The 115,343-nt window shown below is 49.0% G+C and carries 118 protein-coding genes, 1 tRNA gene, 1 other RNA gene, 4 pseudogenes, 1 riboswitch and 1 other annotated feature (2 of these 126 running past the window's edge); of the genes and pseudogenes, 19 read left to right on the forward strand and 105 right to left on the reverse strand.

Annotated elements, in window-relative coordinates:
• The 25 genes and pseudogenes from lipA to AC3B4V_RS07530 all read right to left on the reverse strand — a co-directional run.
• A protein-coding gene (gene lipA / locus AC3B4V_RS07410; protein ID WP_023469150.1) for a lipoyl synthase crosses the window boundary here: on the reverse strand, nt 1–376 show its 5' end (the start). The gene continues 524 nt to the left of window position 1, outside the view; only the first 376 of its 900 coding nucleotides appear in the window; the start codon lies at nt 374–376; its stop codon lies off the left edge, out of view.
• Between the two features lie 62 nt (nt 377–438).
• Nucleotides 439–1,740 (reverse strand): bifunctional metallophosphatase/5'-nucleotidase, encoded by a 1,302-nt coding sequence (locus AC3B4V_RS07415; protein WP_488378054.1) that lies wholly within the window; start codon nt 1,738–1,740, stop codon nt 439–441.
• 21 nt (nt 1,741–1,761) lie between these two features.
• Entirely contained in the window at nt 1,762–2,604 is an 843-nt protein-coding gene (locus AC3B4V_RS07420) for a DUF72 domain-containing protein (protein WP_064299457.1), read from the reverse strand.
• Between the two features lie 165 nt (nt 2,605–2,769).
• Nucleotides 2,770–3,843, reverse strand: a complete 1,074-nt coding sequence (locus AC3B4V_RS07425; protein WP_373951757.1) for an acyltransferase — start codon at nt 3,841–3,843, stop codon at nt 2,770–2,772.
• 146 nt (nt 3,844–3,989) lie between these two features.
• Complete coding sequence (locus AC3B4V_RS07430; RefSeq protein ID WP_488378055.1) at nt 3,990–4,541, reverse strand: dihydrofolate reductase family protein; 552 nt, start codon at nt 4,539–4,541, stop codon at nt 3,990–3,992.
• Between the two features lie 85 nt (nt 4,542–4,626).
• Nucleotides 4,627–6,024 (reverse strand): Fe-S cluster assembly protein SufB, encoded by a 1,398-nt coding sequence (gene sufB / locus AC3B4V_RS07435; RefSeq protein WP_023469154.1) that lies wholly within the window; start codon nt 6,022–6,024, stop codon nt 4,627–4,629.
• 36 nt (nt 6,025–6,060) lie between these two features.
• Nucleotides 6,061–6,495 (reverse strand): Fe-S cluster assembly sulfur transfer protein SufU, encoded by a 435-nt coding sequence (sufU, locus tag AC3B4V_RS07440; protein WP_023469155.1) that lies wholly within the window; start codon nt 6,493–6,495, stop codon nt 6,061–6,063.
• Nucleotides 6,485–7,708, reverse strand: coding sequence for a cysteine desulfurase (locus tag AC3B4V_RS07445; RefSeq protein WP_290783271.1), 1,224 nt, complete (start codon nt 7,706–7,708; stop codon nt 6,485–6,487). The genes sufU and AC3B4V_RS07445 overlap by 11 nt, the downstream gene beginning before the upstream one ends.
• A 1-nt stretch (nt 7,709) precedes the next feature.
• The gene (gene sufD, locus AC3B4V_RS07450) at nt 7,710–8,987 is read right to left on the reverse strand and encodes a Fe-S cluster assembly protein SufD (RefSeq protein WP_488378225.1); all 1,278 of its coding nucleotides are present in this window, start codon (nt 8,985–8,987) and stop codon (nt 7,710–7,712) included.
• Between the two features lie 18 nt (nt 8,988–9,005).
• The gene (gene sufC / locus AC3B4V_RS07455; RefSeq protein WP_023469158.1) at nt 9,006–9,791 is read right to left on the reverse strand and encodes a Fe-S cluster assembly ATPase SufC; all 786 of its coding nucleotides are present in this window, start codon (nt 9,789–9,791) and stop codon (nt 9,006–9,008) included.
• 133 nt (nt 9,792–9,924) lie between these two features.
• Complete coding sequence (locus AC3B4V_RS07460) at nt 9,925–11,175, reverse strand: MDR family MFS transporter (RefSeq protein WP_223040728.1); 1,251 nt, start codon at nt 11,173–11,175, stop codon at nt 9,925–9,927.
• 79 nt (nt 11,176–11,254) lie between these two features.
• Complete coding sequence (locus AC3B4V_RS07465) at nt 11,255–12,088, reverse strand: MetQ/NlpA family ABC transporter substrate-binding protein (RefSeq protein ID WP_050678660.1); 834 nt, start codon at nt 12,086–12,088, stop codon at nt 11,255–11,257.
• A gap of 32 nt (nt 12,089–12,120) precedes the next feature.
• The gene (locus tag AC3B4V_RS07470; protein ID WP_064299452.1) at nt 12,121–12,786 is read right to left on the reverse strand and encodes a methionine ABC transporter permease; all 666 of its coding nucleotides are present in this window, start codon (nt 12,784–12,786) and stop codon (nt 12,121–12,123) included.
• Nucleotides 12,783–13,805 (reverse strand): methionine ABC transporter ATP-binding protein, encoded by a 1,023-nt coding sequence (locus AC3B4V_RS07475; RefSeq protein ID WP_023469162.1) that lies wholly within the window; start codon nt 13,803–13,805, stop codon nt 12,783–12,785. Before AC3B4V_RS07475 ends, AC3B4V_RS07470 begins: the two co-directional genes overlap by 4 nt.
• 77 nt (nt 13,806–13,882) lie before the next feature.
• Nucleotides 13,883–13,987: riboswitch (SAM riboswitch) on the reverse strand.
• Nucleotides 13,988–14,044: 57 nt separating this feature from the next.
• Complete coding sequence (locus AC3B4V_RS07480; protein WP_149427756.1) at nt 14,045–15,211, reverse strand: bifunctional cystathionine gamma-lyase/homocysteine desulfhydrase; 1,167 nt, start codon at nt 15,209–15,211, stop codon at nt 14,045–14,047.
• Nucleotides 15,204–16,127, reverse strand: coding sequence for a PLP-dependent cysteine synthase family protein (locus tag AC3B4V_RS07485; protein ID WP_149428156.1), 924 nt, complete (start codon nt 16,125–16,127; stop codon nt 15,204–15,206). The genes AC3B4V_RS07480 and AC3B4V_RS07485 overlap by 8 nt, the downstream gene beginning before the upstream one ends.
• Nucleotides 16,124–16,588, reverse strand: a complete 465-nt coding sequence (locus tag AC3B4V_RS07490; RefSeq protein ID WP_023469165.1) for an S-ribosylhomocysteine lyase — start codon at nt 16,586–16,588, stop codon at nt 16,124–16,126. The genes AC3B4V_RS07485 and AC3B4V_RS07490 overlap by 4 nt, the downstream gene beginning before the upstream one ends.
• Before the next feature lie 3 nt (nt 16,589–16,591).
• Nucleotides 16,592–17,230: a class I SAM-dependent methyltransferase gene (locus tag AC3B4V_RS07495; protein ID WP_058713840.1), complete on the reverse strand. Its 639-nt coding sequence runs from the start codon at nt 17,228–17,230 to the stop codon at nt 16,592–16,594.
• A 538-nt stretch (nt 17,231–17,768) separates the two neighbouring features.
• A complete protein-coding gene (locus AC3B4V_RS07500) occupies nt 17,769–18,050 on the reverse strand; it encodes a thioredoxin family protein (RefSeq protein ID WP_023469167.1) in 282 nt (93 codons plus the stop codon).
• A gap of 98 nt (nt 18,051–18,148) precedes the next feature.
• Nucleotides 18,149–18,532: a glycine cleavage system protein GcvH gene (gene gcvH / locus AC3B4V_RS07505; protein ID WP_029342437.1), complete on the reverse strand. Its 384-nt coding sequence runs from the start codon at nt 18,530–18,532 to the stop codon at nt 18,149–18,151.
• A 64-nt stretch (nt 18,533–18,596) separates the two neighbouring features.
• The gene (locus tag AC3B4V_RS07510) at nt 18,597–18,959 is read right to left on the reverse strand and encodes an arsenate reductase family protein (RefSeq protein ID WP_411211051.1); all 363 of its coding nucleotides are present in this window, start codon (nt 18,957–18,959) and stop codon (nt 18,597–18,599) included.
• Nucleotides 18,960–18,993: 34 nt separating this feature from the next.
• Nucleotides 18,994–19,446 (reverse strand): DinB family protein, encoded by a 453-nt coding sequence (locus AC3B4V_RS07515; protein WP_149427758.1) that lies wholly within the window; start codon nt 19,444–19,446, stop codon nt 18,994–18,996.
• 75 nt (nt 19,447–19,521) lie between these two features.
• Nucleotides 19,522–21,305 (reverse strand): annotated as a pseudogene (locus tag AC3B4V_RS07520) (acyl-CoA dehydrogenase family protein).
• Nucleotides 21,302–22,492: an acetyl-CoA C-acetyltransferase gene (locus AC3B4V_RS07525; protein ID WP_488378056.1), complete on the reverse strand. Its 1,191-nt coding sequence runs from the start codon at nt 22,490–22,492 to the stop codon at nt 21,302–21,304. The pseudogene AC3B4V_RS07520 and the gene AC3B4V_RS07525 overlap by 4 nt, the downstream one beginning before the upstream one ends.
• A gap of 17 nt (nt 22,493–22,509) precedes the next feature.
• Nucleotides 22,510–24,927, reverse strand: coding sequence for a 3-hydroxyacyl-CoA dehydrogenase/enoyl-CoA hydratase family protein (locus AC3B4V_RS07530; protein ID WP_488378057.1), 2,418 nt, complete (start codon nt 24,925–24,927; stop codon nt 22,510–22,512).
• Between the two features lie 183 nt (nt 24,928–25,110).
• Here AC3B4V_RS07530 and AC3B4V_RS07535 point away from each other — a divergent pair, with 183 nt between their 5' ends.
• Nucleotides 25,111–25,758 (forward strand): class I SAM-dependent methyltransferase, encoded by a 648-nt coding sequence (locus AC3B4V_RS07535; RefSeq protein WP_488378058.1) that lies wholly within the window; start codon nt 25,111–25,113, stop codon nt 25,756–25,758.
• Between the two features lie 687 nt (nt 25,759–26,445).
• Here the strand turns inward: AC3B4V_RS07535 and AC3B4V_RS07540 are convergent.
• From AC3B4V_RS07540 to AC3B4V_RS07600, 13 genes and pseudogenes are all read right to left on the reverse strand, one after another.
• Nucleotides 26,446–27,264: a DUF2785 domain-containing protein gene (locus AC3B4V_RS07540; RefSeq protein ID WP_488378059.1), complete on the reverse strand. Its 819-nt coding sequence runs from the start codon at nt 27,262–27,264 to the stop codon at nt 26,446–26,448.
• A 59-nt stretch (nt 27,265–27,323) separates the two neighbouring features.
• Nucleotides 27,324–28,241, reverse strand: a complete 918-nt coding sequence (locus AC3B4V_RS07545) for a proline dehydrogenase family protein (RefSeq protein ID WP_023469178.1) — start codon at nt 28,239–28,241, stop codon at nt 27,324–27,326.
• An 84-nt stretch (nt 28,242–28,325) separates the two neighbouring features.
• Nucleotides 28,326–29,000: a TVP38/TMEM64 family protein gene (locus AC3B4V_RS07550; protein WP_488378060.1), complete on the reverse strand. Its 675-nt coding sequence runs from the start codon at nt 28,998–29,000 to the stop codon at nt 28,326–28,328.
• Nucleotides 28,997–29,656 (reverse strand): PAQR family membrane homeostasis protein TrhA, encoded by a 660-nt coding sequence (gene trhA, locus AC3B4V_RS07555; protein ID WP_035396436.1) that lies wholly within the window; start codon nt 29,654–29,656, stop codon nt 28,997–28,999. The genes AC3B4V_RS07550 and trhA overlap by 4 nt, the downstream gene beginning before the upstream one ends.
• 217 nt (nt 29,657–29,873) lie before the next feature.
• Nucleotides 29,874–30,489 (reverse strand): annotated as a pseudogene (hisIE, locus tag AC3B4V_RS07560) (bifunctional phosphoribosyl-AMP cyclohydrolase/phosphoribosyl-ATP diphosphatase HisIE).
• Entirely contained in the window at nt 30,486–31,235 is a 750-nt protein-coding gene (hisF, locus tag AC3B4V_RS07565) for an imidazole glycerol phosphate synthase subunit HisF (RefSeq protein WP_023469183.1), read from the reverse strand. Before hisF ends, hisIE begins: the two are co-directional and overlap by 4 nt.
• A complete protein-coding gene (gene hisA / locus AC3B4V_RS07570; RefSeq protein ID WP_029342450.1) occupies nt 31,229–31,933 on the reverse strand; it encodes a 1-(5-phosphoribosyl)-5-[(5-phosphoribosylamino)methylideneamino]imidazole-4-carboxamide isomerase in 705 nt (234 codons plus the stop codon). The genes hisF and hisA overlap by 7 nt, the downstream gene beginning before the upstream one ends.
• The gene (gene hisH, locus AC3B4V_RS07575) at nt 31,906–32,493 is read right to left on the reverse strand and encodes an imidazole glycerol phosphate synthase subunit HisH (RefSeq protein WP_255997628.1); all 588 of its coding nucleotides are present in this window, start codon (nt 32,491–32,493) and stop codon (nt 31,906–31,908) included. Before hisH ends, hisA begins: the two co-directional genes overlap by 28 nt.
• Nucleotides 32,490–33,071 carry an imidazoleglycerol-phosphate dehydratase HisB gene (gene hisB / locus AC3B4V_RS07580; protein ID WP_035396348.1) on the reverse strand — a complete coding sequence of 194 codons (582 nt, stop codon included), beginning with the start codon at nt 33,069–33,071 and terminating at the stop codon, nt 32,490–32,492. The genes hisH and hisB overlap by 4 nt, the downstream gene beginning before the upstream one ends.
• Complete coding sequence (locus tag AC3B4V_RS07585) at nt 33,044–34,015, reverse strand: pyridoxal phosphate-dependent aminotransferase (protein ID WP_035405946.1); 972 nt, start codon at nt 34,013–34,015, stop codon at nt 33,044–33,046. Before AC3B4V_RS07585 ends, hisB begins: the two co-directional genes overlap by 28 nt.
• Nucleotides 34,015–35,232, reverse strand: coding sequence for a histidinol dehydrogenase (gene hisD, locus AC3B4V_RS07590; RefSeq protein WP_029342453.1), 1,218 nt, complete (start codon nt 35,230–35,232; stop codon nt 34,015–34,017). Before hisD ends, AC3B4V_RS07585 begins: the two co-directional genes overlap by 1 nt.
• Nucleotides 35,229–35,840, reverse strand: coding sequence for an ATP phosphoribosyltransferase (gene hisG / locus AC3B4V_RS07595; RefSeq protein WP_023469189.1), 612 nt, complete (start codon nt 35,838–35,840; stop codon nt 35,229–35,231). Before hisG ends, hisD begins: the two co-directional genes overlap by 4 nt.
• Entirely contained in the window at nt 35,841–36,662 is an 822-nt protein-coding gene (locus AC3B4V_RS07600; protein WP_488378061.1) for an ATP phosphoribosyltransferase regulatory subunit, read from the reverse strand.
• Between the two features lie 122 nt (nt 36,663–36,784).
• On the opposite strand from AC3B4V_RS07600, the gene hisJ reads away from it, so the two are divergent.
• A complete protein-coding gene (gene hisJ / locus AC3B4V_RS07605; protein WP_488378062.1) occupies nt 36,785–37,579 on the forward strand; it encodes a histidinol-phosphatase HisJ in 795 nt (264 codons plus the stop codon).
• A 38-nt stretch (nt 37,580–37,617) separates the two neighbouring features.
• Here the strand turns inward: hisJ and AC3B4V_RS07610 are convergent, their stop codons facing one another.
• From AC3B4V_RS07610 to hxlA, 3 genes are all read right to left on the reverse strand, one after another.
• Nucleotides 37,618–38,391: a hypothetical protein gene (locus AC3B4V_RS07610; protein WP_488378063.1), complete on the reverse strand. Its 774-nt coding sequence runs from the start codon at nt 38,389–38,391 to the stop codon at nt 37,618–37,620.
• A gap of 172 nt (nt 38,392–38,563) precedes the next feature.
• The gene (gene hxlB / locus AC3B4V_RS07615; RefSeq protein WP_488378064.1) at nt 38,564–39,112 is read right to left on the reverse strand and encodes a 6-phospho-3-hexuloisomerase; all 549 of its coding nucleotides are present in this window, start codon (nt 39,110–39,112) and stop codon (nt 38,564–38,566) included.
• On the reverse strand, nt 39,113–39,748 hold the full coding sequence (hxlA, locus tag AC3B4V_RS07620) for a 3-hexulose-6-phosphate synthase (RefSeq protein ID WP_023469194.1): 636 nt from the start codon (nt 39,746–39,748) through the stop codon (nt 39,113–39,115). It lies immediately after the preceding gene.
• Nucleotides 39,749–39,951: 203 nt separating this feature from the next.
• Between hxlA and hxlR the strand changes: the two genes are divergently transcribed.
• Entirely contained in the window at nt 39,952–40,317 is a 366-nt protein-coding gene (gene hxlR / locus AC3B4V_RS07625) for a transcriptional activator HxlR (RefSeq protein WP_029342458.1), read from the forward strand.
• Nucleotides 40,318–40,372: 55 nt separating this feature from the next.
• Here hxlR and AC3B4V_RS07630 read toward each other — a convergent pair whose 3' ends face one another.
• From AC3B4V_RS07630 to AC3B4V_RS07705, 16 genes are all read right to left on the reverse strand, one after another.
• The gene (locus tag AC3B4V_RS07630; RefSeq protein WP_023469196.1) at nt 40,373–40,882 is read right to left on the reverse strand and encodes a GNAT family N-acetyltransferase; all 510 of its coding nucleotides are present in this window, start codon (nt 40,880–40,882) and stop codon (nt 40,373–40,375) included.
• A gap of 141 nt (nt 40,883–41,023) precedes the next feature.
• The gene (locus tag AC3B4V_RS07635) at nt 41,024–41,677 is read right to left on the reverse strand and encodes a retron system putative HNH endonuclease (protein ID WP_488378065.1); all 654 of its coding nucleotides are present in this window, start codon (nt 41,675–41,677) and stop codon (nt 41,024–41,026) included.
• Nucleotides 41,661–42,962, reverse strand: coding sequence for an AAA family ATPase (locus tag AC3B4V_RS07640; RefSeq protein WP_488378066.1), 1,302 nt, complete (start codon nt 42,960–42,962; stop codon nt 41,661–41,663). Before AC3B4V_RS07640 ends, AC3B4V_RS07635 begins: the two co-directional genes overlap by 17 nt.
• A gap of 756 nt (nt 42,963–43,718) precedes the next feature.
• Nucleotides 43,719–44,077: a transfer-messenger RNA gene (gene ssrA / locus AC3B4V_RS07645) on the reverse strand.
• A 58-nt stretch (nt 44,078–44,135) separates the two neighbouring features.
• Nucleotides 44,136–44,606, reverse strand: a complete 471-nt coding sequence (gene smpB, locus AC3B4V_RS07650) for an SsrA-binding protein SmpB (protein ID WP_214859479.1) — start codon at nt 44,604–44,606, stop codon at nt 44,136–44,138.
• A gap of 32 nt (nt 44,607–44,638) precedes the next feature.
• A complete protein-coding gene (gene rnr / locus AC3B4V_RS07655; RefSeq protein WP_023469199.1) occupies nt 44,639–46,993 on the reverse strand; it encodes a ribonuclease R in 2,355 nt (784 codons plus the stop codon).
• 14 nt (nt 46,994–47,007) lie between these two features.
• Nucleotides 47,008–47,748, reverse strand: a complete 741-nt coding sequence (locus tag AC3B4V_RS07660) for an alpha/beta hydrolase (RefSeq protein WP_023469200.1) — start codon at nt 47,746–47,748, stop codon at nt 47,008–47,010.
• 101 nt (nt 47,749–47,849) lie between these two features.
• Nucleotides 47,850–48,083 (reverse strand): preprotein translocase subunit SecG, encoded by a 234-nt coding sequence (gene secG / locus AC3B4V_RS07665; protein ID WP_023469201.1) that lies wholly within the window; start codon nt 48,081–48,083, stop codon nt 47,850–47,852.
• Nucleotides 48,084–48,220: 137 nt separating this feature from the next.
• On the reverse strand, nt 48,221–49,138 hold the full coding sequence (rbsB, locus tag AC3B4V_RS07670) for a ribose ABC transporter substrate-binding protein RbsB (protein ID WP_488378067.1): 918 nt from the start codon (nt 49,136–49,138) through the stop codon (nt 48,221–48,223).
• A 27-nt stretch (nt 49,139–49,165) separates the two neighbouring features.
• Nucleotides 49,166–50,134, reverse strand: coding sequence for a ribose ABC transporter permease (gene rbsC, locus AC3B4V_RS07675; RefSeq protein WP_050678685.1), 969 nt, complete (start codon nt 50,132–50,134; stop codon nt 49,166–49,168).
• 1 nt (nt 50,135) lies between these two features.
• Entirely contained in the window at nt 50,136–51,614 is a 1,479-nt protein-coding gene (locus AC3B4V_RS07680) for a sugar ABC transporter ATP-binding protein (RefSeq protein ID WP_488378068.1), read from the reverse strand.
• Nucleotides 51,615–51,626: 12 nt separating this feature from the next.
• Nucleotides 51,627–52,016, reverse strand: coding sequence for a D-ribose pyranase (gene rbsD, locus AC3B4V_RS07685; RefSeq protein ID WP_488378069.1), 390 nt, complete (start codon nt 52,014–52,016; stop codon nt 51,627–51,629).
• Nucleotides 52,013–52,891 carry a ribokinase gene (gene rbsK / locus AC3B4V_RS07690; RefSeq protein ID WP_488378070.1) on the reverse strand — a complete coding sequence of 293 codons (879 nt, stop codon included), beginning with the start codon at nt 52,889–52,891 and terminating at the stop codon, nt 52,013–52,015. Before rbsK ends, rbsD begins: the two co-directional genes overlap by 4 nt.
• Nucleotides 52,888–53,868, reverse strand: a complete 981-nt coding sequence (locus tag AC3B4V_RS07695; RefSeq protein ID WP_053454163.1) for a LacI family DNA-binding transcriptional regulator — start codon at nt 53,866–53,868, stop codon at nt 52,888–52,890. The genes rbsK and AC3B4V_RS07695 overlap by 4 nt, the downstream gene beginning before the upstream one ends.
• Nucleotides 53,869–54,057: 189 nt before the next feature.
• A complete protein-coding gene (locus AC3B4V_RS07700; protein WP_050678690.1) occupies nt 54,058–54,297 on the reverse strand; it encodes a hypothetical protein in 240 nt (79 codons plus the stop codon).
• A gap of 358 nt (nt 54,298–54,655) precedes the next feature.
• On the reverse strand, nt 54,656–55,000 hold the full coding sequence (locus AC3B4V_RS07705; protein ID WP_087681328.1) for a hypothetical protein: 345 nt from the start codon (nt 54,998–55,000) through the stop codon (nt 54,656–54,658).
• A gap of 135 nt (nt 55,001–55,135) precedes the next feature.
• On the opposite strand from AC3B4V_RS07705, the gene AC3B4V_RS07710 reads away from it, so the two are divergent.
• Nucleotides 55,136–55,456: a hypothetical protein gene (locus tag AC3B4V_RS07710; protein ID WP_023469210.1), complete on the forward strand. Its 321-nt coding sequence runs from the start codon at nt 55,136–55,138 to the stop codon at nt 55,454–55,456.
• Between the two features lie 138 nt (nt 55,457–55,594).
• Here the strand turns inward: AC3B4V_RS07710 and AC3B4V_RS07715 are convergent, their stop codons facing one another.
• From AC3B4V_RS07715 to AC3B4V_RS07760, 10 genes are all read right to left on the reverse strand, one after another.
• Nucleotides 55,595–55,843: a hypothetical protein gene (locus AC3B4V_RS07715; protein ID WP_230088506.1), complete on the reverse strand. Its 249-nt coding sequence runs from the start codon at nt 55,841–55,843 to the stop codon at nt 55,595–55,597.
• Between the two features lie 13 nt (nt 55,844–55,856).
• Nucleotides 55,857–56,768, reverse strand: a complete 912-nt coding sequence (locus AC3B4V_RS07720) for an acyl-ACP desaturase (RefSeq protein WP_488378071.1) — start codon at nt 56,766–56,768, stop codon at nt 55,857–55,859.
• 269 nt (nt 56,769–57,037) lie between these two features.
• Complete coding sequence (eno, locus tag AC3B4V_RS07725; protein ID WP_023469213.1) at nt 57,038–58,330, reverse strand: phosphopyruvate hydratase; 1,293 nt, start codon at nt 58,328–58,330, stop codon at nt 57,038–57,040.
• Nucleotides 58,331–58,389: 59 nt separating this feature from the next.
• A complete protein-coding gene (gene gpmI / locus AC3B4V_RS07730; RefSeq protein ID WP_488378072.1) occupies nt 58,390–59,937 on the reverse strand; it encodes a 2,3-bisphosphoglycerate-independent phosphoglycerate mutase in 1,548 nt (515 codons plus the stop codon).
• A complete protein-coding gene (gene tpiA / locus AC3B4V_RS07735; protein WP_023469215.1) occupies nt 59,938–60,690 on the reverse strand; it encodes a triose-phosphate isomerase in 753 nt (250 codons plus the stop codon).
• Between the two features lie 27 nt (nt 60,691–60,717).
• Nucleotides 60,718–61,902, reverse strand: a complete 1,185-nt coding sequence (locus AC3B4V_RS07740; protein WP_223040747.1) for a phosphoglycerate kinase — start codon at nt 61,900–61,902, stop codon at nt 60,718–60,720.
• 121 nt (nt 61,903–62,023) lie between these two features.
• On the reverse strand, nt 62,024–63,031 hold the full coding sequence (gene gap / locus AC3B4V_RS07745) for a type I glyceraldehyde-3-phosphate dehydrogenase (protein WP_023469217.1): 1,008 nt from the start codon (nt 63,029–63,031) through the stop codon (nt 62,024–62,026).
• 31 nt (nt 63,032–63,062) lie between these two features.
• Entirely contained in the window at nt 63,063–64,112 is a 1,050-nt protein-coding gene (locus AC3B4V_RS07750) for a sugar-binding transcriptional regulator (RefSeq protein WP_488378073.1), read from the reverse strand.
• Nucleotides 64,113–64,227: 115 nt separating this feature from the next.
• Nucleotides 64,228–64,488 (reverse strand): glutaredoxin family protein, encoded by a 261-nt coding sequence (locus tag AC3B4V_RS07755; RefSeq protein ID WP_023469219.1) that lies wholly within the window; start codon nt 64,486–64,488, stop codon nt 64,228–64,230.
• A complete protein-coding gene (locus tag AC3B4V_RS07760; protein ID WP_488378074.1) occupies nt 64,479–65,621 on the reverse strand; it encodes an RNA polymerase factor sigma-54 in 1,143 nt (380 codons plus the stop codon). Before AC3B4V_RS07760 ends, AC3B4V_RS07755 begins: the two co-directional genes overlap by 10 nt.
• Nucleotides 65,622–65,775: 154 nt before the next feature.
• On the opposite strand from AC3B4V_RS07760, the gene AC3B4V_RS07765 reads away from it, so the two are divergent.
• Both AC3B4V_RS07765 and clpP read left to right on the forward strand, forming a co-directional pair.
• A tRNA-Arg gene (locus AC3B4V_RS07765) sits at nt 65,776–65,851 on the forward strand.
• A 182-nt stretch (nt 65,852–66,033) separates the two neighbouring features.
• Nucleotides 66,034–66,618: pseudogene (clpP, locus tag AC3B4V_RS07770) on the forward strand (ATP-dependent Clp endopeptidase proteolytic subunit ClpP); the annotation flags it as partial.
• Nucleotides 66,619–66,730: 112 nt separating this feature from the next.
• Here clpP and AC3B4V_RS07775 read toward each other — a convergent pair.
• The 11 genes from AC3B4V_RS07775 to hprK form a co-directional block, all read right to left on the reverse strand.
• A complete protein-coding gene (locus AC3B4V_RS07775; protein ID WP_023469221.1) occupies nt 66,731–66,967 on the reverse strand; it encodes a hypothetical protein in 237 nt (78 codons plus the stop codon).
• A gap of 82 nt (nt 66,968–67,049) precedes the next feature.
• On the reverse strand, nt 67,050–68,006 hold the full coding sequence (gene whiA, locus AC3B4V_RS07780; protein WP_023469222.1) for a DNA-binding protein WhiA: 957 nt from the start codon (nt 68,004–68,006) through the stop codon (nt 67,050–67,052).
• Nucleotides 68,003–69,001, reverse strand: coding sequence for a gluconeogenesis factor YvcK family protein (locus AC3B4V_RS07785; RefSeq protein ID WP_029342482.1), 999 nt, complete (start codon nt 68,999–69,001; stop codon nt 68,003–68,005). The genes whiA and AC3B4V_RS07785 overlap by 4 nt, the downstream gene beginning before the upstream one ends.
• Nucleotides 69,001–69,870, reverse strand: coding sequence for an RNase adapter RapZ (gene rapZ, locus AC3B4V_RS07790; protein WP_050678698.1), 870 nt, complete (start codon nt 69,868–69,870; stop codon nt 69,001–69,003). The genes AC3B4V_RS07785 and rapZ overlap by 1 nt, the downstream gene beginning before the upstream one ends.
• Before the next feature lie 112 nt (nt 69,871–69,982).
• The gene (gene trxB, locus AC3B4V_RS07795) at nt 69,983–70,945 is read right to left on the reverse strand and encodes a thioredoxin-disulfide reductase (protein WP_023469225.1); all 963 of its coding nucleotides are present in this window, start codon (nt 70,943–70,945) and stop codon (nt 69,983–69,985) included.
• Between the two features lie 61 nt (nt 70,946–71,006).
• A complete protein-coding gene (locus AC3B4V_RS07800; RefSeq protein ID WP_035396300.1) occupies nt 71,007–72,491 on the reverse strand; it encodes a tetratricopeptide repeat protein in 1,485 nt (494 codons plus the stop codon).
• Nucleotides 72,492–72,587: 96 nt separating this feature from the next.
• A complete protein-coding gene (gene kapB / locus AC3B4V_RS07805) occupies nt 72,588–72,968 on the reverse strand; it encodes a sporulation phosphorelay system protein KapB (protein WP_023469227.1) in 381 nt (126 codons plus the stop codon).
• Between the two features lie 30 nt (nt 72,969–72,998).
• Nucleotides 72,999–73,481, reverse strand: coding sequence for an acyltransferase (locus AC3B4V_RS07810; RefSeq protein ID WP_488378075.1), 483 nt, complete (start codon nt 73,479–73,481; stop codon nt 72,999–73,001).
• Nucleotides 73,465–74,121, reverse strand: a complete 657-nt coding sequence (gene ppaX, locus AC3B4V_RS07815; protein WP_069940929.1) for a pyrophosphatase PpaX — start codon at nt 74,119–74,121, stop codon at nt 73,465–73,467. The genes AC3B4V_RS07810 and ppaX overlap by 17 nt, the downstream gene beginning before the upstream one ends.
• A gap of 3 nt (nt 74,122–74,124) precedes the next feature.
• Nucleotides 74,125–74,958: a prolipoprotein diacylglyceryl transferase gene (gene lgt, locus AC3B4V_RS07820; RefSeq protein ID WP_029342487.1), complete on the reverse strand. Its 834-nt coding sequence runs from the start codon at nt 74,956–74,958 to the stop codon at nt 74,125–74,127.
• A complete protein-coding gene (gene hprK, locus AC3B4V_RS07825; protein ID WP_035396292.1) occupies nt 74,958–75,893 on the reverse strand; it encodes an HPr(Ser) kinase/phosphatase in 936 nt (311 codons plus the stop codon). The genes lgt and hprK overlap by 1 nt, the downstream gene beginning before the upstream one ends.
• 126 nt (nt 75,894–76,019) lie before the next feature.
• On the opposite strand from hprK, the gene AC3B4V_RS07830 reads away from it, so the two are divergent.
• Nucleotides 76,020–76,403 (forward strand): hypothetical protein, encoded by a 384-nt coding sequence (locus AC3B4V_RS07830; RefSeq protein ID WP_064299418.1) that lies wholly within the window; start codon nt 76,020–76,022, stop codon nt 76,401–76,403.
• 245 nt (nt 76,404–76,648) lie between these two features.
• On the opposite strand, the gene AC3B4V_RS07835 is transcribed toward AC3B4V_RS07830, so the two are convergent.
• The 16 genes from AC3B4V_RS07835 to AC3B4V_RS07910 all read right to left on the reverse strand — a co-directional run bounded on the left by AC3B4V_RS07835 (nt 76,649) and on the right by AC3B4V_RS07910 (nt 96,541).
• Complete coding sequence (locus tag AC3B4V_RS07835) at nt 76,649–77,758, reverse strand: DUF4097 family beta strand repeat-containing protein (RefSeq protein WP_064299417.1); 1,110 nt, start codon at nt 77,756–77,758, stop codon at nt 76,649–76,651.
• Nucleotides 77,759–77,858: 100 nt separating this feature from the next.
• A complete protein-coding gene (gene uvrA / locus AC3B4V_RS07840; RefSeq protein WP_133207887.1) occupies nt 77,859–80,714 on the reverse strand; it encodes an excinuclease ABC subunit UvrA in 2,856 nt (951 codons plus the stop codon).
• A gap of 1 nt (nt 80,715) precedes the next feature.
• On the reverse strand, nt 80,716–82,683 hold the full coding sequence (gene uvrB, locus AC3B4V_RS07845) for an excinuclease ABC subunit UvrB (RefSeq protein ID WP_023469235.1): 1,968 nt from the start codon (nt 82,681–82,683) through the stop codon (nt 80,716–80,718).
• 205 nt (nt 82,684–82,888) lie between these two features.
• The gene (locus AC3B4V_RS07850) at nt 82,889–84,052 is read right to left on the reverse strand and encodes a PDZ domain-containing protein (RefSeq protein WP_064299415.1); all 1,164 of its coding nucleotides are present in this window, start codon (nt 84,050–84,052) and stop codon (nt 82,889–82,891) included.
• 22 nt (nt 84,053–84,074) lie between these two features.
• Nucleotides 84,075–85,499, reverse strand: a complete 1,425-nt coding sequence (locus tag AC3B4V_RS07855) for a S41 family peptidase (protein ID WP_488378076.1) — start codon at nt 85,497–85,499, stop codon at nt 84,075–84,077.
• Nucleotides 85,500–85,593: 94 nt separating this feature from the next.
• A complete protein-coding gene (locus tag AC3B4V_RS07860; protein ID WP_488378077.1) occupies nt 85,594–86,997 on the reverse strand; it encodes a peptidoglycan DD-metalloendopeptidase family protein in 1,404 nt (467 codons plus the stop codon).
• A gap of 40 nt (nt 86,998–87,037) precedes the next feature.
• On the reverse strand, nt 87,038–87,937 hold the full coding sequence (gene ftsX / locus AC3B4V_RS07865) for a permease-like cell division protein FtsX (RefSeq protein WP_488378078.1): 900 nt from the start codon (nt 87,935–87,937) through the stop codon (nt 87,038–87,040).
• Nucleotides 87,927–88,613, reverse strand: a complete 687-nt coding sequence (gene ftsE / locus AC3B4V_RS07870; protein ID WP_029342495.1) for a cell division ATP-binding protein FtsE — start codon at nt 88,611–88,613, stop codon at nt 87,927–87,929. The genes ftsX and ftsE overlap by 11 nt, the downstream gene beginning before the upstream one ends.
• 194 nt (nt 88,614–88,807) lie before the next feature.
• Nucleotides 88,808–89,179 carry a cytochrome c551 gene (gene cccB / locus AC3B4V_RS07875; RefSeq protein ID WP_023469241.1) on the reverse strand — a complete coding sequence of 124 codons (372 nt, stop codon included), beginning with the start codon at nt 89,177–89,179 and terminating at the stop codon, nt 88,808–88,810.
• Between the two features lie 114 nt (nt 89,180–89,293).
• Complete coding sequence (locus AC3B4V_RS07880; protein ID WP_488378079.1) at nt 89,294–90,163, reverse strand: YitT family protein; 870 nt, start codon at nt 90,161–90,163, stop codon at nt 89,294–89,296.
• Between the two features lie 97 nt (nt 90,164–90,260).
• Nucleotides 90,261–90,764 carry a GNAT family N-acetyltransferase gene (locus tag AC3B4V_RS07885; RefSeq protein ID WP_488378080.1) on the reverse strand — a complete coding sequence of 168 codons (504 nt, stop codon included), beginning with the start codon at nt 90,762–90,764 and terminating at the stop codon, nt 90,261–90,263.
• Entirely contained in the window at nt 90,764–91,531 is a 768-nt protein-coding gene (locus AC3B4V_RS07890; protein WP_488378081.1) for a class I SAM-dependent methyltransferase, read from the reverse strand. Before AC3B4V_RS07890 ends, AC3B4V_RS07885 begins: the two co-directional genes overlap by 1 nt.
• 60 nt (nt 91,532–91,591) lie before the next feature.
• On the reverse strand, nt 91,592–92,692 hold the full coding sequence (gene prfB / locus AC3B4V_RS07895) for a peptide chain release factor 2 (protein ID WP_432236671.1): 1,101 nt from the start codon (nt 92,690–92,692) through the stop codon (nt 91,592–91,594).
• 68 nt (nt 92,693–92,760) lie between these two features.
• Nucleotides 92,761–95,280, reverse strand: a complete 2,520-nt coding sequence (gene secA, locus AC3B4V_RS07900; protein WP_488378082.1) for a preprotein translocase subunit SecA — start codon at nt 95,278–95,280, stop codon at nt 92,761–92,763.
• A gap of 216 nt (nt 95,281–95,496) precedes the next feature.
• Nucleotides 95,497–96,060: a ribosome hibernation-promoting factor, HPF/YfiA family gene (gene hpf / locus AC3B4V_RS07905; protein WP_023469247.1), complete on the reverse strand. Its 564-nt coding sequence runs from the start codon at nt 96,058–96,060 to the stop codon at nt 95,497–95,499.
• Nucleotides 96,061–96,340: 280 nt separating this feature from the next.
• Nucleotides 96,341–96,541, reverse strand: a complete 201-nt coding sequence (locus AC3B4V_RS07910) for a cold shock domain-containing protein (protein WP_023469248.1) — start codon at nt 96,539–96,541, stop codon at nt 96,341–96,343.
• Between the two features lie 251 nt (nt 96,542–96,792).
• Here AC3B4V_RS07910 and AC3B4V_RS07915 point away from each other — a divergent pair, with 251 nt between their 5' ends.
• The 8 genes from AC3B4V_RS07915 to AC3B4V_RS07950 all read left to right on the forward strand — a co-directional run bounded on the left by AC3B4V_RS07915 (nt 96,793) and on the right by AC3B4V_RS07950 (nt 103,809).
• Nucleotides 96,793–97,299: a competence protein ComK gene (locus AC3B4V_RS07915; protein ID WP_029342501.1), complete on the forward strand. Its 507-nt coding sequence runs from the start codon at nt 96,793–96,795 to the stop codon at nt 97,297–97,299.
• A gap of 108 nt (nt 97,300–97,407) precedes the next feature.
• Nucleotides 97,408–99,258 (forward strand): hypothetical protein, encoded by a 1,851-nt coding sequence (locus AC3B4V_RS07920; RefSeq protein ID WP_488378083.1) that lies wholly within the window; start codon nt 97,408–97,410, stop codon nt 99,256–99,258.
• A gap of 15 nt (nt 99,259–99,273) precedes the next feature.
• Nucleotides 99,274–99,564, forward strand: coding sequence for an EscU/YscU/HrcU family type III secretion system export apparatus switch protein (locus AC3B4V_RS07925; protein ID WP_029342503.1), 291 nt, complete (start codon nt 99,274–99,276; stop codon nt 99,562–99,564).
• Nucleotides 99,561–99,953, forward strand: coding sequence for a flagellar export chaperone FliS (locus AC3B4V_RS07930; RefSeq protein ID WP_488378084.1), 393 nt, complete (start codon nt 99,561–99,563; stop codon nt 99,951–99,953). Before AC3B4V_RS07925 ends, AC3B4V_RS07930 begins: the two co-directional genes overlap by 4 nt.
• Nucleotides 99,950–100,840 (forward strand): flagellin N-terminal helical domain-containing protein, encoded by an 891-nt coding sequence (locus tag AC3B4V_RS07935; RefSeq protein WP_488378085.1) that lies wholly within the window; start codon nt 99,950–99,952, stop codon nt 100,838–100,840. Before AC3B4V_RS07930 ends, AC3B4V_RS07935 begins: the two co-directional genes overlap by 4 nt.
• Before the next feature lie 13 nt (nt 100,841–100,853).
• The gene (locus AC3B4V_RS07940; protein WP_058705025.1) at nt 100,854–101,294 is read left to right on the forward strand and encodes a YaaR family protein; all 441 of its coding nucleotides are present in this window, start codon (nt 100,854–100,856) and stop codon (nt 101,292–101,294) included.
• A gap of 25 nt (nt 101,295–101,319) precedes the next feature.
• Nucleotides 101,320–101,982 (forward strand): DUF2225 domain-containing protein, encoded by a 663-nt coding sequence (locus AC3B4V_RS07945; protein WP_488378086.1) that lies wholly within the window; start codon nt 101,320–101,322, stop codon nt 101,980–101,982.
• Nucleotides 101,983–102,069: 87 nt separating this feature from the next.
• Nucleotides 102,070–103,809, forward strand: coding sequence for a diguanylate cyclase domain-containing protein (locus tag AC3B4V_RS07950; protein ID WP_488378087.1), 1,740 nt, complete (start codon nt 102,070–102,072; stop codon nt 103,807–103,809).
• 51 nt (nt 103,810–103,860) lie between these two features.
• On the opposite strand, the gene AC3B4V_RS07955 is transcribed toward AC3B4V_RS07950, so the two are convergent.
• The 5 genes from AC3B4V_RS07955 to AC3B4V_RS07975 are packed head-to-tail and all read right to left on the reverse strand — an operon-like array spanning nt 103,861 to nt 106,743.
• Complete coding sequence (locus tag AC3B4V_RS07955) at nt 103,861–104,037, reverse strand: hypothetical protein (protein WP_169738097.1); 177 nt, start codon at nt 104,035–104,037, stop codon at nt 103,861–103,863.
• Between the two features lie 27 nt (nt 104,038–104,064).
• Nucleotides 104,065–104,418, reverse strand: a complete 354-nt coding sequence (locus tag AC3B4V_RS07960; protein WP_029342509.1) for a hypothetical protein — start codon at nt 104,416–104,418, stop codon at nt 104,065–104,067.
• Entirely contained in the window at nt 104,415–104,783 is a 369-nt protein-coding gene (fliS, locus tag AC3B4V_RS07965) for a flagellar export chaperone FliS (RefSeq protein WP_056063022.1), read from the reverse strand. The genes AC3B4V_RS07960 and fliS overlap by 4 nt, the downstream gene beginning before the upstream one ends.
• 17 nt (nt 104,784–104,800) lie before the next feature.
• A complete protein-coding gene (fliD, locus tag AC3B4V_RS07970) occupies nt 104,801–106,369 on the reverse strand; it encodes a flagellar filament capping protein FliD (protein ID WP_488378088.1) in 1,569 nt (522 codons plus the stop codon).
• 17 nt (nt 106,370–106,386) lie between these two features.
• Nucleotides 106,387–106,743 carry a flagellar protein FlaG gene (locus AC3B4V_RS07975; RefSeq protein ID WP_488378089.1) on the reverse strand — a complete coding sequence of 119 codons (357 nt, stop codon included), beginning with the start codon at nt 106,741–106,743 and terminating at the stop codon, nt 106,387–106,389.
• 127 nt (nt 106,744–106,870) lie between these two features.
• Here AC3B4V_RS07975 and AC3B4V_RS07980 point away from each other — a divergent pair, with 127 nt between their 5' ends.
• From AC3B4V_RS07980 to AC3B4V_RS07990, 3 genes and pseudogenes are all read left to right on the forward strand, one after another.
• Nucleotides 106,871–107,134: a hypothetical protein gene (locus AC3B4V_RS07980; protein WP_488378230.1), complete on the forward strand. Its 264-nt coding sequence runs from the start codon at nt 106,871–106,873 to the stop codon at nt 107,132–107,134.
• Nucleotides 107,079–107,336 (forward strand): annotated as a pseudogene (locus tag AC3B4V_RS07985) (endonuclease); the annotation flags it as partial. The gene AC3B4V_RS07980 and the pseudogene AC3B4V_RS07985, both read left to right, overlap by 56 nt.
• Before the next feature lie 159 nt (nt 107,337–107,495).
• Nucleotides 107,496–107,705, forward strand: coding sequence for a hypothetical protein (locus tag AC3B4V_RS07990; RefSeq protein WP_488378231.1), 210 nt, complete (start codon nt 107,496–107,498; stop codon nt 107,703–107,705).
• Nucleotides 107,706–108,103: 398 nt separating this feature from the next.
• Here AC3B4V_RS07990 and AC3B4V_RS07995 read toward each other — a convergent pair whose 3' ends face one another.
• From AC3B4V_RS07995 to AC3B4V_RS08020, 6 genes are all read right to left on the reverse strand, one after another.
• Nucleotides 108,104–109,288 carry a flagellin N-terminal helical domain-containing protein gene (locus AC3B4V_RS07995; protein WP_488378090.1) on the reverse strand — a complete coding sequence of 395 codons (1,185 nt, stop codon included), beginning with the start codon at nt 109,286–109,288 and terminating at the stop codon, nt 108,104–108,106.
• A 214-nt stretch (nt 109,289–109,502) separates the two neighbouring features.
• Nucleotides 109,503–110,786, reverse strand: coding sequence for a methyl-accepting chemotaxis protein (locus AC3B4V_RS08000; RefSeq protein WP_290785593.1), 1,284 nt, complete (start codon nt 110,784–110,786; stop codon nt 109,503–109,505).
• Nucleotides 110,787–110,951: 165 nt separating this feature from the next.
• Nucleotides 110,952–112,460, reverse strand: a complete 1,509-nt coding sequence (locus tag AC3B4V_RS08005) for a peptide ABC transporter substrate-binding protein (protein WP_488378091.1) — start codon at nt 112,458–112,460, stop codon at nt 110,952–110,954.
• Nucleotides 112,461–112,558: 98 nt separating this feature from the next.
• Nucleotides 112,559–112,796, reverse strand: a binding site (T-box leader).
• A gap of 61 nt (nt 112,797–112,857) precedes the next feature.
• Nucleotides 112,858–113,250 (reverse strand): hypothetical protein, encoded by a 393-nt coding sequence (locus AC3B4V_RS08010; RefSeq protein WP_488378092.1) that lies wholly within the window; start codon nt 113,248–113,250, stop codon nt 112,858–112,860.
• Between the two features lie 278 nt (nt 113,251–113,528).
• A complete protein-coding gene (locus AC3B4V_RS08015; protein ID WP_488378093.1) occupies nt 113,529–114,359 on the reverse strand; it encodes a GNAT family N-acetyltransferase in 831 nt (276 codons plus the stop codon).
• A gap of 63 nt (nt 114,360–114,422) precedes the next feature.
• Complete coding sequence (locus tag AC3B4V_RS08020) at nt 114,423–114,905, reverse strand: hypothetical protein (RefSeq protein WP_050678727.1); 483 nt, start codon at nt 114,903–114,905, stop codon at nt 114,423–114,425.
• A 137-nt stretch (nt 114,906–115,042) separates the two neighbouring features.
• Between AC3B4V_RS08020 and AC3B4V_RS08025 the strand changes: the two genes are divergently transcribed.
• Nucleotides 115,043–115,343: the 5' portion of a hypothetical protein gene (locus AC3B4V_RS08025; protein WP_029342519.1), read on the forward strand. It continues 203 nt past the right edge of the window; 301 of the gene's 504 nt are visible here — the first part of the coding sequence; the start codon lies at nt 115,043–115,045; the stop codon falls past the right edge of the window.

Genomic DNA, 115,343 nt, shown 5'->3' on the forward strand with positions numbered 1-115,343 from the left:
GGACCGTCTCCGCGTAAACGCCTGCTCCGAAATCATTCAGATCGTCACGAGCAACCGCTGTGATGACCGCGTGCTTCAGGTTCATCAAACGAACGGATTCCGCGACACGTTTTGGTTCTTCGAGATCGAGTTCGTTTGGACGTCCTGTCGTCACGGCGCAAAAACGGCACGCACGTGTACAGATACTTCCGAGAATCATGAACGTCGCCGTCCGGCGTACCGCCCAACACTCGTGGATATTCGGACACTTTGCTTCCTCACAGACAGTATGTAGCTTTTTCTCGCGCATCATACTTTTTAATTCTGTGTAGGTTTCATTCGTATTCAGCTTGATTTTCAACCATTCCGGTTTACGTTGGATTTCTCCGCGTCCCATGGTTTCGCTTCCCCCTTCATCCCCAAAAAGTCAATTAATGTCTGCTTTAGTATAACAAACAATCAGGGTTTGCGAACAGGCAATTCATTATATTCCGACTTCTCCGATAAGCGTTTGAACAACAAATCCCGTAACAATTCCGGCATGAAATATTCTTTTGGCATTTCTTTGATCGCTGGGAAGAGTGGACCGAATGTGAACATATCCGGCAAGACGACCGTATAGTTTCGCGTTGGCTCAAGCGGTTGATGTTCCGCCAAACCAGCATAATGCATCCGCCCCATCAACTTACCACGGAAACCGAGACCACGAACCTTTAGTTGTTCGAACTGATCTGTTTTGACTTCGTCGAGGAAAGTTTGGACTTCCACACCGGTCATCGTCACCTTACAGGGATTGATCGGGTGCGGGCAGAGTCGATGTAAATCAAAGGCAGAGACAGGACCTGGTGGAAGTGACCCAAGCAGAATGCCTGCGGGGAGACAAGCGATATCCGCATCACACCAGTCGCGCATCGTCTCGACAAGCAATTGTGAGAATGGCGACTCGCTGAACCAGTCATTGGCTAGACCTGCTGTCTCGCCAATCGGCTCCTTCATCTGTTGTTCCGCGAGATATTGTTCCCGGTCGAGTAGTTTCGCCGTCGCTTCATCCTCGGCGTAATCGTGCAAGGAGTGAAGGACCGCTTCCTTCTCACCCGTATCCGTATTCATGTAGATCTCACCTGCATATTGTCCATGTTTTCCCGCTTGGGTGATCAAGACACCGTTCTTGACGACACCGTCATCAAGGACATGATGCGTATGCGCACCGATGATCAAATCAAGTTCCGGAAAACGCATCGCCAGTTCTTCGTCTTGATAGAAACCGAGATGACTTAAACAAATCAAGACGTCGACTTCTTGACGCAACCGCTCGATTTCACGCGCTGCGACGTCAAACGGTTCTTCGATCGTCCAACCAAGTAAACCGTATAGTTCAATATACGGTGCCGTCAGACCAAAGACGCCGACTTTGCCGGTCGGTAATTCGTGAATAACCCCTTGTTTGGCAAACGGCGCTTCTAAATTCGAGACGAGGACCGGAAAGTCCGCTTCCGTGTAGAGATTCGCTAACCAGTCATGCGGAAACGTGATGCCTTCATTGTTCCCGATCGTCACTGCGGTCGGCATCAACGCATTCAGTAGATGCGTATTGATCTTTCCTTTTGTTGCTTCCGTCGCTGGATCCACACGGTCCGCATGATCGCCGAGATCAAAAACGAGCGAATCATATGTCCGGTGTTCCTTGACGAAGGACATGTAGCGAGGCCACATGTCGAAGTGCGAGTGCAAATCATTATAGTGAATGATGTGTAACTTCATGCAGAAGCCCCCCTTGATGATTTAGAACAAAGAGATTTGTCGCGGCGCGAGTTCATAGTCAAGATCGAGAATCTCGATTAATCGTTTCGCATTCGGGGCAGCATCTCCTGCTGAGTTGTTATTAAAAAAGACATAGACATCCTTTGCTTCCGCTGCAACGTCGCGGACGTGACTTGCGAGTTCTTGTAGCTCGTCTTCCGAATACCGATAGAGACAGCGGACTTTTCGCCAATCTTCGCTGCTTTGACCGGGTTTCTTTAACCAACCGGCTTTATTTCGTCCGTGGAGGCGGATGAATGCCGTCTCCTGCGTCACGACCGGTACGAATGGTACGGAACCATCTTCCGTCTGCGGTTCGTCACAAATCGTATGAATGAACTGATGTTCCTTCAGAAAACGGAGCGTCCGCTCCCGATAAGCTTCCGAATACCACGAGGGATTCCGAAACTCGATCGCGACCGGCAGTCCGGCAAGTGACTTTCGGATCGTTTGCAAATATTCCAAGTGCATTTTGCTGACATCGAACCAGGGCGGCAACTGCACGAGGATCGCCGCAATCTTTCCACTCTTTCGCATCGGTTCGATCGACGCGATATATTGTTCAAAAATCGGTCCGAGCGGATCTTTATTATCCCGGTCGTGCCCACTCATCGCCCGGTGAACCTTGACGATGAAGCGAAAACCGTCCGGCGTCTCGGATGTCCATTTCTCATAGTTTCGTTCCGGTTGAATCGCATAGAATGTCGAGTCGACCTCGACCGCTGGAAAATGACCGGCATAGGCAGCCAGTTTCTCTTTACGATCTTGCGGGGTCAAGTAGAGACTATCATGATCTCCCCAGCCCGTGACACCGATATATATCATGCTCTCTTCCCCCTCGTATGTTCTATTCTACCTATTCATCATAGCATAGCAGAATCCGGGATTTCTTCTTCGATGCTTCCTAAGCAAACACTCTTTTTCAGAAAAAGACATCCCTCTCCTCCCTACTCATGCAGGAAGGAAAAGGATGCCTAGTCACCGTTCTCATCATGAAGCAGTAGACTGTGCCTCGACGATTTTCGGAGCAGGAGCTCTTCGTTTTGGAACCGGAACGATATAGTTTCCGTACGGCAATAAACTGATCACATAAGAGACAGAAATCGAAGCCGCAAGCGTGACGATCATCGCACAAATGAACATACTCGCAGAGTCGAAGTAAGCGAAGAGATCCGTCCGACCGATTCCGCGAATGACGAGCGGATGAATTAGGTAGATCCCCATCGAATGTGTTCCGATCGTTTGGAAGATGCGCATCGCTGTCGCATCTGTCTGGACACGGCGGAAGACATAGTTCAAGACGACGAGGACGAACGGGATATAGACCAAATTCGAGAGATTCGTCGACGTATACGTCCGCTCTAAATCGATGCTGACCCAAATATCAAGGATGATCAATCCACTGATCAGCAATAAGATTGTCCGATGACGCTTTAGAATCTGTTGAATCTCTTCATAATAGACGGCATATGTAATCCCCATCATGAAATAGGCAATCCAATTGAGTAAGAAAGATCGGCTATTGACGAGTCGATCCAGAAACTCGATGTCTGTCGTTAAACTTCCTGAAGTCAGCCAGAAGTAGTTGACGCCCATCGCCGCCACTGTCGCGACAAGCAGCAATGTTCCTTTCTTAAGTCGTGCAAGTACCGGAAATACGACATAAAACTGAAGTACCGTCAAAATGAAGTACAGATGGAAGTTTGCTGTTCCATAAAGGAAGTAATCCGATAGCGGCATACCTGGTTTTAAACTATCTTCTACATGATAACGATACACGAGGTAGATCGTGCTCCAAATCAGGTAAGGAATAAAGATTTTAGAGAAACGTGACTTGACGAATGTTCCGAAATCGAATCCTTTGCGCTGGACCATCGACATCAACAGAAACGCACTGATGATGGCAAAGATCGGCGTACCAATCCGAGAAAATTGATCGATGTAACCAATCGCTTCATTTTCGAATTCCCCTTTCGAATGATACAAACCGGCGATGACATGGACAGCGACGACCATGATTGCCGCAATCGATCGAATGACAGGAATTTCTTGATAAAATTTCATTTTTTCACACCTTAATCATGTTTATATATTTTTTCACAAAAGTTATTATAATCTATTTTCGTCCAAATTAAATGATAATATCCAAATTTTATCGGATGTAACGAAAAAGAATCCCTTTTGAAATAAGAGAGTCTTTTTTGTGAAGATTAGATTTTTTCGTAAGATAACGCGATACATCCGGAAGCAAAGACGCGTGTTTCGACTAACCGTAGCGTCTGGGGTTGATTGAACACCGGAAACATCCGTTTTCCACTACCGAGCAGAACGGGGTAGATCACGACATGATAGCGATCGACGAGTCCAAGCTCAATTGCTTCAGCAGCAAGCGTCGCCCCACCAATCGCAATCTGTTTTCCAGGCAATGCTTTTAATGCTTGAAGTTCCTCGGCAAGCGACGTAGTCGCTAGCCGCGTATTTCCTTCGACAGCGTCAAGCGTCCGTGAGAAGACGACCTTCTCAAGCGCCTGCCAGGTTTTCGCATACTCAACGATAATCGGCTCGTCTTCCTGATCCGCTGTCTCCCAGTATTGCATCATCTCGTACAAACGACGTCCGTAGACATGGGTATCAAACGCTTTCTCATAGTCATTGAAATACTGATGTAATTCCGCATCCGGTGAAGCGAAATCGATCCTGCCTGACGCATCTTCGATATAACCGTCAAGCGAGACTTGAAAGGAATAGACGATGTCACGCATAGTAATCCCTCCTTTTTCACTCTTTACCCGAATAACCATTTCATGAAAAAAACTCCCTCATCCGTAGATGAGAGAGTAAGACGAATTATCCGATTGAACCTTCCATCTCGAACTTGATGAGACGGTTCATTTCGACCGCATATTCCATTGGAAGTTCTTTCGTGAATGGCTCGATGAAGCCCATGACGATCATTTCCGTTGCTTCCTCTTGTGAGATCCCGCGGCTCATGAGGTAGAACAATTGCTCTTCCGAGACCTTCGAGACTTTCGCTTCGTGCTCGAGCGAAATGTTATCGTTGAGGATTTCGTTGTACGGAATCGTATCCGACGTCGATTGGTTATCCATGATGAGCGTATCACATTCGATGTTCGAACGTGCACCTGTCGCTTTCCGTCCGAAGTGAACGATACCGCGGTACGTGACTTTACCACCGTGTTTTGAGATCGACTTCGAGACGATCGTCGACGATGTGTTCGGTGCTAAGTGAATCATCTTCGCACCCGCATCTTGGTGTTGACCTTTACCAGCGATTGCGATTGACAATGTCATACCACGTGAACCTTCACCTTTGAGGATGACGGCTGGGTATTTCATCGTCAGTTTCGAACCGATGTTACCATCGACCCATTCCATCGTTGCGCCAGCTTCACAGATTGCACGCTTCGTAACGAGGTTGTAGACGTTGTTCGCCCAGTTTTGGATCGTCGTGTAACGGCAGTAAGCGTTTTTGTTGATGAAGATCTCAACGACCGCTGAGTGAAGCGAGTTCGTTGTGTAGACCGGTGCTGTACATCCTTCGACGTAATGAACCGATGCTTCGTCATCAACGATGATCAATGTCCGCTCGAATTGACCCATGTTTTCCGAGTTGATGCGGAAGTAGGCTTGAAGCGGCGTGTCGACTTTGACGCCTTTTGGTACGTAGATGAACGATCCACCTGACCAGACCGCTGTGTTCAATGCTGCGAACTTGTTGTCTGTTGGCGGAATCAATTTTCCGAAGTACTCACGGAAGATATCTTCGTTCTCTTTTAAGGCTGTATCTGTATCTTTGAAGACGACACCGATTTCTTCGAGATCTTCCTTCATGTTGTGGTAGACGACCTCTGACTCGTACTGAGCCGAGACACCTGCCAAGTATTTTTGCTCTGCTTCAGGGATACCGAGCTTATCAAACGTACGTTTGATTTCTTCCGGTACTTCATCCCACGATTTCTCTGCACGTTCCGACGGCTTGACGTAGTACGTAATGTCGTCGAAGTTCAATTCTGAGAGATCGCCACCCCACGCTGGCATTGCTTGTTCGTTGAAGATCTTGAGTGATTTCAAACGGAAATCAAGCATCCATTGTGGTTCTTCCTTCATTTTCGAGATCGTTTCGACGACTTCAGTCGTCAAGCCGCGTCCAGAACGGAAGATCGAGATATCGCGATCGTGGAAACCATATTTATAATCGCCAATTTCCGGCATGTTCTTTGCCATGTTCATTTCCTCCTCTTACTTGCTTGTGACCGAAGTTTACTTCCCTTCTTCTACGCCGCGTTCGAGCGCCTTCCAGGCAAGTGTCGCACATTTGATCCGTGCCGGGAATTTCGTAACACCCGAGAGTGCCTCGACGTCCCCGAGGTCGAACGATTCGTCGTCATAGTCTTTTCCTTGGACCATGTCCGAAAAGATATCCGCGAGTCGTAAGGCTTCTTCGATAGTTTTACCTTTGACGAGTTGCGTCATCATTGAAGCAGACGCCATGCTGATCGAGCAGCCCTCCCCGTCAAATTTCGCATCACGGACGACATCGTCTTCAATCGCGAGCTGGAGACGAATCGTATCGCCGCACGTCGGATTGTTCATGTCGATCGTGACGCCCCCCTCGATCGCACCGCGATTTCGGGGAGTTTTATAGTGATCCATGATCACTTGACGATACAAGTGATCGAGATTGTTAAAATCCATGACTGAAATACTCCTTCGTTTGGCGAAGTCCTGTCACGAGTGCGTCAACCTCTTCTTTCGTGTTGTAGAGATAGAAGCTAGCGCGAGCCGTCGAGCTCGCTCCGAGCCAACGCATCAGGGGCTGTGCACAGTGGTGACCGGCGCGAACCGCGATTCCCTGCATATCAAGGACGGTTGCGACGTCATGTGCATGGACATCACCGAGATTGAACGTGACGAGTCCAACGCGTTCTTCCGGACCGTAAATCGTGAGTCCGTCGATGTCACGCATTTGTGCCATCGCGTACTGCGCGAGTTCACGTTCGTGTGCTTCGACGTTCTCTAAACCAATCTCTTCTAAGAAATCAATCGCTGCCGATAAACCAACAGCTCCTGCGATGATAGGTGTCCCCGCTTCGAAACGATATGGAGACGGTTTGAACGTCGACTCTTCAAGACCAACGTAATCAATCATCTCACCACCGAATTCAACCGGTTCCATCGCATTGAGTAATGCCTTTTTCCCGTAAAGGACACCAACGCCTGTCGGACCACACATCTTGTGTGCGGAGAAAGCGAGGAAGTCACAATCGAGATCCGTGACATCGATCCGTTGGTGCGGCGCACTTTGCGCAGCATCGACGACCATGACGGCACCGCGAGCGTGCGCAAGACGAGCGACTTCTTTAATCGGATTGATTGTACCGAGAACGTTCGAGACGTGTGCCATCGCGACGATCTTCGTCCGGTCAGACAGTTGTGCTTCGACCGCTTCGACCGTCACGCGACCATCCGCTGTCAAATCAACGTATTTCAACTTCGCTTTTTTGCGTTTAGCGACTTGTTGCCACGGAATGAGATTCGCATGGTGTTCGAGGTACGTGACGACGATTTCGTCGCCTTCTTCGACATGCTCCATACCGTAGCTTGACGCGACGATGTTGATCGCCGTCGTCGTGCCGCGGGTAAAGATAATTTCTTCATGGTGTTGCGCCTGGATGAAACGACGAACGTTCTCACGCGCACCTTCGTACGCATCCGTCGCTCGTGTTCCGAGCGTATGGACGCCACGGTGCACATTCGAATGAATCGTCTTATAGTAGTCGTCAATCGCATTGATGACGACGAGCGGCTTCTGCGAAGAGGCCGCACTATCGAGATAGACGAGTTTCCGGTCGTTGACCTGTTGGTCGAGGATCGGAAACTGATTGCGGATGGATGCATCGATTCCCATATTAGTTTACTTTCCCTTCGATGACTTGAACGAGACGTTCTTTCACCGAGTCAATCGCAAGTTCCGAGACGACTGGCTGGAGGAATCCGTGAACGACGAGGCGTTCTGCTTCCTTCCGTGAAAGGCCACGGCTCATCAAGTAGTAGAGTTGTAGTTCATCGACACGACCGACAGATGCCGCGTGTCCTGCCATGACGTCATCCTCATCGATCAAGAGGATTGGGTTCGCATCACCACGTGCCTTTTCAGACAACATGAGGACACGTTCCGTTTGAACGCCGTTTGATTTCGAAGCGCCGTGATGGATCATCGACGTTCCGTTGAAGATCGATGTTGCTGCGTCTTTTTGGACACCGTGGATCAAGATGAAGCCTTCTGATCCTTTACCGAAGTGGTCCGTCCGGACGTTGAAGTTTTGTTTTTGCTCTCCACGACCGACCGTAACGGCTTTCGTATCTGAGAACGAATCGTTTCCGACGAGGTGTGTTTTTGTTTCTGTAACCGTGTGACCGTCATTCATGTGACCGAGTGCCCATTCGAGCTTCGCGCCTTGTTTGACGACACCACGACGGTTCATATACGTGATGGCACCTTTCGATAACGTATCGACACCACCGAAGAGGACTTTTGCGTTGTCTTCAACGAAGACTTCTGTGACGACGTTGACGTTATGCGCTTCATCACCGTAAGAGACGAAGTTTTCGATATACGTCAGTTCGCTGTCGGCATCTGCGACGATGATCGCGTGATGGTAAAGCGCTGTGCCTGATTGCTCAAGCGTGTAAATCGCTTGCATCGGTACAGAAAGCTTGACGCCTTTTGGTACATAAAGGAACGTACCGCCGTTACGAAGTGCTGCGTTTAATGCCGCAAGACGATCTTCGTTAACTTGAACACCTTCCGTCATGAAGTACTTCTCGACGAGTTCCGGGTGTTGTTTTAATGCGTCTTCGAGCGTCGTGAAGATGACGCCGTTCGCCGCTTCACTATTTTGCGCATGGACGAGTTGTCCGTTACGCGTGACGAGCATATGATCACGGTTTTCGCCAATCAATGCTTCGATATCTGAAGAAAGACCAGTGACGGTTTCAAGTTCCGTCGTACCTTCTGTGAAGTTCCAGCCTTCGATCTTGATTTTTTCTACTTTTGGCAATGCGAGCGTTGGGGCAAGATCAAGCGCGTCTTGACGCTTTGCGACCATCCAAGATGGTTCCCCTAAGCGAGTCGCACGTTCTGCCACTGCCTCGCGATTTACTGCAAGATTCAGTTCTACAGTCATCATGCTTCCTCCCTCGTCTTACGCTTTTGTTTCGATTTCGACGTCTTCGATGCCGAGTTCTTTTTTAACCCAGTCATAACCTTCTGCTTCGAGACGGTGTGCGAGTTCTTTACCACCAGACATGACGATTTTTCCGCCCATCATGATGTGGATGAAGTCTGGCTCGATATAGTTCAAGAGACGTTGGTAGTGCGTGATGATCAAGCAGCCGAATTCAGGTGAACGCATTTCGTTGACACCTTTTGCGACGACTTTCAATGCATCGATATCAAGACCTGAATCGATTTCATCAAGAATCGCGATCGCTGGTTTAAGCATCATCATCTGAAGAATTTCGTTACGTTTCTTTTCTCCACCAGAGAAACCTTCGTTGAGGTAACGGTGTGCCATTTCTGAAGGCATCTCGAGAAGACCCATTTGTGAATCAAGCTCACGGATGAACTTCATGAGTGAGATTTCATCGCCTTCTTCACGACGCGAGTTGATCGCTGAACGAAGGAAGTCGGAGTTCGTGACACCACTGATTTCGCTTGGGTACTGCATTGCGAGGAACATACCCGCTTGTGCGCGCTCATCGACTTCCATGTCGAGGACGTCTTCGCCGTCGAGTGTGACTGAACCAGATGTCACTTCGTACGATGGGTGACCCATCAATGCTGATGCGAGTGTTGATTTACCTGTCCCGTTTGGTCCCATGACCGCGTGGATTTCCCCGCCTTTGATTTCCAAGTTGACGCCTTTCAAGATTTCCTTGCCGTCGATCGCGACGTGTAGATCTTCAATCTTCAAGTGTGAAGCCTTCATGTTAGAATCCCTCCATCTATTCATTTCGTGACTGACGATTCAGAACACGAGCGTTACTAATTTAGTATCATTCTAATCTTAAAGAAACATCGCGTATTATTCAAGCGTCATCGCTCGTTGATTTTTCTCAAAATCATGCGTTTTGTTGAGAATCATTCGAAAGTTTCACCGGTTCCTCGAGTTCCTCGATCGTCGAAGCCCGATGAATCCGTTGTGACAGTAAGAGCAGTGGTATTCCGAATAATGTCAAGCCCGCTAATATCCCGAAAATCGGTAACGGACGGTCCGCTCCATATAAACTTAACAAATGTCCTCCGGCGATCGGACCGATTGATTGCCCGATCGACGTCAAGCCCATCGCCCCGAAATAGCTACCCCGTAATTCTGGCTTCGCGAACCGATCGGTCAAGATATCAGTCATCGTGAACATCATGACTTCCCCGCACGTGAAGATGAACATCGCAACGATCATCAACCAGATCGCGTTCGCATTTCCCATGATGAACAATCCGATCGCAACAGTCGCAATCCCGGTCGTGATCGAGACGAGCGGTGACGTCTTCATACCAAACTTCATGATCGGATATTGAACGATCAAGACGGTGATTGCATTGATCGTGATTAAGATCGCATAGAGTGTCTTCCCGCCTTCAAGGAGTGACGTCTCCGTCAAGAACTGTGGCAAGGTCGAGTTGAACTGGCTGTAGCCGAAGACCCCGAAGATGATACCGGCGAGTGCCAGCGTAAAGGCGATATCCGTCCGCAACAGACGAACCGTTGCTCCAAACGAGACCTTTTTCCCACCATGCGTCTCGGTGATCGGATGGCGTTTGAATAAGATACCGATCATCACCCCGTACACGATATAGACGAACGCCGTGATGTAAAACGTCGCGGACGTGTTCCCTGCACTCAGCAGTAAAGCGATTCCCGGTCCGATCGCTGCTGCGATGTTGATCATCGCGTAACGGATATTGAAGACGAACAACCGGTTCGCTTCATCCGTCGTATCACTGATCAAGGCACGAGCAGATGGCTCGAAGATTGAGCGACAGACCCCGTTCAAGGCACTGAGCGTAAAGAATGCCCAGAACGTCTCGACTTGTGCCAGCGCAATGAAGACGATCGCGAATCCGATCGTTCCGGCAAGCATCATCGCCCGCCGTCCATAACGGTCCGACAAGGTACCACCGATGAAACTCATAATGAGGCTGGCGATCGCTGAGATACTGAGGACCCAGCCGACATCGACCGGATCAAACTTCAGGACGGTCGTCATGTAGATGGCGAAGAACGGCATCGTGATGAACGTTCCGAGACGCGAGAAAAACGTCCCGAACAAGACCCCGAGTGTCAACGGATGCAGTTGACGAATGCGTTGCATATGATTCCCCCTAACCCCTGTTTCAGACAAATGAAAAGCATCCTTCCATTATATAGGAAGGATGCCGGTTTCGGTGAACTTATTTGCTGACTGGAACGACTGCACCTTTGTACTTGTCGAGGATCCAATCTTGGTTTTTCTTCTCGTGCAGAACGTCAAGAAGTGCTGTGACACGCTTGTCTTTTTCATCGCCGTCACGTGTAACGATGATGTTGACGTATGGTGACGACTCATCTTCTGAAGCGATCGCATCTTTCAACGGGTTCAGACCGTTATCGATCGCGTAGTTCGTGTTGATGAGGACGGCGTCGCCTTCATTGTTTTTGTAAGCTTGCGGAAGAAGTGATGCTTCGATGTTCGTTTTGAACTTGAGTTTCTTCGGGTTCTCTGCGATATCACCGAGTTGTGCATCTGTCGTTTTACCATCTTTGAGTTTGATCAATCCTTCATTTTGAAGGAACGTCAAGACACGACCGCGTTCCGCGACGTTTGAGCTCGTTAAGATCGTTGCACCGTTTGGCAACTTATCGAGTGACTTGTATTTCTTCGAATAGATACCGAGTGGTTCAACGTGGACACCACCTGCGTTCGCGAACTTATATGATTTGTTTTCTTTCTCTTGTTGCTCAAGATACGGTACATGCTGGAAGTAGTTCGCATCGATTTCTTTTGAAGCGAGTGCTTTGTTCGGAAGTACGTAATCTTGGAACTTCTTGATTTCAAGCTTGTAGCCTTTTGCTTCGTATTCTTTTTTAACGTGCTCAAGAATCTCAGCGTGCGGTACGTTTGAAGCACCAACGACGAGTGTCTTGTCGTCGCTACCTGATCCTGATGATTTTTCGCCACATGCAGCAAGGCTGATTGCTAAGACGGATACAGCAGCAGTACCTACGAATTTTTTCCAAACTTTCATGAATGATTCCTCCAATATGAATAAAATTTGAATTAACGTTTATCGATCGCACGGATCAGCAAATCACCAATGATTTGGATGACGAAGACGATCGCTAAGATTAAGAGTGTCGCAATGACGATGACATCGTTTTGAGAACGCTGGAATCCTTCGATGAAGGCCATGTCCCCAAGTCCACCTCCGCCGACTACTCCGGCCATTGCCGTATAACCGACAAGTGAGACGAGTGTGACCGTGATACCAGAAACGATGGCAGGCAACGCTTCCGGGATTAAGACTTTATAGATGATTTGGAACTTCGTCGCCCCCATCGATTCAGCTGCCTCGATGACACCTTTATCGACTTCACGTAACGCGAGTTCAACCATCCGACCGTAAAATGGTGCAGCACCGAAAATCAGTGCCGGTAATGCTGCCGTTGGTCCGAGGAACGAACCGACGATTGCTGTCGTAAATGGAATCAATAAGATCAGTAAGATGATGAACGGAATCGAACGGAAGACGTTGACGATCAAGCTCAACACTGAATAGAACGCCCGATTCTTGAACAATAACTCTTCGTTTGTCGCATACAATAGTAAACCAATGATCAAACCGAGAACGAATGTCGAAACCCCAGCGATTGCCGTCATATAGACGGTACTGCCTGTCGCTTCCCACACCATGTCCCAATCTAGGTTGTCAAAGAATGAAATCATCGGTGATCCACCTCCACTTCAACATCACTGGCTTGAAGCTTCGTGATGACCGCTTGTGTTGCTTCTGTTTCCCCGATCAACTGAATGAACAGTGTACCGAGTGCCCCTTCCTGTGATTGACCGACGTTTCCGCCGATGATGTTGAACAGGACCGGTGAATCCTTCATGACTTCCGCGAGGATCGGGCTTTCCGCTGTCGATCCGACGAACGTCAACTGAACGATTTTTCCGGTTGGGTACCGTTCGCGTAGTTTCGCGAACGTCAACTCGTTTTCCGAAGGCGACGTCAATTGTTTGACGAACTCCTTCGTCATCGCTTGCTTCGGATGACGGAAGACCTCTGCGACCGGTCCTTGCTCGACGATTTTACCGGCTTCCATGACGGCGACCCGGTGACAGATTTTTTGAATGACGTGCATCTCGTGTGTGATCAAGACGATCGTCAGTTTCAGTTTTTCATTGATGTCAACGAGTAACTCAAGGATTGAGTCCGTCGTCTTCGGATCGAGTGCACTTGTTGCCTCGTCACATAAGAGAACGTCTGGGTTCGATGCCAGTGCCCGAGCGATACCGACACGTTGCTTTTGACCACCCGATAATTGCGACGGATAGGCTTTTTCGCGTCCGTCTAAACCAACGAGTTGGATCAATTCCGCGACTCGTTCCTTGCGGTGTGCTTTCGGGAAGCCACCGAGCTCGAGTGGGAACATGATGTTCTCTTCGACCGTCCGTGACCACAGTAAGTTGAAGTGTTGGAAGACCATCGAGACATTCTTGCGGACGCCTCGTAATTCTTTTGGTTTTAATGATGTCATTTCAACACCATCGATTTGGATTGAACCACTCGTTGGTGCTTCGAGCATATTCAGTAATCGGATCAGGGTCGATTTCCCTGCTCCGGAATAACCGATTATTCCAAAAATTTCACCGCGCTCGATTGTCAGATCGACATTCGCGACGGCTTCGACCGCTCCGCGCTTTGAGCGATAAATCTTTCCTACGTCTTGTAAACGAATCACAACTGTCCCTCCTAAAATAAAAAAGTGCGCGCGTTTTAGAGCAAACGCGCGCACTTTTCAGTACACAAAACCATTTGCTCTCATCTCCCAGACTTTTGTCTGCTGGAATTAGCACCACTTCGGATTAGATCCGCGGTTGCCGGGTTTCATCGGGCCAGTCCCTCCACCACTCTCGATAAGAGTTTCGGTATTAAGTTTGTAGAATATATTCTGAATATTAGCAGGGGTTATTTTTGTTGTCAAACAGTTTTTTCAGAAACTTTTTCGAGGAACGTGAAAGCACGTGTTAAGTCTTCTTTCAAATCTTCTGCGTCTTCAAGTCCAACTGAAATCCGAACGAGACCGTCCGTGATACCGAGTTCTGCCCGACGTTCTGCTGGGATCGACGCGTGCGTCATCCGTGCCGGCACCGAAATCAGACTCTCGACGGCACCAAGACTTTCAGCAAGTGTGAAGAAGTGTGTCGCCTCGACGAGTTTTTCTGCGTTCGCTGCTGAACCAACATCAAAGCTGATCATCCCACCAAATCCAGTCGCTTGTTTCGCTTGGATGTCGTGACCAGGATGCGATGCAAGTCCCGGGTAGAAGATGTTTGAGACAATATCTTGCGCTTGTAGGAACGCAACGAGATCATGTGCTGTCTCTTCGATCGCATCCATCCGGATACCGAGTGTACGAAGACCACGGACGAGCAAGAAGCTGTCTTGCGGTCCAAGTACGCCGCCTGTCGAGTTTTGGATGAAGTGAAGCTCTTCGCCGAGCGCATCATCTTTGACGACGACAAGTCCAGCGACGACGTCCGAGTGTCCGCCGATGTATTTTGTTGCACTGTGCAAGACGATATCTGCACCGAGTGCGAGTGGTTGTTGATGATATGGTGTCGCGAACGTGTTGTCGACGACGAGTTTAAGATCGTGACGTTTGGCGATCGTTGCGATTGCTGCGATATCCGTAACTTTCAACAACGGGTTCGTCGGTGTTTCGACGTAGACGATCTTCGTGTTGTCTTGGATCGCTGCTTCCGTTGCCGCAAGGTCCGTCGTATCGACGAATGTCACTTCGATGTTGAACTTCGGTAAGACGCGTTGCATCAAGCGGAACGTACCACCATAGACGTCATCTGTCATGACGATGTGGTCGCCAGACTCAAGCAAGTGGAAGACGGCATGAATCGCTGCCATCCCAGAACCGAAGGCAAAACCACGTGCGCCGCCCTCGAGATCCGCAATCAATCGTTCGATGCTCGTCCGTGTCGGGTTCGCTGTCCGTGAGTATTCGTATCCGTCCTTAAGTTGACCGATTTTATCCTGCTTGTATGTGCTTGTTTGATAGATCGGAGGTGTGACGGCTCCTGTTGCCCGGTCGACACCTGTTCCTCCATGAATCAATGCTGTCTTCTTACGCATGAGTTTCGTCCACCTTTTCAAAGATTTGTTGGCTTAAGTAGCGTTCGGCACTGTCTGCGAAGACGGTGACGATCGTACTGCCGGGGTGACGCTTCGCGATATCAAGCGCAGCAACGAGCGCTGCACCTGCTGAACTACCGACGAGTAATCCTTCGCGAGCAGCGAGTGTATGAACCGCGTCAAATGCATCACGGTCAGAAATCGTATGAATCTCGTCGACGAGTTCACGCGGAACGAGACTTGGCCATTTTGCTGTTCCAATGCCTTCTGTCTTATGCGGACCGGCTGGACCACCATTTAAGACGGAGCCTTCCGGTTCGACGATTGCTGCTTTTGTACCGAGACGTTGTTTTAAGAAGTCCGCTGTTCCGGCGAACGTACCACCTGAACCACAACCGGCAACGAACCAGTCGATGTGCGGCAAGTCCGCAATCAGCTCAGGACCGAGTGTCCGCTGATACGTGACTGGGTTCTCTTCGTTTTCGAATTGTAACGGAACGTAACTGTTCGGAATTTCCTGACCGAGTTCTTTTGCCCGGTCGATAGCCCCTTGCATATCGAGTTCAGTCGGCGTGTTGACGACGGTTGCGCCGAGTGCCCGCATCAACGTCTGCTTTTCCTGACTGAATTTTTCCGGAACGACACAGATGACTTTGAGATCGTATTTTTTAGCGGCGAGCGCTAAGCCGATGCCGGTATTCCCGGCTGTCGGCTCGATGATCGTACCGCCTGGTGTCACATGTCCGTTTTCGATTGCTGCATCAACGAGTTGAATGCCAAGGCGGTCTTTGACGCTGCCCCCAGGGTTCATCCATTCGAGCTTCGCCAAAATGCGCGTACCAGCAGGCAAATCGAATGAAGTGATCTCGTAGAGTGGTGTGTTTCCGACGAGGTCGCGGACGTTGTTCGCGATCATCCGAAGACGATGTCCCATTCATCACGACCGGCAAGCATTTTCTCGGCATAGTGCTTCGCTCCTTTGAGGTCATGTGCGCTCGCAAATCCACATTGGACTTCGTTTTGCGCTGGAATCTCTTCTGCTGCGAGGACGTCTTTCAACGTCTTCTCAACGAGTTCGCTCATTTTTTCGACCGAGTCGAAGTTCATCATCGCCATGTAGAAACCTGTTTGGCATCCCATTGGCGAGACATCGATGACATCATCCGAGTAGTTACGGATGTTTTCAGCAAGTAAGTGCTCGAGTGTGTGCATCGCACGCATCGGCATTTGCTCAACGTTTGGTTGCGTGAAACGAATATCGTATTTGACGACTTGGTCGACTTTACCTTCTTTATAACCCGCGACGCGGATATAAGGTGCTTTGACTTTCGTATGATCCAGGTTAAAGCTTTCGACGTTCATTTTTTGAAGTGCCATGATTTATTCCCCCATTTTCTCGGCTTCTACGAGCCAGACGAAGTGATTGTATTGTATAAATTTAACAGTGAATCCTCGTGCTGTAAACAATTCTTCCATAACTGGAACCAACGGGTAGAACTCGCGTTCGAGATCTTCCGCTAACGCATCAAACCCTTGAGCACGTGCTTCACGAATCGTTTGCAGGCGTGCCTCTTCTGAGACGAACATCGTATCCGCGTAGACGATTTTTCCGTCTGCCGGTAAATGTGATGCCATCAGTTCGATTGCTTCTCCCTTTTCCTCATCTGTTAGATGATGAAACGCATACGTCGAAACAAAACTGCGTGCTTCCTTCGCCTCGAACGAGAGGAAGTGACCGTCTTGTACATCAAGTGACGGAATCTTTTCCGTCAGGATTGCCCGCATCTCCGGACTTGGTTCGACGGCGAGTACGGCGTCGTGACGTGCCAGAAGACGTTGTGTCAGGTTCCCTGTGCCTGCTCCGAATTCAATGACCGGCGACTGCGCTTTATCCGCTACTGTATCCAAAATCTCATCGTATCGACGAAAAACCTCTTTATACTCCGGATCGTGTCCGGTTACTGTCTCGTCATACGTCGATGCCCATTCTGTGAAAACATCCATAAAACGTACTGTCATGCCTTGTCGTCCTCCATCTCACCAGTTAATTCCGAGTAATCGGATATGAATTAAAGTAATTTTCCTTATTCGCATTGTAGCAAGGAGATGCTATCCTGGCAAGCGACCGGCTCGAAAAACTTCCAGAAAACAAAAAAAGGCGTTGCCGGCGAACCGACAACACGAATAATGTGGTTAGAAATGCTACGAAGGAAAACCCAGCTCCATTCGGAATTGTTCGCTCTTCCGCGTGGAGGACGGCGCCTGTTCGACATGATCGCCAGCTTACGTTCACTTCCTGATCGGTCCTTTCGATCCACCACCCGTTCATTGCACCGCTTCGTCTTTGGGGGACGACTTAAGGGGAAACAATACACCGGCTTAGGATGGGAGAAAGGGTTCAGGACTTGAATCGTATTGAACGATCATCTCTGCTAGACTTCCTATAATGCATTTCTAGAAGTTGTTATGAATATACCATTCATATTTCTGCGTTGTCAACGAATTATTGTAAATATTCCGACAATTTAACAAAAAGAAAAATCCAATCGGACTTTTCTTACCGTTCTTGACAGAAAGCAAAGACGTTTTGAACGGACTGGAAGGCATAAAGTCGCTCTACGACTTGATTTTCTTCAATTCGCAACAACGCAGGAACACTCATGACACGGGCTTCTTCTAAGAAATCCGGAATGAAATTCCCGTTCGCCTTCTGAATCGATTGACCTGATTCCGTTGCTTCGACGATATCGAGCATACGTTCCGCAATGGCGCATGTCCCGCACATCGGTGCATAGACATACAATAGCCCGTTTTCTGGGACGGTCGTGACCTCTTGCATGACGGTCGCTCCTTTCTTCGTGGTATCTGTCGTCAGTATACAAAAAAAAGAGAGCGGACGAAACGCAAGCGCCTCGTTCACTCTCTTTTCGTTAAGTATTACTCGTTGATCATCGATTTGTACGCTGCAGCGTCCATCAATGCCTCGACTTGTGAAGCATCTTCGATTTCGATGTCAACCATCCAAGCGCCTTCGAATGGTGACTCGTTGACGAGTTCTGGGGAATCCGAAAGGTTTTCGTTGATGGCAACGACTTTACCAGAGATCGGTGCGTATAACTCCGAGACTGTCTTGACCGACTCGACTGAACCGAATGGCTCGTTTGCTGAGATCGTATCCCCGACTTCAGGCAATTCGACGAAGACGATATCCCCGAGTTCGTGTTGCGCGAAATCCGTGATTCCGATGCGCGCCTTGTTTCCTGATACTTCGACCCATTCATGTTCTTCCGAATAGCGTAAGTTGTCTTTTACTTGACTCATTTCCGATTCCCCCTGTGGACTAATTTGGACTAACGTGTTCAGTATACCAAAATCGACTCTGAACTTAATACCATTTTCCTTGATACATTTCTTCCTTGAAGCCGATCGTGACGTCTTTCCCGTCTGTGACGATCGGACGCTTCAACAACATGCCGTCACTTGCGAGTAACTTGTATTGCTCGTCTTCCGATAGCTCTGGAAGCTTGTCCTTGATCCCTTGCGAACGGTATGATTGACCGCTCGTGTTGAAGAATTTCTTCAGTGGCTCTCCACTCTTTTGATGAAGTTTCTGAATCGTCGTTGCAGATGGTGTCTCCTCGACGATATGTTTGTAATCCACTTCGACACCGTGCTGTTCGAGTGCTTTTTTTGCTTTGACGCACGTACTACATTTCGGATAGCCGTACATCGTGACTGTTTTTGTCATGTTCCTCACCTCACCTTCAAGAGTAGCAGATGGATCACTTCTGCTTCAAGCGTGCGAGCGCCCCGTCAATCTGATCTTGGTGATGCGCGTCATGGGCAACGAACGACTCGACGAATGTAAGTGGTCGGAAATCCTCATAGGTTGCTTCAAACTGCTCGTCAGACAAACGATCGAGGTGATTGACGATGTCACGCCGGACGCTGATCGCTTTTTTCAACAAAGCAAGCGGATCGATATGATGAGCATATTCGACCGCCAGTCGATTGAACTGATCGAAATCCGTCTCGACGAGCGTCAACGGTTCGTCCGGTAATTTCGAAATGGCATGATCGTAATAAAACCGGTCCCATAAATACAGATGACTGACGCACTCAAGGACGGTCCACTTGTTAAGGGCAAGCGGCAGATCCCACTCTTCCGGCGACAAACGTTCAAGGGATTGATAGTAGGCAATCGCAAATTGCAGTTCAACCAATTCTTGGCGCATCTCGTTTTCCTCCTCCAACCAAAAACTTCGCCTTTACAGAGATTTTCCCTGCAAAGGCGAAGCGGTAAACCTGACTTAGACCGTATATTTGTTTGACTCGATGAGGCGTTTCGCGATGTCACGTTTCGTACCGATGACGTTGATTGGCTGGTAACGGCTGAATTTTTTCAGCGCTGAGAGCAACATCCGGAGTTCGTCGCCGCTTGCTGCCGCGTAGAGTGTCTCTTTCGCGTCGCGCTCGACAGCTTCGAACGCTTGTTGCGCGAAGACTTCCGTGTAACGGACTTTCAGTTCGCTCTTCTCGATCCCTTTGTCGGCAATCGCTTTATCCGTCCGAACGATTGCTGACTCGAGCGCATAGATCGCACTCATGATGTCGGCTGTGTTCGCTAAGATTTCTTGCTCACCTTGGAGTTTGTCCTGATATTTCTGGACCGCTATTCCGGCAGTCAACAAGAAGATTTTCTTCATCATCGCGAGTAAGTGGCGTTCGCGATCAAGTGGTGACGTTCCGATTTCTGTCGGCATGAAGCTCATCACTTCTTGTTGCAGACGCTGTGCTTCCGCAAGCAACGGCAACTCGCCTTTCATCGCTTTCTTCAGCAATGTCCCAGGCACGAGAAGACGGTTGATCTCGTTCGTTCCTTCGAAGATTCGGTTGATCCGCGAATCACGGTACATGTTCTCGACTTCATATTCTGCCATGAAGCCGTAACCACCGTGGATCTGGACCGCTTCGTCGATGACATAATCAAATGTTTCCGAAGCAAAGACTTTGTTCATCGAGCACTCAATAGCGTACTCCGCGATCGCATCGGCGATTTTCTTACCGTCCTTGCTCTCTTCTTCTGACAACTGATCAAGACTATCTTGGAACAGACCACCCGTCCGGTAGACCGAACTTTCCATCGCATACGTCTGTGCTGCCATCGTCGCGAGTTTTTCTTGAATCAATGGGAACGAGCTGATTGGTGTCTTGAACTGCTTACGTTCATTCGAGTACTGGACTGCGAGATCAATCGCCCGTTTCGATGAACCGACAGCACCAACAGCTAATTTATAACGACCGACGTTCAAGATGTTGAAGGCGATGACGTGACCGCGTCCAATCTCACCAAGGACGTTATCGACTGGTACTTCTGCATCTTGTAAGATCAACGTCCGTGTCGATGATCCTTGATTCCCATCTTCTGTTCCTCGACGCCTGTCGAGACGCCTGGATACGATTCTTCGACGAGGAAGGCTGTGAACTTGTCACCGTCGATTTTTGCGTAGACGACGAACAAGCTTGCAAAACCAGCGTTCGTGATCCATTGTTTTTCACCGTTCAAGATGTAGTGCGTACCAGCTTCGTTCAAGACAGCCGTCGTTTTAGCACCAAGAGCATCCGAACCAGAGCCTGGCTCCGTCAACGCGTACGAAGCGATCCACTCCCCTGAAGCGAGTTTCGGCAAGTATTTATGCTTTTGCTCTTCGTTACCGAAGAAGACGATCGGCAACGAACCGATTCCGACGTGTGCGCCGTAGCTGAGGGCGAATGAACGACCCCGTGCGAATTTTTCCGTAATGATCGAAGACGAAATTTTATCCATCTGATAGCCGCCGTATGCTTCTGGAACGTCTGCGCCGAGTAGACCTAATTCGCCTGCTTCGCGGAGGAGACCGACCGACAGTTCGAACTCGTGTTTTTCGATCCGGTCAAGGACAGGAACGACACGATCTTCGACGAACTTCGCTGTCATGTCACCGACCATTTTGTGTTCTTCCGAGAAATCCTCTGGTGTGAAGAGACGTTCTGGTGCTAACTCATCTAATACGAAACTGCCACCTTTGATTAATTCGTTTGTCGTTTGGCTCATTGTCCTGTTCCTCCTTCAACTAGTTCGAATACACCTGCTGCGCCCATTCCGCCACCGATACACATCGAGACGACACCATACTGGACATTCCGGCGTTTCATTTCATGCAAGAGCGTCAATGTGAGTTTTGTTCCTGTACAACCGAGGGGGTGACCGAGGGCGATCGCTCCACCGTTGACGTTGACGATATCTTCGTTTAATCCAAGCTCGCGGATGACACCGAGTGACTGCGATGCGAACGCTTCGTTCAATTCGATCAAACCAACGTCCTCAAGCGTGATGCCTGCGAGGTCCAGTGCCTTGGGAATCGCAACGACTGGTCCGATTCCCATCACTTCCGGACGGACACCACCGACCGCGAATGATTTGAACTTGCCGAGAATCGATAACCCTTGGCGTTCTGCTTCTTCTCGTTCCATGACGAGGACAGCTGCCGCACCATCTGACGTCTGCGAAGAGTTCCCTGCCGTGACGCTTCCGCCGAGACGGAACGCTGGGCGAAGTTTTGCAAGACCTTCCGGTGACGAATCCGGACGAACGCCTTCATCGTGCTCGACGACGAATGTCTTCTCCTCGATTTTTAGTTCATCATTGACGAATTGTTCCGTCACCGTTACCGGGACGATCTCATCAGCAAACTTACCAGCCGCGATGGCTGCTGCCGCTTTTTGGTGGCTCTTCAACGCAAACGCATCTTGATCTTCTCGTGAGACATTGTAGGTCGCAGCGACTTGCTCCGCTGTATGCCCCATGCTCATGTAGTATTCCGGTGCCGTGTCGACGATCGACGGATTAGGTCGGACGACGTGACCCGGCATCGGGACTTGACTCATCGATTCAAGTCCACCGGCGACGACCGCAGTTGCTTGCCCTGTCATGATCTTCATCGCTGCGTCAGCGATCGATTGTAGTCCACTTGAGCAATACCGGTTGATCGTGATTGCCGGTACCTCATGGGATAAACCACCGAGGACTGAAGCGTAACGGGCGATGTTCATGCCTTGTTCCGCTTCCGGTAAGGCACATCCGAGGATGACGTCATCAACCGCTCCCGTGTAACCGGACCGTTTCAACGTTTCCTGGATCGCGATGCCTGCTAATTCATCCGAGCGCATCGACTTGAATGCGCCCTTTTTTGCTTTTCCGACCGGTGTCCGCGCACCGGCGACGATTACTGCTTCCTTCATCCGAATCCCCCCAGTCCTCAGTTACGAAGCGGCTTGCCTTTGACGAGCATGTGCTGCATCCGTTGTTGTGTCTTCATCTCACCGATCAGGCTCAAGAATGCTTCCCGTTCGATGTCGAGCATATATTGTTCATCGACGTGGCTACCGAAGGCGACGTTTCCGCCGGCGATGACGTGTGCCAGTTTACTAGCGATCTTCAAGTCGTGTTCCGAGATATACCCACCGTAGAACATTTCGCGTGTCGCGAGTTCAAGCGTCGCTTTCCCAGCACGACCGACGACTGGAATCTTCGCTTTCGCCGGTGCCGTGTAGCCGGTCCGGTCCAGTTCAAGGACGAGTTGTTTCGCATCATACGTCAAGTGATCCCGATTCATCGAGATCTGATCAACGGAGCGGACATATCCGAGTTCGCGTGCTTCAAAGGCTGATTTTGAGACTTTTGCCATCGCGACGTTTTCGAACGTTTTTTGTGCTGCTTTTTCGATATTGACGAGTCCGTCCGGTGTGTTTTCTAACAGTCGACGGTACGTATTGACGTTTCCGCCGCCTCCTGGAATTAGACCGACACCGACTTCGACGAGACCCATGTACGTTTCAAGCCCGGCTTGCAGGCGAGCTGCCGGAAGCGAGATCTCCGTACCGCCACCAAGCGTCATCCCTTGTGGTGCAGCGACGATCGGACGCGATGCATAGCGAATCTTTTGAATCGATTGTTGGAACTTGTTGATGATCCAGTCGAGTTCGAACCAGTTCTCATCTTCCGCTTCCATCAGCATCATCGCTAGGTTCGCACCGACACAGAAGTTCTTGCCATCGTTCGCGATGACGAGACCACGGTGGTTTTTCTCAACTAAATCGACCGACTGTTCGATCATCTGCATGATGTCGACACCAATCGCATTGCTCTTCGAAGTGAACTCGAGGACTGCGACATCGTCGCCGATATCAAGCAAGCGTGCCCCGTTGTTCTCAAGGAGAACACCGTTTGACTTCCGCACGTCGCGGAGACGGATTTCCTTCGGATTGACCGTTGCTCCAACGTAGTCTTTCGTTGCAACGTCATAATGACGACCGGACGCATCATAGAAACTCGTCTTCCCTGCCGCGAGCATCTCATCGACCCATGCCGGTACTGCGTAACCGTCTTGTTTCATCTTCGCGACCGTCTTCTCGACACCAAGTGCGTCCCATGTCTCGAACGGTCCCATCTTCCAACCGAAGCCCCATTTCATTGCTTCGTCGATCGCTTTGATGTCGTCTGCGATTTCTCCCGTCAGCTGAGCCGAGTAGAGCAATGTTTTCGCGTGGATTGGCCAGAGTAAGGCACCGACACGATCTTGTGCGAAGACGACGGCTTTCAGTTTATTTTTTGCGCCCGGAAGTGCTTTAGCTTGTCCGATCGACGGTTCAGTAAGCGCTCTCTTTTCAACGTACTCGAATGTCTCGAGATTGAGTTCAAGGATCTGTTTTCCGACTTTCTTATAGAAGCCTTGACCCGTCTTCGCACCGAGTGCTCCTTGTTCGACAAGGCGACGCATTTCAGTCGGAACCGCGAACGTCTCCTTCTCTTCGCCTTCTGGCAACAAGTCATAGACGTTGTTTGCGACGTGAACGAACGTGTCGATGCCGACGACGTCGAGTGTCCGGAACGTTGCTGACCCTGGGCGACCAAGGAGTGGACCTGTGACCGAATCGACCTCCCCGATCGAATAGCCACCTTTTTTCATCTCATCCATCGTCACGAGGAGACCGTATGTCCCGATTCGGTTGCCGATGAAGTTCGGTGTATCCTTCGCAATGACGACACCTTTCCCGAGTCGTTCCTCTGCGAATTGTTTCATGAATTCAACGACACTTGGATCCGTGTCTGACGTCGGAATCAACTCGAGTAACTTCAGATAACGTGGTGGGTTAAAGAAGTGTGTCCCGAGGAAACGACGGTTAAATGATTCCGAACGCCCTTCGCGCATCGCTTCGATCGAGATGCCTGATGTGTTCGAGCTGACGATCGCGTCTTCCCGAATGAATGGTTCGATCGTTTTAAACAATTGCTGTTTGACGTCGAGTCGTTCGACGACGACTTCAACGATCCAGTCTGCTTCTTTCAGACGCTCTAAGTCGTCTTCTAAGTTTCCGACCTCGATGAAGTCGATCAATTTTTTCGATGCGAGTGGTGCTGGGTTTTGTTTCAAGAGCTTTTCGCGGTTATCGCGCGCGATGCGGGAGCGGACGCGCGGATCACTCAGCGTCAAACCCTGCTTCTCTTCTTGTGCCGTAAGTTCTTTTGGTACGATATCAAGCATCAATGTCCGTATGCCAGCATTCGCAAGATGTGCTGCGATGCCCGCACCCATCACCCCTGAACCGATGATGACGGCGAATTGGATGTGTTTCGTCAACTGGATTGTGGTCGGCTGACCGATTTGACTCGCCATGATATACCCCCTGATTTTAAATTGAATGAACAACCATTCATTATACTGACAAAAAAAGAAGCCGAACGACTTTGGTATGCTTCTTCTACATCTTCATCATAAATGAATAATGATTCAGTAGCAATAAAAAATCAGTCAATGGACAAATTTTCCTGTTAGACTGATAAAAAGGAGTGGTTGAAAATGAGTCAAACCGAGCATGTATGGAATCAAAAAGCCGCTGACTGGGCGGATCGCGCTGACGATATGTGGACGAACGGCAGTCGGAAAACCGTTTTGCCGTTCTTACGAAAAACAATCACCGGTGGTCGTTTGCTTGATCTCGGTTGCGGTGATGGTGCAGCCTGTCGCTTACTGACACCGGAATTTCAGACAGTCGGACTCGACGTCTCAGATGAGATGATCCGAATCGCCCGTGAGAAGTCACCCGAGCAGACGTTCATCGTCGGAACAGGTGAAGCATTACCGTTCGCTGATCATGCGTTTGATGTCGTCCTCGCCGTTAACTCACTCGAATGGTCGACACGTCCCGTAAAGGTTTTAGAAGAAATCGAACGCGTCGCCCCGCTTGTCGTCATCAGTCTACTCGGTCCGACAGCCGCACCACGGCAACTTGCTTATCGTCGTCTCTACGGTGAGGAAGTCGCGATGGGGAATACGATGATGCCGTGGGAACTGTTGCAGCTAGCAAAAGAACGAGGCTGGACGTTACTCGATGAAGCGGTCATCCAAAAAGAAGGTGCCGTCATGACGGGGCATCGGTTACTGGATCAAGCCCATGCCTTCTCATGTTTGTTTGCTTTTCAGACGACAGCTGTGAGGGAAAGATAAGTATGTCATACACAACCTTTTATACATTTATTTTGATTGCGTTAGGTATCAATCTCTTATTTTATATCGATTCACTTGATGTTTTAGAGCGGTGGCAATATTTCTTATTGTACATGGTTTTTCTGATGGGTATACCTGAACTCGGAAGACGCATTTTTCGACGCTATCAAGAAAAACGATTCCACCCGCAGACCTCTATCTTTCTTGTCATTCTAGTATTTGCAGGCATGCTGTTTTTAGGAAATATCATTTTGCCGTAATGATCGATGAAACTCCATCATCAAAAACCTCACTGTCTTTTCACCCGCTTTCCTCAGGCGAGACACAAGCCAGTCTTCCTCATCCCTCGGATGACGAATTCGGGTCTTGTTTGTCTCTGACAGCGCGAAATGAAACATCGCGCTTTTTCCTGTAGGAGTCGGGTGAAGACATGTGAGGAGGACGCACTCATTTGTTATCCAAAGAACTCAAAAGCGATCGATTCCATTGACGGAAATCGATCGCTTTTGATGTGAGTTCATATAGGACGAAACTAGGCATCTTCGACTCCTACAGGAAAAGGAAGCATGAGCCATGCTTCCGTCAGGGAATAGGAAGACCCGGCAAATCACATGGAATGTGAGATGCCGCGGCTTACTTCCCGCCTGAGGAAAGCGAAGATGCTAGGGACGTCCGGTATACTATGCTTCATCCTCCATGCGTTCGCTGATGTACCTGTCGCAACCACTCTTCAATTAAGACGAGATCCGATTGTTCTTCCCATTTCAGTCGGAAATAGAGTGTCTGTAGCAATTGTTTGACGTTACGATACGTCGTCCACTCCGCATCTCCCCATGTCACGTCACTCTCAAGCCACTCCTTAATATTACGTTCGATGCGTTGTAATAGGACATCTTCCGACAGTCCATGGCGACAAGCTTGCAACCATGCTGTCACCATCCGGTCCGCTTCTTCATCGACATAGAGATAATTGGATCGGATCAACTGACGAATCATTGCATCAATCGCTCCGAGTTCCTCCTCTGAACGACTCGCTGGATGTGTAAACCAAACCGCATAGACATCAGCGATATGTGCCATGCTGTGTGCCCACCCCATTCCGTCAATGAATCCACGGACATCCTTTTCTTGCTCCAGATAAGTTTGTAAGTAAGTGGACAGCCGATCCAACTGACTTTGCGTCAATAAGTGTCGGGTTTTGTCCATCACTAACAATTCAGCGAGTGCTAATGCTGAAAATGATCGCGTCAGAACAGCTGTTGTGTCCGCTGTTCCCATTCTATACATCAATCCATGCCCGCTTAAAATAAAATCGAAAATTCGATTGGTGTCTTCTATCGTAAAGGACTCTGATGCGATGTAGGTCGCTAACTGCGGATAGATCAATCCATCCCGTAACTCAGAATCTGTCGAACCGATATGTAGAAGTAACTCGTCGAGTAATGCAGGCGTTACACTCGCGTTTTGTTGTAGCAGTTCCTTTAACTCTTGTTCTGTTCGCATCATTCCGTCCTCTCCTCCCTGAATCAAAAAAAGACGATGCAGCGTTGCATCGCCTTCTCCACTTATCCTTTGACCATTCCTTTGAGAACGAAGGCAACGTTCGCCGGTCGTTCTGCTAAGCGGCGCATGAAGTAACCGTACCAGTCACGTCCATAAGGGACGTAGACACGGACTTTATAGCCTTGCTTGACGAGTTCGAGTTGACGCTCGACCCGGATACCGAATAACATCTGGAATTCGAACTGGTCTTTTTCGATCCCGTTTTCTTTAGCGTGACGGATGACTTGCTCGATCATCGCATCGTCATGCGTTGCGACGGCAGCATAGTTTCCGAGTGATAATTGTAACTTCACGAGCTTAATGTAGTTGTGGTCGACGTCTTCCTTCTCTGGAAACGCCACCGTTGCCGGCTCTTTGTAAGCCCCTTTGACAATCCGGAGATTCGTCTCGAAGCGTCCGACACGTTTGATGTCATCTTCCGACCGGTAAAGATACGACTGGATGACTGTTCCAATGTTATCGAAAGATTGGCGCAATTCTTCAAACAATTGAATCGTCTTTTCACAACGTGGCTCATCTTCCATATCGATCGTGACGAAGACACCAAGTTCTTTCGCCCGTGTTAAGATTCGTTCCATGTTCGAGCGGATCAAGTCGTCCGAGATATCGAGTCCGAGTGATGTCAGTTTCAACGAGAGTTGCGAGTCTAATTTTTCTTCCGCAATCATCTCAACCGCACGAATACATTCTTGTGTCATCATCTCTGCTTCCGCTACCGTCGAGATGAACTCCCCTAAATGGTCCATCGTGACGCATAACCCTTTTGCGTTCAATTCCTGGATCGCCCGTTTCGATGCTTCCAATGAATCCCCTGCCACGAAGCGACTTGCTCCGAATTTAAGCCCGTATCGCTTGGCGAGACCGTTCAATGTCTTGTTTTGCGATAAGAAGATAAAACCATCCCGTAGTACTTTTTCCATCACTCATGATTCCCCCTAAATAAATGCTAGGCTGTTTTACCGTATCGGTTCACATCTCTGCCTTTATATTATGCCATAAAGCGCTTACATACGCTCTTTCTTTTGTTTATTTTTGAGAATCTGATGGGCAACAATACCAACAGCGAAAAACAAGACATACAGACCAATCGCCACAAAGAACTGCCACGAGAATGGATCGCGAAGGCTTGAGCCGATATTATTGTAAACGAACGCACCAGGAATGATCCCGATATAGTTGGCGATGGCGAACTGTTTAAAGCGGATTTTTGATAGACCGGACGCATAGCTGATCGCGTCAAACGGAAACAGTGGAATCAATCGAACGACGAGCACGACGAGGAAACCGTTCGTCGCAATCCGTTCGTCGAGCACGTTCAGCTTCCCTTTCCCGATCAATTTCTCGACGCCACGGCGACCGAGCAATCGGGCGATCCAAAAGCTGAGCAAACCGCCGGTACCGGCACCAATGACGTCGAGTAGCGTTCCGAGCCACGGACCGTACGTATAGCCGCCAAAGACGGTCAATAGACTTGCTGGGAAAAAGACGAGTGGTCGAATGGTGTAAGCGAGTACGTAAAGCAACATCCCGGTGAGACCTTGATCCCGTACCCAATCCGATAATGCCTGAATATCGAATTGCTCCAGCATTCCAGACATCCGGAAGTACAGGAGCAACCCAAGACCAAACATAAAATACAGCGTAAGCGGGAGCCAGTCCCGGAGCCGTAATTTCTTCATGACATCGTCGCCGGAGCAACGTAGTAGAAAATCGAGAGGAAAATCAGGACACTGCCCGCAAGGACGAACAGATGCCAAATCGCGTGGTTATATGGCAAACGTGCCCAGACGTAGAAGATGACGCCGAGCGAGTACGCAAGGCCACCACCGAGGAGCAGTAAGAATCCTTGTAATCCAAGTGCTTCATAGATCGGCTTGATTGCAAACAGACAACACCAGCCAAGAATCAGATAAGACGCATTCGAGATCCAGACGTATTTACCGGTTGAATAGAGTTTCCAGATGATGCCGAGCGTTCCGACACCCCAGACGATGCCAAGCAACGTCCAGCCGAGCGGACCACGGAGTGTGATCAAAGCGAACGGTGTATAACTACCAGCAATCAACAGATAGATGCCAGCATGATCTAAAATTTGCAAGACCTTATTCGCTTTCGTGTGCATCAGTGAATGCATCAAGGTCGAGAACAGATAAAGGAGAATCATCGTTGCCCCGAAGATACTGACAGCCGTGACGTTCCAAGCGCTACCGGATTTCGTCGCCTGCAGAATCAGCATCACGAGCGCGACGATACTGAAGATAACACCGAGACCATGTGTAATGGCACTGGCGATCTCTTCTTTCAAGGAATCGCCTTTTGCGAGCAGCTCTTCGATCGTTTCCTTCGATTGTTGCTTGATCGTTTGCTTGATTTCTTTTTTCGTAACCAATCGAACACCTACTTTCTAAAACAGAGGACTATGCTTTTGATTATACGCCCTCATGCAACAGCATGCCTATCGAAACATTCTGTCGATTTGATGACAACTGTCATCTGTTTGTCTTTTCCCGCCCATACAAAAATCCACACCGCCTAGGCGATGTGGATATGCCTTACCACTGTTCAATATCCGGGCGGTCCTTGAACGTCGATTTTGTTCCGTGACGTTCATTGAGGACGGCTTCGACTTCTTTGAAGGAGACACCGCGGTCAGCAAGCAAGACTGTTAAGTGATACAACAAGTCGGCTGTCTCTTCAGCTAACGTATCGTTACCGGCGAGGACGACTTCAAACGCCTCTTCACCGAACTTCTTCGCGATCTTCTCGTACCCGGAAGCAATCAAATAGTTCGTATAGGACTCTGCTTCCTTCGCCTCAATCTTCGCTTTGACAGTCTGTTCCAGTTCGTATAACATCGGGCACCTCCACTTCCGTATAGAAACAACTGCGATTTCCGGTATGGCATGTTGGACCGTTCGCTTTGACTGCGATCAAGAGACTATCCTGATCACAATCGATCCACATCCGTTTGAGCTCAAGCGTGTTCCCGCTCGTCTCGCCTTTCGTCCAGAGACGATTCTTCGTCCGTGAGAAGAAGGTGACAAGACCGGTCGCAAGCGTCTTATCATAGGCGGCTTGATCCATGAAGCCGACCATCAAGACATCGTTCGTCTGCTCGTCGACAACGACGGCAGCGACGAGTCCTTTCGAAAAATTCAATGTCGTCATCGGACTTCGACTCCTCGTTCTTTGAGGTAGGCTTTCGTTTCCGGCATCGTGTACGTCGCTTCATGGAAGATCGAAGCAGCAAGAGCCGCGTCAGCGCCTGCCTCTAGTCCTTCCGCTAAGTGATCGAGCGTTCCGACCCCACCGGAAGCAATGATCGGTACGTTGACGACTTCACGCAAACGACGGATCAAGGCGAGATCATAGCCGTCCTTCGTGCCGTCAGCGTCCATCGACGTGACGAGTAACTCGCCGGCACCAAGCGCAACGGCTTCCTGTGCCCACTCGATCGCGTCACGTCCGACCGGTTGTGTTCCACCGTGTGAGAAGACACCCCACGAGTCGCCGGTCTGCTTGGCATCGATCGCGACGACCGTCGCTTGGACACCGAACAGGCGGCTGACTTCTTGAATCAGTTGCGGATTTTGAAGCGCTGACGAGTTCAGTGAAACTTTATCAGCCCCGGCACGAATCAACCGTTTTGCGTCTTCGATCGTCTTGATTCCGCCACCGACCGTAAATGGCATGTAAATGACTTCTGCGACACGTTCGACGATATCAAGCATCGTCTCGCGTCCTTCTTGTGTTGCTGAGATATCGAGCAGGACGAGTTCGTCTGCTCCTTGCTCGTAATAGTACTTCGCGACGGCGACCGGGTCACCGAGATCACGTAAGTTTTGGAATTTAACGCCTTTGACGACACGTCCTTCCTTAACGTCAAGACAGGGAATGATTCGTTTCATCAACATACCCGTAACACCTCTTTTAAGGCGAGGGATCCGTCGAGCAACGCCCGACCGACGACGGCTCCATCCATCCCAATCTCTTTGAGACGCGCAACGTCGTCAACTGTCGTCACACCACCAGAAGCGATCAATTCGACCCCTTCCCGCTTCAAGCGATCGAGTCCATCGACGTCCGGTCCCATCATCATTCCGTCACGCGAAATGTCTGTATACAGGAACGTCTTGATTCCTTTGCCGATCAAGTGCGTCATCGCCTCTTCAAGCGTCCAACCGCTCGCTTCGAGCCAACCGCGTGTTTGAACGATGCCTTCTTTGGCATCCAACGCAACGGCTAGTTTATCACCAGCGAGAGCAATCATCTGCTCGAGCAACGCTTCGTCCTCGAGGGCAACCGTGCCAACGAGAATCCGGTCGATTCCGGCACCGACGTATGCTTCGACGGTCTCGATGTTTCGGACACCACCACCAGCTTCGACGAACAAACCGGTCTCCTTTTTGATGTCGGCGATCAAGTTCAAGTGTAACGGTTCGCCGGCTTTCGCGCCGTCAAGATCGATCAAGTGAATCGCTGTTGCCCCGTCTTCCTTGAAGCGCTTCGCGATCGTTAGCGCATCGCCGAAGAATGTCTGTTGGTCAAAATCTCCTTGCTTCAGGCGTACCGCCTGTCCGCTCATTAAATCGATTGCTGGGTAGAGTTGCATGTCGTCTCTCTCCATTCCTTCAGTAGTTTCAGTCCGACTTCGCCACTCTTTTCCGGGTGGAACTGCATCCCCGTGACTTGTCCTTTTTGGACGATTGCCGGAACAAGACGTCCGTATTCGACCGAATCGACGATCCATTCTGGATCACAGACGGCACCGTATGAGTGGACGAAATAGACGGCTTCGCCGTGGTTCGTCAGCTGGTGCCAGCCCATGTGTGGCAAGCGGACGTCGCTCGGTAGTTTTTCGATCGTTCCCGGTAAGATTCCGAGACCTTCCGTCAGTCCATCTTCGTCACTCGATTCAAAGAGTAATTGCATCCCGAGACAAATCCCAAGAAACGGCTTCTTTTCGGCTTGTTCTTTTAAGAAGTCAACCAGTCCTGTTTCTTTCAAGCGCTCCATTGCCGGTGCATAGGCACCGACCCCCGGTAAGACGAGTGCTTCTGCTTGGTCGAGCAACTCCGTGTCACTCGTGACGATGACTGCTTCGCCGAGCTCCTTTAACGCCCGCTCCACATTTGCGATATTCCCGACGCCATAATCGACGATTGCTATCATTGATCAATCAACCCTTTCGTAGACGGTACGCCTTCGCTCGTCACGGCGACTGCCTGACGGACGGCCCGACCGAGTGCTTTGAACAACCCTTCGATCATGTGGTGGGTATTCGAACCATATAAGACTTCAGCATGAATCGTCATCCGGGCACTCCGTGATAAGCCTTGGAAGAACTCTTCTGCGAGTTCCGTATCAAAGTCACCGAGCTTCGGATTCTTGAAACTAGCACGGAAGACCGTGAACGGACGACCGCTGAAGTCGAGGACGACTGACGCGAGTGTCTCATCCATCGGCACACGGGACTCGCCGTAGCGTTCGATCCCGGCTTTATCACCGAGCGCTTCCGTTAATGCTGCCCCGAGGACGATCGCGGTATCTTCGACCGTGTGGTGGGCATCGATCCACGTATCACCTTTTGCTGTTACCTTCAAACCGATCCGGGCCTGAAAGGCGAATAACGTCAACATATGATCAAAGAAGCCGACACCGGTTTTGATCTCAACCGGACCTCCTGCGAGATCGACCTCGACCTTGATGTCTGATTCTGCACTTACTCGTTCGCTTGCGCCACGCCGCATCGTAATTCCTCCTCTACACACGTTTCTAATACTTGCATCGCTTCCGGTGATCCACAACTGACACGGAATGCCTGGTCAAATAAACGAATCCGTAATCCGGCGTCAGCACAACGCTGCGTAAAGCGTTCGGCTTCCGGATACTCGACGTAGACGAAGTTCGCTGCACTCGGATACGTCTTGCCGATTGGCGCGAGAATTCGTTCGATCGCCTCGCGGCTCGCATACGTTTCTTCTAAGACTCGATCGAGTTCCGGCTCTGCCATGATGGCGATGCCGACAGCTGCTGATAGACCAGAAACATTATATGGTGATTTGATTTGTTCGATTTCTTCGATGATTTGTTCGCTCGCGATGACAAAACCAAGTCGAAGCGATGCGAGTCCGAACGCTTTTGAGAGCGTCCGTAAGATGATCGCTTTCGGATATTCTTCGAGTAAGTGAAGCATCGACTGTTCGAGCGCGAAGTCGATGTACGCCTCATCGATGACGACGTATTTGCCACTGTCGAGCAAGCGACGGATGTCCGCTTCCTTGCGGAGGACACCGGACGGATTGTGTGGGTGGCTCAAGAAGATGATCTCACCGGGTGCTGCGATCAATCCGTCGACGTCAAGCGCCATCTCGTCAAGTAGCGGTACCCGTTCGAACGGCGCCCGTGCCCGGTCAGCGTAGAACTGATACATGACGAAGTCAGGTTCAGAGGCGATGACCGGCATGCCGGGTCCGCCGTAGCGGGCACATAAGTAGCCGATTAACTCATCCGAGCCGTTTCCGGCGACGAGTTGCGTCGGACGGACACCAGCGTACGTCGCGTACGATGCCTTGACTTGATCGATGATCTCGACAGGATATTCGTTTAATGGGAACGTCGCGATCAATTCTTGGATCGCTTCGATCCCGACTGGACTGTGGGTCGTGAATCGTTCGTTTTGGTGTAATCGCATTAGTCTTCCCTCACTTCGATGGCTTGTGCGTGTGCTTCGAGTCCTTCGACCCGGGCAACGGTCTTCGCTGCGTTCGCAAGACGTTGTACGCCTGCGCGTGTAGCTTCGAGCATCGTCTGGTGACGCAGGAATGTCCGCGCTGATAATCCAGACGCAAAACGGGCTGTGCCGGATGTCGGTAAGACATGGTTCGTTCCAGCGACGTAATCGCCGAGCGTTTCCGGTGTCTCGTGACCGAGGAAAATCATTCCGGCGTGACGGATCGATTTGACGACCTCTTGCGGATTGGCAACGGCAAGTTCCAAGTGTTCCGCTGCGAGACGGTTCGCTTCTTCGATCGCTTTCTCAAGTGGAGCGACGAAGACGCCACCGTTTTCCATCGCACGACGGGCAATCTCTTGACGCGGCAATTGCTGTAAACGCCGTTCGATCTCTGCATCCACCGCTTGTTTCATCTCTTCCGTTGGCACGAAGGCGATCGCGACAGCGTCACGGTCGTGTTCGGCTTGCGCAAGGAGGTCGGCTGCGATCCGGTCTGGATGCGCTGTTTCGTCAGCGATGACGACGACTTCCGATGGACCAGCGACGGAGTCGATACCAACAATTCCGTAGACTTGGCGTTTTGCTTCGGCGACGAAGCGGTTCCCGGGTCCGACGATCAAGTCGACGGCTTGGATGCTTTCTGTTCCGAATGTCAGCGCGGCAACAGCTTGCGCTCCACCAATCGTATAGATTTCTGTCACACCAGCGATCCGTGCCGCAACGAGCACCTCGTCACTTAAGTTCGTCATCGGCGTCACCATGACGACGCGTTCGACACCAGCAACTTTTGCTGGAATGGCGTTCATCAAGACCGTCGATGGGTAACTTGCTGCACCACCTGGTACATAGATCCCGACCGAATCGACGGGAACGAACCGTTGACGTCGTGTCACGTCTGCTTCGACGAGTTCGATGTCAGACGGCAGTTCTTGTTCGTGCCATTCGACGAGTCGTGTCGCCATCAACTTCAACGAGTCGATCAAGTTAGCGTCTGCCTGTTCGAACGCTTGTGTGATTCGTGTTTCACTGAGACGGAAATCTTCGAGATCAACCTGATCGAATTGGTTCGTGTAATCGCGGACAGCAGCGTCACCGTCTGTTGCGACGCGTTCGAGAATCGCGCGGACCGCGAGCTCCGTGTCGCGATCGATGCTGAAAGGTTTTGTCGGTGTCATGATCGTGTCACTCCTTCTGTCAATTGCTCCAGCAAGCGGATGACTTCCACCCGCTTCCGTTTTAACGTCCATTCGCTCGTAAAGAATCGAGCGCTGATATCGATGATTTTCTCGTATTCGTTCAGTCCGTTCGCTCGTAACGTCTCACCCGTCTCGACGATATCGACGATCGCGTCAGCAAGACCGAGTAACGGTGCCAACTCGACGGATCCGTTCAACGGTACGATGTCGACGTCGACACCGAGTTCGCTGAAGTAGCGTTTTGCGATGACTGGATACTTCGTCGCAATCCGAACGCGGCGCCCACCTTCGAATTGCAAAGGCTCCTTCGCACAGACGGACATTCGGCAGACGCCGAACGGCAATTCCGCCAGTTCTGATAGTTCTTGATCCGATTCGAGTAAGATGTCACTGCCGGTGATCGCAACGTCGAGAACACCTTGAGCGACGTACGGAATCAAATCCGATCCTTTCATGAAGACGAATTCGTGCTCGCCCCGTTTGACGATTAGTTCGCGTTCAATGGCTCCCCATGTCTCGACGCCAGCTTCTTTCAGATAACGTTCTGTCGCTTTCGACAGCCGTCCTTTCGTAATTCCGATTCGCATTTAGAGCACCTCCGCCAACCGTTCGACTGAGAATCCGATGCCGAACGCTTGTTGTTCTTGTCCGAATTGTTCATAAAGCCGGTCGTAGCGTCCACCGACGAGGACAGGTTCCGTCACGCCTTCGATGAAACCGTGGATCGTGATCCCGTCGTAATACGTCTGTAAGCCCATTTGACCGAAGTCGAGATCTGCATTGACGGCTTCCGCAAGATCAAGCACGGAATTGAGTCGTGTCTCGTCGACGTACGGTAGGATCGTCTCCGCCCCTTCACGTCCGAATAATAAAGGAAGTTTCGCAAGTAAGGCATCATCGAGTTGACCCGCGATTCGCTTCAATTCGATGACGTTACGTAAACGGAGCATCTGCGTCACTTGGTCGCGTAAGTGGTGATCACCGACGCGCGTCTCAATCAAATGCTCGATCAAACCGGCATCACCGATCGAGAGTGTGACTTCTTTTCCCGTCAGTTCTTCGACGAGTCGGACCGCAAGTTGAATTGCTTCGACTTCTGCGATTTGTCCCCGTTCCTCGAATCCGACTTGGAACTTCTCTTCCGGTTGAAAGACCGAGCCACTGTAGAAGACACGTTTATATTGTTCGCGACCACGTTCGCTGAGTGCACGCGCGACACTAGTCGTAAAATCCATCCGAATCTGTTCCCGTCCACCGATTTCCTCAATTAAGGGGGTGATTAATCGGGTATAGTTAGATTGTTCGAGTCCATCTTCGAGCTGACGAATGACTTGCTGGAGCCGCGTTGCCGAGGCACCGACGTAGTCCGTCGCTCCATCCTTGAGTCGAATCGTAGAAAATGATTGCATACTCCCACTCCTTTATCTTATTATCACTGTACCACGCTAAATTATTTAACGATAAGATACCGCGTTTCGGGCATATTGTCAATCGCTTTGCTTGCCAATTCTAAAAAATCGGAGGGTTTATCATGCAATTATTGAAATGGGACGGTCACGTCCACAGTCCATATTGTCCACACGGTACGAAGGATTCACTCGAAGCCTACATCGAGCGTGCGTTAGAGCAAGGCTTAGAACGGATCAGCTTCACGGAACATGCCCCTTTACCTGAAGGTGTGACGGATCCTGCGCCAGATAACGATTCCGGAATGTCGTTCGCGACAGCCGATGCCTACCTGAAGGAATTGACGCAACTCCGCGAGACATACAAGAATCAAATCGACATCCGAATCGGGATGGAGTTCGACTACTGGGAAGGGCATGTCGACGGGACGCGTGACATCATCGCTCGCTATGCTGACGTCTTGACCGACGGCATTCTCTCACTGCATTACTTATACATCGATGAGCAGTATTATGGCGTCGACTTCAGCAAGGAAAGCTTCGGTGAGATCGTCACGAAACTTGGAAGCGTCACGGCCGTTCACGAACGCTATTATGAAGGCATCCAAGCTCTTGTCATGACGGACCTCGGTGCACACCAACCGAAGCGCCTCGGTCACTTGACATTACCGACGAAGTTCATCCAAGCCTATCCGCTCGAGTCGAACCCAACGAACCTCGACGACACGTTACGGAAGATCCGTCAGGCAAACTTCACGCTCGACGTCAACACGGCAGGACTCCGGAAGCCGTTATGTGGTCTTTCCTATCCTTACCCGGAACTCTTGCAAGTCACGCAGTCGTTATCGATTCCGCTCGTCTATGGATCAGATGCCCATCTCGCAAAAGATGTCGGTGCTGATTTCGATTTCAAATGGTAAACAAAAATCCGGATGCCGCAGCGTCCGGATTTTTTTGTTTAGGAATACGGGAAATCCGCAGCGTCGACAGGAGCAATCGATCGTGCTAATTTTTTTAATTGTGCTAGCGACACGTTACCGGACAGGAGGACGATTTGATTGTCTTCGACGTAATAGAGGTTCGTTCTCTTTTGTTTCTGCTGGAAATAAGCTGTCTGTCCGTTTGCAAGCGTCGTTTCCTTCCAGTCCTCGCCTTGAACGTCTTGCTTCGGAACAACGGTTAGCAGAATCGTTTGGGACTTCGTGTGGAAGAACCAGACGCTATCGTCCCCATTAGGAGTCGAACTACTCATAATCGCTTGGAATGTTGAGAACGGTAAATTCAAACCGCGAGTAGAACCATCATCTTTTTTAATGTTTTGAACGTCGTCATGTAAACCGCCTTTTAAAATCCAGTTCTTCTCTTGCTTGGTATACTCTAGTACAGCAAGACGATCTGCTCCTTTTGGATAATGGAGCGTCACGTAAGCATGATTTCCGAGGGCGACACTACTCCAGATATCGCCTTCAGTCGGGTACGCTTTTGTTCCATCTTTAAAGTAAAACGTCACGTGACGACGGAAATCCGCTTCAAACGAATCCTGTTCTGAAAAGTCTTCTGCTTTAATACGTTGTACGATGGCATCCGGTTCAGCACCATCCTCAGCAGTGTTATCATTAATCCATCGCGTGTGAAGCTGATTCAAAGGCGGAACTTGGTCTGGTTCTGCACAACCGGTCAAAATACTTGCAGCTAATAATGCACTAATTACACCAATCCGTTGAAATCGCATGACAATCTCCTTTTCCTCTTTTTTCCTTTCTTTGAGTATCGCATGCTTCAAGATCATACTTTTAAGAAAACTGTAAAAACAGGGGAAGGAGAATCTTCGAATGTATAAATTTCTACAGACAAAAACAGACTAGCCCTCTTCGATTGAAGAGAACTAATCTGTTTCGTGTGTTTCATTCTAAGTTGGCATGTTTCCCGTACATCGTTTGTGAATCGAGTTGCTTGTCTTCCATGATCTGCAGAATCAAAGCATCATAAAACAACAACATCGTCTGTTCGAACAATGATCCCATCGGTTGCACCGTCTCGTCCGCTGACGCCGTTTGTTCTTTCGGAACTCCGGGCAGTTTGACGACTAAGTCGGCTAATCGTGCTAACGTCGACGTCGGATTGATCGTGACAACCGCTACCATTCCACCGAGTTGCTGTGCTTTCTCGACGATTGGAATCAAGGTTTTCGTCTCACCCGATCCGGAACCGACGATCAACAAGTCACCCTCGCGTAAATTCGCCGTGACCGTCTCGCCGACGACATACGCGTCAAGTCCCATGTGCATCAACCGCATGACAAACGCTTTCCCCATCAAGCCGGAGCGCCCGGCTCCTGCGAGAAAGATTCGGTTCGCTTGCAGCACAGCGTCTGCCAGTTCTTTTGTCTCGGTCGCATCGATCGCTTCAACTGTCGAAGTCAGCTCTTCGATAATCGTTTGGATATGTGTCATTTACGCCTCTTGAAGCATCCGGTGCATCGTTGACGCTGTTTCTTGTTTATCATCTTGTCCCGTGATCCCGCCACCGACGATGATCAGATCAGGACGTGCAGCGATGACTTCTGGTAACGTCTCCATCTTGATGCCACCCGCAACAGCTGTTTTTGCATTTGTCACAACCGATTTGATTGTTGCGAGATCCTCAAACGAGTTTTGACCGACTGCTTGGAGATCGTAACCCGTGTGGACACAGATATAGTCGACACCTAGCGCATCCAGTTCTTTCGCACGTGTTGCGATATCTTTCACAGCAATCATGTCGACGAGAATCTGTTTACCTGATTTTTTCGCTTCTTCGACTGCCCCTTTGATTGACATGTCTTCCGCTGCACCAAGGATCGTCACGATGTCGGCACCATGTGCGACAGCTTGGCTGACTTCGTAGCCAGCAGCGTCCATGATCTTTAAGTCAGCAAGGACCGTTAAGTTCGGGAATGCGGCTTTCATTTCTTTGACGGCGCGGAGCCCTTCGTTGATGACGACCGGTGTCCCGATCTCAACGATATCTAGATTGTCTTCCCCGATTTCTTTGACTAAAGCAATCGCACCTGCTGTATCGACTAAATCAATTGCGAGTTGTAATTTCATTTGTATCTCTCCCATTCTTCTCTGTATTGTCGTACCTGACACTTCCTTCAGACGTTCATGAAGGAACAGGACTAAATATAATCCGCAGAAGCATTCTTGAGAAGTACGCACTTTTAATTTACATAGTGCGGTTTTTCATACATAGTGCGGAAAAGTATACTGTCGATCGGAAGAAAGACTATACTGGAACAGGAGGTGGAACGATGCCACATTTTGAAGACCGTCAGTTTAACTGTGAGAAGGAATTGACCCTCTCGATCATCGGGGGAAAATGGAAGATGCTCATTCTTTGGCACTTAGGCAAGGAAGGCACGAAACGCTTCGGGGAACTGAAAAGTCTGATGCCTGGGATCACGCAACGGATGCTCGTCAATCAACTGCGCGAACTCGAAGACCACCACATCATTCACCGGGAAGTCTATCCGGTCGTACCACCGAAGGTTGAATATTCTTTGACACCACATGGTCATAGCTTAATGCCGATTTTAGATGCGATGTATGACTGGGGTAAAGATTATGCGAAAAACGTCTTGGAGATCGACTTCGAACAACAAAAGATATCACCATAAAAAAGATGCTCGCGGTCTCGTCTCTTTTCAGAGATAAGTCCACTGAGCATCTTTTTTAGGATTCTTCTGTCGTATAAATCTTCGACATCGCCAGTTCATCGACGTATTCCCCATCGATGAAGAGTGACGCGATGCGTGTTCCTTCTATGTTAAAGCCAAACTTATGATAGAGCTCGATTGCCCGCAAGTTATCCTTGCGAACCGTCAACTCGAGTCGGATGAGTCCTGCTTCAATCGCAAAGGCATCCACCGCTTCAAGTAGACCTGCACCGAGTCCACGACCCGTATAGGCATCGAGCAATCCGATGACGAGGTTCGCCCGGTGACGAATCCGACTCGGCTCACCACCGACAACGAGCACATACCCGACGAGTTGCTCGTCGACATCCACGACGAAGATGTCCGAGTTAGCAGCCTGACCGAACTTCTCGATGAACGCCTCGGCCTGTTCCGTTGACAGGACACGTTCCTCCGGCTCATACAACATATATTTCGTTTCCCGATCAATTCGTCGCATTAAGTCCGATAAGGCCTTTCCGTCCATCAACGTGGCGCGTCGTATCATTCTAAATTCCTCATCTCTAAAAAATAAACTTATAATCAATAAAAAGATTGTTTATATTGTTAATAAATTTGCTACCGTTAACTATATCTTAAAAAGTTGATAATAAACTATTCTAGATTGATTGAACAATATATTTCCACTTCAAATATATTCGCTTTCTATAATTTGTTTTAATTGAAATGAGTAACTTAACATACCGTTACTGTGAATACTATCTAGCATAGTGATAGTATTATTCAACTCTATTGTAATTTCCTCTTGCGTACTATCACTTGATATAATTGGCATAATCAAAGCTTCAATGACTGCTTTTCTCATATCTTTTAATATTATAGTATTTAGATTTAAAACCTCAATAGATTCAATAGCAGCTATATCAGAATCATACATGGCTCTCACGCTTCCATCTATGCTATATTTAAATCTTTCCTCACAATCATCTTGAGTTGGAGTAACGCTAAGACTCATTTCCCCCTTATGCATACCACAATATTCTAGTTCGCTTCTGCCTTCTCTTAAATTATTAGGATTATCTCCATTACAACTTACATGCAAATTTTTATAGTCTAATCCATGTGTTCTTGTCATTTGAGGTATTACATGCTCAATATGAGACTCCACATCAGTTAAGTTCATTCCACAATAACAGCATAAATTTTTCTGTTCATTTAATAACGAATTCTTTAATATATTTTTCAATGGATATCTCAAGTCACTATACTTAGCTCTACGATTACTTTCTTTCCATGTTGAAAATTCTTGAGGTTCATCTTGAAATTTAATTATTTTTTTCATTTTCTAAAAATTCCTTACGTGTTAATAATGCAGATAATTTTTGAGTTGTTGCAGATTGCTTCCCCATTAATTCATCTACCAAATGACTTAATTTATTTTTAGCATCCCCCAAGTTTCCTACTTCTATGTCTTTAATTATTTCTGACTCTAGATACTTGACATCAACATTTTTTTCGTCAGCGTTCATCAATCCGGATAATATTAAATTGGTATCTAAACCAAATTGTAGACTTTGTTCTCTAGCGACAACTTCGAACGTAATTTTGTTATCTTTGCTCTCTTCTTTGTGCTCCATTAAAAATAACTTTCCTTTATTTACTTCTCCAATAACTTGAGGCGAATGTGTACTTATTAAAAACTGTATGTTTTTAAAAATTGTATAAAACTTATTTAATATTTCTCTTTGCCAACGTGGATGTAAATGCAACTCAATCTCGTCTATTATAACAACACCTGATCCTTCTAAAGGATTATTAAGTAAAGGATTAGCTATAGATAATCTTCTTGCTAAATCACCAATCATTGCTAACGTTGTTTTTTCACCGTGAGATAATTGATTTATCGACAATCTCAAGCCATTCTTTTTTATTGTTAAAGCTGGCTTATTACCTCTTCTCATAATTCTCAACTCAGTAAATCCTGGCATGAAACTGTATATCGCTTCCCTCACATACTTCAACATTTTATCTTGATAATTTAATTCATCTGATAATCTTATCTCGTTTTCTAAATCCTCCTGAGCTTTGTACCATTCAAAAAATGATTTAAAATCCGCTCCTCCTATAAAAGAATTTTTATATATAGAAATTTGTGAAATGTCTATTTTATCTGCTGTATGTAAAGTGCTATCTAATACTGCTCTTTCTACAGGATAATAAATTAAAACTGGAACGTTTCTTTGATTGTTTAAATTTAATTCATCATTCAATTTTTTTATAATCTTCATGGTATTATCTATGGGTTTTAGGGTGGATTTACTAGTAAGGTTTTTAGCTCTACTTTTTATTAAGGTTAGATTTCCTTCAATACCCTCGTATTTAATATTAGTCTTAATTATAAGTCGCTGCTTTCCATTTTTTATATCATCTGTATTAATTACTAATTTTTTGTAGTTTTTTTTCGTAGCATTTTCTATAATACGAGATAATAGTATTGCAGCTGCTGATAGTACTGTAGTTTTTCCTGACCCGTTACTACCAAAAAATACAGCTGATTCAAAGTTCAAATTAATAGTACATTCATCTATCCCTCTAAAATTTTCAAAATCTATATGATCAATTTTCATATGAACATTTCATCCCCTTACTATTAATTATATAATTCACTATAAACTTCATATCTGATGTTTTCTATTATGACGATTAAATCTTGAAATTGGAATAACTAACATAAGCTTTACATACGATATTAACTATTGCCTCTTTACAGCAAGAAAACATCAAAAGAAAAACAAATGACCATAGTACTTTTTATTACACAGTACTGATAACAAAAGCATTTAAATTATCTACAAGTTTTAATAGAATATCTTCTGAGTGATACACTAAAATACTAACGTAACAGATATCTTTTCGTGAACAAATACGTATATTTAATGAAAGTAAAATGGATAGTAATTAAAGAAAAGTTGAATAAAAAATTAACAATAGAAAACATAAAGAAATATAAAATCAGAAATACTTCTTGAATCAAAATATCTAATATGTTGAATTGATTTAAAAAAATCCATCAATTTAATCAACAAATTAGAAAATAGTAAAACTGTGGATACGGTACTGATTTTGCAAGTAATTATAAAAAAGAATTAGGCCTCCTGATAACGAAGAAAATATAGTGCATCACAAGTTTAATCAAGTATTTTTATATGTTTCTTACATCATCAAGTCAGTTCGAAATTTTGTTTTTTTATATTTCCACATCAAAAATATAAAAATTTATTTATTGAATTTCAAAATATAAAGTAATTTTTAAAAGTTAACACAAAAAAACCCTTGCATTTACAAGGGTTTTAAGGACATTTCGAAATCCTTAAGATTTCAGGGTATGGAGACGGTGGGAGTCGAACCCACGTCCGAAGGCATCGTATACTTAAGCTTCTACGTGTGTAGTCAATTTATTGGGATCTCGTCGTCAGGCTGCCAATTGACAGGCGTCCGTCCGACCAGTCTGATTCCATCTCTTCTCTTTCCCTCCAGACGGAAGGGTCCAAGCGTAGCCTGTTTAAAGTGAGACCCTAGAAATCAGCCGACCAGGCGACAGCTGCTAGGATCCGCAGTTGCTATTACGCTGCTGCGAGTTGTGTGTTAGTTTTGCCAGTTATGGCTGGTGCGTTTTAACGAGGCCGACCCCTCGACACGCCACAGAAGACCGAACTACCCCCGTCGAATCCGTAACGTCCCCAAGATAATAAATTGGGGCTTTCCGAATACTAATATTCTAGCAGAAAAGTGTTACGGGTTCAATACTTTTGCTTATCGCGTAGTGCTCGTTCGATATCACGCTTCGCATCCTTCTTCTTCAGATCGTCACGTTTATCGAATTTCTTCTTCCCGCGTCCGAGCCCAATCAAGCATTTCGCGTAACCGTTCTTGATGTAGACTTTGAGCGGTACGATCGTATAACCGTCCCGTGAGACCGCTCCGATCAAGTTTGTGATCTGTTTCTTGTGCAACAACAGCTTCCGCGGGCGGAGCTGTTCATGGTTGTAGCGGTTCCCCTGTTCGAAGTGGGCGATGTTCGAATTCCAGAGAATCGCTTCTCCCCCGTCGAACCGGACGAACGCGTCCCCGATACTGATCTTTCCTTTACGGACCGACTTGATCTCCGTTCCCGTCAAGACGAGACCGGCTTCAATCGTATCCTCGATCGCATAATCGAACGAGGCCCGTTTGTTGTTCGCTAAGACTTTCGAATCTGTTCCCTTTGGCATGTTCGTTCACCACATTTCCGATGCGGAAGCGCTTATTTGCGCTTCCGTTTCTTATTCGAGACCGCCTTATGGAACGGCGGTTTATCTTTCTTATTCTTTAACGAGAATCCTTTTCCCTTGCTTTGGTCGCTCTTACCTGACCGTTTCTTGCCACGACGATCGTCCTTCTTCTTGTCGTCGCGTTTTTGTCCCGGACGTCCACCGCTTGAGCGAATCGTCTTCGACTCGAACCGTTTCTTCGGCTGCCGTTCTGGCATCCCGACGACGCTGAAGTCGATCGTCCGTTCATCGATGTTGACGTTCGTGACCTTGATCTCGACGACATCACCAATCCGGAACTGTTGCTTCGTCCGCTCACCGATCAGCTGATAGTTCGCTTCATCGTAGCGGTAGAAGTCATCCGTCATCGCTTGGATGTGGACGAGACCTTCGATCGTGTTCGGCAATTCGACGAACATCCCGAAGTTCGTGACACCACTGACGACGCCTTCAAACGTCTCGCCGATGTGTTGCTCCATATATTCGGCTTTCTTCAACGCGTTCGTTTCCCGCTCCGCATCAACGGCACGACGCTCGCGTTTCGACGAGTGATCGGCGATTTCCGGGAGGATCTCTGAGTAACGGTCTTGCGTCTTCTGTGACTTATCGTTGTAGATGACATATTCACGCAACAGACGGTGAACCATCAAGTCTGGGTACCGACGGATCGGTGACGTGAAGTGCGTGTAGTAGTCCGTCGACAGACCGAAGTGACCAATCGGTTCGATGTCGTATTTCGCTTGTTGGAGCGAACGGAGCATGACCGTACTGACGACGGCTTCTTCCGGCTCACCTTCAACAGCGTTCAGGATCGATTGCAATGTCTTCGGTGCGACTGACTCACCCTTGCGTTCGACGTTGATGCCGAAGTTACCGATGAACTTGAAGAACGTATCGAGACGTTCAGCTTTTGGCTCATCGTGGATCCGGTACATGAACGGTAGTTTTTGACGCTGTATGTGCTCCGCGACCGTTTCGTTCGCTGCAAGCATGAACTCTTCGATCAGTTTCTCAGCGACCGAACGTTCCCGGAGGATGATCTCACTCGTCTTGCCTTCTTCGTTGACGAGGACCTTCGCTTCTGGGAAGTCGAAGTTGATCGCCCCACGACGTGAGCGGCGTTCGCGCAAGATCGCTGCGAGTTCCGCCATCTTGTCGAAGTACTCAACGAGATCTTGGTACTTCGCGATCACTTCTTCGTCTTCGCGTTCGATGATTTTCCGGACGTCCGTGTACGTCATCCGTTCCGTCGTCTTGATGACACTCTGGAAGATTTCATGGTTGACGACAGCACCGTTCGCATCGATTTCCATGATACAGCTGAGCGTCAGACGATCGACGTGCGGGTTGAGCGAGCAGATCCCGTTCGATAGACGGTGCGGGATCATCGGAATGACGCGGTCAACGAGATAGACACTCGTTCCGCGCTCACGCGCTTCTTCGTCGAGTGCTGAATCTTCTTTGACGTAATGCGAGACGTCGGCGATGTGGACACCAAGCTCGAAGTTGCCGTTCGCTAACTTCTTGACGTGAACCGCATCATCGAGGTCTTTTGCGTCCGCCCCGTCAATCGTCACCGTCAATTCGTTCCGTAGATCGACGCGTCCGACTAAATCCTTCTCATCGATTTGATCCGGTACAGCGTTCGCCTCAGCGATCGCTTCCGGTGAGAAGTCGACATTGATGCCGTGCTTATGGACGATCGACAAGATATCGACGCCTGGGTCATTCTTGTGACCGATGATTTTTAAGACTTTCGCCGTTCCGGCGTAACGACCATCCGGATACTTCGTGATCCGGGCGAGGACTTTATGGCCATCGACGGCACCAAGTGTATCGTCGTTTGCGACGACCGGTAAGAACGTCAGCTTCGTATCATCCGGTTCGATGTAAGCGATCGATTCGATTCGTCCTTTTGGACTGACGAACGTGCCGACGAAATCAGCTGGTCCGCGGGAGAGAATCTTGAGCAGTTTCCCTTCACGACGATCGCCGCCGTTTGACTCGGCAAACACTTTGACGAGGACACGGTCGCCGTTATAGACATTCTTCAGTTCCGGTGCCGGTAAGAAGATATCGCCTTCTGAGCCGTCTTCCGGTGAGACGAAACCGAACCCGCGTTGGTGGACGGAAATCTTCCCTGCGACTTGACCGATTTGCGCAAGCGTTCCGTACTTGTTCGAGCGTGTCCGGGCGATCAACGCTTCGTCTTCCATCGCGTTTAGCGTCCGAATCAATTCCTTGAATGCTTCCGTATCCGCTAGTTCTAGTTTTTTCGTTAATTGATCAATCGACAACGGACGTTCTTCCGTTGTGATGACCGTTAGTATTCGTTCACGTAATTCCAACGTGACACCTCCAGTTACTTGCTCCAGTTCAATGACTCCAGGAAGTCCAAGATGTCAGAGTGGAGCTGGTCTTTTTCTTTGTCGAGCGTAATGACGTGACCTGAGTTCTCATACCAGATCAGCTCTTTTTGGAAGGCACTGACTCCATCATGGATGATGTTCGCGGAGTCGGTGTTGATCATGTGATCATTGCGTGCTTGGACGACGAGCGTCGGTGCATAGACGTCCTCAAGCGAATCGCGTGTCTCGCGCAGCAGTTCCTGTAAGTCCTTCAAGGTCGGCATCGGTTCGAAGGACGCCATCTCGTGGTCGATCTCTTCTTGCGATTTGCCTTCTCGCTTCTTGAATTCTCGTGCGTACTCGGTGACTCCTGCATACATGACTTCTTCACTTTTGATGTAGGCGGGTGCACACATCGGGATGACCGCTTTGACCGGACGGTTCATCGATAACTTCAGTGACATGACGCCACCAAGCGATAGTCCGCAAACGGCGATTTCGTCATAACCTTTATCGACGAGTTCCTGATATCCGGCAAGGACATCCTGCCACCAGTCGGCTGGCCCGGTCTTCGTCAGCTCTTCGGGTGGGGCAGCGTGCCCTTTATATTGTGGTGCAAGGGACGTATAGCCCTGCTTTTGCAAGTAGCGACCGAGGATGCGGACATCCGCGCTCGATCCCGTGAATCCGTGTAATAGTAAAACGGCACGTGGGCCGGCTTCGAAAAAGAATGGTTTCGGTAAAGTGATTTTCATAAAATGATTCCCCCTCTAACTCTATACCCCATATCCGGAAAAAATGAATATCGAGAAATACAAAAAACGACAGCGCGATCATACGGCTGTCGTTTCAATGCTCACTTATAAAAAGCGACGAGTAACGCCAAGATGAAGAGTAATGCCCCTAAGATAGACGCCACACGATTTAGGACCGCATCCAAGCCACGAGCTTTTTGGCGACCAAATAATTGTTCTGCTCCACCCGTCAATGCTCCGAGTCCGGTCGTACGACCCGACATCAATAGAACGACGATGATGAGAAGAACGGAAACGACGATGAGGCCGACAAGAGCCACGTTATGAATGATCATCGATGATCCTCCTTCAGTAATATACGCTTCTTTCATTATAGAGAAAAACAAGTACGGGAACAAGGAATAGATTTAGGAACTTTTTCCTGCCTGACGAAAAGAGACACCTGAATCGTCGACTCAGGTGTCTCGTCTCTTTATTGTTTGATCAATTCGAGATCGACTGGGATGTTCTTCGCGACTGTTTCACCTTTTAAGTGCTTGATTGCTGTCTCGACACCCATCTTCCCGATCTCCGTCGGTTTTTGAGCGATCGTTCCTGCCATTTTTCCGTCTTTGACGGCTTTGACAGCATCATCCGTCGCATCGAAGCCGATGACTTTAACATCGTTCAGACCCGCTGCTTTTAACGCTTCGACCGCACCAAGTGCCATTTCGTCATTGTGTGCGAAGACAGCTTTGATGTCTTTGTTGTTCTGGAGAATGTTCTCCATGACCGACAAGCCTTTTGCCCGGTCGAAGTTTGCTGCTTGTTTTGCGACGACGTCAAGTTTACCGTCGACTGCTTCGTGGAACCCTTTACCACGGTCGCGTGTTGCGGATGCTCCTGGAATCCCTTCGAGTTCCACGACTTTTGCTTTATCACCGACGAGTTCGATCATGTACTCACCTGCTTGTTTCCCACCCGCGACGTTATCTGACGCGATGTGTGCGACGACGTCGCCTGCTTCTGCATTGCGGTCAACTGTGATGACAGGGATGTTCGCATCGTTTGCTGTTTGGACGGCTGCACCAACTGCTGCTGAATCCGTTGGGTTGATCAAGATCAAATCGACTTTCTTTTGAACCATGTCTTCGATATCGCTTGCTTGTTTTGCTGCATCATCTTGTGCATCCGCGACTTGAAGTGTTGCACCTTGTGCTTTTGCTTCTTGTTCTGCCCCTTCTTTTAACGAGACGAAGAATGGATTGTTGAGGGTTGAAATCGAAAGACCAATCTTGAAGTCCTTCGTCTTTTTCTTCGTATCACCGTTGCTGCTGCCCGGTTGTTCCGTCGAACAGGCTGCTGCGAAGACCATTAATGCCATCATGACGACTGCAAGTAGTTTTTTCATCTGTAGATCCTCCTTTTTGAGTGTGGGTTACGCTGCTTGTTTCCGGTCCGCGAGTACCGCGAACAAAATGACTAAACCTTTGACGACGAGTTGGAAGAACGAGGAGACACCAAGCAAGTTGAGACCATTGTTCAGTGTTCCGATGATCAAGGCACCAATCAAGGTACCGACAATCCAGCCACGACCACCTGACAGGCTCGTCCCACCAAGGACGACTGCTGCGATGGCGTCGAGTTCATACGATGTCCCCGCTGTCGGCTGTGCCGAGTTCAGACGGGACGTCAGGATGATGCCGGCAAGTGCTGCCATCAAACCTGAGAGTGAGTAGATCATGATTTTGACTTTATTGACTTGAATCCCCATCAACTTCGCTGCTTCTTCGTTGCCACCGATCGCATACGTATAGCGACCGAACGTCGTCTTCTTCAAGATGAAGTAGAGAACCGCGAAGGCGATTAACATCGTTAGAACCGGTACCGGGAAGATCCAGAAGTAACCGCGTCCGAACAATTCGAACCATCCACCTTGGCTCAGACCAGTGATCGGTTTCCCGTCCGTGTAGACGAGCGTCAAGCCCCGGAAGATCGTCATCGTCGCAAGTGTTGCGATGAACGGTGCGACTTTCCCGAGTGAGATGACCATCCCGTTCAAGGCACCCATGACAGCTCCGACGATCAATCCAGCCAGAACAGCGATCAACGCTGACGTTCCGTCCGTCATCAGACCCGCGACGAAGGCGGACGAGAGCGCGAGAATCGACCCGACCGATAAATCAATCCCACCTGTCAGAATGACGAACGTCATTCCGAAGGCAATCAAGGCATTGATCGAGACTTGCCGTAAGATGTTAAATAGATTATTCAATGTTAAAAAGTCCGGTTCCATGATCGAGACGACGAGGACGATCGCGAACAATCCTGCGAGTGGTCCAAGCTTTTGTCCGATCCCAAGACGTCTCGGTTTTGCTTCCGTTACCTTGCCTTGCATCAATTCCATATCATTGTCCTCCTGTCGCAAGTGTCATGATGCTTTCTTGCGTCGCTTCCTGTCGTGTCAACATACCGCTCATCTTGCCTTCACGCATGACGTAGACCCGGTCGCTCATCCCGAGAATCTCCGGGAGGTCCGAGCTGACCATGATGATCGCGACACCCGCCGCAGCGAGTTCGTTCATGATGAGATAAATCTCTTTCTTCGCCCCGACGTCGACACCACGTGTCGGTTCGTCGAGGATCAAGACTTTCGGTTGTGTCCCGAGCCACTTCGCGAGGACGACCTTCTGTTGGTTCCCTCCGGACAGTGACTTCGCCGGCTGGTCCATCGAGCTGTGGCGGACCGAGAGCGACTTCAAATACCCTTCTGCGAAATCACGCTCTGCCTGATCCTTGATGACACCAGAGCGTGATAACGAACGAATCGTCGGCAATGAGATGTTCTCGCGCAGTGAAAAGTCGAGGAACAAGCCTTCGCCTTTACGATCTTCAGTCAAAAATCCGATGCCCTGGCGGATCGCGTCGTACGGTGTCTTGATTTTCAGTGACTGTCCGTTCAGTTCGATCGTCCCGTCCTTCAGGCGATCGACCCCGAACAATCCCCGCATGACTTCCGTCCGCCCAGCACCCATCAAACCCGAGAAGCCGATGATTTCGCCTGCTTTGACGGAGAACGAGACATCGTCGAATCGTTTCCCGCTCGCCTGTTTGACCTCAAGGACAGTCGCGCCGATTGACACGTCACGATCCGGATACCGTTCGCCCATCTCACGACCAACCATCTCTCGGACGATCTGTTCGAACGATGTCTCGGGAATCGCGTGTGTCGAGACAGAGATCCCATCCCGTAAGACGGTGATCCGATCGCAAAGCTCAAAGATTTCCTCCATCCGGTGCGAGATATAGACGATTGAGACACCTTGGTTGCGCAGTGCCGTCGCGACGCTAAATAAGGCACGAATTTCCCGCTCTGTCAGTGCGGCTGTCGGTTCATCCATGATGATGACCTTTGCGTCCGTCATCAAAGCTTTTGCGATCTCGATCATCTGTTGCTGACCGACCGATAACGTCCGTGCAAGTTGATCGACATCCATGAAGACGTTTAATTCTGCGAGTTCACGTTCTGCCTGCCGCTTCATCCCTCCTTGCTTGAGAATCCCGAAGCGTGACTTCAACTCTCGTCCGAGGAACAAGTTCTCCGTCACCGTCAAATCCGGGAGGATGTTCAGCTCCTGGTGGATGAAGGCGATCCCCGCCTCTTCGGCAAGCTTCGGATTCTTATATTCGACGTCCTGTCCATCGACGCGGATCGTACCTGCGTCTGCTTTATGGACACCGGTCAAAATCTTCATCAGCGTCGATTTCCCGGCACCGTTCTCTCCCATCAAGGCATGGATCTCACCCGCAGCGAGTTCGAAGTCGACACCTTTGAGGACAGGGACGGGACCGAATGCTTTTTTGATACCTGTCATCTCGATACGCATCGCATGACCCCCTTAAAAGATTACGCCGGAATGGAAGATGACATTTGCGTACGGTGTCGCTTCCCCAGTCCGGATGATGGCCTTCGCCTGCTGTGTCTGTTTCTTGAACTCCTCATGTGAGACGAACGTCGTCTCGATCTTCATCTCTTCCAGTGCCCCGAGCACGTCCGGATTCGCTTCTTTGATCTCTGTTGCCAGTGTCAGCTGTTCGATTGCCATGTCACCGGCGACGACACGGACGACGTCGAGGAATGATGGTGTGCCGAGTTCCAGTGCTAAATCGATTCGGGCGACCCCGTCCGGAATCGGTAAGCCACAATCGGCGATGACGATCGTATCGGTATGACCAAGATCGGTCAGGACTTTGCTGATATGACTATTTAAGATACCGTGTTTCTTCATGCGTCTCCCTCCATCTGTTCCCGTGTCGGCATGCCGCCTTGAGCGCCAAGCGCGCGGATGGATAAGCCGGCTGCCCGGTTCGCGAAACGAATTGCCTCAACGAGCGGTTGTCCTTCCGTTAAGGCGACGGCCAATGCGCCATTGAACGTATCACCTGCTCCTGTCGTATCGACGACCGTCGTCTCGATTGCTGGAATCGTCACGATCGACTCTCCGTCATAGAAGCGTGCCCCGCGACTGCCTTCGGTTACGATCAGTTTATTCGGATATTCCATCAACCAATGTTCGATCGGTTGGTCTTGTCCGAAGATCAAACCACATTCATGTTCGTTTGGCGTTAAGTACGTGACGTGTTCAATCAATTCCGGACTGAGTGACATCGCTGGTGCTGGATTCAAGACGACTGGAATGCCAGCCGCATGTGCTTCGCGAGCAACGGTCTCGACCGTTTCGATTGGAATCTCGAGCTGGAGTAAGATGATTTCACTATCTGCGAGAATCGGTGCGAGTGTATCATCTTCAAACTGCACATGTTGATTGGCAGACTGAACGACGACGATCGAGTTGTCACCTTCAGCGAGCGTGATGTGTGCCGTTCCCGTCCGTTCGCCTTCAATCGTTTGCAAGTGCGTCGTCTGCACCCCTTGCGTCTTGAAGTTTTCGCGGATTGCTTCGCCGTTTGCGTCACTGCCGACGCAACCGATCATTTCGACCGTACTGCCGAGACGCGCGACTGCGACCGCTTGGTTCGCTCCCTTTCCGCCCGGTACGGTATGAAAGGCATCCCCGATGACCGTTTCGCCTGCGCCTGGACGGCGTTTACTTTCGACGACGAGATCCATCGAGATACTGCCGATGACACTGATTTGTTTCATGCTTCCTCATCCTTCCGTTTCGTCGTTTCCCGTTCGATGATCTCAACCGTCAACTCATGATGGACGGCGGCAATCGGTGTGCCTTCAATCCGTTGAATCAGGAGTTTCGCGGCCAGCTCTCCCATTTGGTAGATCGGCTGCGCAATCGTCGTCAACGGTGGTGAAATCATTTGTCCGAGTTCGATCCCGTCATAACCGATCACTTGGAGTTCATCTGGAATCGTAATCCCGCGTTCCGCCGCAACTTGGATTGCTGCCGCGGCAATGACATCACTCGCAGCAAAGATCCCGTTGCAATGATAGTGATCAAACAGGTAGTTCGCGGCATCAAGCGCCCCTTGAAAGTGGAACGGTGACTCGATGCTTGCAACGAGATGTGTTCCAGCAATCTCTTCGAAGCCATCCCGTCGTTTCTTGATCGTCGGGAGTTTCGATGGACCACTGATGACGGCTAATTCAGTTGCACCAGCTTCCAGTAGAAGCGAAGCCGCCTTCTTCCCGCCCTCGTATCCGTTTGACGTCACCGTCGGAATCGCACCTTGTAACACACGGTCTAACGCTACGACCGGCACTTCGAGTTCTTCATAGTTCGGATTGTTCGAGTAGTTCGTCGTGATGATCAATCCGTCGACATGCATCGCCTCGAGTGACTTGATATATTCGCGTTCTTTCTGAAACTGTTCGTCTGTGTTACACAAAATGACCTGAAAACCATGTTGATGTGCCATATCTTCCACAGCCCGTGCGAGTTGTGGGAAGAATGGATTCGTGATGTCTGGAACGATCAAACCGATCAGTCCGGATCGTTTTTGGAACAACGATCGTGCGACCCGGTTCGGTCGATAATCCAATTGTTTGATTGCCTGAAGCACCGCCTTACGCGATTTCTCACTAACATAACCCTTTTCGTTCATGACGCGTGAGACCGTCGCCACGGAGACATGTGCCGCTTTCGCTACTTCCCGGATGGTCGACATGTTTCGCCACCTCTTTCTTTTGATAACGCTTACAAGAATCATCATATTGTGTAACCGGTTACACATCAATCTTTTTTATATAAAATATATTTTATTTTTTTCGAGCCCTTGGATTGAACCATAAAAAAGAAGCCTGACGCGGCGTCAGACTTACGATCATTCCGTATGATCATCACTCTGAATCATGTCTTAAATAAAGACGATCAATGAGAGACCAATCAAAATATTAATGAATCCTAATCCGTCGGTCGCTTTCGTGTACAGTGACGGTTTATCTTTTTTGACGCTGTCATTCAGAAACATCAATGTCACGGCAATGACGGTCGTTACACCGAGTGGTGCATTCAAAAAACTATCGGAATACGTAAATAAGTTATTCGTAATATAGAGACTATTTAAGACAGATAAACCAAATAACACTTTATGCATGAAACTCACTCCTATAATCAACGGAATCTTACGAAACCAACTAAGATCTAATTTCGCTCTCCCTCTATTATAGAATATTCTTCCAATTATTCTTCCTTACACTATTGAAAGAAAGTATTTGGATACGCATAAAAAATAAACCGTGAGCTGGCTGTATATTGCCTCACGGTTTAGATTTTGTCCTCTCAGGAGCACATTAGATTGTTGATTTCCGGAAAAGACGGAGACTCCTGCGGGAAGAGCGGAATAGGCAAGACCCCGCAGGAGCAGACGCGACGAGGAGGCTTGCCTTCCGCCCGCGGAAAGCGACGTCTTGGACGGAAATCAATGAACAATCGGAGTCTAACTGACAAGACTTTCATCTCTTTGCTTTCCCGGCTCTTTTTCGCTCCACGAACAAACGTCGAATCAAAGCAACAACGAACGCAACAATTGCTAGCGGCTCAAATAAATAAATCAATAGGAACGTGACATCGATGACGGCATCCTCCGGATTATAACGGATGATATAGAGCGCACCGGGTAAGATGGCAATCAGTCCGCCAATTCCGAGTGCCGTTCCCAAAATCAGACTCTGACGCGAAAACCGGCTCGTGATTTGATACAAACCGATGAATAGTATGAGTTCCGTAAAATAGATGAGGCGCAACGGGATGTCACCAATCGACGTATCAAGCCCTAAAAACAAAAACCGAAATAGCATGTCGATTCCCCCTTCCCTCTAGTTCTACCCCGAACAGCGTCCTCGTAATGCTTCATTTCCAGTTTCCCTGCATATCCTCGCTTCAATTAGGGAATAGCTAGAGAGTTACAGTCACATACAGAGAGTTGGGATCGGATGAAAGAAGAACACTCGATGAGGGTCGTCAGTTGTCTGAATGATTATTTTGAACGTCATCAGCAGCCCCTTCAGGTCGATCTCTTACGAGGTCTGCCACCTATCGTGCTATTGTTGCGCGATGACGCGAAACGTGCCTTTCCGAAGGAAGCGAACTTGCACGATGAACTGTTACAAGACATCAAACGTTTGATTCAGGAATGTTTGGATCCCGATACACTGCGCGAATTGGGAATCGATGTCGATCTCCCGGACTTTTTCGTGACCCGTGCACCGCTTCATTCTGCCCATCATTATCTCGTTACATTCATCGAAGACTGACTTCATGTTAAAAGCAGCTATTTCTTCTTTCACAAAACATGTGAAGCAAGAGATAACTGCTTTTTTTAGGAATAATAAAAAACCGATAGCGCCAAAGCACTACCGGTCATACTTCCCTTCACGTATGGTAAAGACGACTTAATTCTCAACCTCAAGAATCGCTTCGATTTCAGCTTCTACTTCTTTGTTGACCATTTGCGAACGTTTTTTACGTAATTCGAGATCCATCTCCTGATCGATGAACTGATTCGTATGCTTATCGAAGCAATCAAAGCAGATCGGATAAAAGTCTTTGGCTTCTTTATTCAGAGAATTGAATTCCCACGTATCGAGTTCCAAGTAACTGACTTGGTTGTTCGTTTCAGTTCCACAGATTTCACACTTCATGTTCATTGCCTCCTTAGACGTCGAGATTCGCTTTTTCGAGTTGGCGTTCCTGACGTTCCTTGATACGCTTCAAACGTCCGTGATACTTCATGATGTTCGCTTGAGATTGTTTCGCTTCGTCAGTTGTCGGTTCTAAATCAGCGATACCCCAGAATTTGACGACGACGTCTAATACTTGGTCGAAATATTGGAGTGGTCCATAGTTCGTATCAACAGCAATCGTCTTCATGCGTTCCGTGAAGTCCGGCATGACAGCACCTGGCATCGAGAAGTTGATGATGACATCTTCGAAGAAGACGATGAAGTTCGGGTCAAGCTCTAGGTGTGCTTTGACCGTGTCGCGATAGAACGCATAATGGAGTGCTTCGTCCTTCGCTAGACGACGGAGTAGCGTTGCTAAGTCTTTGTCGTGTGCCCCTGCGATTTTCGCAACGTTGTTATAGAAGACGAGTGTCGCTAACTCTTGCAATGACGTATATGCCATTGTCGCTAACGGGTTCGTGAAGTCCGGGAACCAGCCGTTTTCAACGACGCGTCTTCTTAATTGATGAAGTCGCGTTGGATTGACGTTTCGCGTGACGAGTAAATACGTCTCGAGTAAGTTCGAGTGCTGATCTTCTTCTGCTGTCCATGTCCGGACGAAGTCATTGATGACTTCCATCGAGTTCTTGAATGTATAGTCTAAGTGCGACGTGTACCACGGTAGGTTGACTTCTGTCAGTAATGCTGTCTCGATCGCGACGATGACACCTTCCGGAAGCGTGACTTGGCTTTCGTTCCAAGGAACGCGTTTGAACGACATCGCCTTATCCCACGGAATGAACTCGTGGTAGCTCCAGTCGATGTTTGCTGAACGCTCCTTGTGAAGTCGATATAACTCTTGAATGCGTGGTTCTAAACGGATATCTAAATCTGAATTTAACATGATCGTATCTCCTTTAGACGTATTTGTCATCTTCATCGAGCAAGATGTAATTAATGCCTATAACTATTTAATTTGCACTTATTTATGAGTATAACATTTTAGTCATCTACTAGGATGAATCAATTTTTTGACAGTTCAGTATAGTTTTGATGACAAAAGCGACTTTTTGGTTTGACATTGCTTGATATACAAAAAACCTCCTATCCGTGTGTACGTATCACACGAATAGGAGGTTTTCCTTATAGCTTGTTCAAACGATCAACCTGAAATTACTTCTTGAGGTTGTAGAATGATTTGATTCCGTCGTAGACAGCAACGTCTGAAAGCATGTCTTCGATGCGGAGAAGTTGGTTGTATTTCGCGATACGGTCTGTACGTGAAAGTGAACCAGTTTTGATTTGACCAGCGTTTGTCGCAACAGCGATGTCAGCGATCGTTGAATCTTCAGTTTCACCAGAACGGTGAGAAACGACAGCTGTGTAACCAGCTTTTTTAGCCATTTCGATTGCGTCGAATGTTTCAGTCAACGTACCGATTTGGTTAACTTTGATGAGGATCGAGTTAGCGATGCCTTTTTCGATACCTTCAGCAAGTTTCTCAGTGTTCGTTACGAACAAGTCATCCCCAACGAGTTGGACTTTGTGTCCGATACGATCTGTAAGAAGTTTGTGACCATCCCAGTCGTTTTCGTCACAGCCATCTTCGATTGAGATGATTGGGTATTTGTCAACGAGTTGTGCGTAGAATTCAACAAGCTCTTCTGTTGAAAGGACTTTGCCTTCGCCAGCGAGGTTGTATGTTCCAGCTGCTTTATCGTAGAACTCAGAAGAAGCGACGTCCATTGCAAGGTAAACATCTTCGCCTGCTTTGTAGCCAGCTTTTTCGATTGCTTCAAGGATAACTGTGATTGCTTCTTCGTTTGATTTCAAGTTTGGAGCGAATCCACCCTCGTCACCAACTGCTGTGTTAAGACCCATTCCGCTAAGAACTGATTTCAACGCGTGGAAGATTTCAGCACCCATACGAAGTGCTTCTTTGAATGTTGGAGCACCGACAGGCATGATCATGAACTCTTGGAAGTCCACGTTGTTGTCTGCGTGTGATCCACCGTTGATGATGTTCATCATTGGTGTTGGTAATGTTTTCGCGTTGAATCCACCGAGGTATGTGTAAAGTGGAAGACCAAGCTCATCAGCAGCAGCACGTGCAGCAGCCATAGAAACACCAAGGATTGCGTTAGCGCCGAAGTTACCTTTGTTTTTCGTACCGTCGAGATCGATCATCTTTTTGTCGATTCCAGCTTGGTCGAAGACATCGTAACCGATGATTTCTGGTGCGATTTTTTCGTTGACGTTGTCAACAGCTTTCAAAACACCTTTTCCGAGGTAACGTGCTTTGTCGCCATCACGGAGTTCGACTGCTTCGTGCTCACCAGTTGATGCACCTGATGGTACGAGTGCGCGACCGAAACCGCCATCTTCTGTATAAACTTCTACTTCTACTGTTGGGTTACCGCGTGAATCAAGAATCTCGCGTGCGTAAATCTCTGTAATCATTGACATTTAAATTCGCTCCTTTTGTGTGTAAGAAATATGTGCTGTAATTCTTTCGATCGACGGGATTATTTCTTCAATACGATCGATTTACCAGTCATCTCTGCTGGTTGGTCCGCTCCGAGAAGATCAAGGACCGTTGGTGCGAGGTCAGCGAGTGCACCTGTGAGTGGTTCAAGGAGTTCAACGTCCTCGACCGTCACGATACATGGAACTGGTTCTGTCGTATGCGCCGTCATCTTACTGCCGTCCGCATTGAGGACTTTATCCGCGTTCCCGTGGTCAGCCGTGATGACTGCCGCGCCGCCTTTGCTGAGAATCAAGTCAACGACTTTCCCAAGACACTCATCGACAGCTTCGATCGCCTTTTTCGTCGGCTCGAGCATACCCGAGTGACCGACCATATCCGGGTTAGCGAAGTTGAGGATGATCGCGTCGTGTTTGTCCGAGTTGATTGCGTCGACGAGGGCATCTGTGACTTCATAGACGCTCATCTCCGGTTTCAAGTCGTATGTCGCGACTTTTGGTGAAGGGATCAAGATCCGATCTTCCCCTTCGTATGGTTCTTCACGTTGTCCGTTGAAGAAGAACGTGACGTGCGGATACTTTTCCGTTTCCGCGATGCGTAGCTGTTTGAGACCTTGTTTTGACAATGTCTCACCAAGCGTGTTCTTGATGTCTTCAGGCGGGAAGACGATGTCCGTATCAATCGCATCCGAGTACTTCGTCATTGAGACGAGTAGCAGGTTCTTCGGTGCGTTGTCCGGAAGTTCGAATCCGTCGAAGCCACCTTTTTCTTTGTAGACTTTCGAAAGCTGAATCGCACGGTCAGGACGATAGTTGAAGAACACGATTGCATCGTTATCGTGGATCGGTGCGACTGGCGTACCGTCTTCCTGCACGACAACAGTTGGTTCGATGAACTCATCCGTTACGTCTTCTTTGTACGAAGCTTCAACCATGCCGATTGGATCCTTCGTCGTTGGACCTTCACCGAACGTGATGGCGTCATAGACTTTCTTGACGCGTTCCCAACGGTTATCGCGGTCCATCGCATAGTAGCGACCAGAGATACTCGCGAATTGTCCAACATTCAATTCATCCATCTTCGCTTGCGCGTCACGGAGGAAACCAGCGCCCGATTGTGGGTCGCAGTCACGACCGTCCGTGAAAGCATGGAGGTAGACTTTTTCGATTTCGTGAAGTTTCGCGAATTCGAGCACCGCATATAAGTGGTTGATGTGACTGTGGATTCCACCGTCAGAGACCAAACCGAAGATATGAAGCGCTGAACCGTATTTCTTCACGTGACCTGCCGCATCGTTCATCGCTTGACGCGAGAAGAACGAGCGATCCTTGATTGCGTTGTTGATTCGGGATAGCGATTGATAGACGACGCGACCTGCACCGATGTTGAGGTGACCCACTTCTGAGTTCCCCATTTGACCTTCAGGCAAACCGACGTATTCGCCTTTCGCATTCAACAACGTATGCGGGTATTGACCCCAGTAACGGTCGAAGTTCGGTTTGTTTGCCGCCGTAACGGCATTTCCGAACTCCTCGTCACGCATACCAAAACCATCAAGGATGATCAGTGCGACTGGACGTTTTTTCATTTAAATCGCCTCCAACAGTTTGAGGAACGATCCTGTCTCAAGACTTGCACCGCCGACGAGCGCGCCGTCGATGTCTGGTTGAGCCATATATTCTTTGATGTTTTCCGGTTTGACGCTACCACCGTATTGGATGCGGACAGCTTCTGCTGCTTCAGCACCGAATTCAGCTGCAACGACGTCACGGACGAATTTACAAGAATCTTGTGCATCTTGTTCTGTCGCTGATTTACCTGTTCCGATTGCCCAGACAGGCTCGTATGCGACGACGAGATTTTTCACTTGGTCGACAGTAAGACCTTTAAGGCTGTTTGCTGTCTGTTCGCGGATGACGTCTTCGAACTTGCCGCCTTCACGCTCTTCCAGTGTTTCACCTACACAAACGATTGGAACGAGACCGTGCTCGAACGCTTTTTTCGCTTTGCTGTTGATGAACGCATCTGTTTCGCCGAAGTACTCACGACGCTCAGAGTGACCGAGGATGACGTATGTCACGTCGAGTTCTTTGAGCATGAGCGGGCTGATTTCACCAGTGAACGCACCGCTCTCTTTGTCGTACATGTTTTGAGCACCGATCTTAAGATCCGTACCAGCTGCTGCTTCTGTCAAGTGTGCCAAGAATACTGCTGGCGCACAGACGGCTGCGTCGACTGTCGTCGAAGCAGGTACAGCTCCTTTGACTTCCTCAACGAATGCGACTGCATCCTTGAGCGTCAGATTCATCTTCCAGTTACCTGCGATAATTGGTTTACGCATTGAGAAACACTCCCTTGTGAACTTAGATTACTTGTCGTTTAGCGCTTCGACACCAGGAAGAGCTTTCCCTTCCATGAATTCGAGACTTGCTCCACCACCTGTAGAGATGTGGCTCATTTTGTCAGCAAGACCGAATTTCTCTGCCGCAGCAGCTGAGTCGCCACCGCCGATGATTGAGTACGCATCGCTGTCCGCAAGAGCTTGCGCGACACCTTTTGTACCGTTTGCGTATTTATCGAGTTCGAATACGCCCATCGGTCCGTTCCAGACGACGAGTTTCGAGTTCTTGATTGCCTCTGAGTAGAGTTCAACCGTTTTTGGACCGATATCAAGTGACATGTGATCTGCTGGGATCTCTGTGATGTCACGTGGTCCGACATATGTTTCTTCTCCGAATTCCTTCGTGATGACGCAGTCGATTGGCATGAGGAACTTAACGCCTTTTTCTTCTGCTTTTTTCATGAATTCCTTCGCTTGGTCGATTTTGTCGACCTCAAGAAGTGAAGTACCGACTTCGATACCACGAGCTGTGAGGAACGTGTACGATAAGCCGCCACCGATGATCAACGTATCGACGATGTCGAGTAAGTGATCGATGACACCGATTTTGTCCGCTACTTTCGAACCACCGATGATTGCCGTGAACGGACGATCTGGGTTAGAAAGAGCTTTACCGAGAACTTGAAGTTCTTTTTCGATAAGAAGACCGGCAACTGCTGTGTCGACATGGTGTGCGATACCTTCTGTCGATGCGTGTGCACGGTGTGCTGCGCCGAACGCGTCGTTGACGAAGACGTCAGCGAGTTTCGCGAATCCTTTAGCGAGCTCTTCGTCATTTTTCGTTTCACCAGGGTAGAAGCGAACGTTCTCTAAGACGACGACATCGCCGTTTTCGAGTTTGCTGACTGCTTCTTCTGCAACTGGACCGTATGCTTCTTCAACGAGCTTGATGTCTTTACCAAGCAATTCGCTGAGGCGTGCTACGACTGGTGCAAGTGAGAACTCAGGGTTCTTTTCGCCTTTTGGACGACCCATGTGGCTAGCGAGAATGACTTTTGCTCCACCGTCGATCAAGTGTTTGATCGTTGGGAGTGCAGCACGGATCCGTGTGTCATCCGTGATTTTACCGTCTTCCAACGGTACGTTGAAATCCACGCGTGTAAATACGCGTTTTCCTTGTACATCGATGTCGCGAATCGATTTCTTATTCATACATTCGTCCTCCGTCTCTTACGTATAGTGAGGGGCGAATGCCCCTCCCGCTTTTTTCCGCAATAAGAGCGGAGACTGATATCGTTTCCGCTCTTATTCAATTGCTATTTAATTGCTCGAATTACTTAGCGATTTCTGCGAAGTGTTTGAGTGTACGAACGAGTTGGCTAGTGTAAGACATTTCGTTGTCATACCAAGCAACTGTTTTAACGAGTTGTTTGTCGCCGACTGTCATGACTTTAGTTTGTGTTGCATCAAAGAGTGATCCGTAAGAGATACCAACGATGTCAGAAGAAACGATTTCGTCTTCAGTGTAACCGTAAGACTCGTTAGCAGCTGCTTTCATTGCTGCGTTGACTTCTTCTACAGAAACTTTTTTGTCGAGTACAGTTACGAGCTCAGTGAGTGAACCTGTAGCGACTGGTACACGTTGTGCAGATCCGTCAAGTTTACCTTGAAGTTCTGGAAGAACGAGACCGATTGCTTTTGCAGCACCAGTTGAGTTAGGAACGATGTTTGCTGCTGCCGCACGTGCACGACGGAAGTCACCTTTAGGGTGTGGAGCGTCGAGTGTGTTTTGGTCACCAGTGTAAGCGTGGATCGTAGTCATGAGACCTTCAACGATTCCGAACTGATCTTGGAGAACTTTAGCCATTGGCGCGAGACAGTTTGTAGTACAAGAAGCACCAGAGATAACTGTTTCAGTTCCGTCAAGGATTTCGTGGTTCGTGTTGAAGACGACTGTTTTCATGTCGCCAGTTGCAGGTGCAGAGATAACGACTTTTTTAGCGCCAGCTTTCAAGTGAAGCTCAGCTTTTTCTTTGTCTGTGAAGAAACCAGTACATTCGAGAACGATGTCAACACCGAGCTCGCCCCATGGGAGTTCTTCTGGGTTGCGGTTAGCAAGTGTTTTGATTTCTTTACCGTTGACGAGGAAGTAACCGTCGTGTACTTCAACTTCGCCGTCGAAACGACCTTGAGTCGTATCATATTTGAGAAGGTGTGCAAGCATTTTAGTGTCTGTAAGGTCGTTGATCGCGACTACTTCGATTCCATCGAATTGAAGAATTTGACGAAGTGCCAAACGTCCGATACGTCCAAATCCGTTAATACCAACTTTTACTGCCATGATAATTTTCCTCCTTTTAATGTAAAGCGAGTTATCTATTATTCAAAAGGGGGTTACCCTTCAAAATCGAAGCTGCTGCGCCTTCATCCGTAATCAGGATGATGTCCGGCGACTGTTTGACATAGGCGTTGATCGCTTCTGCCTTCGAATGACCACCTGCGACGACGATGACGTGTTCGACTTGCTTCAAGTCAGCCAGTTGAAGACCAACCGTCTTGACCCGGTGCACGATGTTCCCGTCTCGGTCGAAGTAATATCCGAATGCTTCCGCTACTGCCTGTTCATGTTCCAGTCGGGTCAGGAGATCCTCAGACGCGCGACGACGTTTTGCCATCGTTTTCGCCTCACCAATTCCATGTACCACGATTGAAGCACCTTTAATCATTTGAAGCACATTTTTTATGCTCGGCTCTTCGATCATCTTGACGAACGTCTCTGTGCTGACCATGTCCGGGATGTGAAGCAGATGATAATCACTTTGAGCGCGTGACGCCATCCGTGAGCATACTGTGTTCGCTTGTAGTTCGAGCGTTTCTCCCAGTCCTCCGCGTGCCGGAACGAACGTCATCGGACGGTGTTCCTTATCTGGCGACATCATCGCCGCGACGGAAGCCATCGTCGTACCGCCTGTGACAGCGATCGTATTGTGATGGTCTGAAGAAAGCTCTCGTTTGAGTCGTGCGACGGTCGCCCGCCCCATGTCTCGTTGTACCCAGAAGGTCTCATCGGAATCACCCGGTACGATGACGACGTCCCGTACTCCGAGTCTCTCTTTCAAGGCTTTCGCCATGTCTGAGATCCCTGCGAGTTCTCCCATGATGCTGTGCATGCTGCGAAGAACGTTTCGTCCTTCATCCGTCAAGGACATTCCTTGCGTCGCAACCTCTAGGAGGTCTTGCTGCTTCAAGAAGTCGACTTCCCGCCGTAAGACGCGTTCCGTCAAGCCAAGGCTTGTCGCAAGTGTACGTCGTCCGATCGGTTGCATCAGTCGTACGTAATGAAGGATGTCGTAGCGTGTCTGCATTTCTTCGATCAGATCAGGCACGATTCGTTTTTGGATCTGGACTAACTGCCGAATCATGTATTTCCCTCTCCTCTCAAGTAGCTGGACGCTTTCTGTCCCGCATGTCATAACGTGTCCCACTTGGTACACCGTTATCATAACAGTCCATTTCTCGCCTTGCAAGTCTCGTTTCTCAAGTTTTTTGAAGTAAGCGGTTTCTTATCGTTTCCGTCTCGAATTTGCCATAACTCCAGATTTCCTCATCATGCATGACGACCGGAATCTCGTATAAGAACCGTAGACTGAGCGCTTCATCCTGATCAATGTTGACTTCCTCGAACGTCCATTCCGGAAACTCATCGAGTACGAAGTCGAGTAAGATGGCGGCCTCTTCACATAGCGTACATCCCGGACGTGAATAGAGTGTTAAGTGTCTGTGTCGTTTTAATCCCATTCTGATTGCGCCTTCCTTTGCTGCATCGTTTTTTTCGTTAAACCAAGCGCTGCCCGGTACTTCGCGACCGTCCGCCTTGCGACTGTCAGACCGTCTGCTTGCAGACGATCCGTCAATTGCTGATCACTTAACGGACGATTGCTGTGTTGAATGTATTCGGCGATCCGCCGTTTAATCAAAAAACTCGAATCTCCGCTTGTCGTCCGTGAGACGAACAAGTCTTCTAAAGCAACGAGACCATGGACCGTCTCGACATACTTCGCAGCAATCGCTCGACCAATCGTTGACGGATGATGTCCCGTTGCCTCAGCGACTTGTTTTTTCGTCAGTGGCTCGAGATGCAGTTCTCCCTTGAACCAGCGTTCTTGTCGCTTAAGCAAAACCGAGAGGATGGCTTGCATCGTGACGCGACGTCGTTCGTACGCGCGCAAAAAAGGCGTTGCCTCTTTTAATCCGAGCCACGTCTGATCCGTGTCGAGTGTCATCCAGTCGATTTGAAGTTTTCCATCTAACAGGTGAATCCGTGCTTCTGCCATAACCGATTGTTCTTCTTTAGGAAGATCCGGTGTCCGGCTCAGCCGCGTCAATCGTTTTCGCAACCGCGCTCGATCCTGTTCACTGAACTGCGCGAATACCTGACTCGCCGGTTCATGTCGTAGCCGATCCGTCAGTCCGATCAATTCCGCGTCGTCTAGCTCGATCGCCTGTAACCATTGGCACTCGCGCTCCGAGCGGGCAGCGATGCCGACTGGTTCACATTGTTGTAAGAGTGTCCGTGCTTCTGTAATCGTTGCGACATCGGTCGAGAAGGATGCAGCGAGCTGCTCGTCCGATGTCCGCAATAAACCGTCCGCTTCTAAATACACGATGAGTTGTTCCGCCATATATCCTATTTCCTGTCTGACTGATTCTAAACGTATTTGTGCAAGAAGCTTGTCTTCATAGGATGCCAAATGTCCTGCCATCTGCTCGACCTCTAGCGAAACCTGATTCGGGTAATGACGATGCAACCGTCGTTTCAACCGTCGCCATTCCTCCTCGAGCTCAGCTGCTGGTTGCTCAAGTACATGTAACTGATATTGTTGTGACGCCGATAATGTCATCTGTTGCGTCTGTTCCTGGCGTTGATCCATCGATTCCCCCTCCTCCACTTCTTATTATAGAAGAAACGTTTTAAAAAACATGCTCTGAACCTTTCTCGAACCGCTCAGGAAAAGAAAAGTCATCCTTCCCTATTGCTTTTCTGAAAAAATGTCGCTATACTATTAATTGTTCAGTACATCAGATGCACCCGTAGCTCAGGGGATAGAGCACTGGTTTCCGGTACCAGGTGTCGGGAGTTCGAATCTCTCCGGGTGTACCATTTATTCAACCACAAGGCAATGCCAGCAATGGCGTTGCCTTTTTTCTATATTGATATGTTTCATTTGCCCTTGTAATGGAAAAATACCTAAAAGTCGCATCGTATCTTTTGACCAATATTGACCAAAGGATTATGATAAGGATAAGTCGAATAGGAAGCTACATACCAACTATAAGGAGGCAAAGACTATGTTAATTCCAACAGTCATCGAACAAACAAACCGCGGGGAACGTGCTTACGATATCTACTCACGTTTGCTAAAAGACCGCATCATTCTTCTCGGGAGCGCGATTGACGACAACGTCGCCAACTCAGTCGTTGCCCAACTTCTTTTCTTAGCAGCAGAAGATCCAGATAAAGAAATCTCGCTTTACATCAACAGCCCAGGTGGTTCAATCACTGCCGGTATGGCGATTTACGATACAATGAACTTCATCAAGCCACAAGTCTCAACGATTTGTATCGGTATGGCTGCATCGATGGGTGCGTTCTTGCTCCAAGCAGGCGCAAAAGGAAAACGTTTCGCGTTACCAAACGCTGAAATCATGATCCACCAACCACTCGGTGGTACACAAGGTCAAGCATCGGATATCAAAATCCATGCGGAGCGTATCATCAAAATGCGTGAGCACCTCAACAAAATCATGGCTGAAAACACAGGACAACCACTTGAAGTCATCGAACGCGATACAGAGCGTGACAACTTCATGTCAGCGCAAGCTGCTGCTGATTATGGTCTCATCGACCGCGTCATGGAACGTGCATAAGTCATCCAGAGTGTCTCCTTCGGGAGGCACTTTTTTTGTATCCATAAAGTCTTGTCGTTTATCGTTGCATACAAAAAAACCTCCCGTTCCTTATAGAACGAGAGGTCGATGATCAGTCGATCAAGTCTGTGATGTCTGAAACGATATCGTGGTTTTCACGAATCAGCGAGTAGATCGCGTTCGCATGTGGCGAAAGCTCTTCTTCTGCTTGTAATTGTTTCAGGAATAAAGATGTTGCGAACGCAACGAGTGTGCTTTTCGGTACACCGATTGATTTCGCTTTTTTTGTTAACACTTCATCAAACTTCGCATCGACTGTCAGCGAAATACGTTTCTTTTCGTTAGCCATTTCAAAAACTCCTTAATTCGAACATTTAGTTGCATCGACTATATATTATAGTAGACTATGGTTCATCCCGCAAGCGACCCTCTTATAAGGCCCCTGTCATCGACTCTCCATTCCGTACTTTTTCAGCGATTTGATCAATCTTCCGCAACCGGTGATTGATCCCTGATTTTGAGATGGAGCCGCTTTCGACCATCTCCCCGAGCTCTTGTAACGTGACGTCTTGATGTGTCACGCGCAAGATCGCGATCTCCTTCAACTTATCCGGTAAGACATCGAGTCCGACCGTCCGCTCAAGAAACTTGATGTTCTCAACTTGACGTAATGCCGCACCGACCGTCTTGTTGAGGTTCGCTGTCTCACAGTTGACGAGACGGTTGACCGAGTTACGCATATCTTTTAAGATCCGGACGTCCTCGAACCGCAGCATCGATTGTGTCGCATCAACGAGCTTGAGGAAATCGGAAATCTTCTCGCTCTCCTTGATGTAGAGGATGTGTCCCTTTTTCCGTTCGATCGCTTTCGCGTTCAAATCAAAGACGTTCGATAGACCACGGAGCGCTGCATTATGTTCTTCATATAGGCTGAAGATCTCCAAGTGATACGACGACGTCGCCGGATTGTTGAGCGAACCCCCGGCGAGGAACGCCCCTCGTAAATACGCCCGTGCTTTTCGTTCATCGTTAAGGATCGTATCACTGATTGAACGAATCATCGTGAACCCCTCTCCGAGGATTCCGAGGTCTTGCAAAATCTTATCCGCCTGTTGTTTGACGCGGACGATGTAGACGTTATTCTTTTTCAGACGCATTTTCTTCCGCACGAGCAGATCAAGATGGACTCCGTATGCTTTTTTCAGCAATGAGTAAATCCGACGGGCAATCGAGGCATTCTCGGTCGAGATATCGAGTGTCAGACCACGTCCGAGACCGAACGAGATCGCACCGTTCATCCGAGCGAGTGCCGCGAGTTCCGCCTTCATCTCGTGATCGGTGATCGGAATCTGCGTTAATTCTTTTTTGACTTCTGAGGCAAAGCTCATGTCAGCTCCTCCTTTCCTTCGAGTTGACGCATCCGTCGAATCGACAACACTTTTCGCATGACGAGGCTAGCGACGGCATCTGAGTCATGACGGATGAAGTGATGATTGTAATCGACGATATCGTCTGCTAGCACTTCAACGCCGGCGAGCTCGAATTGTTTTTCATTATAGGTGACGATGTCAGCGTGATCCTTCTGGTATTTCTTCAGATAACTCGCATCGATCGATTCGTTGTTGACGATGATCGTATCAACGACGCCTTGTCCGAGGAAGCGTTCCAGTGCCGCTAAATGTTCATTCGCTGTGAACGCCGTCGTCTCACCGGGTTGTGTCATGACGTTACAAATATAGACGACCGGAGCTAGTGATTGTTGGATCGCTTCCCGGATCTCATCAATCAGAACGTTCGGGATGATACTCGTATAGAGACTACCCGGACCAAGGACGATGACATCGGCATCAAGAATCGCCTGGATCGCTTCTGGTACCGGACGGACGTCTTGTTCCTCGAGGAAAATCCGTTCGATCTTCTTACCGACCTTCGGGATCAACGACTCACCTTTGACGATCGTTCCGTCCTCGAACTCGGCACATAACGTGATCGTCCGTTCTGTCGCCGGATAGACTTTTCCTTCTGCGTTCAACAGTTGTCCCATGACGCCAATCGCTTCGACGAACGAACCATTACAAAGCTGAGTCGCTGCTGTCAGCATCAGGTTTCCGAGCGAATGCCCGTGTAATCCTTCCCCGGTCTCGAACCGGTACTGCATGATTCGGTCCATCAACGTCTCCGACTTCGATAAGGAGACGATGACGTTTCGGATATCGCCCGGCGGTAACATGTTGAATTCCGTCCGCAGACGACCAGAACTGCCCCCGTCATCGGCGACCGTGACGATGGCTGTGATGTCGAGCGGATAATGCTTGAGTCCACGAAGAAGCGTCGAGAGTCCTGTCCCGCCACCGATGGCGACGACTTTACGTTCCCATTTCATCACTTCTCCTCCTTCGCATGCACATAATCCCGATGATTCGTCTCGATGTGATACTGCGTCGCAAATTCTTTACTGATCGCTTCCGCGAACGTAATCGAGCGATGTTTCCCGCCTGTACAACCGAGGGCGATGACGAGTTGCGACTTCCCTTCCCGCTCGTATTGTGGAATCAGGAACTCGAGCAAGTCGACGAGTTTTTTATAGAACAGCTTCGCTTCCGGCCATTGCATGACGTATGACGCGACTTCCTCGTCGAGTCCCGTCTTTGGACGCAGCTCTGGAATGTAGAACGGATTCGGTAAGAAGCGCAGGTCAAAGACGAGGTCGGCATCAAGCGGTAAGCCGTGTTTGAAACCGAACGACATGACGTTGACCGTGAACGGAATCCGCGTACCTTCCGTGAACTCCTTCAAGAGACGCTCTTTTAGTGCAAGCGGCTTGATGTCACTCGTATCAATCAGCATCTGTGCCTTATCACGGAATCCTTCGAGCAACGTCCGCTCCCGTTCGATTCCAATCAATGGGGAATCCGTCGGTGCGAGCGGATGCGAACGGCGCGATTCCTTGTAACGACGTACGAGGACATCGTTTCGTGCATCAAGGTACAGCATCCGGATTTGTAAGTCGGTTTTCTTTAAATCCTCATAGACGACAAAAAAGCTGTCGATGAAATCACGCGCGCGGGTATCGATGGCAACGGCGATTTTAGGACGCACTTGTCCGATGACTTCGATGAGATGCGGCAGTAACGTCGGGGGTAGATTGTCGACACAAAAATAGCCTAAGTCCTCAAAGCTGTTCATTGCGACAGTCTTCCCAGCCCCACTCATACCCGTGATGATGACCAGTTGCGGTTGATTCTGTTCCATCTTTTCGCCCTCCAGACAACAGTTCCGTGTGTATTTTTTCACTTCTTTCTCAGTATATCATAAAAAAAGAGCCAGCTTCACTGAAGTCTCCTTCAATGAAACTGGTTCGATATTATGCGTGTGAGGATTCTTGTAATTCTTCAAGCAACGCTTCGATGAAATGCTGTGCATTTTGCGCTGCGATCGAACCATCGTTCGTTGCTGTAACAACTTGGCGCAATGTTTTTTCACGCACGTCACCAGCAGCAAAGATCCCTTTGATGTTCGTTTCCATCGCTTCGTTCGTTACGACGTAACCTTGGTCGTTCAAGATACCGAGATCTTGGACGTAGCCTGTAATTGGGTTCATCCCGATGTAGATGAAGACACCATCGATCGGATGCGTCGTTACGTCAGCTGTTTTTGTATTGATCAGCTCAATGCCGCCGACTTTCCCGTCTTGTTCGTTAATCTGTTTAACCGTATGGTTCCAGATGAAGTCGATTTTCGGGTTGTCGAACGCACGTTTTTGAAGAATCTTTTGAGCGCGGAGCTCGTCACGACGGTGTACGATCGTGACTTTTTTCGCGAAGCGTGTCAAGTAGACGCCTTCTTCAACCGCAGAGTCGCCTCCACCGATGACGAAGAGTTCTTTTTCTTTAAAGAACGCGCCATCACAGACAGCACAGTACGAGACACCGCGACCGCCGAGCTCTTCTTCACCCGGTACGCCGATTTTTTTATATTGTGCACCAGACGCGATGATGATCGCCCGTGCGTAGTAATCTTTGTTGTGTGCATGAATCGTTTTGTATGCTTTACCGTCTTCGATGCTTCGAACGTCTCCGTACGCATATTCTGCGCCGAATGCTTTCGAGTGGTCGAACATTTTTTGCGAGAGATCGGGTCCGAGGATGCTATCGTATCCTGGGTAGTTCTCGATATCTTCTGTGTTCGCCATCTGACCGCCCGGAATCCCGCGTTCGATCATCAATGTCGAAAGGTTCGCACGTGATGCATAAAGTGCGGCTGTCATCCCAGCAGGTCCTGCCCCGATGATGATGACGTCATAAATTTTTTGTTCTGTTTCCGCCATGATTCCACCCCATTTATCGTAATCGTTGTAATTTGAGTATAGGTGAGAATCGCCTAAACGTCTAACACTTTGCTTGTAGTGGTGCCAACATCCGTTCATGTGTCCGGATCATCGATGCGACGTGATCGAACGAACAATCGACGAGTGATGCACATTCCTCGATCAACATCCCGTCCCGTAAATCATGGAACAGATAAAGCAGTGATGCAGCAGATGCTTCAATCGAATCGAACGACTCCCCACTTAAGACGAGCTGTGCGAAGCGTTCATAAAAATCCCCTTCGAGACTCATCCGTTCTTCGTCTGAAACGAATCGTTCCGCAAGACGGATCGTCTGCAATGCCCGGTGAATGCGTTCATCCACGACATCGGTCCGTCCTTCCATCTCGATGACAATCTGTTCCGTCAATAAGAGGACGTCTTCCTGGTCTGTCACTTCCGGCATCATCGACAATGCAAGCCGTGCTTCAGCATCGTTCAGTTTGCCAAGAAGAAGTGCCGTGAAGATTCGTGAGACATCATCTTCCGTCTTCAACGCTTGGATGAGCGCCGAGCGAAACTGCAGGTTGTGGCGGATGTCATACGTATCCGTCTCTTCCTTTAACGCTTGTGCTTCATCCGACTTCAAGAAAGCGGCTGCTTCTTCGACATGTCCCGTCTTATAGGCAGAGATTGATAACCAGTGACCAAAGAGTGGGTCTCCCCGGTATCCGCGACGCTCGAGCAACTTCAACTCTTCATAGGCGATATCGTATCGTCCGATGATCGCTAAAGTCGACGCGACCTTATAACGTGTCTCAAGGTGCACGGAACGGACGTGTTCGAGCTGACGAGAGAGACGATGTGCCTCTTCGTCCTGTCCCATCTCGTGTAGCAAGACGAGCGTGTTACAGAGGGCATGCAAATTCCCCGGATTCCCTTCAAGGACCCGTTCGAGGGAAGCGAATGCCTGATCGTTCTCTCCTAAATAGAACTCAACGATTGCAAGGTTGTTGTAGGCAGGCCAGAACGTCGGGTACTGGGCAATCAGTCCAGTCAGCGTCTCCTGTGCCGCGAACAGCATTCCTTTATCGATCTGGCGTTGTGCCTGACCGTGCAGACGAATCAATTCATCCTCTTCGTCGTCTTCCATCTCTTGTTCGAGATCAATCAGTTCCACGAGTGCGGCCGATGCCTCCGCGTGTTTGCCGTTTGGTGCTTGCTCTAAATATTCCATCGCATGTTGTCGCGCTTCTTCATAAAGTGAGACGTGTGCGTAGTTATTCGCTAAATAAAAGAGTGCTTCCGTATTTGATGCGTCGAGTGCGCGTACTTGTTTCAAGACATCATTCGCATGATTGATTTCTCCTGTCTCGAATAAGACACGGGCATAACGGAGCAAATAACGGATGTCCGCCGGCTGAAGTGTCGTCGCCTCATCTAAATGATAGACGGCTTCGTCCAGTCGCCCTTCCCGGTGCGCCTTCCGTCCGCGGAAATAAAAAAGTTCCGCTTGGCGCGCTGTTATCGCAAAGGGGTCTGCTTTGTATTTGGTTAATTCCATCATGATTCAAGCCCCCATAAATAGTAAACTGGTTTCGTAGTTGCAGACACAAGAATACCCTATCTCTAGGAGGCATGCAACAGAAAAAAACGCCGGAGTTCATCCCCAGCGTTTCGCATAAATCGATTCCAGTTCTTTGTAATTCTCTAAGCATTTTCGTACAAAAGCATCCGTCTCCGGATTCAGTCCTTCAAGACGTGCCACATCCTTGTCATATGCCTGCCGTAAGCTCGTCGCATAATCCGGAATCTCTCCGTCATACGCATAAACGACTGCGGGCGAAACCGTGATCTTTTCGTGCTTATGCAAGGCGGTCCGGATATGGAAGAGTGGAACATCGACTTGGTTCGGTTGGTGAAGATCTCCTTGAACGGGATGCTTCTCAACAGCCAACACCTCAACGACGAGACCTTGTGGACGTTCGGCGAATAATCTTCCGAAATACTTTCCTGTCTTATACGTAAAGCGGATGTGCGTCATCTTTTTTCCTCCTTCCTTCTCACAGTTTTGTCACATTTCGTGCCGGCGAAGCGGCTGACTCGAGACGCGTTCGTTCGGTGCAATGTCTCGGTGAACGACTGATCCGGCACCAACGATGGCACCATCTCCGATCGTTACGCCCGGTAAGATCGTCACGTTCGCACCGATCAAAACATTGCTTCCGATGACGACGTCACCTAAACGATACTCCGTCGTCAAATATTCATGACAGAGAATCGTCGTATTGAAGCCGATGATCGTATTATCACCAATCGTGATCCGCTCCGGGAACATCGTGTCTGGCATCACCATCAAGGCAAGCGCCGTTTTCTCCCCGATCTTCATCCGAAGACATGTCCGGTAGAGCGCGTTCTTAAAACGTAGCGACGGAGCGAACCGTCCGATCGTGATGATCGTAAAGCACCACATCACTTTAAAGAACGACACCGTCCGGTACATGTGCCAGAGTGGATTCGTCGTTCCGACCTGAAACCGATCAGTTCGCCGCGCCATTTTGTTCCTCCAGCCAAGCCGCAAGATGATCCATCGAATCAATGATGACGTCCGGCTCGAGGGCTTCTAAGTACGCGCGTCCTTTGATCGCCCAACCGACCGCGACTGTCTTCAGTCCCGCGTTCTTACCACCGAGAATGTCCGTATCGTTGTCACCGACCATGATCGTTTCGTCTGCTGTTGATCCAAGCAACTGCATCGCTTTTTCGAACGGCTCGACGGCTGGTTTTTCTTCCGTTACGTCGTCGGCTGCGATGACCGCGTCAAAGAGTGACGTCAATCCGAACAACTCGATACCGCGGAGGGCGACACGACGACTCTTCGACGTCACGACCGCCATCTTGTATCCTGCTTCATGCAGACGACGTAATCCGTCAAGCACACCTGGATACTCGAGCACGAGCGCGTCATGCATCGCGATGTTGTAGCTACGGTAAAAAGCGACCATCTCTTTCCACTGTTCTGCATTCATCGCCGAGAACGATTTTTCTAGCGTCGGACCGATGAACGGAAGCAGTTCCGCTTCCGTGAACGTCCGGTCCGGATAATAGTAACTGAGCGTATGCTCGAAGCTTTTTAAGATCAATGGATTCGTGTCGATCAACGTGCCATCTAAATCAAACAGTAGCGTGCGAATCATCGATTACTTCGCCTCCTTTTTTGAACCGTCCAAGTAACGAACGGCGTTGCGGCGAACGACCATCATGATCACACCGAAGATGATCAAACAGATTGAGACGATTTGCGCCGTCCGGAGTCCATCTCCCATCAACAGACTGTCCGTCCGGAGACCTTCGATATAGTAGCGTCCGATCGAATACCACACGAGATAACCAAGGAAGATATACCCACGACGTGGATTGAACTTCATCCGCCAGACGATCAACAGAATGACACCGATGATGTTCCAGATGCTTTCATAGAGGAACGTCGGTAAATAGTATGTTCCGTCAATGTACATCTGATTGACGATCCAGTTCGGTAAGTGGAGCGTATCTTGTAAGTACGACCATGTCGTCTCGCCACCGTGTGCTTCTTGGTTGAAGAAGTTACCCCAGCGTCCGACAGCTTGCCCGAACAATAGCGATGGTGCCAAGATATCAGCGATTTGCCAGAACGAGATTTTTTTCTTACGCGTATAGATGATGACCGTCAAAATCGCCCCGATGATTGCACCGTGGATCGCGATCCCACCTTGGCGGATGTTGATGATTTGGTCAAGATGTTGACTATAGTAGTTCCACTCGAACGCGACGTAGTAAATCCGGGCACAGATGATACTGATCGGAATCGACCAGATGACGACATCGACCGCGTACTCTTCGTTGAAGCCGATCCGCTTCGACTCGAAGATCGCAATCAGGAGACCGACGACCGCACCGAGTGCGATGACGATGCCGTACCAGTAAATCGGTACAGGACCGAGTTCAATCGCCACGCGGTCAAACGTTGGTTGTACAGAGGCTAAAGTTCCCATCAAAGACCACCATTCCCATCTTCAATTGCTTGTGCGAGACGTCCCGCGAATTCTTCTGCTGTGTTGATGCCCATGTTCTTCAGACGATAGTTCATCGCTGCGACTTCGATGATGACAGCAAGATTTCGTCCGGGACGAACCGGAATCGTCAGGAACGGAATTTCCGTATCGATGATTTGGAGTGTCTCTTGGTCCAGACCGACGCGGTCATAGACTTTCGATTGATCCCAAATTTCGAGGTTACAGACGAGGCTGATCTTCTTATGCGAGCGAACCGCACCTGCACCGAACAACGTCATCACATCGATGATCCCGATTCCACGAATCTCAAGCAGATGTTGAATCAACTTCGGTGCTGTCCCAACGAGAATCCCGTCACCAGTTTGACGAATCTCAACTGAGTCATCTGCCACTAGGCGGTGACCTCGCTTAACGAGTTCGAGTGCCGTTTCGGATTTACCGACACCACTTGCCCCTTTGATGAAGACACCGACACCATAGATATCGACGAGGACACCATGCATCGCTGTCGTTGGTGCGAGTTCCGCTTCGAGGAAGTTCGTGATCTGTGACTCGACCGATGTCGTATGCCCTTTTGTCGTCAACAGTGGCACGTTCGTCTCGTCTGCGGCTTGGATGATCGCTTCCGGTACTTCAAATCCACGTGTGATCAAGATACCAGGTGTTTCATCCGTACAGAGGACATTCGCTCGTTCGCGTTGTTCCTCGTACGTTAAATTATTGAAGAACGTCAATTCTGTTTTTCCGAGAATCTGGAGACGTTCTGCCGGGTAATAGGCATAATAACCGGCAAGCACAAGGCCAGGTCGGCACAAATCAGCCGTCAGAATCGGGCGATGTAAGCCCTCTTCTCCCGTGACGATGTGGAGATTGAATTGTTTTACGATTTCAGCTGTTCGCACTTTTGGTTGCACGCTTCGTCAGCCCCTTTCACTTGAAGTATTGTACCATATTTTTATTCGATTCATGGAATTGGATTAGAAGCATGATTTCTTGGGAATGGAATAAAGAGTTAATATTTTGAAGGAGGTTTTGCCGTGATGTCAGGCGGTGGTATCGGATTAATTTTAGTCATTATCTTATTTGCGGTTCTAGCGATTGCTGGTTTCGTCTATCTCATCATCTCACTGATTGATATGTGGAAAGCGTATTCGCGTAATCAAGATCAAACAGCTCTCTTATTCTTCATCATCTCGATCATCGGAATCTTCATCAGTGGTTCATTCATCTCCTATGTCCTCGCGATCATTTTCTATTGGAATCGCGCACGTGGAAAGAGTTGGCTCGGAATCGGTCTGATTCTCGTTTCGATCGTTCTTGCAATCATCGGTGTCATTACCTTACTCTCGTTCGGTTACGACATGAATAATATCGAGAACATGAACTTCGACGAGCCGATGATGGATCAGGATTACGATTATTGATGTAAGCTACACCCATCTTCTTATGAGGATGGGTGGTTTTTTTATGTAGCTGACGAAACCCCGCTCGCGTGACTCCTACAGGAAAAAGCGCGGACATCCGCGCTGTCAGAGACAAACGAGACCCGGCTACTCGTTCCTAGAACGACGTAGCCGCGGCTTGTGTCTCGCCTGAGGAAAGCACGCAAAGCGGATGCGACGTCATAAGAAAAACGCAACCTCTTTTTCAAGAAGTTGCGCTGGTATGCTTATAATGCTTGTGGACTGAGGTGAACACCATGCGTGACCGAAATCGTACCTGTCTTCGTATCCGCTTCAACCTCGATTTTTGGTGAGCGACCGCGACCTGATACGAAATGGAGCTTCCGGTTGACGATCTCTTTTTGATCCCGGATTAATTCCATGTCATCGAGGTTGCAATTGAGACCACCGAAGTTCGTCTCAAGCTCCCCGTACACTTCTGCGCCGTGTGGCAACATCAAAGCGATGCTTCCGGCAAGCGACGACGCTTTGACCTTCGCGTTTTGCACGGTCTTCAGCTCACAGCGGACGTTTCCGTTCGCTGTTTTCAGTTCTGAACGTTCGAAGACACCTGTCGTGATGATTTGTCCGTTGGCTGTCTTCGCCTTCAAGACTTTCAACTCCGACTCTTCGATTTCAATCGAACCGTTCGCTGTCGATACTTTGACATCCTCACTGAACAGGTCACGGACGTTGACTCGACCGTTTGCTGTCATCAGTTGAGCGGATGTCGTATCGAGTGACGTCAACGAAATTTCCCCGTTCAACGTCTGTAAGACGAATGATTCGTAATGACGGCGTGGTACTTTCAGATGGACTGTCGCACGGACACTCTTATCCTTCAAGCGGATTGAGAGTGTGTTCGCTGAGACCGCGTGTTGAACAGCGGCTTGAAGTTGCTCAAGCGCCTGTTCTTCCGTCACCTGTTGGCGGCGGAGTGGACGTCCTGTCACCGTCAATTCGCATTCTTCAAGATCACTCGGTTCAACGACCAAGTTCGCATTGAACAGATCGACGTGAACCGTCTCACCGCTGAACGGGAATTGTTTGACGTAGGTGACGTTCGGACCGGACGCCTGATTAAGCGAAAGATCACTGTCCTTGATCCGGCTGACGAGATTATCGAACGCTGACATGACTTTCGTCGTCAGTGAATCGACGGAATACTGGTCGACCCGATCATATTGTTCTGGTTCATCGACGTACTTATGTTCACTTGCAGAAGTAGCACGTTCGTCGATTGATTCGAGTCGCTCGAGTTTATCGAGTGCCTCATCAATCGTTAACTTTCCTTCTTTGACTTGCTCCAATATCAATTGACGCATATCTTGCTTCATGAACCGTTCCCTCCTATTCTTGAACCTCAAACGTGTGTTACATGATACTTTCGTTTAAGTTCCCTTAGTTCCTCCCTACGAATCCTCATCCACAAAAGTTTCACGATTCAATTCGTGCCGCGTCGCGTTCAAGGACAGGTGCGAGGTATCGTCCCGTGTAGGATGCTTCAACTTCAGCGATCTGTTCCGGTGTCCCGGCAGCAACGATCGTTCCGCCACCGTCGCCACCTTCAGGTCCAAGATCAATCAAGTAGTCTGCCGTCTTGATGACATCTAAGTTGTGTTCGATGACGAGCACCGTATCACCATTGTCGACGAGACGTTGCAAGACTTTCAAGAGACGCGCGATATCGTGGACGTGGAGTCCTGTCGTCGGCTCATCGAGAATATAGATCGTCTTCCCAGTCGAGCGCTTATGCAACTCGGACGCGAGTTTAACACGTTGCGCTTCCCCGCCGGACAGTTCCGTCGCGGGTTGACCGAGACGCATGTACGTCAGACCGACGTCAGCAATCGTCTGTAATTTCCGCGTGATCTTCGGAATGTTCTCGAAGAAAGCAAGGGCATCTTCAACCGTCATCTCAAGCACGTCGGCAATCGTCTTGCCTTTATATTTCACTTCGAGTGTTTCGCGGTTGTAACGTTTCCCGTGACAGACTTCACACGGAACATACACGTCTGGTAAGAAGTGCATCTCGATCTTGATGATCCCGTCGCCACGACACGCTTCACAACGTCCACCCTTGATGTTGAAACTGAAACGTCCTTTTTTGTAACCACGGAGTTTCGCTTCGTTCGTTGAAGCAAAGACGTCACGAATGTCATCGAAGACACCCGTATACGTTGCTGGGTTCGAGCGCGGTGTCCGACCGATTGGTGACTGGTCGATGTCGATGACCTTATCGATTTGATCCAGACCGGTGATCCCTTTATGGGCACCCGGTTTTTCCTTCGCCCGGTTCATCTCGTGCGCAATCGTCTTATAGAGAATTTCATTGATCAACGTCGATTTCCCGGAGCCCGAGACACCGGTGACGGCGACGAACAGACCCAGCGGAATGTCGACATCGACGTTCTTCAAGTTGTTTTCCGATGCTTTGTGGATATGGAGCATCCGACCGTCTGGCTCTTTGCGTGTTGATGGAACAGGAATGAACTTCTTCCCGGACAAGTATTGACCAGTCAACGAGTTCGCATCCTGCATCAACTCTTCCGGTTTCCCGGCTGCCGTAACGAATCCACCGTGATCGCCGGCACCAGGTCCGATATCGATCAAGTAGTCGGCTGCCATCATTGTGTCTTCATCGTGTTCGACGACGATCAACGTGTTGCCGAGATCACGCATCGCCTTCAGCGTATTGATCAGACGATCATTATCACGTTGGTGTAAACCGATCGATGGTTCATCCAGAACGTAGAGGACGCCCGTCAGACGCGAACCGATTTGTGTCGCAAGACGAATCCGTTGCGCTTCCCCACCGGACAATGTCCCCGCTGCGCGTGAGATCGTCAGGTAATCGAGACCAACGTTCTCAAGGAACGACGCCCGTTCGTGAATCTCACGAACAATCATCCGCGAAATCGTCTGATCCTTCTCACTTAATTTCTCCGGCAGTTCGTCGAAGAACATGACCGCTTGTTTGACGGACATCTTCGTCACTTCACCGATATGGTGATCGGATACTTTGACGGCGAGCGATTCCCGTTTCAAGCGGTGTCCTTTACACGTCGGACACGCCTTCTTCGCCATGTAGCCTTCCATCTGTTCCCGGATATAATCAGACGACGTCTCCTTGAAGCGACGTTGTAAGTTATTGAGAACTCCTTCGAAGTAGAGGTTCGTATTTCGGACCATCCCGAAGTCATTCTCATAACGGAAGTGAATCTCTTCCTTCGTGTTTCCGTTCAAGATCGTTTCGCGATGTTCTTCTGACAATTGTTCGAACGGTGTATCCATATCGATCTTGAAGTGGTCACAAACCGCTTTAAGCAATTGTGGATAATACTGCGAGCTCGTCGGTTCCCACGCTACGATTGCCCCTTCGTTCAATGACTTATCAGGATGCGGCACGACGAGATCAACATCGACCTCAAGCTTCGTTCCGAGACCATCACATGATGTACAAGCACCAAACGGTGAGTTGAACGAGAACATCCGTGGTTCGAGTTCGCCGATTGAGAAGCCACAAATTGGACAAGCATGATGTTCGCTGAACAACAATTCGTTGCCGTCCATCGTATCGACGATGACCCGACCATCCGCGAGGCGAAGTGCAGTCTCGAGTGAATCCGCAAGACGGGCTTCGACATCTGGTCGCACGACGACACGGTCGACGACGACTTCGATCGAGTGTTTCTTGTTTTTCTCAAGCGTGATCTCTTCGGCGAGATCCATCGTCTCTCCGTTGACGCGAACGCGGACGAAGCCTTCCTTCTTCAAATCGTCGAGCACCTTGACGTGCGTTCCTTTACGCCCGGAAACGATTGGCGCGAGGATTTGCAGACGAGTCCGCTCCGGCAACTCCATCACTTGGTCGACCATCTGACTGATCGTCTGGCTCGAAATCTCGATTCCGTGATTCGGACAAATCGGTTTACCGATCCGTGCGTACAATAGACGCAAATAATCATAGATCTCTGTGACCGTTCCAACTGTTGAACGTGGGTTTTTACTCGTCGTCTTCTGGTCGATTGAAATTGCTGGACTCAGTCCTTCAATCGTGTCGACATCCGGTTTATCCATCTGTCCGAGGAACTGACGGGCATAGGCAGATAAACTTTCGACATAACGCCGTTGTCCTTCCGCGTAAATCGTATCGAAGGCAAGCGATGATTTCCCTGACCCAGACAAGCCCGTCAAGACGACGAGCTGATCGCGGGGGATTTCGACATCGATGTTTTGTAGATTATTGACGCGAGCGCCTTTGATGATAATCTGATTTTTCTTTTCTCCCAACTTAGGCACCTGCTTTCAATTCTAATATGAGGTCGCGGAGCTCAGCAGCTCGTTCGAACTGCATGTCTTTCGCCGCTTGACGCATCTCTTGGTCGAGCTGCTCAAGCAACGTTTCGCGCTCCGGTTTTTTGAGTTTGTTGAACTTCTCGAGTTTTTCGACGGTGTCGTCGCTCTCGATCGTCGTACTGATGACACCACGGACATCCTTTTTGATCGTCTGCGGCGTGATGCCATGTTCTTCGTTGAACGCCATCTGGATTGCGCGACGGCGTTCCGTCTCATCGATTGCGCGTTGCATCGAATCGGTGACTTTATCAGCAAACAAGATGACGTGTCCTTCCGAGTTCCGCGCCGCCCGACCAATCGTTTGAATCAGCGAACGGTCCGAACGGAGGAAGCCTTCCTTATCGGCATCAAGAATCGTCACGAGTGAGACTTCTGGAATATCGAGTCCTTCTCGTAATAAGTTGATCCCGACGAGGACATCATATTTCCCGAGCCGCAAGTCACGTATGATTTCAATCCGTTCCAGCGTCTTGATCTCCGAGTGCATATAGTTGACCTTGACACCATTCTCTTTCAAGTAGTCGGTCAAGTCTTCTGCCATCTTCTTCGTCAGTGTCGTCACGAGAACACGTTCGTTCTTCGCGACCCGGTCACGGATGTTATCCATCAAGTAATCGATTTGTCCCGTGATCGGATGAATCTCGATCGTTGGATCAACGAGACCGGTCGGACGGATGATTTGCTCGACCATCTCTTTTGAATGTTCGAGTTCATACGGTCCTGGTGTCGCCGAGATATAGATCGCCTGACTGACTTTTTCCTCGAACTCCTCGAACCGTAACGGACGGTTGTCTTTTGCCGACGGAAGACGGAAGCCGTGATCGACGAGGACTTGTTTCCGCGCCTGGTCTCCGTTATACATCCCGCGAATTTGCGGCAGTGTGACGTGCGACTCATCGGCAACGAGTAAGAAGTCTTTCGGGAAGTAATCGAGCAACGTATACGGTGTTGCCCCTTCCGGCATCAAGTTCAAGTGACGCGAGTAGTTCTCGATTCCGGAGCAATAGCCCATCTCCCGCATCATCTCAAGATCATAGTTCGTCCGTTGTTCGAGCCGTTGCGCTTCGAGCAACTGATTGTCTTCGCGTAGCTTCGCAAGCTGGACCTCTAGTTCCTTCTCGATGTTCGCGATCGCCTTCTGCAGACGGGTATCCCCCGTCACGAAGTGGGACGCCGGGAAGATTGAGATGTGCTCGCGGTCCGCAACAATCTCACCTGTCAGCGGATCCATATCACGGATCCGTTCGATCTCGTCACCGAAGAACTCGACACGGACACACTGTTCGTCGCGTGACGCCGGGAAGATTTCGACGACGTCTCCGCGAACGCGGAACCGTCCGCGCTGGAAGTCGATGTCGTTACGCTCATACTGAATGTCGATTAGACGACGGAGCATCTCGTTACGCCCCATCTCATTACCGACACGCAGTGACAAGACGTGATTGTTGTACTCTTCCGGGTTACCGAGACCATAGATACACGAAACAGACGCTACGATCAAGACGTCCTCCCGTTCGAACAGGGCGGACGTCGCCGAGTGACGTAGTTTATCAATCTCATCGTTGATCGAAGAGTCCTTCTCAATGAACGTATCCGTCGATGGAACATACGCTTCCGGTTGATAATAATCATAAAAACTAACGAAGTATTCGACCGCATTGTTCGGGAAGAATTCCTTGAACTCCGAGTAAAGTTGTCCCGCTAGTGTTTTGTTGTGGGCAAGGACGAGCGTCGGTTTCTTGATTTCCTTGATGACGTTCGAGACCGTGAACGTCTTCCCGGTACCGGTCGCCCCAAGCAACGTCTGATGTCGTTCGCCTTGTTTTAGCCCAGTCACCAATTTTTCGATTGCCGTCGGCTGATCACCGCCTGGCTCAAATGGTGAAACGAGTTCAAAATCCATCGTTTGCTTCCCCCTCATCACGTAAAAAATCTATTTTTATTGTACCACTTTACGAACAAACATTCGATTATGAAGTGCTCCTTTTAGGAAGTTACCCTTTTTTTCGAAAATGCAAAAGTTTCTTTTTGCTTCGAGTGTTGATCCTCGATTTTTCTGCCGACAAAAAAATCCCCGTCACGGCTGTTCCGTGACAGGGATGTACTCGTTAATGCAAGGACCGCACTTTAGTGCGACCATGGACCGGCTCGTTGACGAACAGAATACCAAGTTCATGATGATCTTGTTCATAGAAGGCACGTTGCGCAAACCGGATGTCGCCGTTATGGTTCATGACTTCAAGACGCAGATACGGTTTGTGTTTTTGGATGGCTTCGTAGAACGATGTTTCCGAATCGACCTTCTCACCATTGACTTTATAAATCGCTTCGCCCGGAATCAAGCCCATCTCGGCAGCTGGTTTATCAGGTAGCGTTCCGAGTATGACGGCACCACGCGTTCCATTGAGGAACAATGGTGTCTGTGCCCGGTTCAAGCGTTTGACCCGCTGATGCAATAGGATGTGCAGGACGAGCAACAAGACGATCCCGTACAGCCATTCAGCTTGTCCGGTGACGTATGCAAGAACCGTCAATAGAATCGCGACGAGACTCGTAATCAACCGTCCTTGAACGAGCGGACGCATCAATTCTTTCGGCAACTTACCCGTAAAGAGGAAGCTGAAGCCGATTGGTAACCAGAGAACGATCGGAACGAGCTCTGGGAAGCTGTAACGTGGCCACCAAGCTTCAAGCACGTCGCCCGGAACAAAGACGAGCAAGGGCAATAGCCAAAGTTTATTCGCTGACAGCCCACCGATGAAGCGACCACGCTTCGAAACGACGAGTGACGGTGACAGGCGTCGTTGTCCGCGCCACCAGACGAGGAGACATTCCGCGACGAGCGTTAACGTCGCAAGCAATAAAATCATTTTCGGCTCAACCGCTCGAACTGGATCAAGACGTGAATCCATTAGGAACCAGCCGGCAAGTCCAAGCAAGACGATCGGCCAAAGCGGTACGTTCAAGCGAACGATCCCGACCAACAGCAAGACGCTCGAGAGTCCAAGTAACAACAGAGCGTATTGCGGCGTCAGCGTCAATCCGAGCCAGCCACTGGCGACGGATAAGACGAGACCAATTAGTAACCCGGGTAAAAGTGTTTCGAGTACATCGCTTCGTTTACCGTGTGTCCGGGAGCGAAATAGTCCACGTTCCCGTTTGACACGCCGGATGCCGATGACCCAACTGACAAGGAGTGCTAACCACAAGGTCGGACTGGCGATGAGACTAATCGCGGTCCAACCAATTTCATCGAGTAATTCCACGCGCATTCAGACCTCTTTCCATTCCTTATTATTGAGCAGCGACCTCGAGTGCTTTTTTCCGCTGGACGTCATTTTTGTCGTCCTCGAGTTTCTTCAGGAGACGCGTCTCCATCTCACCCGCTGTCTGCTGATCGATTTTTCCAGTGACGTCGAGTTTCGCATCCTTTTGTAAGGCTTCGACGGCTTGCTTCATCGTGTCACCAAAATACCCATCCTGTCCTTTTGGCTCGTAACCGATTGCTTCGAGGACTAAGTGAGCGTTTTCGACCGATTTACCGTAGTCACCGACTGCAAGTGACTTCTGATCAGTCAGGATCTTCGTGACGTTGAAGTATGCTGGTTGCTTGACTTCGATCGTCGGTTCGACCCCTTTTTTGTGAATCCAGTTGCCGTCCGGCGTCAGCCATTTGTTCGTCGTCAACTTCAAATCACTACCGTCCTTCAGATCATACGCACTTTGGACGATGCCTTTACCGAACGATTTCGTACCAACGACCTCAGCCCCGGCACCTTCCTTCAGACCGGCTGCCAGAATCTCGGACGCGGACGCGGATCCGCCGTCTTCGAGCACGACGATGTTATAAGGTTTCTTCTCGTCTGCCTTCCCGAATTCCTGCTGGCGCTCGCCTTTATTGTTCTCGACTTGATAAATCGGAACGTCCTTCGGAATGAACGGTGCAATCATGCTTGAGACAGCCGTTAAGAGACCGCCCGGATTTCCGCGAACGTCGATGACGAGTCCATCGATGTTTTGACTCTCGAGTTTCGCGAGCCCCTTCTCGAACTCTTTAGCCGTCGGTTCTGAGAACTGCGTCACTTGCAAGACGCCAATCTTCTTCCCGTTGACGTCCTCGGTCGACGTATAGACCGTTTCGATCGGAATCGTATCCCGTTTGATCGTGATGTCCATCGCATCTTGTCCACTACGTTGAATCGTCAGGACGACGTTCGTTCCTTTTTCACCACGGATTTTCTTGACCGCCTGATCCGTCTTTTGCCCTTTCGTCGACTTACCGTCGATTTCTAAGATGACGTCACCAGGTTTGATCCCGGCTTTTTCAGCGGGTGATCCCTTAATCGGTGAGACGATGACGATCGATTCACCTTTTTGTTCAAGCGTCGCACCAATCCCTTCGAAGGAAGACGATAGATTCGTATTGAACGATGCTGTCTCCGACTCGTCCATATAGACCGAGTATGGGTCGTCGAGCACTTCCGCCATGCCAGATAGCGCACCGTCCAGCAGTTCTTTATCTGTCACGTCCTCTAGATAATTCTGTTCGATCATTTGACGAACCTGATCAACTTTTTTCCAATCACCCGTCGCATTCGCCGACGACGATGACGTCGAGACAGGATCCGTTCCGCCAGCCGCTAACATTCCGACGGCGCCTGCCCCTAAACCAAGCCCGAAGGTACTGACCGCGATGACTGCTGTTGTAGATTTTTTCACGCTTGATTCCCCACTTCCGTTAAAAAACGCAGTATTTTTTTCAGTATAGCAAAAAAAGATAGGTTACCCTATCTTTTCGGTATTCTATGGGATGTCAAAAGATGTACGGTGCCGGGTCGACTGCATTCGGTTGTCCGACCGCCCACTCTCCCTTATGCAATTCGAAATGTAGATGCGGTCCTGTCGACCAGCCGGTTGAGCCAAGCGTCCCGATCGTTTGACCAGGCATGACCGTTTGTCCCGCCGACACACTGATTGAGTCAAGATGCGCATAGACGGTCGTATAGACCTGTCTGTCAATCAAATGCGTCACCATGACGACATTCCCGTAACCGGTCGCACTACCGGCACGGAGGACGATCCCTCCTGCTGCCGCATGAATCGGGGTTCCTTTCGCATTGACGAGATCGATGCCCGTATGCAACTCCGGTTTCCCTGTCAATGGATTATTCCGCGGACCAAATGGTGACGACACATAACCTTTGACTGGTAAGTGGAATGGTCGACTGACGTCGACATCAGCACTCGTATCCGGTGTTGCACTTGGCGTCTCGGTCTCAGGAACCGACGTCTCTGTTTTTGGTGTCTCTGCTTTCGGTGCTTCTCCTTGTTTCTGTTCCTGCGCCGCTGCCTCTCGTGCAGCTTCAGCAGCTTCTGCGGCTTCTGCTTGACGCTTGGCTTCTGCTGCCCGTGCCGCTTCCTCGGCTTTGCGTTTCGCTTCTTCTTTTGCTTTCCGTTCCGCTTCTTGCAGAGCAATCAATTCGTTTTGAATCAGACGACGCTGATCCGCGAGGATTTCCGCCTCTTCGGCTTTCGAGAACTGCTCTTGTTGCAGTTCCTTGACCTTCGTGTTCAACTGGACGACGAGCTTTCGCTTCAAATCAGACTCCGCGATGATCCGCGTCTGAAGCACGAGTAACTTCCGTTGTTCCTGTTTCATGCTCTCCAGTAATAACGCTTGTTCCGAGCGTTGTTCGTTCAGCTGCTTGACGTTCGCCTTATAGGCTTGCAAGACATTATCATCTTGCTTGATGATCTCACTGACCGTACTGAAACGCGAAATCAAATCACCAAAATCCTTCGCATCGAGCAGGACCTCGATGTATTTGACGTCTCCTTTTTGCTGGACGGCACGCAATCGGCTTCCGAGCAAATCTTCTTGCTGATGCAGTTCCTTCAACGTCTCGGAAATCGCTTCTTCCGTCAGACGCAATTGTTCCTTAGATGCAGCAACAGCCGCTTGTTGATCGGCTATTTTAAGCGCTAAATCATCCAAACGGCTGTTGACTTCATCCAGTTGCGCACGGGCTTCCTTGCGCTCCTGTTTCGTCAAGATCAACTTCTCTGATGTCTGATTCTGTGATCGTTCCGTCTCTTTCAGACGACTTTCGACCTCCTGTTGTTCCTTCAGCAAATCTTCTTTCGACGCGGCATCAACGGACACACTAGTTCCAATCAAAGCTAAGCTCAGGACGGCAGAATAGAATCGGACTTTCATGAGAAGCATCTCTCCTCTATTTTATTTTTGAGTGAATCACTTAAATCTTCAAGAAACGACCGAGTGATGTCGTAGATCCCCATACACCGATGAATGCACCGAGTCCGAGCAGGATCAAGACGACTTGTGCCGACAGTTCACCTGGCGGAATCAGCGAGAAGATTCCCGCATTCACGGTAGCAAGTTGCGGTTGGATCGCGTTGTATGAGACTTCGTAACCGAAGTAGACGACGACGATCGGGATGATGGCACCTAATATGCCCATCAATAATCCTTCGACGAAGAACGGTGCACGGATGAATCCGTTTTTCGCTCCGACAAGGCGCATGATCTCGATTTCCCGGCGACGGGAGAAGATCGTGACTTTGATTGTGTTCGAAATGAGGAACATTGCCATGAACGTCAAGCCGACGATCAGAACGATTCCACCGATCCGAACTCCTTCAAGGAAGTTAAACATCTTTTTAACATAGTCCTTACCATATTCGACACTATCTACATTTTCCATTTTTTTGATGGAATTTGCAAGTGTTTCTGTTTCTTTTGGTGAGGTAGCTTTGACGATATATCGGTCGTGAAGCGGGTTATCCTTTTCAACCGACTGGTAGGCTTGTGATCCTTCGCCAAGTTGCTCCTTGAAGCGGTCCAGTTCTTCTTCTTTCGAACTATAACGAACAGAGTTGACACCCGGCATCTGCTTGAGGGAATCACCTACTGCATCAATCTTCGACTGGTCTGCTTCCCGTTCGACGAATACTTGGATTTCGACGTCTTTTTCGACGTTATCGGAAATCTTGTTGACGTTGAACATGAGCATTGCGAATATTCCTACGAGAAGTAAAGTGACGGTAACAGCACTGACAGAAGCGAATGTCATCCAGCCGTTCCGGACGAGACCTTTTGCCCCTTCCCGTAAATGACGGAATCCATTAAACTTCATAGCCGTACATTCCTTTCTCTTCGTCTCGGACGATTTTTCCTCCGTCGATCGCTAAGACACGATGACGCATCTTGTTAACGATATCCCGGTTGTGTGTCGCCATTACGACCGTTGTCCCACGGCGATAAATCTCTTCGAATACTTCCATGATCTCCCATGCTGTATCCGGGTCCAGGTTCCCAGTCGGCTCATCGGCGATGACGAGTGACGGACGATTGACGATGGCTCTCGCGATCGAGATCCGTTGTTGTTCGCCCCCAGATAATTCGTCCGGATAGTTACGCTCTTTATGTTTGAGCTTCACGAGATCGAGGACCTCGAGGACTTTCTTCCGAATTTGTGATTTGTCTTCTCCTACGACTTCTAGCGCGAAGGCGACATTTTCATAAACCGTCAATGACGGGAGTAGTTTGAAATCTTGGAAGATGACGCCGATTTGGCGACGAAGTTCGGGGATTTGACGGTTCTTCAGCTTACCGACTTCGATTCCTTTAAATAAAAATGAACCGCTCGTTGGTTTCTCTTCGCGGTACATCATTTTCATGAATGTTGATTTACCCGCACCCGACGGACCGACGATATAGACGAATTCGCCTTGATTGATCGTCAAATCGACCTCACGGAGTGCCGTGACGCCGTTCGGATAAATCTTACTGATTCGTTGCATCTTGATCACGTACTTCACATCCTTACTTATTTACTGATGCTGAATGGATAGGTCCAAAAACCTACCGACCACCATTATAACAGGGACAAAATTGAACGCACATTACAATCAAATGTCATTTCAGGCGATTATACCACAAAAAAGAGGCACGAATGACGAACACATGTCGTGTGTGTCATCTCGTACCCCATCATATCCCATAATTACTTTTTATCCGCGAGCCAGTCAGCAACGGCAACGATTTCTTCATCCTCTTTGAGGATTCCAGCAGGCATTTGCCCTTTCCCGTTTTTGATGATCTCTTGGATCTCTTCTGAAGAGTACTTCGAGCCGACCTTCGTCAGGTTCGGTCCGACATTTCCTTCGAGGTTATTCCCGTGACACGATGCACAGTTGTTCGCGAAGATTTTTTCCGCATCAACAGCTGTTTCCGTCTTCGACGAATCATCGTTCATCGTCGACTCTTCCTTCGTACTTGATGAATCGCTAGAGCTTGAGTCGTCACTACCGCCACATGCTGCGAGCGCAAGTGTCGTTCCTAACCCTAACGCGAGTAACAAGTTTTTCAGCTTCATCCGGATATCCCCCTCTATAAGTATCTAAGTAAACGCTTCTGACCTAGTTAGAGTATAACCGTTATCCGGAAGAGTTAATCGTGATTTCACAAAAACTTCACGAGTTCGGAACAATTACGGCACATTCCGGTAGCGTTTGTCGTCCGTAAAACCAAGTCCCAGTACTTCATGCGCTTCACTGACGACGAGGAATGCCGATGGATCAATGTGTTTGACGATCTCTTTAAGCGTTGTGATTTCCCCTTGACGGACGACGACCATCAGCATCGGTTTCCGTGTCCCTGTGAACGCACCTGCCGCCTCAATTTCCGTCGCCCCGCGATCGAGCGTCTCGAAGATCTCCTTCACTAACGCTTCACGCTGATCGGAGATGATATAGGCGAGCTTGTCGTTCGTGATCCCGAGCTGAACAACATCGATCATCTTGATCGTAATGAATAAGGCAACGAGCGCATACAATCCGATCTCGAGCGAGAAGATCGTCGCCGCACTGATGACGATCGTTCCGTCGAGCAAGGCGATACAGAGATGAAGCGGCAATTTCGTGAAGCGATGCAAAATTTGCGCGATCAAATCCATTCCCCCAGTCGACGCCCGTCCCCGGAAGATCAGACCGAGTCCGATCCCGACACCGGCACCGCCGAAGATCGCGGCAAGCATCGGATTCATCGTCGCAGCCGGAACATCGAACCGTTCGTAGACGAGGATGACGACCGGTAAAAAGATTGACCCGACGAGTGATTTGACACCAAAGCCCATCCCGAGGATCATCCAACCGATCGCCAGCAAGACGACGTTCGCGACGAGCTGGAACAAGCCTGGTGAGATCCCGAACAAATCGTTCAAGACGATTGATAAGCCACTAACGCCTCCTGAGGCGAGTTGATTCGGTGCTAAAAATAAACTAAAGGCACTTGCGACGAACAAGGACCCGATTAACAAATACGCATAATCGCGCACGACTTCCTGACGCGTCGATGTCATGACATTCCATTTCCCCTTATCGATTGATTCTCGTGTTTCATTTTAGCGGAAAAGTCAGACAACGACTAGAGAGGCGGAACAACTCACAGTGTTCCCTTTATACCGCACTAAAGGGCGGACTGTAGCGGACGATGCCACTAACACCACGCAACCCATTCCGTTCAAGTGCAAGGACGAGAAAGACCTCTGGCGGAACGGGGAACGGTGGCTCAATGCCGTAGTCGATCGCCCGTTCGAAACCGAACTGTGGATAATAGCTGTCGTGACCAAGTACGACGATGTGTGATTCGCCAGCATCCCGCGCGTCCTCAATCACTTGGCGGATCAATTCAGAGCCGATCCCTTTTCGTTGCCACGCGGGCAGGACGCCGACCGGCGCCAAGGCAAGTGACGGAATGTCATCGATATGAATCCGGCTCAAGAGAACATGACCGACGATTTCCCCTTTGTCGGTCACGGCGACGCGACCGAAGACCGGTTGCGCCGTTTCGTCCTCACGTAACGCATCCACGAGGTTCGCTTCGTTTGGTTGCTCGAACGCTGCTTCATGGACAAGTCGGATTCCCGCTGCATCCTTGAAGCCTTCTTTCCGAATGATCATCAGCTGTTGCTCCCTTCGAGTGGTTTCGTTGCGAGTAGCGTGAACTCGGACGGAATGTTCTCACCGTTCCAGCCACGATGCTCGTCGAATCGTTCTAATGTGAAACGCGTTGCGATGACGCCGTTTAAGATCTCACTCAGCGTAAAGTAACGGACGGAGACGTCCGGAAAACCGGTTTGTTCCACGTCCGTAAAGTGTGTCTTATACGCCAAATCGCCTGATTGCAACGCTTGATCGAAATAACGCGGTCGATACGTCAAGTCCGCATCAATCCAGCGTCCGACTGGATGGAAATCGCTAAGGATCAACTGTCCACCGGGCCGCAAGATTGTAAAGAGAATCTCTAAAAAACGCTCGAGATCAGCAAAATAATGCAAAATCCCGCCTTCTAAGTAAAGGAGATCAAACGTATCGCGATATCGTTCAAGATCGATCGCATAAAGATCACCGACGACATACTCGATTCTCGTCTCAGCATGGTGCGCCAGTTCAAGCGCGTACCGTGCATTCTCCTCTGAGATATCAAACACCGTGACGTCCGCCCCGAGTAACGCTAACGGCACCGCCTTGCGTCCGTTCGAACCACAGATGTTCGCGATTGTCTTCCCGGCGACGTCCTCGAAATGACGACGATGTTTCTTCAAACATGCGGCTGGATCTTGTTTGATGATCGCCGCATATTCTGCCGGTGTTCCGTCGCGTTTCTCCCAAAACTCATACGCCCGGTACTCCCACGCTTGTTTGTTGATCCGACTTTGCTCCTGCATGACTGTTCCCCCTTTGACGGTCAAAAAACCAGTCGAACATCGTCCGACTGGTTGGTTGTCTTACATATTCATCAGACGGAGGTACGCATCGATGAAGCCCATGATGTCACCATCCATTGCTCCTTGCGTATTCCCGACTTCATAGTTCGTCCGGTGATCCTTGACCATGCTGTATGGGTGGAAGACGTACGAACGGATTTGGCTACCCCATGCGATATCCGATTTTTCACCACGGATCTCGTCGAGTTTCTTTTGTTGCTCTTCGATTTCGCGTTGGTAGAGTTTCGCTTTCAACATTTTCATTGCTGCTTCACGGTTTTTGATCTGCGACCGTTCTTGTTGACAAGAGACGACGACGCCCGTCGGAACGTGTGTGATCCGGACAGCCGAGTCCGTCGTATTGATGTGCTGACCACCGGCACCAGAGGCACGGTACGTATCGATCCGTAAATCTTCCGTACGGACTTCGATGTCGATGTCATCGTTGAATTCCGGCATGACGTCACATGAGACGAACGATGTATGACGGCGACCTGACGAGTCAAACGGTGAGATCCGGACTAAACGATGGATCCCTTTTTCGGCTTTTAAGTATCCATAGGCATTGTGCCCTTGAATACGGAGCGTGACCGATTTGACACCTGCTTCATCACCCGGTTGGTAGTCCATCGTTTCGACTTTCCAGCCTTGCTTGTCGCAGAAACGTTGGTACATACGGAGCAACATCGATGCCCAGTCTTGTGACTCGGTACCACCCGCACCCGGGTGTAGCTCGAGGATTGCGTTGTTCGCATCATATTCACCATTCAAGAGGATTTGCAGTTCGAAGTCGTCGAACTTCTTCTTGAGGTCACCAAGTTCTGACTCGAGCTCTTCTTGAAGATCCGCATCCGGCTCTTCCTTGATCAATTCGTACGTCAAAGCAACGTTCTCGTGACCTGCTTCAAGTTCTTTGTATTTGTCGACCATCGCTTTTAAGCCGTTCGACTCATCGATGACTTTTTGTGCCGATTCCTGGTTGTTCCAGAAGTCTGGGTACGTCATCTCGTTTTCAAGTTCTTCGATCCGGGCAATCTTCGACTCGAGGTCGAGTGATGCCTTATATTCGTCGAGTTTCTTTTCCATCCACTCGGCGGTGTTGCGAATTTCTGCTAATTCCATGTGTTCCACCTTCTCTTTCCGTGAAAAGAGGCAGGAATCTCCTGCCTCTCTTTCAGTCGATTCATCACTTATGCCTGACGGCCGTGACAGTTCTTATATTTCTTACCGGATCCACACCAGCACGGATCATTACGTCCGATTTGGTCGTTTGGATTTTTCCGGACCGGCTTTTTCTTGACCGCTTTGTCTTCCTTACCCGAAACCGCGACTTCGTCTTGAACGACTTTTTCGCGTTTGAGGTTTGGATCGAGATCTGCCCGAAGGACGAATTGCGTCACTTCTTCAGCGATTGCAGCGTTCATCGCATCAAACATCATCGAACCTTCCGATTGGTATTCACGGAGCGGGTCGTTTTGACCGTATGCCCGGAGGTGAATCCCTTCACGGAGTTGATCCATTTGATCGATATGGTTCATCCAGTGTTGGTCAACGGCACGAAGAACGATGACTTTTTCGAACTCATCAAATGCTTCGGCTGGTACTTCTGACCGTTTGTGCTCGTAGTGTGCGAATGTCCGCTCTTTGAGCAACTCGATGATTTCTTCGCGTTCTTTTCCGAAGAGGTCGCTTTCCGTGACCTTCTCTTCGATTGCAAGCGTCTGGTTCGCCCACTCCGCAAGCGCACCGATGCTCCACTCTTCCGGAACGAACTCGACCGGCGTGTACTGATGGACGCCTGCTTCGATCGTCTGCTCGATCATCGGACGGACGATGTCTGACACGGAACCCGCATCGAGAATCGCTGCCCGGTCCGCGTACATGACTTTCCGTTGGTCCGCCATGACGTTATCGTAGCCGAGGACTTGTTTCCGCGCATCAAAGTTGTTGCCTTCGACGCGTTTTTGAGCTGATTCAACGGCACGAGACACCATCCGGCTCTCGATTGGTTGCGAATCATCCATTCCGAGACGATCCATCATCGATTGCAACGAATCAGAACCGAAACGACGCATCAACTCATCTTCAAGTGACAGATAGAATTGTGATGCCCCCGGGTCCCCTTGACGACCGGCACGACCACGGAGCTGGTTATCGATCCGCCGTGATTCATGACGCTCTGTTCCGAGGATGTAGAGACCGCCTTTTTCTAAGACACCTTGACCGAGCTTGATGTCGGTACCACGACCGGCCATGTTCGTCGCGATCGTGACCGAGTTCGCTTGACCGGCGTTCTCGATGATTTCCGCTTCACGCGCGTGGTTCTTCGCGTTCAAGACTTCGTGACGGATGCCACGTTTCTTGAGGACGTTGCTGAGCAACTCCGACGTCTCAACGGCAACCGTACCGACGAGGACCGGCTGTCCTTCGCGGTGGGCACGTTCGATTTCGTCTGCGACGGCAGCGAACTTCCCGTTCATCGTCTTGAAGATCAAGTCCGGCATATCGTTTCGGACAACGGGTTTGTTCGTCGGCACCGGTACGACGTGCATGTTGTAGATGTTACGGAACTCTTCTTCCTCCGTCTTCGCTGTACCCGTCATCCCGGCAAGCTTTGTATACATCCGGAAGAAGTTTTGGTACGTGATCGTCGCAAGCGTCATCGATTCGCGTTGAATCTCGACGCCTTCTTTCGCTTCGATTGCTTGGTGCAGACCTTCTGAGTAACGACGCCCTTCCATGACACGACCCGTGAACTGGTCGATGATCATGACTTCGTCTTCACGAACCATATAGTCGACGTCGCGATGCATGACGGCATTCGCCCGCAGTGCGAGGCTCAAGTGATGGTTGAGTGAGACGTGCTCGAGACCAAACAGGTTATCGATGCCGAAATATTTCTCAGCGCGGTCGATCCCTTGCTCCGTCAACAGGACACTCTTCGTTTTGATGTCGACCGTGTAGTCTTCATCTGCTTTCATGATTTTCGCGAATGCATCCGCTTGCGAATAGAGCGCTGTCGATTTCTCGGCAGACCCTGAGATGATGAGTGGTGTCCGCGCTTCATCGACGAGGATCGAGTCGACTTCATCGACGACGGCGTAATGGAGCGGTCGTTGGACACGGTCTTCTTTATAGAGGACCATGTTGTCACGCAAGTAGTCGAAACCGAACTCGTTGTTCGTTCCGTACGTGATGTCACAGCTGTAGGCTGCTTGTTTTTCCTGACGCGACATGCTTGAGAGGTTCAAGCCGACCGATAGACCAAGTGCCGCATAAAGAGGCTCCATGATGTCACGGTCACGTTTTGCGAGATATTCGTTGACGGTAACGACGTGAACGCCGTTGCCAGCGAGGGCATTCAAATACACAGGGAGTGTCGCAACAAGCGTCTTACCTTCCCCGGTCTTCATTTCAGCGATGTCCCCGTTGTGGAGGACATATCCACCGATCAACTGAACGCGGTAGTGGCGCATGCCGAGAACGCGTGTCGAAACTTCGCGACAGACCGCGAAAGCTTCCGGTAAAATATCATCTAAGTCTTCTCCGTTAGCGAGACGCTCACGGAATTCAACGACTTTTCCTTCGAGTTCTTGATCCGATAACGCACCGATTTGTGCCTCGAGCGCTTCCACAGCGTCTGCTGCTTTTTCGGCTTTCTTCAGGACACGTTTCGTTGGTGCAAATAATTCTTTTAGAAAATTAGCCATGCCTTACAGTCCCCTTACTTCGAACGATTCTTTGAACGAACAGAATTCCGAGATTTTTCCTTTATTCAGTGTACCGAATACGACGTCAAATTTCAACAAGCGGACCGAGTAACGGTCTCGGTCTTTCGTCCTAGAGCAAACGTACCTTGTTTAAAAATAGTTTTCCATCATATCAAAAAGGGACTCGCCCGTAAGAGCGAGTCCCTGTTGCATTCATTATTCTGGTTCAATCAAACCGTAACGACCATCCTTACGACGGTAGACGACGTTCGTGTTGCCCGTTTCTGCGTCTGAGAAGACGAAGAATGCGTGTCCGAGCATGTCCATCTGAAGAATCGCTTCTTCCGTGTCCATTGGTTTGAGTGTGAAACGCTTCGTCCGAACGAGTTCGAGTTCTGCCTCGTCCTCTTCATAGACTGGCGCTTCCGCTTCCGGTCCTTCGAGCGTTTTGAAGTACTCTCCGATGCCGCCTTCTTTAGCGCGTCCTCTCCGGTTCAACTTCGTTTTGTGTTTCCGGATCTGACGTTCGAGCTTATCGACGACGAGGTCGATTGCTGCATACATATCGCCATTGATGTCCTCTGCACGGAGCAAAAGGTTTGGCATTGGAATCGTCACTTCGACTTTTTGCTTCTCATTGTTGACTTTGAGATTGACATAAGCCGTTTGCGCTTCCGTAGGAGTTGTAAAATAACGAGTTAACTTTTCAAGCTTTTTCTCGACGTAATCCTTGAGAGCATCTGTGACGTCCAAGTTTTCACCGCGAATGTTGTAGATCATGTAAACTCCTCCTTAAGTAACCGGTTGAACCTATGAATTCGAGATACTTCAGTCGTTTCCTTCTGAATATTCGAAATTCTTTGGTTCGTTTTTATTATAGCACGATAAGTGAAGGAAGACCATGAGAACAATGTCATTCTCATGAACGTTCACTCCTGTTCTTAGCGTACGATAATATTGAAGCATGTTGATGTTAACGTATATACCCGTTTTGATTGAACTCAAAACAAAAAACCGCTTTTAGGCGAATAGCCTAAAAACGGTGGCGGCTGCTATTGGATTAGATCTTTGAAACGTTCGCAGCTTGTGGACCACGATCGCCTTCAACGATTTCAAATTCCACTTCTTCGCCTTCTTCAAGTGATTTGTAACCATCGACTTGAATCGCTGAGAAGTGTACGAATACGTCTTTCGCGTCAGACGTTTCGATGAATCCATAACCTTTTTCAGCATTAAACCATTTTACTTTACCTTGTTCCATTCGAATTCACGTTCCCTTCGCAAACCAGAGTTCGAGAGCAAGCTCTCTACGGCTTAGTCTATCAAAAGAAGGAATTATTGACAATTAAAAATTCTGATTACTTTGAATTCATTCTAAAAAATGAATAATATTCCCTACTTATTGCTCTATATTTTAAAAAATTACATTGTCATTACAGTTGTATTATTGTATTATATCGTTAGTAATTACCTATTTTATCCATTGTCCTATCTTAAGGAGGATGTAGTCGAATGCGACCATTCCATAATGACGAAAAGTATCGAATCACGAAACGGACGGTGGCGATTCTACCGTGCTACGACATGATGAAGCAATCCATCATCGTACTCGAGGATGGCTCGACCATCATGACCCCGCTTCGACCGTATCAACTACTGCAGCTTTCCTGCAGGCAATACAACAGTTCCATTGAGGAACGCATCGTGACAGCAAAACGTGTCGCATCTGTAAAAGGAAAAGTCCCAGTCGTCATTGAACCGACACTTGGCCTCGTGTTTTTCCCAACGAAATCACCGAAACGTGATGATTGCGAGTGGTACGCTTGGAGCCACATGTCCGAAGTCATCGAGGAAGACGGACAGACGAAGCTCAAGACTCGTAATGGCATGATCCTTCCCGTAAACGCCTCTCCTTACATCGTCCGCAACCAAATGAAAGCAACTGGCGAGCTGATGGCTCGTTATCAACAATTGAACGCGATGACATTAGAGGAACGCTTTAATGCAATCAAATCTTAAGCAGTGACCGTAAAAAAATCAGGGTTGGGCGATGAATTCGCTCAATCCTTTTTGGTTTCTGCCGATATATAATGAGATGACAGTTTTAAAAAACAAGGAGGCTTCTCGATGAACATCCAATTGAACCCGGCACGTCCGGCGCAATCCCCTGGTCAGACGCCGCTTTCGGAGACGAAGACCTATAAGGGAACGGTCCTTGAGCAGACCGGACCACATACGGCTCTCGTCCAGGTCGGTCGGGATAAGATCGAGATGACCTTCACAGGCGACGTTCCGACGGGTGATTTCCAGTTCAAGGTCAAAGGACAGACCGCAGAAGGTTACTTGATCGAACAGCTGACACCAGCGACACCGGATGCGGAAACCCCACCTGTCCTGTCCGTTCCATCAAATGTTGATCCTGCTTTGCTAGAAGGCGTGCCGGCTGAACTAAAGCAAGCCGTTGCGAAGTTACTCGCGAGCGGTCAACTGCCACAGACACCGGAAATCGTCGCTCAGCTCGTGACGGCACTGCAAGGCACCTACAAGGACTTAGCACTCGAACTCGTATCGCGACCAGACACGGCACTGCCCGTTGACGCTGATGTCTTAATCGCGAGTCTCCTGGCGACGACGGAAGACTATCCAGACGTCCTCCCGGAACGCGACGCCTTAAAGGAGCAGCCAACATTTGAAAAAGCCGTTGCGCTCGACGTCGCCCGCGTGACGCTACCAACGCAACGCGAGATCGAGACAGCGTCACCCCTGCATATCCGGCAATACATCGAACACCTACCAGCGGAAAAACGCCCGACACTCGTCGCTACGCTCGAACAAGGCGATGTCGAAACTGTTCGCAAACAACTGGCGCCCTACTTCCCGCAAGCGCCGCTTGAGCCGAAGACGAGCGTCCGCGAGCAATTAATTGGTCTGACGGCACGGGCCAGTCAACCGGAACCAACAGGGCAAACGGCACCGGTCCGGTCTGCCTTGACGCTCGTCCGCGAAGTGACACCACGCCTCGCTGAGATCACGAACGATTTCAAGAGCCAACAGCGAACAATCGTCTCGCAACTCCGCCAGATCGAACCGCTCATCGAGACACGTCCGGTCCAGATGGTCGCCGTCATCGAGAGCACGGCGCAACGCTTAAAACAAGTCTTCCAGCAAACAGATGCCTTACTGCATACCCCGATGAAAGATGAAAAACAGCTGATTCATTTCTTATCGAAACTCGAACGAGGCGCGGAACTGGCGCTACTCGGACGCGGAACAGAGGCAAAAGCCGTCTTACAGGAAGTTCGCATTGCGTTCGAAGCATTCCGTTATGCGCCGGCGAACGTCCGTCCGACCTACTTACCGGAGATGCAGGGACTTCCGCCGCAAGCACCAACGCTACCAGCGCAAGTAGCAACAAAAGCCGTTCCATATGAGCCGCAGCAGAACAGTCCCCGCCTCTTGCAAGAAACCGTCCAAAAGACGCTTCAGCTCCAGACAGCGGAACTGAAACTGAGTACACCAGCAGCGAATCCGGAAGCCGCCAAATTGCAGACGTTCCTTGCTGCACAACAGCAAGTCAATAAACCGGACAGCCAGCAACAGTTGAACCAAATTTTACTCGCCTTACCGGTGCAACTCGTCGAAGCGACGGCAGGACTCCACGTTCACTTGCAAAATAAACGCCCGGACGAAGTGATCGACTGGGAAAACAATACGTTATATGTCCAGCTTAATACGCCGCGCCTCGGTGAAATCGGTGTCCGCGTTGAGACCGTCAACCGAAAGATGCAGATCACGATTGAAAATGATTTTCCGGTTCTTGAACAACTGGCGACCCCGTTCCTCGACCGAACGACGGACGCCTTGCAAGCAACTGGTTACCAGGACGTCCGGATCCAGTTCCGTCCGTTCACGCGCGATCAAGTGACGGAGACCGTCAAGCAAGACGAGACGCCACGTGGCTACGACTACCGTATCTAAAAAGGAGAGACCGTTATGTATCAGAAAATCGATTTAACCGGACGCAAGACCGCTGCCGTCCTCCGCTACGATGAAGCATCCGGTCAAGCACCGGTCGTCGTCGCTCGAGCCAGCGGACAAGCCGCCGATCGTATCCTCCAAGAAGCACGGGCAAACGGCGTCGCGATCGAACACGATACGTCTCTGCTCGGTCACTTACTCGATCTTGATCTCGGGACAGCGATTCCCCCGCAACTATACGACGTGATGGCAGAACTGCTCTTATTGATCGAAGAACTCGACAATGCGAAAGGACGACAAACATGACAGAACAAGAACTCTACGCGATGACCCCGCAACAGCTGACGGAAGTCATGTTGACGGGACTCGTCCTTCAATATGACCAGGCTATTCTCGCGCGTGACGCGAACCGCTTTGACGAAGTCAACGAACGCTTACAAAAAGCCTATCAGTTACTCGACAAATTGCAGGCAGGACTGCATGACGACGGTGGCATCATCACCGCACAACTCGATGCCCTCTACCACTATCTTGCCGAGCAGACGTTACAGGTCTATAAGACACCAAAGGTCCTCGACGAACTACTCGAACTGGCAGAAGATTTACGCGTCACTTGGCAAGCGGCACAGACCGTCGATCGACCACTCGTGCGCGCCGCACATCATCAACGATACGAAGGGATGGAATACGAATGAGAATCACGAACAACGTTCAAGCCTTGAAGGCTTATCGCAATCTCAGCATCAACCAGACGAACGTCAAGACGACGATGGATAAACTATCGAGCGGTCAAAAGATCAACCGAGGTGCGGATGATGCCGCTGGTCTCGCGATTTCTGAGAAAATGCGTAATCGCTTGAAGGCACTTGATAAAGCGGAACAAAACGTGCTTGATGGTATTTCGATGGTCCAAACGATCGAAGGTGGACTCAGTGAGACACACAACCTATTGCAACGGATGCGCGAACTAGCCGTCCAAGCCGGGAACGGGACACTCGCAACGGAAGACCGGACAGCAATCCAAGAAGAAATCAATCAGCTGACGAACGAAGTCTCGCGGATCGCACAAACGACGCAGTTCAACGGGAAGGAATTGTTGAGCGGTAAGTTCAACGATGCCGACAGTGCCCTGTTCATCCAAACGAATGCGGGAGCAAACGAAGGCATCTCGATCACGATTGACGATATGCAAGCTCTCGCGCTTGATATCAGTTCAACGACACAAACGAATCCGTCGATTCGACCACTTGATTTTCCGAGTGGTAGTGCACCCGAGTACGCCCTTAGCGTCATGACGGCAACGGACGCGAACGACGCGATCAGCCGGTATACGAAAGCAATCGATACGATTTCCCAGCAACGGGCACAACTCGGAGCGATCCAGAACCGGTTCGAAGCGACGTCATCCGTCCTCAGTGTTAGCGTCGAGAACTTGACAGCGTCGGAATCACGGATTCGCGATACCGATATGGCGCGTGAGATGATGGAATATGCGAAATACAACATCCTCAACCAATCGGGGATGGCAATGATCGCTCAAGCGAACGCTCTGCCCCAAGGCGTCTTACAATTACTCAACTAAGGAGGCTGACCCGATGGATATCCGCCGCATCCAAGAAACGCAACGACTCCAGTCCTTAAAAGGTGGTCCCCGTGAAGTCGAGGCGTCGACGACGTTCTCTGCCTTGATGCAGGAGAAACGCGACCACAAAGGTTACGAGCGCTTGCAACAAAAACTCGCCCTCGTCGAAGAACACGGACAACTGCTCGCTGAGAGCCAGACGATCGAGCATCTCGAAAGCTATAAGGAAAAGATCAAGGACTTCTTAAAAGACGCCCTCGACCAATCACAACAACTCGAAGAGAAGCGTGGCTTCAACCGCCGTGGTCGGACGAAGATCTATAAGGTCGTCGAACAAGTCGATGCGAAGCTCCTTCAGTTGACGGATACGGTCATCTCTGGCGAATCGCGACGACTCGATATCCTCGACCAAGTCGGTGAAATCAAAGGCATGCTCGTCAACGTCTTCGTGTAATCTAGAATTAGAGGAGTTCCCCTACATGCCAGACTTATATCTTAAAAAATGCACCTGCCCCTGCTGCTTAAAAACGACGGAGACGAAACGTGTCCTGTCGCGACATATCCGTGTTGCCTCGACCGACTTTGATGGCTTCATCCGCCATCAAGGCGTCAATGTCTATCTCTATGAACCGATTCAGTGTAGCCATTGTCGGTTTTTCTTCCACGAGTCGTTCGGAAAGTTATCGCCAGATGTTCGAGCGACCTTACAAGATCACATCCTACCGACGCTTCCTGTCTTACCGTTTGCTGGCACAGAGCGGACAATTGAACAGGCGATCCAGCTCTATAAGCTTTGTCTTTATACGGCTCAAGTGACGGAGCAAAAACCAGCAATTCAAGCGATGCTCGGTGTTCGTCTGTCCTGGTTGCATCGCTTAACCGGTCAACAGAACGAAGAACAACTCTGGGCGAGCCGAGCAATTGAAAAATATGTTCTCCTATACGACAACTACACGTCCGTCAAGGAGAGCGGGATTCCGGAAGACGTCCTTCTATTGCGGATTGCGGATCTATACGCTGTGACAAAAGACAAAGACACGGCTCGTCTCTGGTACAGCCGTTTATTCCAAAGTAAGACGGCGACCGACAAAATCAAAAAAGACGCACGTATCCACTGGGAATGGGTGCAAGAGCAGGACTGATCCTTGTTCGTCATCAGACGGGACAAGGATTTTTTTCACCGCTCGTCGAAAAGAGCCAACACACTGTTTCAGGAAAGGAGGTCCGCGATGCGACCAACGTTACCGATTCTTTATTTACTGATCACCTACGGGCTGATGCTACTTGTCAGCGGAACACCGTTCGTTCCGCTGGTCGCTGTTCTTGCGACGCTACTTGCTGTGACGTTCGTCGCGATTCAAGCCAGGCGTTGGTTCTTCCCGAAGCACCCGGAACGCTCGGTCGGCATCGCGATTCTTTTATTCGCAAGTGGTCTCTGGATCAACTTTGTCCTGACCTTCTTCCCGCATCCGCCGGAAGTCGACTCTGCTGCCAACTTGACATTGACCGCCTTCCTGATTCTGACCGCCATCGCCTTTGCCCGATTGATCGACTGGTCTTCGATTCGCCATGCACGGCTACTCTATATTGACGGTGTGCTCTTATTCGGGTTGGTCTTTGTTTTTGGTTATACGGTCATCTTGCGACACTTACCAACGTTCGCTCGCTCTGACATCGAATTCGTCGCCATGCTCGGCTACGCGATCAGTTTCATTGCGCAATTGTTCTTCTTTTTGATTTTGTATGCGACAGGACTTCGTGGATCGGCACACAGACGACTGATTCAGGCGATGATGCTATTCATCTTGGCAAATTTCGGCTATTATACGTTCTTCATTCGTGATGAGTTGACGTTCGCTGCTTGCTTTTTCCCGCTCTATGCGGTCAGTTTGTTTGAGCTAGCTGTCTACTTCAAGGACGTGCCACCGAAGCAACCGGCACGCGACCGACTCGGACGACCGTATTTACCGTACATCAGTCTGCTCGTTCTGTTGGCGGGCATCACGTTCCTCCCGATGGCGCAGGATGTCTACTTCCCGACGCTGATCATCTTGTTCTCATTGTTTATGTTCCGGCAATTTTTCTCCGAACGTCTCAATCGCCAACTACTAACAGAACTTGAGACGTTTGAAGTCGATTTGACACACCGAATTGACCGCCATACAACACAACTCGAGCTCCGGAAGGAAGAATATCGCCGCCTGTTCCTCGCCCACCCACAACCGATCATTCGCTTCGACGGCAATGGGCATGAGAAAGCGATGAACCCAGCAGCAGAACGTTACTTCCCGCACGGCTATGTTCCTGATGCCTTAGTGCATCAGTTGATTGCGGCATTTCTGAAACTGGAGACCGGTGAAAAACAATTGCTGATGCGGCCCGTCGACGGACGGACGTTCGAAGTGACGTTAATTCCGATTCCTGGTGAAGCGGATTTATACGTCATTCTGTCCGACCTAACGGAAGCCTTATCGCAAGAAAAGTGGCTTCAAGAACTCGGTTATCACGATGCCTTGACAGCACTCCCAAATCGCCGTTACTTCGAGGATCATCTTGGAGCGCAGCTCGCAACCTTAACCGAAGGATCGCTTCTATTCATCGATCTCGACGGCTTTAAGCAAATTAATGACCGCTACGGCCACGACGCCGGAGACTACGTCTTGCAGGAAACAGCACGTCGCTTGCAGCTCGATTTAACGCAGGACGACTTAGCGGCACGACTCGGCGGTGATGAGTTCATCGTTTTTCTTGCCCGCAGTCGCGCGGAGACGATCACCTACGCTGAGAACGTCCTCCTTCGCTTGAATGATCCGTTCTTCTTTGACGCAACGGCGATGCAGGTCACGCCGTCAATTGGTATCGCCCGGTATCCTGAGGATGGGCAGACGACGAGTCTCTTATTGATTCGCGCTGACGAAGCGATGTACACCGTCAAGCAGGAAGAGAAAAACGCGTATCGCTTTAAATGAATGGCAAAATGCCCCGTCCAAACAAATGGACAGGGCATTTTTTTCATGAGCTTACGACTCACGACGATATTTTTCTTCTTCATAGGCATCCGGTGCATCGGAGACAGGGCGTTCGAACTCTTCCCATGATTCCGATTCGACGTCCGGTTCAATGAACTGATCGTACGAGCCGTCCGATTGGAAATACGGCTGCGGTACGGGACGCTTCTTGTCTTCCCGCTTGGTCACGAAAGATCCCTCCCTCACACAAGAAAGTTACTGACGAGAATCAAAATACGGTGAAAAACTATGATCGACTTCTTCGTACGGATCAACGTACGATTTACGACTCGTTTGCGTCTGACGCAACTGACTGATTTGTACCCCTAATTTAGCCGTTTCCGCTGATAATTTCAAGTCGATTTTCCGACTGTCAGCGACGAGTTCCTGGATGACGGCTTGATTGGCACCGGCTAGTAGATTCGAATGCGCCGCAATGAATGCTTCGCGTTCGTTCAAGAGACCTTGAATCTTCTCGATCCATTCGTCATACGTCTCTTCATTCGGCGTTTGATCAAGCAGTTCAATCAATCGTTTCGTCTTCAGGCGAAGCGGATCGAGCGGACTCATCGTTGCCGTGCGAGTTTCATCGCTTCTTTCCATGTCTCACGGAATTCTTCCGCAAAACCGATGACTTCGTCAATTGCAACAAGGTCGTTTTTAACGTTGGCATCAATCAATCGTGTTTGCATGTAGTCATACAGACTGTTCAAATCCTTTGATAAGGCGATCGATTGATTCAACGTCAATTGCAATTCGGTAATGATTGCTTGTGCTTTTTGGATATTCGTATTTTTTTGTTCGATCATCTTCTGTTCGATCGCTCGTTTTGCGAGCATTGAGAATTTGATCAAGCCTTCGTATAACATCAGTGTTAAATCTTGAGGTAACGCTGTCGTTACCGAGTTCGTTTGATACGTAGCATAAGGGTTCATCGCGTTTCCTCCTTTTATTATCCTTGTCCGAGATAATTCGCAAGCGTCGCCGATTGACTATTCGCTTGGTTCATCGCTTGTTCCATCGCCGCGAATCGGCGATAGTAACTGTCTTCTTTACGTTTCAGCTTGTCTTCCCACGACAGCATACTCTTATCGAGATCTGCAAGCGATTTTCCGAGGCGATACGTCGTCGCAACGGCACCGTCACGTCCAGCGACTCCAGAAATCTTATCGCGGAGTGTTGTTGCGAATCCTTGAATCTGACGAACGAAGCCATCGAGTCCATTCGGATTCGGAATCGTATTCCCTTGCGCGTCCTTCGTGGGCTCCGGCGCATCAGCGGTGAATAGCTTATAGACACCTTCCGGTTGTTCTTCGAGCATCTTTTTCAATTTCGTTTCGTCGATTTTTAGTTTCCCACCATCTCGGAAATCACTCGTTGAAGTGATTCCGATTTGCGACATGTACTGGAGTTGGATCGTATCCGTACCTGACGTATACGAGTAACCCGTATCGATTTTTGACGAGATGGCGCTTCGGAACTGATTCATACCGTCCTGTAAGTAGCTATCGTTTTTGAGGACACCACTCATCGCTTTTTCTTCCCACTTCTTGACTTCATCCTCGCTGAGTTCCTTACGCTGGGCATCCGTCAACGGTTGATAATCGCGGTATTTTTCTTCACGGACTTTTTTATTCATCTTATCGATGACGTCGTTGTATTTATCAACGAAGTTTTTGATCGAATCAAAGTTTTTCTGTGTATCCAGTGCCGTATTGATCGTCGTCGCTGTCGTCGTGACGTTGTTCAATGTGATCGTTAGCCCGTTTTGTGTGAACGTATTCGTCGTCTGTTCGAGTTGTTGTCCACCAATCGTGTACTTGGCGTTCTGCCCTTCACGACCGAATGTACCGTCCTCTGAATTCACCTTCACAGTATTATCTGATGCATCGACGATCGAAATGTCGGCACCGTTTGGATTCAAGTTACCGGTACTTGTTTTCGTTAAAACGAGTTTCCCTGTCAAATCATTAAATACCGCGTTCATTCCTAGGCTGGTTTTACCATTGATTGCCGCGGTTAAGTCAGAGATTTTTTGTGTTGCATCAAGCTGCAATGTCTCAGTTACCGCTTTACCTGTCGCATCGAAGGTGTTAATTTGGACATTGATTTTGCCATTCGCATCTTTCGTGAACAATCCACTCTCTTCAAGTGTGGCATCACTTTTCTTCCCACTTGCTGCGATCATAGTCACCGAGGCCGCACTAGCCAGTTGATCAATACTGTCAATTGTCACACTACCGGCTGACGCCGCTGGACTTGCTGTTACCGTCAGCGCAGTCGGATTCGAACTGGTGACGGTCTTCGATTGATAGTTCTTCGACAACAGCATATCGCTTGCAGCTGTTCGGAAATCAAGTAATGCCCGGTTCATCTCTCGGTACGCATCTCGTTGCCATGTCAATGTCTGTTTCTTTTGTGATAATCGATCGACCGGTGCCCGTTCCGCCTGCATCAATTGTTTAATCATCGTTTCGGTATCGATCCCACTCGCAAGACCACTCAGTCGAATGCCTGCCATCCAATCAGTCCTTTCCGTTAAATCCGTTTATCGATCAATTGATTAAATTCCATGAATGCCGCAAAGAAATCGAGTTCTTTTTTACTCGGAATTTCTTGGACGACGTTATTATTCGTATCAACGACTTGAATGTAATATTCGTTCAGTTGTTCATGTTTGACGAACTTCAATCCTGTTCGTTGCAGTTCAAGTTTAATATTCGCCTGCTCCATCGCTATTTCAAGTTTCGTAATGTGTTGCGGTGTCGGTAGGACAACGACTCCTTCTTCTGCTAGCGCTTCCTGATTCGCTTCCACAAACACATTGCGTGTCGCTTCGTACGGTAGGACGTTCGAAGGTAGATGAAGGCGAATTTCCGTATTGATGGAATTCATAGTCGGTCACTCCTTTTTCTTCTCTATGTAGTATATCGGCTAAATCAGATATTTTATAAGTATTAATTTAAGGAACATTATTTTCGGGTAAAAAGAACATATGTTTCTACAAAAAGGAGGAACGCTAATGCTGTTACTAAAAAAACTATCACCACAACAACATGCTATTTTATTGGCTAGTATTCTCGGAGATGGAGAAATCACAAAGTGTTATCCTGGTTCTAGACGAAAGAACAACAGCTATCGCGAACACTTCGGAGAGGTACAGCGATTTTATCGAGAATGGAAGTCGCAACAGCTTCCTGATTTGCTGTATATCCCGTCAAAACAATTTAGTGTCACGCTCTCTTCCGTTATTTACAGAACTTTATCCATACTTTTATCCCTCTGATCAAAAAGATGTTCCTTTCAAGTTACTTCCCTTATGTAATCACCCACTTTTCTTATTGATCCTTTATCTTGACGACGGTTCATTGATTGTCTCAAAGCGTATCACATCTAAACAGCAACTGATTGTTTCTCCTATAATCGCACTTTATCTTCAGTCTTTCCCTAAACAGTCACTAACACTCTTTTGTGAATGGTTAAATCATAATTTCCGACTCAACTTCAGATTAGCAAAAACGTCGAATGGTTCTGGGTATTTCTTGCGAACATCTCGTTTTGAGGACACAATACAGTTTCTTGATTATTTAACGCCCTATGTAAATGAGTTGCTTAATTTTTCTTATAAACTCGATTGGAAAATTCGAATGAAGCAAATACAACAAGATCACCTGCATGTCCAAGTCTTAAGTACAAAGCCGAATCGGTACTTCAGTGCTGCAGAAATGGAACAACTGATGAATGACATGGCAAATCAAGTTCCTGTATCAGAAATCGCACAACGCTTAAGTCGATCAACGTGGTCAATCTACGCTAAACTCAATGCCATCAAAAAAGGTCACGGAACGAGTCCGTGACCTGAACAATCGATATGTTCCAATTACGATTAACGGAGTAATTGGAGAACGCCTTGCGGCTGTTGGTTCGCTTGCTACGCGCATTAGCTTTCGCTAATGATAAGACTATATCTTCATCCTAGATGCACTAGGAGCTGGGCACTTCCCCCGCCGTTTACGGAGTACGGATTTCATAACCATCGGACAAGTCCATTAGGTCGTATATCCTAGTCGTTGAACCTTCACCAAGGTTTCCCTACAGGTGCTTGGCTGCTGATTGTCCAATCCTTGATATTTTTCAGAACGGTCACGCTCGCCGTTTCCAGCCACGTTGTCGTACATCAAGGCTCTCAGGAGTTCCAGCAATTCACCCAGTCATGATCTAATCCGTTACCAGATTAGACGCCCGGTAAAATCAATCATCGAAGGAGTTGGAGAACGCCCTGCGGTGTCTGATTCGATTGAGCCAACATTGCTTGTGCAGCTTGTGCAAGAATCGAGTTCTTTGTTTGATTCATCATTTCTTTCGCCATATCAACGTCACGAACGCGTGATTCAGCCGCTGTTAGGTTTTCAGAAGATGTTTTGAGGTTGTTGATTGTGTGCTCGAGACGGTTTTGGTTCGCACCAAGTTTAGAACGTTCAGCAGAAACTGTATCAATTGCAGTTTGAATTTTTGTAACTGCACTTGCTGCGTTAGCATGTGTCGAGACATCTAATGCTTGTTCAGTTGTAGTATTATTAGTGCCGTCTGTGACTGCTAATTTATCACTTGTTCCAGCTGTTGTGATTCCAAGAGCAGAAGCACGCATGTCTGCAATATCGAGTGTCAGACTTTGATTTTCGTTAGCACCGATTTGGAATTTCAAGCTCTTTGATGCATCTGCAATGACTTCTGCTTTTGCCGCTACACCAGCAGTGTCAACTGTAATTGAACCACCTGAAATAGTAGGATTTGTAGAAGATTCCTTACCAGTAGCTTGCGTGATTTCAAGTTTACCACTTACTACCGCTACACTATAGTTATCAGTGAAGTCAGTGTCAGCATTCAAAGCAGTTTCTACGTCACTTAAGGCAGCACCAGTGTAAGTTTTACCATCAATTGTAATACCTGCAGTAGTATCAGTAACGCCGACAGTAAATTTACCAGCTACAGCAGCTACAGCTGCACTACCTGCACCATTTTTACCACCATCAAGTAATTTCTGAGTATTAAACTCGGTAGTGTTACCGATACGGTTAATTTCAGAAGTCAAAGAGTTAATTTCTTTTTGAATCTCTCCACGGTCAGATGTTGTATTTGTATCGTTTGCCGCTTGGTTGGCAAGTTCACGCATCCGTTGAAGAATATCGTGTGTCTCGTTCAAAGCACCTTCAGCAGTTTGGATGAGTGAGATACCATCTTGTGCGTTACGTCCAGCTTGATCAAGTCCACGAACTTGAGCACGCATTTTTTCAGAAATTGCAAGACCAGCTGCATCGTCTCCTGCTTTATTGATGCGAAGACCTGAAGCGAGTTTCTCCATTGATTTGCTTTGAGCAGCAGTAGCACTCGAAAGTTTGTTGTGCGTGTTAAGCGCAGTTACGTTGTGATTGATAATCATTGTAATTTCCCTCCATAGGATAAGTTTTTTGTCTCTTCGAAGATCCGTCTTCTCCGAGATGTGCCCCCTGGCCGGCCCAAGGGTGACACGGTAGAATTAGTCGATGACTGCTTCCACCTTATATATCGTCGTCCACTCGAAATGTTTAACAATTTTCTTCAAAAAAATACAAAAAAATCGCACATCTGGTTTGGATGTACGATTTCCCTATAGTTTAGAGACGTGTCGCTCCAGTCTCTTCCTGTAATTGTTCTGCTACTGCTACAAGCTCTTCCATTGCTCCATTGACTTCACCAAGCGATGCCGCTTGATGACTAGACGCTTGTAAAACTTGCTCAGCGTGCTTCGATGCTTCCTCAACCATTGCAAGGATATTCGCTGTCGTTAAGCCAACTTGATCGATTTCTTGATCCGATTTGACAACGAGTTGATCGACCGATTTAACGCGTGAGTAAACATTTTCTGTAGAATGATGAATCTCTTCGAACGATGATCCTGCCTGTTCAACGAGTCCAACACCTGTCGCGACTTCACTCTGAACATCGGTCATCGCGTTTGCCGTGTCATTAACAAGACGTTTGACACCAGAAATCAAATCCGTGATTTCTTTTGCGGATGTCGCTGTCTGTTCCGCGAGCTTCTTGACTTCTGCTGCGACGACGGCAAATCCACGTCCTGCTTCTCCTGCTCGTGCCGCTTCAATCGATGCATTCAAACTGAGCAAGTTCGTCTGTGCTGAGATATCACTAATGACATCCGTGATCCGTGAGATTTCGCCTGTCATGTCCGTCAAACGACCATTGAGTGTCGCTGACTGTTCCATCTTCTTCGAGATCATATGCATCGCTTCAACAGAATCCGTTGCGAGTGTCTTCCCGTTCTGTGCTTCCGTCTGCATGACCGTCGCTGATTTCAACGCTTCGTTCATCTCTTTCGCGACTTCATCCATCGTCCGTTTGACGGCACCGAGCGCATCCATCGATAAGTACGCTTGATCGACGTTTTCGTTCATCTTCGCGGATAGCTCTGCCATCGCTGAACGAATACTCTCCCCTGATGCATTGCCTTCCTGGACTGCTGCTGCGATTTCTTGCGCGGACGCTGTCAGCTTATCGCTTGAACTGCCCATCTGTGTCGCTTGTTTGCGGATATGTAGAACCATGACTTCGAGTTCATGCATCAATTGGTCGACTTCATCGCCGCGCTTCGCTTCCTCGAAATCGACGTTGAAGTTGCCGTTCGCGACTTCGCGTGCCGTCTCTGTTGCCTTTTCGATCGCTTTGATCGGTTGACGTAGGATCAATTGCGTCAACGACGTTCCAATCAACGATAACAATAAGCCAATCCCTGCTCCGAACCAAATTGCGTTCGTATCCGCGACATCAAGTCCACGGTGGAGATAAAGCACAAGTTGGGCTGAGATACCACTCGTGATGACTGAGATGGCCAAGACCCAAAAGAATAACCGTACCTTCAAGTTGCTTCGTAATTTACGCATAACCGAAACTTCCTTTCCTGTATCTTCTTTCACCGTCCTCTCTATCGGTTTCTTTTGTAACCGTTTTAAGTCAGTTGACCCGATTTTCAAAAATGATTTCCAGTGTTATGACAAAAGTCCACAAAAAGAGAGTGATGGATCAAATCGTCCATCACTCTCTTTTTCTTATTTCCGCTCAATCTCAACATACTTATATGAGATATCCGTTCCGACATTGTGTCGGGCAAGATTCTTCACTTCCGTGTTTTGCAAGAAGGCATTCTTCCGTTGGTAGACCGGTGAAATCGCTTGATCGTCGAGCAACAAGCTTTCTGCTTTACTGAGTAAGGCAAGACGCTTGTCTTGATCGAGTTCACTTTCAGCCTGTTTCAAAAGACGGTCATACTGTTTGTTCGAGTAATCCATCATGTTGAATGGGTTACCAGTCGTGAACAAGTTCAGGTATGTCGTCGCATCCTGATAGTCTGGTGCCCAGCTTGCAAGTGACAGATCGTAGTCCCCTCGTCCTTCACGTGCGAGACGTTCTTTCTTCGGTAGTGACAACAGTTTGACGTCGACGTTCTGTTTCTTCAACGCTCCTTGGATGTACTCCCCTATTTTTTTCGAGACGTCATCGTCTTCGATCAACATCGTCAACTCAAGATTTTGCTTCGCCAGCACTTTGTTTGCAGCTGCTACATCATATGATGATTCGATTTGACGCGTACTATCGTATTTCGGATCAAGTTCTTTCGGTACGATGTAATCCGCAGGAAGTGATCCGTTTCCGAGTAACGTTTCTGTCATCGCTTTTTTATCATATGCCGCATCGATCGCTTGGCGTGTCTGTTTATCTTTTAAGGCATCCGTCTTTTCGTTCATCCGGATGAAGAACATCCGCGAATCACTGAACGTGTTGTACTCTTTTTGATCCTTGTACGTCACGACGTTCTCCGAGTTGAGTGGCGCGACATCGAGTTCACCTGACTCGAACAAGTTGATCGCAAGCATCGGATCCTTGATGATTTTCACGTCGACTTCGTCGATTTTGACGTTCTTCCGGTCTGCGTACTCAGCGTTTTTCGCGAGCGTATAGCCTTGCTCGGCTTGATATTTCTTGAATGTGAATGGTCCGTTGTAGACGTTCGTCTTTGGATCCGTTCCGAACTGGTCGCCTTCAGCTTTGACGATATCTTCCCGGACCGGCATATATGTGCCGAACGTCGTCATGCTGAGGAAGTATGGTGTCGGGCGTTTCAGTTCGATTCGAAGTGTCTCATCGTCGACCGCTGTCGTTTTTTCGACTGGCTCGAGCAAGTAAGCGAACGGTGAGTTCGTTTTGATGACACGCTCGAATGCATAACGGAAGTTCTCTGCTGTGACGGGCTTTCCGTCCGACCATTTCGCATTCGGGTCAAGCTTGAACGTATAGACTTTTCCGTCCTCTGATACGCTATGTGATTTCGTTGCCGCCGGAACAAGTTCGTTGTTCGCGTCGAAGCGATAGAGTCCTTCGTAGATTTGGTTGAAGATGTTTGATGTGATGGCATCTGCCGGGTCGACCGACAGGAGGTCGTAACTCTCCATCGTGTGCAGGACCTTCTTGTCCGCTTGTTTGTCTTCTGCTGGTTCTGTCGTTGCACATCCTGCTAATAGGACTGCCGTACTCGCCGCTGCGATCAATGTCTTTTTCATGTGTAGTGCCTCCTGAGAAATATGATGAGCGTTGGATGATTCGGCATACCTTGACGTACAACAAAAGGCGCCCTCTACGCATAGCTAACAGCTAATGCATAGAGGACGCCTGTATCCGCGCGGTGCCACCTCTGATTGAGACGAAAAATCGTCTCCACTTGTCGTTGGTCCAACAACCAACTAGCCCGGTAACGGGGGCAACCGTCCTGTCTACTCGAAGGTTCAACAGGCTCTCAGCGGTCCATTCTCGTTCAGCTTACCGTGTCAGGCTCTCACCATTCCTGACTCGCTTGGTCGGCAGTGTTGACGATACTTACTCCGCGTCGTCGATGTAATTGATATGGCTTAACTTGTTGTTTACTTTACACGGCTTGTTTTTCGCTGTCAACGAAAAAACTCAGAACGGATGGTCTTCTTGTTTTTCTTGCTCCCGACGGACCGGACGTGGTCGAATCGGTTCGACGTGTTTGACATGTGTTCGTGTAATGATTCGGTTGCTGAACGCTGCGTCAAGTAAGATTGTGATCGCTGCTGCCATGTGTAAGAGCATCCCGACGACCGGAATGACACCGACCGTTGATGCGACGATCCCGACGATGTTCCCTTTTGAGACATTTCCGGCACGTGCCGTCAATACGACGACGACGATGTGAAACGCGAGCATCAACCACAGGGCATTATAACCTGAGAAAAAGACGATTGAACCACCTAAGAGCGGAATCCCAAGTACCGCTTCCATTCCACCTGATACCCACTTCAACGTCCGCAATGAATCCTGTCGACTCTCCATGACGTCGCCTCCTCTTTTTTTCCATATGTCTAGTATACGACGGATTGCAGAAAAGGTTCCAACGTTTTTGTTTAGTTTCTGTATTAATCATCATAAAAAAGAACGATCCGCAGACCATTCTTTGATGATGCATCACACGTCCACTCGACTCCTACAGGAAAAAGCGCGTTCGCGCTGTCAGAGACGAACAAGACCCGGTTCTGCGTCGAAGACGACAGAGTCGCGGCTTGTGTCTCGCCTGAGGAAAGCGAGTGGAAAAGTCGTGATGCTCATTTCAATTAAACCGCCAACACGTGGAACTGATAACCACGATGTACGACGAATCCTGCCTCTTTGTAAAGATCGAGTGCGCGATCATTATCCGTCTCGACATCGAGTTCGAGTTGTGTCCGACCTGTCCGGAACAACGCTTGAACCATCAACTTCAGCATCTTTTTGCCGTAACCATTACCTTGCGCTTCTGGACGAACCGCAAACGCATGGATGCTCGCTTGTGTATCGGAAGCGAGATAAGCACGGATGACACCGACCGGTTTGCCACTGGCGACACCGATGAACGTAATCCGGTCGTCGGATTCAATCGCTTGATAGATCGACTCTGCTTCTTCATCCGTATTCCCGAACGATTTGCCGAGCGTCTCGACGATGAACGGACGATCGTCCGCTGTCGCTTCACGTAATTCGAAATCCGGATCGGCTTTTAAGAACAACTGCGCCTTTTTCAAGACCATGTTGTACTCCGTCATCCGGTACTCAGCACCTAATCCTTCGAGGACAGCTTGACCTGACTCACTTGCATCGTCAATGACGAACGTAAATGCTTCGACGCCTGCTTCCGTTGCCCGCGCCCGTGCTGCTTCAACGAGTGCCGTGAAAATGCCTTGTTTCCGGTAATCCGGATCAACGAAGACATTCAATTCCCACTCCGTCGGTAAGTACGCGAATGCTTGTAAATATCCAATCAATTGCTCGCCATCATAGATCGCGAAATCGTTCTCGCCGACCCAATCGGCTGCGACTTTTAATTCAATGCCATCGTGATTGTTGACACATTTTTCGAGTTGTAATACATCTGTTGTTTGTTTGACGTCTGTGACGTTCCATTCCATATTCATTCACCTCATTTTCAACTATACCGAACGAACAAAAGAAGCACTAGCAAAAGCTAGTGCTCATTGCAGTTTGAATGTCTTCATCATCTGCGGGACGTCCTTGACGATCAAGTTCTCGATCGCTTTTTTGCCGACAGCGCCTTTGACGGCCTCCGTCGGTAAGACGTAGTAGTACGTTTTGCTACCTTTCGTCCCGAGATATGTACCATATCCGATTTCACGGTCGAACTGTTTTTTCGAGAGCTTCTTCGGCTCGTAGTTCAAGTTGACGAGCAGTTGATCCGCGCCCTTAACTTTATAGTACAACGCGAACGTACCGCTTCGCGTGACGACACCGTATTTCGACTTAACCGTCTTGTTCTTGACAAGCTCGACTTTGTCTTGCTGGATCGCTTTTTTCAACGCGTCCGTCGTTTTGACGGTATAGCCGAACGATTCGTTCGCGACGACCCCTTTACTGTATGTCACGTTGCTTGCGGCAAAACCCGTCACCGGAGTCAGACATGCTCCGAGTAAGACTCCTGTCATTGCGATTCGTTTCATGCTGACTCCCCCTTAAAATGATCGATAGTAATGGATTCCCTTTTGTGAAATAGGTAAACTCTATTCTCGAAAAAGATTTGACGGAATTGTCTAAATTTCTTACGATAGGGATAACGAAACGAAATGGGGTTAAAGCGATGACTGAACAAGAACAATTAACGCAAGAACAGCTCGATAACTTGCTCAAAAATGCGTTTGCAATGCAGGTTCCGATCCTCGAGAAGTTCATGAAGGATACACACGATCGCTATGCACTCGCAACGACGTCATTCAAGCGTGACATGGAAGCGATGAAAGAGACGGAATGGCATCAGTTCTTCGCGAGTAAACTGTTACCGCACTTCTTCCTCGAGCACCTCGGATTCGGGGCATCATTCCGCTTCAACGGACACGATAAGGAAGTCGATCTTCCTGAAAACGTCGTCCCGGTCCGTAATG

The organism is Exiguobacterium sp. E17S (assembly GCF_057772545.1).

Coding starts and splice junctions, on each gene's coding strand:
- AC3B4V_RS07415 (WP_488378054.1), bottom strand. CDS start 1,740: ATGAAGTTACACATCATTCACTATAATGATTTGCACTCGCACTTCGAC.
- AC3B4V_RS07420 (WP_064299457.1), bottom strand. CDS start 2,604: ATGATATATATCGGTGTCACGGGCTGGGGAGATCATGATAGTCTCTAC.
- AC3B4V_RS07425 (WP_373951757.1), bottom strand. CDS start 3,843: ATGAAATTTTATCAAGAAATTCCTGTCATTCGATCGATTGCGGCAATC.
- AC3B4V_RS07430 (WP_488378055.1), bottom strand. CDS start 4,541: ATGCGTGACATCGTCTATTCCTTTCAAGTCTCGCTTGACGGTTATATC.
- sufB (WP_023469154.1), bottom strand. CDS start 6,024: ATGGCAAAGAACATGCCGGAAATTGGCGATTATAAATATGGTTTCCAC.
- sufU (WP_023469155.1), bottom strand. CDS start 6,495: ATGGATTTTAACAATCTCGATCACTTGTATCGTCAAGTGATCATGGAT.
- AC3B4V_RS07445 (WP_290783271.1), bottom strand. CDS start 7,708: ATGGGAATCGATGCATCCATCCGCAATCAGTTTCCGATCCTCGACCAA.
- sufD (WP_488378225.1), bottom strand. CDS start 8,987: ATGACTGTAGAACTGAATCTTGCAGTAAATCGCGAGGCAGTGGCAGAA.
- sufC (WP_023469158.1), bottom strand. CDS start 9,791: ATGAAGGCTTCACACTTGAAGATTGAAGATCTACACGTCGCGATCGAC.
- AC3B4V_RS07460 (WP_223040728.1), bottom strand. CDS start 11,175: ATGCAACGCATTCGTCAACTGCATCCGTTGACACTCGGGGTCTTGTTC.
- AC3B4V_RS07465 (WP_050678660.1), bottom strand. CDS start 12,088: ATGAAAGTTTGGAAAAAATTCGTAGGTACTGCTGCTGTATCCGTCTTA.
- AC3B4V_RS07470 (WP_064299452.1), bottom strand. CDS start 12,786: ATGATTTCATTCTTTGACAACCTAGATTGGGACATGGTGTGGGAAGCG.
- AC3B4V_RS07480 (WP_149427756.1), bottom strand. CDS start 15,211: ATGCGTAAGAAGACAGCATTGATTCATGGAGGAACAGGTGTCGACCGG.
- AC3B4V_RS07485 (WP_149428156.1), bottom strand. CDS start 16,127: ATGATCGCGAACAACGTCCGCGACCTCGTCGGAAACACACCACTCTAC.
- AC3B4V_RS07490 (WP_023469165.1), bottom strand. CDS start 16,588: ATGGCACTTCAAAAAATGAACGTCGAAAGCTTTAACCTGGATCATACG.
- AC3B4V_RS07495 (WP_058713840.1), bottom strand. CDS start 17,230: ATGACAGTACGTTTTATGGATGTTTTCACAGAATGGGCATCGACGTAT.
- AC3B4V_RS07500 (WP_023469167.1), bottom strand. CDS start 18,050: ATGCAAGAGGTCACGACCGTCCCAGAAAACGGGCTATTGTATGTCTAT.
- gcvH (WP_029342437.1), bottom strand. CDS start 18,532: ATGAGTCAAGTAAAAGACAACTTACGCTATTCGGAAGAACATGAATGG.
- AC3B4V_RS07510 (WP_411211051.1), bottom strand. CDS start 18,959: ATGACAAAAACAGTCACGATGTACGGCTATCCGAAATGTAGTACGTGC.
- AC3B4V_RS07515 (WP_149427758.1), bottom strand. CDS start 19,446: ATGCGCCAAGAATTGGTTGAACTGCAATTTGCGATTGCCTACTATCAA.
- AC3B4V_RS07525 (WP_488378056.1), bottom strand. CDS start 22,492: ATGAAGGAAGCAGTAATCGTCGCCGGTGCGCGGACACCGGTCGGAAAA.
- AC3B4V_RS07530 (WP_488378057.1), bottom strand. CDS start 24,927: ATGGCGAGTCAAATCGGTCAGCCGACCACAATCCAGTTGACGAAACAC.
- AC3B4V_RS07535 (WP_488378058.1), top strand. CDS start 25,111: ATGAGTCAAACCGAGCATGTATGGAATCAAAAAGCCGCTGACTGGGCG.
- AC3B4V_RS07540 (WP_488378059.1), bottom strand. CDS start 27,264: ATGATGCGAACAGAACAAGAGTTAAAGGAACTGCTACAACAAAACGCG.
- AC3B4V_RS07545 (WP_023469178.1), bottom strand. CDS start 28,241: ATGGAAAAAGTACTACGGGATGGTTTTATCTTCTTATCGCAAAACAAG.
- AC3B4V_RS07550 (WP_488378060.1), bottom strand. CDS start 29,000: ATGAAGAAATTACGGCTCCGGGACTGGCTCCCGCTTACGCTGTATTTT.
- hisF (WP_023469183.1), bottom strand. CDS start 31,235: ATGTTGATGAAACGAATCATTCCCTGTCTTGACGTTAAGGAAGGACGT.
- hisA (WP_029342450.1), bottom strand. CDS start 31,933: ATGCAACTCTACCCAGCAATCGATTTAATGAGCGGACAGGCGGTACGC.
- hisH (WP_255997628.1), bottom strand. CDS start 32,493: ATGATAGCAATCGTCGATTATGGCGTCGGGAATATCGCAAATGTGGAG.
- hisB (WP_035396348.1), bottom strand. CDS start 33,071: ATGCGGCGTGGCGCAAGCGAACGAGTAAGTGCAGAATCAGACATCAAG.
- AC3B4V_RS07585 (WP_035405946.1), bottom strand. CDS start 34,015: ATGCGATTACACCAAAACGAACGATTCACGACCCACAGTCCAGTCGGG.
- hisD (WP_029342453.1), bottom strand. CDS start 35,232: ATGACACCGACAAAACCTTTCAGCATCGATCGCGACACGGAGCTCGCG.
- hisG (WP_023469189.1), bottom strand. CDS start 35,840: ATGCGAATCGGAATTACGAAAGGACGGCTGTCGAAAGCGACAGAACGT.
- AC3B4V_RS07600 (WP_488378061.1), bottom strand. CDS start 36,662: ATGCAATCATTTTCTACGATTCGACTCAAGGATGGAGCGACGGACTAC.
- hisJ (WP_488378062.1), top strand. CDS start 36,785: ATGCAATTATTGAAATGGGACGGTCACGTCCACAGTCCATATTGTCCA.
- AC3B4V_RS07610 (WP_488378063.1), bottom strand. CDS start 38,391: ATGCGATTTCAACGGATTGGTGTAATTAGTGCATTATTAGCTGCAAGT.
- hxlB (WP_488378064.1), bottom strand. CDS start 39,112: ATGACACATATCCAAACGATTATCGAAGAGCTGACTTCGACAGTTGAA.
- hxlA (WP_023469194.1), bottom strand. CDS start 39,748: ATGAAATTACAACTCGCAATTGATTTAGTCGATACAGCAGGTGCGATT.
- hxlR (WP_029342458.1), top strand. CDS start 39,952: ATGCCACATTTTGAAGACCGTCAGTTTAACTGTGAGAAGGAATTGACC.
- AC3B4V_RS07630 (WP_023469196.1), bottom strand. CDS start 40,882: ATGATACGACGCGCCACGTTGATGGACGGAAAGGCCTTATCGGACTTA.
- AC3B4V_RS07635 (WP_488378065.1), bottom strand. CDS start 41,677: ATGAAAAAAATAATTAAATTTCAAGATGAACCTCAAGAATTTTCAACA.
- AC3B4V_RS07640 (WP_488378066.1), bottom strand. CDS start 42,962: ATGAAAATTGATCATATAGATTTTGAAAATTTTAGAGGGATAGATGAA.
- smpB (WP_214859479.1), bottom strand. CDS start 44,606: ATGCCAAAGGGAACAGATTCGAAAGTCTTAGCGAACAACAAACGGGCC.
- AC3B4V_RS07660 (WP_023469200.1), bottom strand. CDS start 47,748: ATGAAAATCACTTTACCGAAACCATTCTTTTTCGAAGCCGGCCCACGT.
- secG (WP_023469201.1), bottom strand. CDS start 48,083: ATGATCATTCATAACGTGGCTCTTGTCGGCCTCATCGTCGTTTCCGTT.
- rbsB (WP_488378067.1), bottom strand. CDS start 49,138: ATGAAAAAACTACTTGCAGTCGTCATGATGGCATTAATGGTCTTCGCA.
- rbsC (WP_050678685.1), bottom strand. CDS start 50,134: ATGGAATTGATGCAAGGCAAGGTAACGGAAGCAAAACCGAGACGTCTT.
- AC3B4V_RS07680 (WP_488378068.1), bottom strand. CDS start 51,614: ATGCGTATCGAGATGACAGGTATCAAAAAAGCATTCGGTCCCGTCCCT.
- rbsD (WP_488378069.1), bottom strand. CDS start 52,016: ATGAAGAAACACGGTATCTTAAATAGTCATATCAGCAAAGTCCTGACC.
- rbsK (WP_488378070.1), bottom strand. CDS start 52,891: ATGAAACAAATCAGTGTCATCGGCAGTATCTCGATGGATCTCGTCGTC.
- AC3B4V_RS07695 (WP_053454163.1), bottom strand. CDS start 53,868: ATGTCGACCATCCGGGAAGTAGCGAAAGCGGCACATGTCTCCGTGGCG.
- AC3B4V_RS07700 (WP_050678690.1), bottom strand. CDS start 54,297: ATGCATAAAGTGTTATTTGGTTTATCTGTCTTAAATAGTCTCTATATT.
- AC3B4V_RS07705 (WP_087681328.1), bottom strand. CDS start 55,000: ATGCTATTTCGGTTTTTGTTTTTAGGGCTTGATACGTCGATTGGTGAC.
- AC3B4V_RS07710 (WP_023469210.1), top strand. CDS start 55,136: ATGAAAGAAGAACACTCGATGAGGGTCGTCAGTTGTCTGAATGATTAT.
- AC3B4V_RS07715 (WP_230088506.1), bottom strand. CDS start 55,843: ATGAAGTGTGAAATCTGTGGAACTGAAACGAACAACCAAGTCAGTTAC.
- AC3B4V_RS07720 (WP_488378071.1), bottom strand. CDS start 56,768: ATGTTAAATTCAGATTTAGATATCCGTTTAGAACCACGCATTCAAGAG.
- eno (WP_023469213.1), bottom strand. CDS start 58,330: ATGTCAATGATTACAGAGATTTACGCACGCGAGATTCTTGATTCACGC.
- gpmI (WP_488378072.1), bottom strand. CDS start 59,937: ATGAAAAAACGTCCAGTCGCACTGATCATCCTTGATGGTTTTGGTATG.
- tpiA (WP_023469215.1), bottom strand. CDS start 60,690: ATGCGTAAACCAATTATCGCAGGTAACTGGAAGATGAATCTGACGCTC.
- AC3B4V_RS07740 (WP_223040747.1), bottom strand. CDS start 61,902: ATGAATAAGAAATCGATTCGCGACATCGATGTACAAGGAAAACGCGTA.
- gap (WP_023469217.1), bottom strand. CDS start 63,031: ATGGCAGTAAAAGTTGGTATTAACGGATTTGGACGTATCGGACGTTTG.
- AC3B4V_RS07750 (WP_488378073.1), bottom strand. CDS start 64,112: ATGATTCGGCAGTTAGTCCAGATCCAAAAACGAATCGTGCCTGATCTG.
- AC3B4V_RS07755 (WP_023469219.1), bottom strand. CDS start 64,488: ATGGGATTAAAACGACACAGACACTTAACACTCTATTCACGTCCGGGA.
- AC3B4V_RS07760 (WP_488378074.1), bottom strand. CDS start 65,621: ATGGATCAACGCCAGGAACAGACGCAACAGATGACATTATCGGCGTCA.
- AC3B4V_RS07775 (WP_023469221.1), bottom strand. CDS start 66,967: ATGGCTAACGAAAAGAAACGTATTTCGCTGACAGTCGATGCGAAGTTT.
- whiA (WP_023469222.1), bottom strand. CDS start 68,006: ATGAGCTTTGCCTCAGAAGTCAAAAAAGAATTAACGCAGATTCCGATC.
- AC3B4V_RS07785 (WP_029342482.1), bottom strand. CDS start 69,001: ATGAAATGGGAACGTAAAGTCGTCGCCATCGGTGGCGGGACAGGACTC.
- rapZ (WP_050678698.1), bottom strand. CDS start 69,870: ATGGAACAGAATCAACCGCAACTGGTCATCATCACGGGTATGAGTGGG.
- trxB (WP_023469225.1), bottom strand. CDS start 70,945: ATGGCGGAAACAGAACAAAAAATTTATGACGTCATCATCATCGGGGCA.
- AC3B4V_RS07800 (WP_035396300.1), bottom strand. CDS start 72,491: ATGATGGAATTAACCAAATACAAAGCAGACCCCTTTGCGATAACAGCG.
- kapB (WP_023469227.1), bottom strand. CDS start 72,968: ATGACGCACATCCGCTTTACGTATAAGACAGGAAAGTATTTCGGAAGA.
- AC3B4V_RS07810 (WP_488378075.1), bottom strand. CDS start 73,481: ATGGCGCGGCGAACTGATCGGTTTCAGGTCGGAACGACGAATCCACTC.
- ppaX (WP_069940929.1), bottom strand. CDS start 74,121: ATGATTCGCACGCTACTGTTTGATTTAGATGGCACGTTGATCGACACG.
- lgt (WP_029342487.1), bottom strand. CDS start 74,958: ATGGGAACTTTAGCCTCTGTACAACCAACGTTTGACCGCGTGGCGATT.
- AC3B4V_RS07830 (WP_064299418.1), top strand. CDS start 76,020: ATGTCAGGCGGTGGTATCGGATTAATTTTAGTCATTATCTTATTTGCG.
- AC3B4V_RS07835 (WP_064299417.1), bottom strand. CDS start 77,758: ATGAAGCAAGATATGCGTCAATTGATATTGGAGCAAGTCAAAGAAGGA.
- uvrB (WP_023469235.1), bottom strand. CDS start 82,683: ATGGATTTTGAACTCGTTTCACCATTTGAGCCAGGCGGTGATCAGCCG.
- AC3B4V_RS07850 (WP_064299415.1), bottom strand. CDS start 84,052: ATGCGCGTGGAATTACTCGATGAAATTGGTTGGACCGCGATTAGTCTC.
- AC3B4V_RS07860 (WP_488378077.1), bottom strand. CDS start 86,997: ATGAAAGTCCGATTCTATTCTGCCGTCCTGAGCTTAGCTTTGATTGGA.
- ftsX (WP_488378078.1), bottom strand. CDS start 87,937: ATGAAGTTTAATGGATTCCGTCATTTACGGGAAGGGGCAAAAGGTCTC.
- cccB (WP_023469241.1), bottom strand. CDS start 89,179: ATGAAGCTGAAAAACTTGTTACTCGCGTTAGGGTTAGGAACGACACTT.
- AC3B4V_RS07880 (WP_488378079.1), bottom strand. CDS start 90,163: ATGACATCGACGCGTCAGGAAGTCGTGCGCGATTATGCGTATTTGTTA.
- AC3B4V_RS07885 (WP_488378080.1), bottom strand. CDS start 90,764: ATGATCATTCGGAAAGAAGGCTTCAAGGATGCAGCGGGAATCCGACTT.
- AC3B4V_RS07890 (WP_488378081.1), bottom strand. CDS start 91,531: ATGCAGGAGCAAAGTCGGATCAACAAACAAGCGTGGGAGTACCGGGCG.
- prfB (WP_432236671.1), bottom strand. CDS start 92,692: ATGGAATTAGCAGAAATTCGCAACACCGCCGAGTGGATGGAAAAGAAA.
- secA (WP_488378082.1), bottom strand. CDS start 95,280: ATGGCTAATTTTCTAAAAGAATTATTTGCACCAACGAAACGTGTCCTG.
- hpf (WP_023469247.1), bottom strand. CDS start 96,060: ATGATCTACAACATTCGCGGTGAAAACTTGGACGTCACAGATGCTCTC.
- AC3B4V_RS07910 (WP_023469248.1), bottom strand. CDS start 96,541: ATGGAACAAGGTAAAGTAAAATGGTTTAATGCTGAAAAAGGTTATGGA.
- AC3B4V_RS07915 (WP_029342501.1), top strand. CDS start 96,793: ATGCGACCATTCCATAATGACGAAAAGTATCGAATCACGAAACGGACG.
- AC3B4V_RS07920 (WP_488378083.1), top strand. CDS start 97,408: ATGAACATCCAATTGAACCCGGCACGTCCGGCGCAATCCCCTGGTCAG.
- AC3B4V_RS07925 (WP_029342503.1), top strand. CDS start 99,274: ATGTATCAGAAAATCGATTTAACCGGACGCAAGACCGCTGCCGTCCTC.
- AC3B4V_RS07930 (WP_488378084.1), top strand. CDS start 99,561: ATGACAGAACAAGAACTCTACGCGATGACCCCGCAACAGCTGACGGAA.
- AC3B4V_RS07935 (WP_488378085.1), top strand. CDS start 99,950: ATGAGAATCACGAACAACGTTCAAGCCTTGAAGGCTTATCGCAATCTC.
- AC3B4V_RS07940 (WP_058705025.1), top strand. CDS start 100,854: ATGGATATCCGCCGCATCCAAGAAACGCAACGACTCCAGTCCTTAAAA.
- AC3B4V_RS07945 (WP_488378086.1), top strand. CDS start 101,320: ATGCCAGACTTATATCTTAAAAAATGCACCTGCCCCTGCTGCTTAAAA.
- AC3B4V_RS07950 (WP_488378087.1), top strand. CDS start 102,070: ATGCGACCAACGTTACCGATTCTTTATTTACTGATCACCTACGGGCTG.
- AC3B4V_RS07960 (WP_029342509.1), bottom strand. CDS start 104,418: ATGAGTCCGCTCGATCCGCTTCGCCTGAAGACGAAACGATTGATTGAA.
- fliS (WP_056063022.1), bottom strand. CDS start 104,783: ATGAACCCTTATGCTACGTATCAAACGAACTCGGTAACGACAGCGTTA.
- fliD (WP_488378088.1), bottom strand. CDS start 106,369: ATGGCAGGCATTCGACTGAGTGGTCTTGCGAGTGGGATCGATACCGAA.
- AC3B4V_RS07975 (WP_488378089.1), bottom strand. CDS start 106,743: ATGAATTCCATCAATACGGAAATTCGCCTTCATCTACCTTCGAACGTC.
- AC3B4V_RS07980 (WP_488378230.1), top strand. CDS start 106,871: ATGCTGTTACTAAAAAAACTATCACCACAACAACATGCTATTTTATTG.
- AC3B4V_RS07990 (WP_488378231.1), top strand. CDS start 107,496: ATGAAGCAAATACAACAAGATCACCTGCATGTCCAAGTCTTAAGTACA.
- AC3B4V_RS07995 (WP_488378090.1), bottom strand. CDS start 109,288: ATGATTATCAATCACAACGTAACTGCGCTTAACACGCACAACAAACTT.
- AC3B4V_RS08000 (WP_290785593.1), bottom strand. CDS start 110,786: ATGCGTAAATTACGAAGCAACTTGAAGGTACGGTTATTCTTTTGGGTC.
- AC3B4V_RS08005 (WP_488378091.1), bottom strand. CDS start 112,460: ATGAAAAAGACATTGATCGCAGCGGCGAGTACGGCAGTCCTATTAGCA.
- AC3B4V_RS08010 (WP_488378092.1), bottom strand. CDS start 113,250: ATGGAGAGTCGACAGGATTCATTGCGGACGTTGAAGTGGGTATCAGGT.
- AC3B4V_RS08015 (WP_488378093.1), bottom strand. CDS start 114,359: ATGGAATGGAACGTCACAGACGTCAAACAAACAACAGATGTATTACAA.
- AC3B4V_RS08020 (WP_050678727.1), bottom strand. CDS start 114,905: ATGAAACGAATCGCAATGACAGGAGTCTTACTCGGAGCATGTCTGACT.